The sequence below is a fragment of the Halomonas kalidii genome (assembly GCF_030010475.1).
In the GTDB taxonomy this organism is placed as follows: Bacteria; Pseudomonadota; Gammaproteobacteria; order Pseudomonadales; family Halomonadaceae; genus Halomonas; species Halomonas heilongjiangensis.
Window position 1 is genome coordinate 54102 of record NZ_JASCQN010000025.1, and the last position, 113919, is coordinate 168020.

A 113919-nucleotide genomic window follows, 5' to 3' on the forward strand; every position below is an offset into this window, starting at 1 on the left:
CAGGGGGAGACCATCAAGGTCGGCATGTCCGGCGGTTACTTCCCCTTCACCTTCGTCGAGCAGGATACCCTCAAGGGTTTCGAGGTCGACGTCATGGAGGCAGTGGCCGAGGAGATGGGCAGCGAGGTGGAGTTCGTGACCGCCAACTTCTCCGGTCTGTTCGGCATGCTCGAGTCCGGGCGTATCGACACCATTGCCAATCAGATCACCATCACCGAGGAGCGGCAGACCAAGTACACCTTTACCGAGCCATACGTCTATGACGGTGCCCAGGTAGTGGTGAGGACCGGCAACGAGTCCATCGGTGGTGTCGAGGACCTGCGCGGCAGAACCGTGGCGGTGAACCTGGGCTCCAACTACGAGCAGCTGCTTCGCGAGTTGCCCTATGCCGACGAGATCGATATCCGCACCTACGACAGCAACATCGAGCAGGACACGGCGCTTGGGCGCGTCGACGCCTTCGTCATGGACCGGGTCAGCGCCAGCCAGGTGATCAAGGAGAAACCGCTGCCCCTGCAGCTGGCCGGCGAGCCCTTCTCGCAGATCCGCAACGCCCTGCCGTTCCGCGATACCGAGGCGGATCGCGCCCTGCGCGACCGGGTCGACACCGCCCTCGCCACACTGCGCGAGGATGGCACCCTGGCCGAGATATCCGAGCGCTGGTTCGGTACCGATATCACTCGCCCCTGATCGGCTCACACACCGATATGCGCGTTCTCGATTTCGACTACATGCTGGGGCTATTGCCGGTCCTGCTGCGCTATCTGCCGCTGACGCTGCAGATGGCGGCCGCGGGCATGGCGCTGGCCCTGGTGCTGGCCTGCGGCCTGGCGGTGATCCGGGTGCTGCGGATTCCGGGGTTAAACGCGGCGACGCTGCTGTTCATCTCCTTCTTCCGTGGCACCCCCCTGCTGGTCCAGCTGTTCCTGTTTTACTACGGGCTACCGCAACTGCTGGCCTTCCTGACCCAGATCAACGGCATCACCGCCACCATCATGGGGTTGACGCTGCACTTCTCCGCCTACATGGCGGAGTCGATTCGCGCCGCCATCGTCGGCGTGGATCGCAGCCAGACCGAAGCGGCGCTGTCGATCGGCATGACCAATGGCCAACTGATGCGACGCATCGTGTTGCCCCAGGCGACCCGGGTCGCGGTGCCCACGCTGATGAACTACTTCATCGACATGATCAAGGCCACCTCCCTGGCCTTCACCCTGGGAGTCACCGAGCTGATGGGGGCGACCCAGAAGGAGGCGGCCGGCAGCTTCCTCTACTTCGAGGCCTTCATCACGGTGGCGGTGATGTACTGGGTCATCGTCGAGCTGCTGGCATGGCTGCAACGCCGGCTGGAGGTACGGCTCAACAGGGCGTATCGCAGATGATCAAGGTAACCCATCTCGTCAAGCGCTTCGGCGACAGCACCGTGCTCGATGGCATCGACCTGGAGATCGACCGGGGGGAGATCATCGTGGTGATCGGCCCCTCGGGTACCGGCAAGTCGACCCTGCTGCGCTGCCTGAACTTCCTCGAGCGACCGGACGCCGGGCGGTTGGTCATCGGCGATCTCGACGTCGACGTCACCCGTGCGACCCGTGCCGACATCCTGGCGGCGCGACGGCGCACGGCCTTCGTGTTCCAGAACTATGCGCTGTTCGCCAACAAGACGGCGCTGGAGAACATCGCCGAAGGGCTGATCGTGGTCAACCGCTGGCCGAGGGCCAAGGCGCATGCCCGGGCCCGGGAGATCCTGGCGCGCATCGGCCTGGCCGACAAGGCCGATGCCTACCCGGCCTCCCTCTCCGGGGGGCAGCAGCAGCGTGTCGGCATCGGCCGTGCCATGGCGGCCCAGGCCGAGGTGATCCTGTTCGACGAGCCGACTTCCTCGCTGGACCCCGAATGGGTCGAGGAGGTGCTGGCACTGATGAAGCAGCTGGCCAAGGAGCGACAGACCATGCTGGTGGTGACCCATGAGATGGGCTTCGCCCGGGACGTGGCCGATCGGGTGATCTTCATGGAAGGGGGGCGCATCGTCGAGCAGGGGCCGCCTTCCCGCCTGTTCAACGCCCCCGAGGACCCTCGCACCCGCGACTTCCTGCGCAAGGTCCTGGCCGGCCAGCCAGCCTCCGGAACGTTCTGATCCCGGTTGGCCCTCACCGGGCGGGCGCGGGATAATGGTGGGACAGACATACTGGAGGGACACCCCATGACCGTTCACGAGGAGCTCGAGCAGGCGCTGCGCGAACTCGAGGCCACCATGAGGGCCACCGACCTGTGGAGCATGGAGCGCCCCGATCCGGAGGCCTTCGAGAGCGTGCAGCCCTTCTGCATCGACACCATGGCGCTGCCCCAGTGGTTGCGCTTCGTGTTCATCGTGCGCCTGAACGCCCTGGTCGAGGAGGCGGCGCCGCTGCCGGCGAAGTGCGAGGTGGCGCCGGCGGTGGACACCTACCTGGCCCAGCAGGGGGCGCGTACCAGCGAGCGCCTGCTGATGCGCAAGGTGGTCGAGGAGATCGACCGCCTCGTCACCGAGAACTAGCGACGCGAACCGAGCCTGACATGCCCTACTACTTCGCCTATGGCAGCAACATGAACCCGGCCCGGGTCGCGGCGCGCATCGGCGCGACCCGACGGGTGCTCGCCGGGATCCTGCACGATCACGCCCTGCGTTTCGACAAGGCCTCGCGGATCGCCGGCATCGCCCATGCCAACGTGGTGCCGGTGCCGGGCGAGCGGGTCGAGGGGGCGCTGTTCGAACTCGAGCACCCGGAACAGATCCGGCTGATGGACCCCTTCGAGGGCTTTCCCCGCGAGTACGATCGTCACCGCCTGCCGGTGGTCACCCGCGAGGGAGCCATCGAGGCCTGGGTCTATATCGCCGCGAAGGGCACCACCGCCGAGGCGCTGCAGCCAGCCCGGGAGTATCTCGAGCACCTGCTGGCGGGCGAGCCCTTCCTCAGTCCCGACTACCATCGACGCCTGGCGGCGGTGGAGGCCGTGGCCGACCTCGACGACCACGCCCTGGGGCAGTTGGGGCTGTCGCGCCATACGCCCCGCTGAGGTCGCTCCGCCACTCGGAAGTGCGACGTTCCTGGCGAGCAGTGGAAATGTCGCCGGCATATGCAACGACGCCGGGCACTGGGCCCGGCGTCGAGGTTCGCGGTGGCGCTGCTGTGACGCTTAGAAGCGGAAGGTCACGCCGCCGCCGATGGTCATCGGGTCCACCTTGGCGGTGCCGATGCGCTCGCCGTCCGCCGACAGGCGGGAGTCGACATCGGCGTAGTTGGCGAAGCCGTTGAGCATGAAGTTTTCGGTCACGGCGAGGTCGATACCCACCTGGCCCACGGCGCCATAGCTGCGACGGGCGTCGACGCCTTCCGGCTCGCCGGAGAAGCGGGTGTAGTTGAGACCGGCGCCGACATAGGGCTGTACGCGGGAGTCGAGGCCGCCCAGCGGATAGTAGTTGACCAGCAGGTTGACCGGCATGCGGTCGATGGAGCCGGCATCGGCACCGCCAGCGCTCAGCTCGTGTTCCACCTCCTCGGAGCCGTTGAGCTCGACGCCGATCTTGTCGTGGAACAGGTAGCCGGCACCATAGGTGAAGCCGCGCTCGCCGCTGCTGATGTCGAGTTCGGCAGGGCCGACATTGCCGTTGTCGGAGCGGGTGTCGGTCTTGCCGATCCCGCCACGGACGAAGATGTCACCGGCGCTGTAGGCCATGGCGGCCTGGCTGGCGAAGGCGCAGCCGGCGGCGATGGCGACGGCAGAGATCAATTTGGTCTTGCTCATGAGGGGATTCCTCCATTTTCTCGAGCCAGAAACATCTCACCGGTCAGTCCGGCGGGCATTGGACGCTCCCATTATAAGAAACAGTGTTTCTAAAAGTCTTGTAAAAAATTGTTATGGCCGTGGTGCTCCCGATATAGCGGGTGTATCGCCGATGTCCTCGCTCAGGGCGGCGGCGACAGGATAACGGGGTGTTGCAAAGCTTGTACAAATATTATCGCACTGCAGCAGGTGCGACTCGCCAGTTCGGCCGGAATCGTCTTGACTAGGAGGGGAGGGCTTGGCGAGCCGGGAGGGGCGAGCATGCGCGTCGCGATATCACCGCAAGGGAACGGCTGGACCCTGGGGGCGCTACTGCTGGCGGCGGCGCTGGCCGTCTGGCTGCTGCTGCAGCCGTCGTTGATCCAGGGGCTGGCGTGGCCGCTGCGACTGCCGGCGGTCCTGCTGGGGGCCTGGGCGCTGGGGGCGGGGTTCATCGGGCCGCTGGAACCGCCGTCGCGCCGGCGCTGGCTGCGGCGCGCCGTCTCGCCGCCCTGGAACCTGGCGGCGCTGGGGAGCTTCGCCCTGCTGCTGGCGGTGCGATCCCTGACCGCCTGAGGGGCCCGATAACGCATGAGGCCGCCCGGTGGGCGGCCTCGTTCTAACCGGTTTGTGCGCTCATTTAGCGATGGATTTGCTGATATTCACCGGCATCTTCGGTAACACTGCTCACCACCAGGATGGCAATGAAGGAAGCGATGAAGCCAGGAATGATCTCGTACACACCGGGACCCCCCATGAACTCTCCGTTCCAGCCCAGTGAAATCCAGATCATCACGGTGACGGCACCCACAACCATGCCCGCGATTGCGCCAGCACCGTTCGTGCGCGACCACATCAGCGACAGGATGATTAGCGGGCCGAATGCCGCACCAAAGCCTGCCCAGGCGTTACTGACCAGCCCCAGGACCTGAGAGTCCGGATCAGACGCGATGACGGCTGCAACCAAACCCACCAGGACGACACTGATCCGGCCTACGCCGACGGTCTCCTTCTCCGTAGCCTCTTTACGCAGGAACAGGCGATAGAAGTCCTCGGTCAGTGATGAAGATGACACCAGAAGCTGGCTGGAAATGGTGCTCATGATCGCAGCAAGCAGGGCAGCATAGAGGAAGCCGGTGATCAGCGGATGGAACAGCAGATCCGCCAGGATGATAAAGATCGTTTCCGGATCCTGGACATCCATACCATTGCGGATCGCATAGGCCCGGCCGAACACACCCAGAGAGATCGCACCGATCAGGGAGATGAGCATCCAGCTCATACCGATGTTACGGGCCACAGGGACATCCTTCAGCGTCCGGATGGCCATGAAGCGCACGATGATGTGCGGCTGCCCGAAATAACCCAGCCCCCAGGTCACCGCAGACAGCCAGCCGATAAAGGTCAGTCCCTCCGTCCACGATAGTAGCGTGGGATCGACGTCATTCAGGGTCTGTGATGCCTGGGCGAAACCGCCACCACCTTCGCCAAAGAGCACAACCGCCGGCATGATCACCAGGGCCAGCATCATGATGCAGCCTTGCACGAAGTCCGTCATGCTCACGGCCAGGAAGCCGCCGACAACCGTATAGGCAAGTACCACGCCGAGTGTGATGATGATGCCCGCAGCGTAGTCGCTCAGGCCACCAATGTTGATAACTCCGGAAAACGCGCTTTCGAACAACTTGCCGCCTGCCACCAAGCCTGACGCCGTGTAAACCGCGAAAAAGACGACTATGACGATAGCGGATACCGTTCTCAGTGACATGGCCCGAGTCGGGAACCGGTTTGCCAGGAATTCTGGAATGGTTATCGCATTACCATAGTGTACCGTCTGTTCGCGAAGGCGTGGTGCGACCAGAGTCCAGTTGAAGAACGCACCCACGAGCAGACCGATACCGATCCAGGCCTGACCCAAGCCAGATACAAACAGTGCCCCGGGCAAACCCAGCAGCAACCAGCCGCTCATGTCCGAAGCACCGGCCGACAGGGCCGCCACTTGCGGGCTGAGGGCTCGGCCACCCAGCATGTAATCTTCAGACGTAGACGTAGATTTGCGCATGGCATAAAAGCCGATGGCGATCATGAGCGCAAAGTAAGCAAAAAGACTGATCCAAACACCAGTAGCCATAAAAACTTCTCCAGATTATTAGGCCGGACGTAGCTCCGACAGGTTGTTGGCACGCATGGAGTCCAGAACGCCGATGGCGAGCATCACGATCAGGTAGAGCGCGAACGTGAAGCCGATGGTGGCGTTGTTATCAACCATGGGGGAGGTTCCTTCAGCCTTGTTGTCGTTGATGACGAGTGGGGGTCACTCGTCTCCCAGCGCGAGCAGTGAGGCGTTGCCGCCCAGCGCGGCGGTGTTGACGGTCACCGTCTTCTCCGTGGCGAAGCGCTGCAGGTAGTGTGGACCGCCCGCCTTGGGGCCGGTACCGGAGAGGCCCTGACCACCGAAGGGCTGGACCCCGACGACGGCGCCAATGATATTGCGGTTGACGTAGACATTGCCAACCCGAATCTTCTGCGTGATCAGTTCGGCAAAGGATTCATTGCGGCTGTGGACGCCAAAGGTCAGTCCGTAGCCCCTGGCGTTGATCGATGCGACCACCGCGTCGATCTCGCTGGCCTTGTAGCGCACGATGTGCAGCACGGGGCCGAACTGTTCCCGTTCCAGGGCGTCGATGCCGTCGATGCGGAAGGCCGTGGGCGCGACAAAGGTGCCATGGGCGGTGTGGGCCGGGTCGAGGCGGGTCTCGGCCAGCAGGCGGCCCTCGCCCTTGAGCTTCTCGATATGCGCCATGAGGCCCCGGCGTGCGTCCTCGTCGATCACCGGGCCGACGTCGGTGCCCAGGTCGCGGGGGTCGCCGACGTGCAGCTCGGCCATGGCGCCGTCGAGGATCTCGATCACGCGGTCGGCCACGTCCTCCTGGAGGTAGAGCACCCGCAGCGCCGAGCAGCGCTGGCCGGCGCTCTGGAAGGCCGACTGGATCACGTCCGCCACCACCTGCTCCGGCAGTGCGGTGGAGTCGACGATCATGGCGTTCATGCCGCCGGTCTCGGCGATCAGGGTCGGCAGCGGGGCGTTCTCCCGCGCCGCCAGCGCCCGGTTGATGATCTGGGCGGTGTCGGTGCCGCCGGTGAACACCACGCCGGTAATGCGCGGATCACTGGTCAGCACGCTGCCCACGGTGGGGCCGTCGCCGGGCAGCAACTGGACCACGTCACGGGGCATGCCGGCCTCGTGGAGCAGTTCGATCACGCGGTGGGCGACGATGGAGGTCTGCTCGGCGGGCTTGGCCAGCACGGTGTTGCCGGCCACCGCGGCGGCCACCACCTGGCCGCAGAAGATCGCCACCGGGAAATTCCAGGGGCTGATGGCGGCGAACACCCCCTTGCCCGAGAGCATCAGCTCGTTGGATTCGCCGGTGGGGCCGGGCAGCACGGTCGGTTCGGCGAATTGTTGCTCGGCGCGCATGGCGTAGTAGTGACAGAAGTCTACGGCCTCGCGGATCTCGTCGACGCCATCGGTCAGCAACTTGCCGCCTTCGCGAGAGCAGAGCGTCATCAGCTCGGCGAGATGCTCTTCCATCAGGTCGGCGAAGCGGCGAATGACGGCGGCACGCTCGGCGACCGGCGTGTCGTTCCAGCGCGGGAAGGCGGCCCAGGCGGCCTCCAGGGCCTGAGCGGCCTGGGCGGCGCTGGTCCACTGCACGCTGCCGACGCGCTGGTTGCGATCATAGGGGCTGGTGACCTCATGGGTGCCGGATGCATCGTCGGCCACCTCGAAGGCCAGCAGCGGTCTGGCCCGGTAGGTCTTGTCCATGAAGCGCGACATGGCATCCATCAGCGGCTGGTACTGGTTGCGGATATTCAGGTTGACTCCCCGTGAATTCTTGCGTTGCGGTCCATAGATATCCCGCGGCAGCGGGATGCGAGGGTTGGCCAGGCGCGAGTACTGCTTCAGGGTTTCCACCGGGTGCTCGCACAGCGACTCGACCGGCACCTTGGGGTCCACCAGTTGGTGCACGAACGACGAGTTGGCGCCGTTCTCGAGCAGGCGACGCACCAGGTAGGGCAGCAGGTCCTTGTGGGCGCCGACCGGCGCGTAGATGCGGCAGTAGGTGCCCCGGGGAGCGCGCTTCAGGGCGGCGTCGTAGAGCGCCTCCCCCATGCCGTGCAGGCGCTGGAACTCGAAGGCGCGCGAGGCCTCGTTGGCCTGTTCGAGGATGGCGCTGATGGTGTGGGCGTTGTGGGTGGCGAACTGCGGGAAGATCCGACCCCGCGTCGCGTCGGAGAGCAGGAAGCGTGCGCAGACCAGGTAGGCCACGTCGGTACTCGCCTTGCGGGTGAAGACGGGGTAGCCCTCCACGCCGAGCTGCTGCGACTCCTTGATCTCGCTGTCCCAGTAGGCACCCTTGACCAGCCGCAGGGGAATCTCGTCGCCCTGGCGGTCGGCCAGGCGGTTGAGGTAGTGCAGCACCGGCAGGGCGCGCTTGGAATAGGCCTGCACCACCAGGCCGAAGTGGCCCCAGCCGCGGCAGGTGTCGCTCTCGTAGATGGCGCGGAACACCTCCAGCGACAGCTCGAGGCGGTCGACCTCCTCGGCATCGATGGTCACTGCGACATCACGCTCGCGGGCCAGTGCCGCCAGCTCGCGTACGCGGCCGACCAGTTCGCGCAGGATCTGGTCGCGTCGGCCGAACTCGTAGCGTGGATGCAGCGCCGAGAGCTTGATCGAGATCGACGGGGAGGGCGTACTGTCGGAGAGCGACTTGCTGGTCTTGCCGACTTGCTCGATGGCGCGAGCATAGTCGTCGAAGTAGCGCTTGGCGTCGGCCCGGGTGCGAGCGGCCTCGCCGAGCATGTCGTAGGAGTAGGTGTAGCCCTTGTCGAACAGCGGCTTGGAGCGCTTGAGGGCCTCGTCGATGTCGCGACCCAACACGAACTGCTTGCCCATCACCTTCATGGCCTCGAGCATGGCACGGCGGATCACCGGTTCGCCCATGCGGTTGACCAGCCTGTTGATGAAACTGCTGGGCTTGCCATCGCGGGGCTTGTCCAGGGTCACCACGCGGCCGGTCATCAGCAGGCCCCAGGTGGAGGCGTTGACCAGCCAGGACTCGCTCTGGCCGAGGTGGGCCTTCCAGTCGGCAGGGCCCAGCTTGTCCTCGATCAGGGCATCGGCGGTGGCCTTGTCGGGGATGCGCAGCATCGCCTCGGCGAGGCACATCAGCATCAGCCCTTCGTGGGTGTCGAGGCTGTACTGCTGCAGCAGTTCGTCGATGGTGTCGACGGCGGTATCCATCTCGCGGACCGCGCGCACCAGCTCGGCGGTCTTGCCGGCGATGCGGCGGAAGTCCTCGGGGTTGGCGCTGAGGGTGTCGATCAGCTCTCCGACGAAGGCGTCCTCGTCGACCACGTAGTGGTCGCTGATGTGGGCGAAGAGGGTGTCGAGATCCTGCTGCCAGGTGGCGGTATCCAGCATGTTGTTGGAGTTGAGCATGAAAGTCCCCTGATGGAGTCGTCAGACGCGGGTGGGCCGGATTCGTGGCAGGCGTGATGCGCCAGGTGGAAACGGCTTTACCTTGACTTTAGGAGGCGAGGGACACGGCCGCTTGTCGATTCCGCGGAGATTCTTGTCGATTCTGCGGGGATCGGTGTGCGCGCGGCGGGAGATGCGACCTTGGTCTAATGCCCGCTGAGCGCCGTGGCACGCGACGACTCGAGATGGCCGAAGCGTCGCAACTTGCTGGGTGACTGGCCAAAGGCTTCGCGACAGGCGTGGGAGAGTGCGCTCTGAGTGGCGAAACCGGTCAGGGCGGCGACCTCCGAGAGCGGCAGCCGACTCTCGGCAAGCAGCCGCCGTGCCGACTCGAGGCGCTTGCGGCGCACGTACTGCCAGGGGCTGAGCCCGGTCTGCCGTCGGAAGCAGTGGCGGAAGTGGGCCTCGCTCAGACAGGCTTCGCGGGCCAGATCGCCCACGCTCAGGCGGCTCGAGAGATGGCGCTCGATGAAGCGGTCGAGTCGTCTCAGGTCCAGCCGGTGGCGGTCGGGTTCGTCACCGCCGGCCAGGCGGGCGTGCAGGCAGCCCAGCAGGGTGGCGGCCAGGCGGTCGCCCTGGGTGGCGGTCGCCGAGGCCGGGGAGGCGGCCAGTTCGTGGAGCAGAAAGTCGAGATAGCGCCTCAGCGGGTCATCGAGGGTGAAGAAGCGCGGGGCATCGAAGAGTCGTGCCAGCTCGTGGTGGAAGCCAGTCAACGAGGGCGCCTGGGCGGGCAGGTCGAGGATCAGTTGATGGTTGTCGCCGGTGCCGGCGTAGTAGTGCACGTGGTTGGCTGGCACGATGCAGCCCGACAGCGCCGTGATCGAGCCGCCCAGCCCTTCGATCTCGAATTCCGCCTGGCCACGCAGCCCGATCACGATCTGGTGGAAGTCGTGATCGTGATGCTGCGTGGCGGTGTCGAGGGGAAGCTGGCGGATGATGCTGGGCATGGCGGTCCCCGTCCCGGACGGTGTCGGCATGAGCCTGTATTCTAGCCGAAGCGGTGCCCGAACTCATGTCTCGTTGCGCCGGCGCTCCTGCAGGTCGGCATGGGCGGCGAGGTGCTTGCGCAGCGCGGCGAGCTCCTCGCGTCCGGTGCTGTCGAGCAGCGGGCCGCCCTGTGCCCTGCGCCAGTGACGGCCGTGCTCCTCCATCAATCGGTGGGCCCGTCTGCGCACGCCGTCAAGATAGTCGTCATGGCGAATCGGGTAGTCGATGATGGCGTTCCATTCGCCTTCGTCGACACGGTCCTCCAGTGCCTTGTCGAACAGCTCGAGCAGCTGGCGGGGTTCGGTGCGGTAGCGGGGCGTGCGGGAGAACAGCAGGATGACGACCATGCCGCCGAAGATCAGCAGGCAGACGGCGAAGACGAGCAGAAACAGTGCCATGGAAGACCCCTTGCCTGACGGCCCGGGGACGTCCGGGCCGTGGCCGGGCATTGTAGCCGATGGCCCTCAGGGCATGTCGAGCTGGAGGATCTCGCGGGCCTGACGCCAGGTCGCCACGGGGCGCTCGTAGTGCTCGCAGATCTCGGCCACGCGCTTGACCAGGGCCGCATTGGAGAAGACAGGGTCTACAAGACGGTGTCGACGAGAGGGCGACGCGTGATCGCGGAACGCTTCATTTCGGCGGCTCGTGTATGGCCGGGAGAGCCACCATACACCAGACCATGCAGGGTGAGAAACGCTATGCCTGGATGTCTCTGGATATGTCTGGATGGGTAAAGCGAGGAATTACAGGAGGTTGCGAGCGCTGGGCGGTATGTCTGGAGGAGTCTGGATGTGCTCTTGGAGCGGGTGAAGGGAATCGAACCCTCGTCTTAAGCTTGGGAAGCTTCTGCTCTACCATTGAGCTACACCCGCGGGGCGGTTTCGATAGTAAATCCAATGACTTGCCCTTTGCAAGCCGTCTCGCGCCTTTCGTGGCACGCTAACGCTAAGTGATTGTTTTACTTGCACATCGGGTGGCCGGGGGGCGTAGGGAAAGAAAAATTTGTCTCGCTGGAGAACTTTTCGCTTCGCTGCTGTCTGAATGGACACAGGCAACAGAGGCGATAGCAGTCGCTAACACTGTTGTTCTGGCTCGCAGTTTCGATCGATTCTTGCCGCCTCGGAAACGGGGCGGCTTTTTCTTGTGCGCGCCCGAGGCGGCAACGCCGACACGACGACGCCACCCGGCGGGCGACCGGGTGGCGTCGGAGGGGTGGCTCAGCTGTAGCGCATGCGCAGGACGGCGCTGAGCACGTCGCGACGGGTGACGATGCCGACCAGGCGACCCTGTTCGACCACCGGGTAGACCTTGGGCTTGGCCCCGAGCATCTCCTGCGCCAGGTCGGTGATGCTCTTGTTGGGTGGCACGGAGAGTACCTCGTTGCGCATCAGCTCACTGACCAGCGGCGGCTCGTCGTTGAGATAGGAGCTCTCCAGCACCTTCCCCATCACGTCCTGCTCCGAGATGAAGCCGATCAGGTGGTCGCGCTCATCGACGACGGGGACCCCGGGCAGGCGATGCAGTGCCAGGCCTTTGGCCAGAGTGGCCACCGAGGTCTTGCCGGTGACCCGGTAGCAGTCACGGGACATGATCTCGCGAACGGTGGTAGGGGCCTTGTTGGGCATGGCATTTCTCCTTGTGCCGGCGATGATTGCCTTGTTGCTACGGGGCCGTGACGGTGCCCGGGTCTTTCCCTCCCGGCGAGCCTGGTGGCAGGGCGGTACCGGGCCCGTAGCCGGGTCTCGAGTTCAGCATAGCCGACTCGCCGGGGTGCCAAGGGCGATCGGCCAGCGCTTCAGCCAACGCTTCATGGTCGCGTACCTGGGGCCCGGGCTGTGTGGGTTGCCGCCAGCCGGAACCCGAGAGGGAGCATCGGCTCCAAGTTGTTACCTATCCGGTCATGGTCGGCGTGCGCCCTTGGCCGGAATCGAGCCCAACCGAGAGATGGAGGCGCATCATGGATGCCCGTGAATACCTGGCCAGGAAGGGGCTGAGCGGAGAGCGCGACGAGGAGCGGCCCAACACCCTGGAGGAGAAGGCCTGGTCGCGGGCCCGGGAAGCCGGCGATCACCGTCCCCGGGCCGGTACTCCCCACGACTGGGAGGATTGGGAGCGTTTCCATGACGAGCTGGCCGAAGGCGCCACGGAAATCGAGCAGAAGATCGATCATGACGCCCATCACAAGGCGCTCGAGCACGACTCGAACCAGGGCGTGCAGCATTTTGCCCCGGCCGCCGGTGCCGGCGTGCGGGTCGATCGAGCGGCAGACAGCCCAGGCCATGGCGATACGCCGGTGTCCCCCGAACCCCGTGCGGCACTGGTGGCACTGGCGCTGCTGATGCCGCCCCTCGCCGTGGCGCTGTCCCGGGGCGGCGGAAGACGGGTGTCGCTGAACCTGCTGCTCACCCTGCTTGGCTGGGTGCCGGGTGTCGGACATGCCCTCTGGTGGCTGAGGCGGCGAGGTCGTCTGTGATCCACCCCTGTCGTGGGCGTTTTTCTCCTGATTGATCGAAAGTGAAACTCTGCCGGCGGTGCCTGGCGGAGGGCCTTCGTGGCGGGCCATCAACTCCGGTATTTCTTGTTTCTAGTTGATATTCCATGAAAAGTTCGTTAATCCCCGGCGCTTTTTAGACCAAGGTCTAGGGCCTGATGGGAGGTCTCGCCATTGCCGTGAGATAGCCGCTGGGCTAGTCTCGTTGTCGAAAACGAACATTGGTGCTCGAAAGTGTTGCAAATCGAACAGCGTGTTGGCCCTGTCCGCCCTGGCCATGGTTCGGCCGCTGTGCTTCACGTAGCAAGCGCGACAACAACGACAACGAGGGCAGCATGTCCCTGATCCTTGAAAACATCGATCATGTGGTCAATGGCGCCACGCACATCGAAGGCATCGACCTGGAGCTGGCACCGGGTTCCTTCAATGTCCTGCTGGGCCGGACCTTGGCCGGCAAGACCACGCTCATGCGGCTGATGGCGGGTCTCGAGCCGCCGACACGCGGACGGGTGCTGATGAACGGCGAGGACGTGACGGGGGTTTCCGTCCGCCGGCGCAATGTGTCCATGGTCTATCAGCAATTCATCAACTACCCCAGTCTCACCGTCTTCGACAACATCGCCTCGCCGCTGAAACTGGCGCGGGTGCCCAAGGCCGAGGTCAGCCGGCGGGTACGCGAGACCGCCGAGATGCTGCATATCGAGCATCTGCTGGAGCGCTTTCCGCAGGAACTCTCCGGTGGACAGCAGCAGCGCACCGCCATGGGGCGAGCCCTGGTCAAGGATGCCGACCTGATTCTGTTCGATGAGCCCCTGGTGAACCTCGATTACAAGCTGCGCGAGGAGTTTCGCCAGGAACTTCGCGAGCTGTTCAGGATGCGCAACTGTATCGCCGTCTATGCCACCACCGAGCCCAACGAGGCCCTGGCGCTGGGAGGACATACCGCGGTGCTGCACGAGGGGCGGTTGCTGCAGTACGGCCCGACCGAGGACGTCTATCATCGCCCGAAGGATATCCTGACCGCCGAGATGTTCTCCGAGCCACCGATCAACGTGGTACCGGCCATGGTGTCGGGCTCGGAAGTGACCTTCGACAAGAGTGTCCACTTCCGGCTCAACGAGGACCTGCGCTCCCTGCCGCCCGGCCAGTACAACTTCGGTGTACGTCCCTCGCACGTCGGTCTCGAGCCTCAGTCGGCCGATGATCTCGAGCTCCAGGTCCGCGTTGATCTGGCGGAGATCAGTGGCTCCGAAACCTTCCTGCATGTGAGCAACGAGCTGTTCCACCTGGTGTTGCATCTGCCCGGTGTTCATGAATTCGCCGTCGATGAACAGATCAAGGTCTATTTCCCGACCCACAAGCTCTATGCCTTCGACCACAACGGGGCGGTGGTGCATATTCCGCCGCGCCTGGGGAGTCTCTGAGATGGCCGAAATCATGCTCAAGGCACTGGCACACTCTTACGTGTCCAACCCGCAGTCACCGGCGGATTACGCCATACGGGAAATGACCCATGTCTGGCACCAGGGGGGCGCCTATGCCTTGCTGGGACCGTCCGGCTGCGGCAAGTCCACCCTGCTCAATATCATCTCCGGGCTGCTGCAACCATCCGACGGTGATGTCGTATTCGACTCCCGTATCGTCAACGAACTGCCTCCGGAAGAGCGTAACATTGCCCAGGTTTTCCAGTTCCCGGTGATCTACGACACCATGACGGTCTTCGACAACCTGGCCTTTCCGCTGCGTAACATCAAGACACCCGAGGCCAAGGTGCGCGAACGCGTAGCGGAAGTTGCCGATATCCTGGACCTGGCACCGCTCTTGAGGCGAAAGGCCAAGAACCTTACCGCCGACGAGAAACAGAAGGTCTCGATGGGACGGGGACTGGTGCGCGACGACGTCTCGGCCATCCTGTTCGATGAACCCCTGACCGTGATCGATCCTCAGCTCAAGTGGAAGCTCCGCCGCAAGCTCAAGGAGATCCACGAGAAGTTCAACATCACCATGATCTATGTGACCCACGATCAGCTGGAAGCCTCCACCTTCGCCGACAAGATCGCCGTGATGTACGAGGGGCAGGTGGTGCAGTTCGGGACTCCTCGCGAACTGTTCGAGAAACCCAATCACACCTTCGTTGGCTATTTCATCGGCAGCCCCGGCATGAATTTCCTCGAGATCACGATCGAGGGAGGGCGGGTGATGTCCGGGAGGACGCCCCTCAGCATCGGTCCAGACGTCCACCGGGCCGTGAGCGGCGTCCGATCGAGGAACATCAAGTTGGGGATTCGGCCCGAGTTCATCGAGGTACATGACACGCCAGTCGAGGGTGGCATGGAGGCCAGGGTCGAGTACGCCCAGGACCTGGGTACCTATTCGATTCTCCACCTTGTGCTGGGCGAGCTGTCGCTGAAGGCCCGTATCGAGGAGGATCAGCCCGCACCCAAAGTCAAGGCCTACCTGCGTTTTCCCGAGCAATACCTTGGCCTGTATGTCGACGAGTTTCGTGTGGAGATCGACCATGAATAAAGTCAATAACAACCAGGCATGGTGGCTGATACTGCCCATGCTCCTGCTGGTGGCCTTCTCGGCCATCATTCCCCTGATGACGGTGGTCAACTACTCCGTACAGGACGTGTTCGACGCCCACACGCGCTTCTTCACGGGCACCGAGTGGTTCAGGGAGATGCTCAACGACCCGACCCTGCATGCGGCGCTGCTGCGCCAGTTCGCCTTCTCCCTGACGGTGCTGGCCATCGAGGTGCCGCTGGGTATCGGCATCGCGTTGATCATGCCCAGGGGCGGCTGGCAGGCCTCCGCCGTACTGATCCTGGTGACCATGCCGCTACTGATTCCCTGGAACGTGGTGGGCAGCATCTGGCAGATCTTCACCCGCGGGGATATCGGGCTGATGGGCTGGAGCATCCGCGAACTGGGCTATGGCTACAACATCACGGCAAGTCCGGTGGATGCCTGGGCCACCATCATCCTGATGGATGTCTGGCACTGGACGCCGCTGATCGCGCTGCTTTGCTACAGCGGCCTGCGCTCGATCCCTGATGCCTACTATCAGGCAGCCCGTATCGACCGTGCTTCCCGGTGGGCGGTGTTTCGCTACATCCAATTGCCCAAGCTGACGAATGTGCTGGTGATCGGTGTACTGCTGCGTTTCATGCACTCCTTCATGATCTATGCCGAGCCCTTCGTGCTTACCGGCGGGGGGCCGGGTAGCTCGACGACCTTCCTCAGCCAGTCGCTGGTGACCAAGGCCGTCGGCCAGCAGGATCTCGGGCCCTCGGCGGCATTCTCGCTGATCTATTTCCTGATCATCCTGCTGGTCTGCTGGGTCTTCTATACCGCGATCATGAACATGCAGAAAGATAGCAACAAAGGGGAGGCCTGAGATGAGTGATTCGCTACCGACCACTCCCGAAGACGTGCGTCAGCAGGCTGCCATGGCGAACAACAGGCGTCGCAGCAAGGCGCGTCCGGCCTCTCGACAGTGGCGTCGCCGGGGCTTGATGGGCGCCTATATCGTCTTCGTGCTGCTGCCGATCTACTGGCTGTTGAACATGTCCTTCCAGTCCAATACCGAGATCCTGGGTGGACTGACCCTGTGGCCCGAGAACTTCACAGTCGAGCACTATGCGAAGATATTCACCGATTCCAGCTGGTACATGGGCTATGTGAACTCCATTACCTATGTGCTGATGAACATGCTGATCAGCATCGCTGTGGCGCTGCCGGCCGCCTATGCCTTCAGCCGCTACAAGTTCATCGGTGACAAGCATCTATTCTTCTGGTTGCTGACCAACATGATGGCGCCACCCGCGGTGTTCCTGCTGCCTTACTTCCAGCTCTACTACACCGTCGGGCTGTTCGACACCCATGTGGCCGTGGCGTTGGCTCATTGCCTGTTCAACATCCCGCTGGCGGTATGGATTCTCGAGGGCTTCATGAGTGGCGTGCCCAAGGAGATCGACGAGACGGCGTTCATCGACGGCTACAGTTTTCCGAAGTTCTTCGTGAAGATCTTCATTCCCATGATCAGCTCGGGTATCGGCGTGACGCTGTTCTTCCTGTTCATGTTCTCCTGGGTCGAGCTGCTGCTGGCCAGCACCCTGACCTCCACCGGGGCCCAGCCCATCGGTTCGGTGATGACCCAGACCAAGGGGGCATCGGGCATCGACTGGGGAACCCTGGCCGCGGCGGGTACCTTGACCATCCTGCCGGGGATCCTGGTGGTCTACTTCGTTCGCAACCACATCGCCAAGGGCTTTGCCCTGGGCCGGACCTGAAGAGGAGGGCTGGGCAATGGATTGGATGGTCTGGACACTACCGACAGCCGTCTTCTTCTCGGTGATTGCCGCGATTCTGGTCAGCATGACCGCCTGGGAACTGGCTTCACCCAGCGTGGAGAGAAGGGGCTTCCTGCCGATTGCCACCACGCGGGGTGACCGACTCTTCATCGGTCTTCTCTCCGCGGCATATATCCATCTGGCGGTGGTCGGCTTCACGGATATCACTATCTGGTTTGCTCTGGCGGCTTCCATTCTCTGGTTGCTGGTGCTGATGCGTTGGGGCTGACCCAAGGCGACAGGGATGAACTTCCTTCAGGGAAGACAACAACAGGAAACAAGAGGTCAAGATGAAAAACAACACAATGAGGACGACGCTGCTGGCCGGCAGCCTGATGCTGGCTTCCGGTGCGCTGTACGCTGATGCTCATGATGCACGGGCCATTGCCGAGCGCCTGGTCGATGAGCACTTCCAGAACTCCACGCTGAGCCGTGAGGAGCAGATCGAGGAGCTCCTGTGGTTCGCCAAGGCCGCCGAGCCCTTCCGTGGCATGGAAATCAAGACCGTGGCCGAGGGGCTGACCACCCATATCTACGAACGGGATGTGCTGGCCGAGGCCTTCGGAGAACTGACGGGGATCGAGGTCACCCACAACATCATCGGCGAGGGTGACGTGGTCAACAACATGCAGACCCAGATGCAGTCGGGGCGCAACATCTACGATGGCTATGTCAACGACTCCGATGCCATCGGCACGCATATTCGCTATGGCAGCACCATCAATATCTCCGAGGCGATGGAGAACGAGTGGTCCGACTTCACCCTGCCCACGCTGGATCTCGATGATTTCATCGGCATCCAGTACACCACCGGCCCCGATGGCAGCATCTACCAGTTGCCCACCCAGCAGTTCGCCAACCTCTACTGGTTCCGACACGACTGGTTCGAGCGCGAGGATCTCCAGGAGCAGTTCCGCGAGATCTACGGCTACGACCTGGGCGTGCCGACCAACTGGACCGCCTATGAGGATATCGCCGAGTTCTTCACCAAGCATGTCGGCGAGATCGACGGTACCAAGGTCTACGGCCACATGGATTATGGGCGTCGTGACCCGTCGCTTGGCTGGCGTTTCCATGACTCCTGGCTCTCCATGGCCGGCATGGGCAGCGCCGGGGTGCCGTTCGGCAACCCGGTGGATGATTGGGGGATCCGGGTCGACGAGGAGAGCCGGCCGGTGGGGGCCAGCGTCAGCCGTGGCGGTGCCACCAACTCCCCGGCTGCGGTGTTCGCCGTGACCAAGATGGTCGACTGGCTGGAGAAGTACGCGCCCTCAGAGGCCAGCGGCATGACCTTCGGCGAAGCGGGCCCGGTGCCGGCCCAGGGCAACATCGCCCAGCAGATCTTCTGGTACACCGCCTTCACCGCCGACATGACCGATCCCGGCCTACCCGTCACCGAGGAGGACGGCACGCCCAAGTGGCGCATGGCGCCGTCGCCCGTCGGCCCGTACTGGGAGGAGGGCATGAAGGTCGGCTACCAGGATGTGGGGTCCTGGACCTTCTTCGACTCCACTCCCGAGGACCGCCGCACCGCGGCCTGGCTGTTCGCCCAGTTCACCACCGCCAAGACGGTGTCGCTGGAGAAGCTGATGGCCGGGCTCACGCCGATCCGCGAATCCGACATCTTCTCCGAGCAGATGACCGAGATGGCGCCGAAGCTGGGTGGCCTGGTCGAGTTCTATCGCAGTCCCAACGAGTCCAACTGGACCCCGTCGAGCACCAACGTGCCGGACTACCCGCGCATGGCGCCGCTGTGGTGGCAGAACCTGGCGCCCGCGGTCAACGGCGAGATCTCGCCCCAGGAGGCACTCGACAACCTGGCCGGGGATCTCGACAACATCATGGCGCGACTGGCGCGTGCCAGGGTCTTCGAGAACTACTCGCCCAACCTGAACGGTGAACAGGACCCCGAGGAGTGGCTCTCACGATCCGGCTCACCCAGGGCCAAGCTGGACGACGAGATGCCCCAGGGCACCACCGTTCCCTACGACGAGATGATGGAGGCGTGGATGGCCGCCGGTACGCGTTGAAGAGGCCATCAGGCCTGCCCCGGTGGCCGCACCGTGCCCGGCCCGCCCTCGGCATGAGGCGTGTCGGGTACGCTGCCCACCCTGGGTGGTGTCCGGCAGTCCGTCCGGGCCAGTCCGGTGCCCCCTCCTTCTGCAGAAAGGTCCGCACATGCAACTGCGCAGCAGCAACATCGACAAGCTGGACGACGAGGTCTTCGATGTCCTGGTCATCGGCGGTGGCGTCAACGGCGCCGTGGCGGCAGCCGCCCTGGCGGGAACGGGCGTCAGGGTCGCGCTGGTCGAACGTGGTGACTTCGCGGGCAGCACCAGCATGCACTCCTCCAACCTGGTGTGGGGCGGCATCAAGTACATGGAGAGCCGCGATTTCGCGTTGGTCCGCAAGCTGTGCAAGAGCCGCAATCACCTGATCAAGAGCTACCCGTCCACGGTGCAGGAGATCCGCTTCCTGACCACCATCTCCCGGGGCTTCCGCTACCATCCCCGCTATCTCTGGGCCGGCAGCTGGCTCTACTGGCTGATCGGCAATGGCTTCACCCGCACGCCGCGCTTCCTGTCGCCGGCCTCGATCAAGCAGAGCGAAGCCATCATCGATGTCGGCGATGCCGTGGGCGGCTTCGAGTACTCCGACGCCTACCTGCACGACAACGATGCCCGCTTCGTCTTCAACTTCGTGCGTGGCGCACTCAACTACGGCGCCGTGGCGGTGAACTACGTCGAGTCGCTGGGGGCCCGGCGCGAGAACGGCCAGTGGGTCTCCCGGGTACGCGACGTCATCGACGGTCGCGAACTGGAGGTGCGCGCGCGGGTGCTGATCAATGCCGCCGGCCCCTGGGTCGACACGCACAACGCGCTGACGGGGCAGCAGACCGATCATCGCCATGTCTACTCCAAGGGCGTGCACCTGATCGTTCCCCGCTTGACCGACAGTCGACGAGTGCTGGCCTTCTTCGCCGATGACGGCCGACTGTTCTTCGTCATCCCCATGGGCCAGAGGACCTGCATCGGCACCACCGATACCCGCGTGGAGAACCCCGAGGTCGGCGTCACCCGGGACGACGTCCGCTTCGTGCTCGACAACATCAACAAGCGCCTGAAGCTGGACAAGCCGCTCGACAGTGCGGACATCATCGCCACCCGTTGCGGTGTCCGCCCCCTGGCCGTGCGCGCCAGCGGGGGAGGGGATCGCGACTTTCTCCAGCTGTCGCGCAAGCATGCCATCGACGTCAACGCGGGCGATGCGCACCTCAGCATCTTCGGCGGCAAGCTGACCGACTGCCTCAACGTCGGCGAGGAGGTCGTCGATCTCGTTCGGCGCCTGGGGATCGCGGTACCCCATCCACGGCATCGCTGGTACGGCGAGGCACCCGACGAGGTGCGTCGGGAGTTCCTGCATCAGGCTGGCCTGATGCAGCTGGACGCCATGATCTCGCCCCAGGCTTCGGAGCTGCTGTCGACCCGGCTATGGCGGCGCTATGGCACCCATGCCCTGGATATGCTCGAGGAGATCCGCGAGGACCCGCGGCAGGCCGAGGTGCTGATCGAGGGCACCGAGTACCTGCGCTGCGAGCTGCGCCAGGCGCAGCGCCGCGAGATGGTCACCCGGCTCGAGGATTTCCTGAGGCGGCGCTCCAAGATCGCCCTGGTCGTGCCCGAGGAGGCGATGCGCCGTTCCCCGGGGTTGAAGGAGGCCTGCGGGATCCTGTTCGGCGACCGTGCCGAGGAACGCTTCGCGGAGTACTTCCGCGACTCCCGAGCCGAGCAGTACGCGACCACGCAGGACCGGGGGGCCGATACCCCGGTACATTCCGAGTCGCTCAAGTGGTGAATACCCGTGGCGGCGCGATTGAGGCCGTCACATTGATGCCCCGGAGGATGCGGGTATAATCCCGTCAACCTTTTTCATGTCTGGAGTTGACCGTGGGCTATCTCGTCGGCGTCACCGTGCTGTGGGCCTTCTCGTTCTCGCTGATCGGCGTCTACCTCGCCGGCCAGGTCGACAGTTACTTCGCGGTCCTCACCCGTATCGCCCTGGCGGCGCTGGTGTTCCTGCCCTTCCTGCGCCCCTCGCTGCTGCGCGGCCGCCAGCGCCTGGCGCTGATGGGGCTGGGAGCCGTGCAGCTCGGCGTGATGTACATCTTCTTCTACCAGTCCTTCCTGCTGCTCTCGGTGCCCGAGGTGCTGCTGTTCACCATCTTCACCCCGCTCTACGTCACCCTGCTCGACGACGCCCTGTTCGGCCGTTTCACCCCCTTCCACCTCGTCACCGCGGGCCTGGCGGTGGCCGGGGCGGCGGTGATCCGCTACCAGGGCATCGACAGCGGCTTCTGGCAGGGCTTTCTCGTCGTGCAGGGGGCCAATCTCTGCTTCGCCCTGGGCCAGGTGGGATACCGCCGACTCTCTGCGGGGTTACCCGCGGCGCTGCCTCGCCACAGCATCTTCGCCTGGTTCTACCTGGGGGCTCTGGTGGTGGCCGTGCCGGCCTTCGCCCTGCTCGGCGATGCGTCCGCGCTTCCCTCCACCGGCGTGCACTGGGGCGTGCTCGCCTGGCTGGGGCTGGTGGCCTCGGGGGTGGGCTACTTCCTGTGGAATCTCGGTGCCACCCGGGTGGATGCCGGGGCGTTGGCGATCATGAACAACGCCCTGGTCCCCGCCGGGTTGCTGGTCAACCTGATGATCTGGAATCGCGATGCCGACCTGCCGCGGCTGGCACTGGGCGGAGCGATCATCGTCGGCTCGCTCGCGCTCAACGAGTGGTGGCTGCGCCGACGCTCGCCTGCCACGGCCTGAGGCCGTTTGCCCGCCTTGCGGCCAGCCCCCATAATGAGCGGCCGCGAAGCGAGAGGCGTGTGCATGCAATCCTTCAAGAGTGATGGTTTCAGGAACATCGGCCTGATCGGTCGTCTGGGCAGCGCCAGGGTGGTCGACACCCTCAAGCGGCTGATCCGCTTCCTCGACGAGGGCGGCTATCACGTCATCATCGAGGATCGCACCGCCACGGTACTGCTCGACCACGGCCATCCCGAGGCCAGCCGGCGCATGCTCGGCGAACTCTGCGACCTGGTGATCGTGGTCGGCGGCGACGGCAGCCTGCTGGGCGCCGCACGCACGCTCTGTCATAGCGGTACCCTGGTGCTGGGCGTCAATCGCGGGCGCCTGGGCTTTCTCACCGATATCTCGCCCGATGAGCTCGAGGCGCGGGTCGGCGAGGTGCTCGAGGGCCGTTACGAGGTGGAGGAACGCTTCCTGCTGGATGCCGAGTTGCATCGCGACGGTGTGCTGTCGGGCAGCGGCGATGCGCTCAACGAAGTGGTGATCCACCCCGGCAAGGCCGTGCGGATGATCGAGTTCGAGCTGTTCATCGACGGGCAGTTCGTCTACAGCCAGCGCAGCGATGGCCTGATCGTGGCCACCCCTACCGGTTCCACCGCCTACTCGCTCTCCGGTGGCGGCCCCATCATGCACCCCAAGCTCGATGTGGTGACCCTGGTGCCGATGTTTCCCCACACCCTGTCGAGCCGTCCCATCGTCATCGATGCCGCCAGCGAGATCCGTGTGCACATCGGCGAGACCAACCAGACCTATCCCCACATCAGTTGCGATGGCCAGACCCGCGCGGTGGCCAAGCCCGACGATGTGCTGGTGATCCGCCGCAAGCCGCAGCGGGTGCAACTGGTACATCCCCTGGGTCACAATTTCTACGAGGTCCTGCGCAGCAAGCTGGGCTGGAGCAACCGCCTGGGGGACTGACGTGAAGACACAGGCCAGGATCGAAGGCTACGACCTGATCGGCGATGTACACGGCTGCGGCGCCACGCTCGCGGCCCTGCTCGAGAAGCTCGGCTACCATCAGCGCGGCGGGGTCTATCGTCATCCACGTCGCCGGGTGATCTTCCTCGGTGACCTGATCGATCGCGGGCCGCGGATCCGCCTGGCGGTGACCATTGCCCGGCGCATGGTGGAGGAGGGCGAAGCCTTCATCGTCATGGGCAACCACGAATACAATGCCCTGGCCTACTGCCACCGGGCACCGGCCGGCCAGGGGCACGAGTTCCTGCGCAGGCACACGCCGCGCCACAACCGCATCATCAAGGAGACCCTGGAGCAGTTCCGCGATCACCCCCAGGAGTGGGAAGAGGTGCTGGCCTGGTTCCTGGAGATCCCGCTCTGCCTCGAGCGCGATGGCCTGCGGGTGGTTCACGCCTGCTGGGATCCGCTGCTGATCGATGCCCTGCGGCGCGATTTCCCCGATGGGCGCATCGACGAGGACTTCCTGGCGGAATCGGTGACGCCCGGTACCCGGGCCTTCCGTATCCTCGACCGGCTCACCCGCGGTATTCATATCCCGCTGCCCGAGGGGGTGGAGATCCAGTCCGGCGACGGCTTCACCCGGCGCAGCTTCCGCGCCCACTTCTGGGCCCGCGAGCCACAGACCTGGGGTGACGTGGTGTTCCAGCCGGACAACCTGCCGGGCGATCTGGAACTGCGGCCACTCTCCGCCGAGGAGCGCGCGCGCCTCAGCTACTATGGCCCCGAGGAGCCGCCACTGTTCATTGGCCACTACTGGTGCGAGGGGATTCCGGCGCTGCCGGCCGCCAATGTCGCCTGCCTGGACTACAGTGCGGTCAAGTTCGGCCGACTGGTCGCCTATCGCTGGAGCGGCGAGCGTCGGCTGGATGCCAACCACTTCGTTTGGATCCGCGTGCCGCGTGAGGAGCAGGCTCGCCCGCAGCCCTGGGAGATCGATTTCGATTGATACAATTTTTTACTCAAAAAAGCCGGCGACGGACTGAACTCGCGGACGTGAAGCCCATCAGAGTAGGTGTTCCCTTGAATGATCCCTTGCTCTTGTCCGGCGGCCCCCTCCGCCGGATTTTTTCTGTGTGCGCCCCCGGCGTGCCGCGACCCCCGCATCGACAACCACCGGAGCCGCCATGTACCGGGTAATCCAGCTGCCCCTTGATGCCGATACCCGTGAACTGCGCCGCGCGCTGTGGGCCCACCGCATCGGTCATCGCATCACCGAGGAGGCCGACGGCCAGGTGCTGTGGCTGATCGATCCGGCCCAGCAGGAGACGATGCTGCGCCTGCTCGAGCGCTGGCAGCGCGGCGAGTCGCTGATGCCCGAGCGGCGCCGCGCCGCGCCGTCCGGCGGCAAGAGCCTGATGGTCCCCTTCAGGCAGGCGCCCGTTGCCGCGACCACCCTCGCGCTCTGTCTACTGGTGTTCGCCACGATGGGGGTACTCGGCGACCGTGTCATCGCGGCGCTGGCCATCGTGCCGCTCGGCGTGATCAACGGTAGCCTGGCCATCGGCAGCCTGACCGACGCGCTCGCCTCGGGCCAGGTGTGGCGACTACTGTCGCCGGCCTTCCTGCACTTCGGCTGGATGCACCTGATCTTCAACATGCTGTGGCTGTGGTACTTCGGCCGTCAGGTGGAAGTGCTGCAGGGCAGCGGGCGCATGCTGACGATCCTGCTCACCGCGGGCATCGGTGCGAATCTGGCCCAGTACGCCACCGGCACGGTGCTGTTCGGTGGCATGTCCGGGGTCGATTTCGCGCTGCTCGGCTATGTGTGGTTGATGTCGCGCCGGGCGCCGCGCAGTGGCTTCTTCGTGCCGCAGATGCTGGTGGTCTTCATGCTCGGCTGGATGCTCTTCACCATGACCGACATGGCGGGTGCGGTGGGCTTCGGCAACGTCGCCAACGAGGCCCACCTGGGCGGGCTGGTCGTGGGCCTGGCGCTGGGCTGGTATCATTCCGGGCGTGCCCGCCGCCCCCGTTGAGAGAACCTTCCGATGAACGATATGACCTTCGAGCGCATGATCCAGCAGATGACCCCGGCCATCTACGACCGCCTCAAGCAGGCCGTGGCCCTGCGCAAGTGGCCGGACGGTCGCCGGCTGACCGACGAGCAGACCGAACTCTGCCTCGAGGCGGTGATCCGCTACGAAGCGGAGAACCGGGTGCCCGAGGAGCAGCGGGTCGGCTATCTCCAGCAGCGTACCTGTGGCGGGGCCAGCAGCGGGGCCGGCGTGTCGGCGGAACTGGCGGGGCTGGCCCGGGATGTCGGCAGTGACTGAGACGATCCGGATCGATGCCGCCACGTCCGTGCAGGGGTGCCTGACCAAGATGGCCATCGCCCCCGGTGCCATGGGGGAGGCGGTACGTTATACCCTGCGGGTCGGCGAGCAGCGTCTCGACCTTAACACGCGGCTCGGCCGGCCGCTCGCCCTCGAGTGGACCGGCGCCATCGCCTGCACCCACTGCGGCCGGGCGACGAAGAAGAGCTTCGCCCAGGGCTACTGCTACCCCTGCTTCAGGAAGCTCGCCCAGTGCGACACCTGCATCATGAAGCCCGAGCTCTGCCACTACTTCGAGGGCACCTGTCGCGAGCCGGAGTGGGGCGAGCGCCACTGCTTCCAGCCCCATGTGGTCTACCTGGCCAATGCCTCGGGGCTCAAGGTGGGCATCACCCGTCGCACCCAGGTACCGACCCGCTGGCTCGACCAGGGGGCGGTGCAGGCGTTGCCGATCGTCGAGGTCGACACTCGCCAGCAATCGGGGTTCGTCGAGGTGCTGTTCAAGGAGGAGGTCTCGGATCGCACCAACTGGCGCGCCATGCTCAAGGGGGAGACCGAGCCCATGGACCTGGTCGTCGAGCGCGACCGCCTGCTGACGCGCCTGGAGGGCGGTCTCGCCAACCTGCGCGAGCGCTTCGGCACCGAGGCCATCCGCACCCTCGACGAGGCGCCGGTCGCCTTCGACTATCCGGTGCTGGAGTTTCCCACCAAGGTGGTCTCCCACAATCTCGACAAGCACCCCGTGGTCGCCGGCACCCTGCTCGGTCTCAAGGGCCAGTACCTGATCCTCGACAGCGGGGTGATCAACCTGCGCAAGTTTACCGGCTACGAGGTCAAGGTCGCCGCGTGATCGCTCGGCTATCCTGACGGCAATGCGTTTCCCGGCAGCCGACAGGAGAGCCCTCATGACCGATACCATGCGCGCCATGCGCCTGCACGCCCCGGGCCAGTCCCTGGTGCCGGAGGAGATTCCCCGACCTGCGCCCGGTCGCGGCGAGGTGCAGCTGCGTGTGCTGGCCTGCGGGGTGTGTCGCACCGACCTGCATGTGGTGGACGGTGAGCTGCCCGCCCCGCGCCTGCCGCTGGTGCCCGGCCACGAGATCGTCGGCGAGGTCACGGAACTGGGCGAGGGCGTCACGGGGGTGGCGGTCGGCGAGCGGGTCGGCGTGCCCTGGCTGGGCTGGACCTGCGGAGAGTGCGAATCCTGCCGCCGGGGCGAGGAGAACCTCTGCGAACGTGCCGAGTTCACCGGCTACACTCGTGACGGTGGCTATGCGGAGTACGCCATGGCCGACGCCCGCTACTGCTTTCCCGTGCATGACGAGGATGCCCAGGCGGCCGCACCGCTGCTCTGCGCCGGGCTGATCGGCTACCGCACCTGGCGGCTGGCCGGCGGCGAGGCGAACCGGCGGCTCGGCATCTACGGCTTCGGGGCCGCCGCCCATATCCTCGCCCAGCTGGCGCTGGCTCGTGGCCAGCGGGTCTTCGCCTTCACCCGCCCCGGCGACGACGAGGCCCAGGCCTTCGCCCGTCGTCTCGGTGCCGAGTGGGCCGGCGGCAGCGACGAGGCCCCGCCCGAGCCGCTGGATGCCGCCCTGCTGTTCGCCCCGGTGGGCGATCTCGTTCCCGCCGCGCTCTCCCACGTGCGCCCGGGCGGCAGGGTGGTCTCGGGGGGCATCCACATGTCCGATATCCCGTCCTTTCCCTACCGCCTGCTGTGGGAGGAGCGCTCGGTGAAGTCGGTGGCCAACCTCACTCGCCGCGACGGCGAGGAGTTCCTGGCGCTCGCCCCCGAGGTACCGATCCGCACCGAGACCCGCGCCTATCCGCTGGGGGAGGCCAACCGGGCGCTCGCCGACCTGCGCGAGGGGAGGTTCTCCGGCGCCGCGGTGCTGATTCCTTGACTAGTCGAAGAGATCGCCCTGGGCCCGGGGCGGCCGGAATGCCGTGGTATCCAGCCGCATGGCCTCGCTGGTGGCGGGCGCGTTGAGGCCGAGGCGTCGACAGACCGTACGGAAGCGCTGCTCGAGCAGGTCGGCGAAGACACCCTGACCACGCATGCGGTGACCGAAACGCGGGTCGTAGTCCAGCCCGCCGCGACACTGGCGAATCAGGCTCATCACCTTGGCGGCCCTCTCCGGGTAGTGGGCCTCGAGCCATGCCGCGAACAGCGGCGCCACCTCCCGGGGCAGGCGCAGCAGCGTCCAGCCGGCCCAGTCGGCGCCGGCCTCTCGTGCGGCGCCGAGCAGCCGCTCCATCTCGTGATCCGTCAGGCCGGGAATCACCGGCGCCACCAGGGTGCCCACCGGCACGCCGGCTTCGGCCAGGGTGCCGATCACCCGCAGCCGCGCGCCGGGCGAGGCGGCACGGGGCTCCAGGGTGCGCTTGAGATCGCTGTCGAGGCTGGTCAGGCTGACCATCACCCGCACCAGGCGGTGCCCGGCGAGGTCGCGCAGCAGGTCGAGGTCGCGCAGCACCAGCGCGCTCTTGGTCACGATCGAGACCGGATGGCGACACGCGAGCAACAGTTCCAGGATGGCGCGGGTGGTGCGCCGTTCGGCCTCCAGCGGCTGATAGCAGTCGGTGTTGCCGGAGAGGGCGATCGGCCGGCAGACGTAGCCGGGCTTGCCCAGCTCTTCCTCCAGCCGCTCGACCAGGCCGTTACGGGTGATCAGCCTGGTCTCGAAGTCCAGTCCCGGCGAGAGGTCCCAGTAGGCATGGCTGGGGCGGGCATAGCAGTAGATGCAGCCGTGCTCGCAGCCGCGGTAGGGGTTGAGCGAGCGATCGAAGGGCAGGTCGGGCGAGGTGTTCCACGACAGGGCGCTGCGGGTGCGCTCGTCGCGGACCTCGGTGGCCAGCCGCTCGGGGACCGCCTCCTGCCACCAGCCGTCGTCGACGGCCTCGCTGACGGTGGGGGCGAAGCGGTTGCGCGGGTCGAAGGTGGCGCCACGCCCCTTGCGGACCATGGCGTCGCGATGGCGGTTCGTGCTCATGGCGATCCTCCGGAAACTGTATATATAAACAGTATAGAGGGGTACCGGCAGGATGTCAGCCGTCCTGCGGAGGACGGCCATGACTCTGGTAACATGAGCGGCCCGACATGGACGACTTGCCTGGAGCGGCCCCGTGACCGATACCCCCCTGCCCATTGCCGCACCCGACCGGCGCCTCGGCGAGCGCGTCGGTGCCTACCTCGATACCCTGACCAAGCCGCCGGGAAGCCTGGGCCGCCTGGAGCGGCTCGCGGTGGACCTGGCCGCGATGACCGGTGAGCCCTTTCCCCGGGTCACGCCGCCCGGTGTGCTGGTCTTCGCCGCCGATCATGGCATCGCCGACGAGGGGGTCTCCGCCTTTCCCCGCGAGGTGACGGCCCAGATGGTGACCAATTTCGTCGCCGGCGGCGCGGCGATCAACGTCTTCGCCCGCCGGATCGGCGCGCGGCTCGAGGTGATCGACGTCGGCGTGGCCAGCGAGGTTGCCGGCCAGGACGTCGTCGACGAGAAGGTACGGCCCGGCACGGCCAACTTCGCCCGCCGGGACGCCATGAGCCGGGCTGAGGCCGAGGCGGCCATCGAGGCGGGCCGGCGTGCCGCCGGGCGCGCCGCCGCGGCCGGCTGTCGCTGCCTGATCATCGGCGAGATGGGCATCGCCAACACCACCGCCAGCAGCGCCGTGCTGGCGGTGCTGACCGGCGAGCCGGTGGCGCGGCTGGTGGGGCGCGGCACCGGCATCGACGATGCCCGCCTGGCCCACAAGCGGGAGGTGATCGAGCGCGCGATCGCTGCTCGGGGCGCCGATCCCGGGGATCCGCTGGGCGTACTGGCGGCCTTGGGCGGGCTGGAGATCGCCGCCATGACCGGCGCCTGCCTGGAGGCGGCGGTGCGCCGGGTGCCGCTGCTGGTCGACGGCTTCATCGCCACGCTGGCGGCCCTGGTGGCCTGCCGGCTCGCACCGGGGGCGCGTGACTACCTGATCTTCGGCCATCGCTCCCGGGAGCCGGGACATGACGTGGTCCTGGCGGCACTCGACGCCCAGCCGCTGCTCGACCTCGACCTGCGGCTGGGCGAGGGCACCGGAGCGGCGCTGGCCTTTCCGCTGCTGGACGCCGCCTGCCGCATGCTGGCGGAGATGGCGTCCTTCACCACTGCCGGGGTAGCCGGCGGCGACCAGACATGAGCCAGGCGCCTTTGAGCCTGTCACTGCTGGCCCTGGTGCTGGCGGCCATCGCCGTCGACCTGCTGGTCGGTGACCCGAGCCGGCTGCCCCATCCGGTGGTGGTCATGGGGCGAGTGATCGCCCGGCTCGAGCGGGCCTGGAACCACGGCTCGGCGGCGGCTCGCCGGGCCAGGGGTGTCCTGCTGACGGCGATGGTGGTGCTCGGCGTCTACGCACTCGCCTGGGGGCTGCTCGCGCTGCTCGGCCGGCTCGACCCCTGGCTGGCCATGGCGGCGGAGCTCTGGTTGCTGGCCACGACCCTGGCGATCAAGGGGCTGCGCGATGCCGCCCGGGCGGTGGCCTCGCCCCTGGGCCGGGGCGACCTGCCGGGGGCGCGACGGGCACTGGCGATGATCGTCGGTCGCGATACCGCGGCGCTGGACGAGGGCGAGATCAGCCGGGGCGCGGTGGAGACCGTGGCCGAGAACACGGTGGACGGCATCACCGCGCCGCTGTTCTGGGCGCTGCTCGGCGGGGCGCCGCTGGCGCTGGCCTACAAGGCGGTGAATACCCTGGATTCGATGGTCGGCTACCGCAACGCTCGCCATGCCGACTTCGGCTGGGCCTCGGCCCGGCTCGACGACCTGGCCAACTGGCTGCCGGCGCGCCTGACCGCCCTGGCCCTGTGGCTCGGTGCCCGGGGACTGCCCGGGCACTGGCGGCATCGCGGCGCCCTGGCGGCGACTCGGCGGGAGGCCCCGCGCCACCCCAGCCCCAATGCCGGCTGGCCCGAGGCGATGGTGGCCCGGCTGCTCGGCGTGCAACTGGGCGGCGTCAACCACTACGGCGGCGAGCCTTCCCGCCGCGCCCTCCTTGGCGAGCCCCTCAAAGCGCTCGGGGCGGCGCATATCGGCCGCGCGGTTCGCCTGATGCACGGGGGCTGGTCGGCCTTCCTGCTGCTGATGCTGCCGGCGGTGTTGGTGCGGGAGTGGCTGGCATGAGGCGATCCGACGAGGCCTGGCCGAGCCATGGCGGCCAGGCGGCGACGCTGCTGGCGCGTTTCGGCCTGCCCGCCGACCATGAGCTGCTCGACTTCAGCGCCAATATCAATCCGCTGGGGCCGCCGGCCTGGCTGGCCGAGCGGTTGCTGGCAGCGCTCGACGGGCTGGCCCGCTACCCCGACCCGGACTACCGCGAGGCGCGTGAGGCCATCGCGGCCGCCGAGGGCGTGACACCGGCGCAGGTGCTGCCGACCAACGGCGGGGCCGAGGCGATCTTCCTGGTCGCGGCGGCTCACGCCGGCGGCCGGGCGGCGATCGTCGAGCCGACCTTCTCCGAGTATGCCCGCGCCTGTCGTCAGCACGGCCTGACGGTCGACGCGCGCTTCCTCGAGTCGCAGCGCTTCGCTCTGGACGAGGCGGCGGCCCTGGAGGCCGTGGCGCGCAACGACGTGCTGTTCCTGTGCCGGCCCAACAACCCCACCGGCACCCTGGTCGAGCGCCGGGGCATCGAGCGGCTGCTGGCGGCTGGCCTCGAGCGCGGCGGCACCCTGGTGGTCGACGAGGCCTTCGTCGACTTCGTGACGCCAGACGAGCGCCTGACCCCGCTGCTGGCGAGCTGGCCGAACCTGATCCTGCTGCGTTCCCTGACCAAGCTCTACGCCATTCCCGGCCTGCGCCTCGGCTACCTGCTCGGCGGCGCCGAGGCGGTGGCGCGCCTCCGCGCGCGGCAGATGCCGTGGAGCGTGAACCACCTCGCCGCCAGCCTGGTGGCCCCGCTGCTGGCCGATCACGACTTCCTCGCTCGCACCCGGCAATGGCTGGCCGACGAGCAACCGCGGCTGCAGGCCGGGCTCGCTGCCGCGGGCCTCGAGGTGGTCCCGAGCCGGGCCAACTTCTTCCTGGTGCGGCCGGCGTCGGAGCCCGAAGCGACGGCAGGGCAATCGCCGATACACATAACGCAAGAGCCGGGGATAGGTCGAAGAGGAGGTCATTTGCCATGGATGGCAAATGTAGCGCCCAGGGAGGGGTTCATAGCGCCTCCTCGAAGACCTATTGACGGCTCAATTCAGGCGATAAAGCCAACGGCAATAGCTCTGGCGACAACGGAGGCCCTCTTCGAGCACCTGCTGCGCTCGGGCATCCTGGCCCGGCACACCCACAATTTCCCCGGCCTCGACGGCGGCTGGCTGCGCCTGGCGCTGCGCGATCGCGCCGACAACGAGCGGCTGCTGGCGACCCTGGCCGAATGGAGGCCGGCATGATCGCCTTCGTCAGCGGCGGGGCGCGTTCCGGCAAGAGCGACTTCGCCGAGCGGCTGGTCCGGGAGTGGCACCGGGCGCGCGGCGGGCGGCGCTACTACCTGGCCACCGCCCGGGCCTCGGACACCGAGATGACGGCGCGCATCGCCCGTCATCGCCGCGAACGCGGCGACGGCTGGTTCACCCTGGAGGCGCCGCTGGCGCTCGACACGGGCCTGGCCCGGGTCGAGGACGGCGGCACCGTGCTGCTCGACTGCCTGACCCTGTGGGCCAGCCAGTGGCTCTACGGCGGTGGAGGCGCGGCGGCGCAGGGCGAACGCCTGCTGGGCGAACTGCTGACCCGTGCCCGGGGGCGGTCGATCGCCCTGGTGGTGGTCTCCAATGACATCAACGAAGCCCTGCCGCCGCGGGATCCCGAGGTGTGGCGCTATCTCGCCTTCCTGCAGCGGCTGCACCGGCAACTGGCCCGGGAGGCCGACCGGGTGGTCGAGGTGGTCGCCGGCCTGCCCATCGACTGGAAGGAGGCGAGATGAGGGAAGCGGGCTACGGGCTGCTGCTGGCGGTCCAGTTCCTGAGCCGGCTGCCGGTGCCGGTCGAGTGCCCCTGGACGGCCGCGACCAGCCGCTGGGCACTGCGCTGCTATCCGCTGGTGGGGCTGCTGCTGGGTGCCATCCTGGCTGGCGTGAGCCTGGTGCTGCACGACCGGGTTCCCACGCCGCTGCTGGCGCTGGTGCTGCTCAGCCTGTGGGTGGCGCTCTCCGGCGGCCTGCACCTGGACGGCCTGATGGACGTGGCCGATGCGCTGGGCAGCAATGCGCCCCTGGCGCGACGCTGGGAGATCATGAAGGATCCCCAGGTGGGCAGCTTCGCCATCCTGGCGCTGCTCTTCCTGCTCGCCTGGAAGGCCATGCTGTTGTGGGCGCTGCTGGAGGCCGGCACGCATCCGGCGGTGTTGCTGGCGGTGCCAGCCCTGGGGCGCTTCGGGGCGGTGCTGCTGCTCGGGCTCGCCCCCTGTGCCCGCCGGGAAGGGCTGGCCTGGGCCTGGCGGCAGCACCTGGGCCATCGCGATCTGCTGTTCTCGCTGGTGCCGCTGCTGCTGCTCTTCCACTGGTTGCCGGGCTGGCCGGGGCTGCTGGCCGCGTTGCTGGGCTTTCTGCTGCTGTACGGCCTGGCCATGACCCGGGCCTTCAAGGGCATCAACGGCGATATCGTCGGTGCCGCCATCGAGGGAGGAGAACTATGGCTGCTGCTGATCGCCTGGAGCTGGTGGTCGTTCGCCATGGGCTGACCGCCTGGAATCGAGAGCGTCGCTACCAGGGCCAGCGCGACATTCCGCTGCTGCTGCCCGAGGCGCGCCCGGGCCTGGATCTGCTGCGCGACCATCTGGCCGCGGAACGTTTCGATGCCATCCACTGCAGCGACCTGACCCGCTGTCGTCAGACCCTGGCCCATGTGCTCGCGGGGCGGGGGGGCGAGATCGAGACGCGGTTCGATGCGCGGCTGCGCGAGCTCGACTTCGGTGACTACGAGGGCAAGTGCTACGCTGAGCTCAAGGAACTGGCGACATACCGCGAGTGGATCGATAGCCGCGGCGAACAGGCGCCGCCGAACGGCGAGTCGGCGGCCGCCCTGCGCGAGCGCCTGGCGGCGTGGCTGGGCGAGCTGCTCGTGGCCGCCGAGGCCGGGGGTCACCGTCGTGTGCTGACGCTGACCCACGGCGGGGTCATCCGCGAGCTGCGCCGGCGTTTCGAGGCGATCGACTTCTGGGAGGGCAGCGTGGGGCAGGCCCAGGGCCGGCGCTTCGTGTTCGTTCACCAGGAAGGAGGCTGGCGATGCAGCTCTTCATCGGCGGTGCCTGCGCCGGCAAGCGCGACGCGGTAAGCGAGCGCTTCCCCGCGGCGAAGTGGCACCATCTCGCCCCCGGCGTTCCCCTGGGGGCCTGGCGCGAGACGGTGGTGGCCGGCCATCCGCTGGTGCTGACCGGCTGGACGGCCTGGCTCGAGGCGGCGCTGGCCGCGGTGCCCGACGACGACCGGCTGCGCCGCGAGTGGGGCGGGGGGCTTGCCGCGCTCGCCGATGCCGAGCGCGAGATGGCTCTCGAGGTGGTGCTGATCCTGCCGGAGATGGGGCGCGGCATCGTGCCCATGGCCGCCGAGGCTCGCCGGCTGCGCGACCTGGCCGGCTGGCTGGCACAGGACGCCGCCAGGCGCAGCGACGCGGTGTGGTACGTACGCCATGGCCTGGTGCGGCGGCTGGGCTGAGCCAGGTCAAGACCGGGGCAGATGCGCGTTGACGCTCTCCGGTGGGGTTGCTAGCTTACCTCCTCTCTCAGGTACCGGCGGCACCATCCGCCGGTGAAACGGGAAGTCGGTGCGCGCTCCCATGCCGCCATTCCGACGCTGCCCCCGCAACGGTGATCGAGACAAGAACGGCCTTCATGCCACTGTGCCCAGGCACGGGAAGGCGGTCGTTCGGGAAGCCGGGTGTTCCAGACACCGCGTCCGCTCGTCAGCCCGGAGACCGGCCCGAGAGAACAGGAAGCGCTGAACAAATTGACGAGCGGAATGAAGCGCAAGGCGCACGCAGCGCAAAAACCGGAGCCTATGCGGTATAGGTGAGGATTTTGAGCAGCGCGCAACGCAGCGATTCGTCCGCGCAGGCATTTGTTCGGTGCTTACCTCATGCCGGGTTGCGGTGGGCGACTACGAGGCAGGGCAGGCGCCGTCGTTTTCCCTCTTCCTCGCTCCCCTTGCCCCGGCGATAAAAAACGCCATTCGACCGTGCGGGTAGGCACGGCGAGCAAGGGAAGCCCATGAACACCAGAATCCATGCCGTCCATGGCCTGGCCGCCTTCGGTCTCGCCGCGTTGCCGTTGACCGTGAATGCCCAGACCGCCCAAGCCGAGATGGACGAGTCGCTGAGCCTCAATCCGCTGGTGGTTACCGCCACCCTGGCCCCCCGCACCGCCGACCAGAGTCTCGCCTCGGTCACCGTACTCGACGAGGCGACCCTGCGTCGTCAGGATCCGACCAGTCTCACCGACCTCTTCCGTGGCCAGCCTGGCGTGGATGTTTCAACGAACGGTTCCTTCGGCAAGCACAGCAGCGTCTTTATTCGCGGCACCAACAGCGACCAGAACGTGCTGCTGATCGACGGTATCCGCCTGCGTTCCGCAACCACGGGTGGTGCCGCCTGGCAGTTCCTCGACCCGCGCCTGTTCCAGCGCGCCGAGATCGTGCGGGGACCGCGCGGCAGCCTCTACGGGGCCGATGCCGTGGGAGGCGTGGTGCAGCTGTTCACCCCCGAGGGCGAGGAGGGGGGGCCGCATCCGCGGATTTCCGCCGGCGGCGGCTCCTTCGGTTCCCAGCGCTACAGCGCCGGGCTCTCCGGCAGCAGTGGGGGCACCCGCTACAGCTTCGCCGGCAGCCACTTCAGCACCGACGGCGCCCCGGTGGTGCGTGACGGTGACGACAAGGGCTACGACAACACCACCGGCCTGGCGCGGCTGTCGCATACCTTCGACGGCGGTGCCGAGCTAGGCGTATTGGCGTTGCGGGCGCGGGGCAACACCGAGTTCGTCGGGGGCAACACCGACTACGTGCAGCAGGTGGCCGGCATCTACGGGGAAGTGCCGGTGACCGAGACCTGGCGTAGCCGCCTGACCCTGAGTGAATCGCGAGACGAGAGTGACAACTTTCAGGATTTCGGAACTACCGTCTTTGACACCCGATCAAAGACGGCCCGCTGGGAAAACACCCTTGGCCTGGGCCCCCATGAAGTGATCGCCGGTGCAGAATATGGTGAAGACAGGGTCAGCGGCACCACCGCCTACGATGAAGACAGCCGAGACAATGCTGCGCTCTTTGCCCAAGGCCTGCTGGACTTCACCCCGGTGACAGCGCAGGCCAGCATGCGCTACGACGATAACGAAGCCTTCGGTGAGGAGATCACCGGCAGTCTGGCGCTGGGCTACGAGCTGGACGCCCATCATACCCTGAGGGCCAGTTACGGTACTGCCTTCAAGGCACCTTCCTTCAATGACCTGTATTTCCCCGGTTTCGGTAATCCCGACCTCGAGGCCGAGACCTCCGAGACCTTCGAGGTCGGGGTGCGTGGTCAGTACCGTCCCCTCTTCTGGGATCTGGCCGCCTACCAGACCGACGTCGACGATCTGATCGCCTTTACCGAGCAAGGGGGGCTCCTGGCACCCTTCAATGTCGCCGAGGCCCGCATTCGCGGTGTGGAGCTCTCCGCGGGTGCCGAACTCGATGACTGGACCCTGCAGGCGGCGCTCACCTATACCGACCCGGAGGATCGCGAGACGGGTAACCGCCTGGTGCGGCGTGCCGGCCAGAGCCTGCGTCTGGACGTCGACCGCAAACTCGGCGACTGGTCGCTGGGCGGCTCCTGGGTCGTGCAGAACCATCGCTACAACGATGCCGACAACGAGCAACGCCTGCCGGGCTTCGGGCTAGTCAACCTGCGGGCCGGCTGGGCCTTCGCGCCGCTGTGGTCGGCTCGGCTCACGGTGGAGAACGCCCTCGACAGGGAGGTCGTCACGGCCCGGGACTTCGGCGGCCGCGATTTCCTCGATGCCGGTCGTGCCGCCTTCGTCAGCGTGCATTTCGGTCAGTGAGGCCCGAGTCGATGCGACGAGTCGGCAGGATGGCATGGCTGGTCGTCGGACTGCTGAGCGCAGGGCAGGTGGGGGCGGCGGATACCGGTCCCTGTGTCACCGACGACCGCAACCGTGAGGTGTGCCTCGAGCGACCGGCCGAACGCATCGCCGTGCTCTCGCCCGGAGCGACGGAGTTGACCTATGCCGCGGGGGCGGGCGACAAGGTGGTAGCGGTGGTCGCCCATAGCGACTATCCGCCGGAAGCCAGGGAGGTGACCTCGGTGGGCAGCCATACCCGAGTCGATCTCGAGGCCCTGGTGGCGTTGCAACCGGACCTGGTGATCGGCTGGGTGACCGGCAATCCTGCCGAACAGCTCGAGACCCTCGAGGCGCTGGGTATGGCGGTGTTCTATATCGAGCCGCGGGATGTCGAGGGTGTCTCGCGTGCCATCGAGCGCCTGGCGTTGCTGGCCGACACCCGGGAGGAGGGCGACAGGGTGGCGCAGGACTTCCGTGACGGCATGGCCGAGCTGGCGGCGCGCCATGCCGACAGCGCGCCGGTGGCGACCTTCTATCAGGTCTGGGACGAGCCGCTGATGACCGTCAATGACGAGCACCTGATCGGCAAGGTAGTGGCGATGTGCGGGGGCATCAACGTGTTCGGCGATCGGTCCCGGTTGGTGCCGCGCATCGACGATGAGTCGGTGCTGGCCGCCGATCCCGAAGCGATCGTTGCCGGTGGCATGGGCGAGGAGAGCCGCGACTGGCTGACCCATTGGGAGCAGTATCAGACCCTCCAGGCGGTGGCCCGCGACAATCTGTTCTTCGTGCCGCCATCCTTGATCCAGCGACCCACGCCGCGGCTGCTCGAGGGCAGCCGGATCCTCTGCGAGAAGCTGGAGGTGGCCCGTGGCAGGCGCTGAGCGAGGCGCGCGATGCGCCAGTTGAGCCTGCCCCTCGGCGTGCTGCTGGTGGCAGCGCTGGCCGCCCTGGTGCTGTCGGTCGGCGTCGGCAGCGCCAGCGTGGCGCCGGCGGAGCTGTGGGCGGTACTGCGCGGCCAGGGCGAGGCCCTGCCGCGCACCCTGGTGCTCGACCTGCGAGTGCCGCGCTCCCTTTCGGCCTTCGCCACCGGCGGCCTGCTGGCGGTGGCCGGTGCGCTGATGCAGGTGTTGCTGCGCAACCCGCTGGCCGACCCCTATGTGCTGGGGCTCTCCGGCGGTGCCGCCGTGGGGGCGCTGGCGGCGATGCTGGCGGGGCTCGGCGGCATGGTGATTTCCGGCTCGGCGTTCGCCGGCGCCCTGCTCTCCACCCTGCTGGTCTTCGGTCTGGCCCATGGCACCGGCAGCTGGACGCCGTCGCGGCTGCTGCTCACCGGGGTGGTGGTGGCCGCCGGCTGGGGCGCGGTGATCACCCTGATGCTGGCGGTCAGCCCCGCCGACCGGCTGCCGGGGATGCTCTACTGGCTGATGGGTGATCTCTCCTATGCGCGCACCCCCTTGCCGCCGCTGACCCTGCTGCTGGCGGTCTGCCTGCTGGTGATTCCACTGGGGCGCAGCCTCAACGTGCTGGCGCGAGGGCCGCTGCAGGCCGCCGCGCTGGGCGTGGCGGTACGGCCGCTGGAGTGGACGATCTATATCGCCGCCAGCCTGCTCACCGCCATGGCGGTGACCACCGCCGGCAGCATCGGCTTCGTCGGCCTGGTGGTGCCGCACATGCTGCGCCTGGTGCTGGGCAACGACCAGCGGCTGATCCTGCCGGCCTGTGCCCTGGCCGGTGGGACCCTGCTGGTGCTGGCGGATACCCTGGCGCGCACCATGATCGCCCCGGAGCAGCTGCCGGTGGGGGTGATCACCGCGCTGCTTGGCGTTCCCACCTTCCTCTATCTGCTCTATCGGAGCCGCTGATGAGCCGTCTCGAGATCCGCGACCTGATCATCGACGTGCCTGGCCGCGGCGACGGCCGGTCGCTCGGCCTGATCCTGGAGCCGGGGCAGGTATGGGGCGTGCTCGGCCCCAACGGGGCCGGCAAGACCACCCTGCTGCATACCCTGGCCGGCCTGCGCCCGCCCCGGACCGGCAGCGTGCTGCTGGATGGCCGGCCGCTGGATGCGCTGGGGCGCCGCGAGATCGCCCGTGCCCTGGGGCTGGTGTTCCAGGATCGCCAGGACGGCTTTCCCGCCACGGTGCGCGAGACGGCACTGATCGGCCGCCATCCCTGGCTGTCGCCGTGGCAGATGGAGGGCGGCGAGGACCTGCGCCTGGCCGAGGTGGCGCTGCAGCGCCTCGATGTCGCCCACCTGGCCGAGCGCCTGGTGAGCACGCTCTCCGGCGGCGAGCGTCAGCGGTTGGCCATCGCCACGGTGCTGACCCAGGCGCCGCGCATCTGGCTCGCCGACGAACCGACCAACCATCTCGACCTGCATCATCAGACCGCGGTCATGGCACTGCTCGCCGAGCAGGCCGGGGCAGGTAATGCGGTGATGATGTGCCTGCACGATCTCAACCTGGCGGCGCGCTGGTGCGACCAGCTGCTGCTCCTCTACCCCGATGGCGAGGCGTGTTGGGGCCCCCGCGACGCCATGCTGGAGCCTGCCGCGCTCGAGGCGTTGTACGGCCAGCGCCTGGCCACCGCGGAGGTGGAGGGCGCCCCCGTTTTCGTACCCGTGAGATAGCGCCAAGTGGGCCTGTCGGCGCTATCAATGGTTGGCGCGGGCGGGTCTGTGCTGGCAGATCTTGCGTGGGAGCTTTACAGAGCGTTGCGAAAGCGCATGATGCGGCGCTGGTCGACGGGATCATCGAGAAAATCGACATGCACGCCGAAGGTATGGCGCAGCCTTGCGGCCGTCAGTACCTGGCTGGGTGGGCCGACATCGACCAGACGCCCGCCATCCATCACGCCGATGCGGTCACACTCCATGGCCTGATTGAGGTCATGCAGGGCGATGACCACCGTGACAGACAGCCGCCGTACCAATTTCAGGATCGACAGTTGGTGACGAATGTCGAGGTGGTTGGTGGGCTCGTCGAGCAGCAGGATTCTCGGCTGCTGAGCCAGGGCGCGCGCGATGTGGACACGCTGGCGTTCGCCGCCGGACAGCGTATGCCAGAGTCGATCCGCCAGATGTGTCATGCCGACGTTGGCGAGTGCCTGGGAGACGACGGCATCATCCTGCTCCGACCACGCCTGTAGCGCCGAGAGGAAGGGCGTCCGGCCCAGGGCCACCGCCTCGCGTACCACGATGCGGTCGAGGGTCTCGGCCTGCTGCTCGACGAAGGCGATGATTCGGGCGATGTCGCGCTGGCGCATCGCGTACATCGATGCCTCGTTCACCAATACGCGACCGCTCCTGGGCTTGCGCAGACCGGCGAGCACTCGCAGCAGGGTGGTCTTGCCCGAGCCGTTCGGGCCGATCAGGCCGAAGGTCTCACCGGGCGCCACCGTGAGGCTGACGTCGTCCAGCAGCTTGTGGCCGTGGACCGACCAGTCGATGCGTTCGGCAGCTAGCCTCATTTCGTCCTCGTTCCACGCACCAGGATCAGGGCAAAAGCCGGAGCGCCGACCAGCGCCGTGACGACTCCGATCGGCAGCACCTGCCCCGGTACCAGGATGCGCGAGAGAATATCCGCCCCGATCAGGAACACCGCGCCGGCCAACGCCGAGGCGGGCACCAGCCGGGTGTGGCGGCTGCCGACCAGAAAGCGCATGGCGTGAGGAATCACCAGCCCCACGAAGCCGATGGCGCCGACCATGGAGACCATCACCGCGGTGACCAGGGCCATGCTGGCAATCAGGATGCCGCGCACGCGGCGCACGGGGATGCCCAGCGAGGCGGCGCTGTCGGCACCGAAGGTGAAGGCATCCAGTGCCCGCCGATACCATAGGCAGACCAGCAGGCCGGCCACGGCGGCGGGCAGTCCCAGGGCGACATCCTCCCAGCGCACACCGGAGAGGTTGCCCATCAGCCAGAACATGATGCCCCGCGCCTGCTCGGCGCTTGCCGACCTGGCGATGATAAAGGCGGTGAGGGCATTGAACAGCTGCGACCCGGCGATGCCGGCCAGGATGATGGCCCCCGCGGCCTGGGTACTGCGTCCGCCTCCGGTGCCACTGCTGGCGGCATGGGCGAGCATTACCACCAGGCCAAACGCCAGCCCCGCCCCGGCGAAGGCGCCGAGAGAGAGCGTGACGACGCCGGCGCCGAGCCCGGCGATGGTCACCGCCACGGCACCGGTGGAGGCGCCGGCGGATATTCCCATCAGGAAGGGGTCGGCCAGGGGGTTGCGCAGCAGTGCCTGCAGGACCACGCCGGCAAGCGCCAGTCCGGCCCCGCAACAGGCGGCAAGAATGGCGCGACTGAGGCGGTAGTTCCAGACGATACCGGCGTCGATCCGGTCCACCGCATGCTCCGCTCCCCACAGCCTGTTGGCCAATACCTTGAGGATCGTGTCCAGCGAAATCGGCGTCTCGCCGATGGCGGTACCGGTCATTATCGCCATGAACAGGATCAATGGTGTCAGCCAGGCCCAATGCCAGCGAAAATGTATCGCTGGGCGCAATGCCAGGGTCGAAATCATTGGTCGAAGGGCATCATCGACAGGGCCTCGACCAGCGTTTCGAGACCGAAGATCGTGCGCATGGTGGCGCTCATCGCGTGGGCATCCATTTCGATGATGCGTCCGTTCCTCACTGCCGACATTTCGCGGGCCACGGGGTCGCTATGTAGAAATTCGAGTTTATTGGCGATATCGTCAGCCGGGAAGCGGCGGCGGTCCATGCTGGCGACCACGATGATATCCGGGTCGGCCCGGGCGATGGTTTCCCAGCCGACCACTGGCCACTCTTCATCGGACTTCACCACGTTGTGGATGCCCAAGGCGTCCATCATATAGCCCGGTGCGCCGAGCCGGCCGGCGGCGAAGGGATCCGCCGATTCGTCGGGAGAGGAGAACCAGAACAGCGCTGACAGGTCTTCCGGCAGCTCCAGCCGCCTGGCACTCTCGATGGCGCTGGCCTCGCGCGCCTGGAGGTCGGCGACCAGGGCGTCCCCGGCCTCGCGTACATCGAAGATACTGGCCAGCTCGAGAATGCCCTTGTAGACGGACTCAGGGGAGAAGGCGGCGATGCGAGTGCCGTCGCCACCGGTGCTGTTGTCCTTGGTGTCGCAGTCGGCCGGCATGATGTAAGTGGTGATGCCGAGCTCATGGAACTGCTCTCGGCTCGCCACGCTTCCGGTGGGGCCGACATGCCACTCATATTGGGCGGCGACAAGATCGGGCCTGCGGCTTATGACGGACTCGAAACTCGGATCGTTGTCGGCGAGACGCTCGATATCGGCATTGACTTCCTGAAATTCTGGAAGCACGGGATTGAACCACACTGAGGTTCCGGATACCCGCTCGGAAAGTCCCAGTGCATAGAGGATTTCCGTAGCCGATTGTCCGACGGTAACCATGCTTTCCGGTGCGGATGGGAAACTGATTTCCATGCCGCAATTCGTCAATGTCAGTGGATAATCGGTGGTATCCGCCATGACAAATGGCGCGGGAAAAAGAGCGAGAGTTGCCAGTAATCGTCGAGCGTAATTCATCACGTCAAATCCGGGTGGCGGAAGGGTGTTGGCCAATCTGACCCTGGTGGGCGGCGATCATAGCACTGCATTTTGCATGTCGGCGCCGCGATTGCCAGCTACCAGGACGAGAAAGACTTTGATATGTTATATTATAACAATTTTGAAGAGAACCTCGAGTCTCACGCTGTCGGGACAGCCCGCAGGGTGGGGTGCCTGCGAGCCACGGCGTGCCATCCGGTGGTCAAATTGCGCCTGTTGCGACAATTGCTTTAGGATGGGCCTACTCGAGACGGGTGCCCCTGCCTGTAGGGGATAATCGGGAAGTATGGTGAGGCTGTACGGCCAATTCCATCGCTGCCCCCGCAACGGTAACGAGAGAGTAGCCTGCGAAGACCACTGGCATATGCCGGGAAGGTGCAGGCGATGGCGTGCTTCTTCTGAATGCGCCCTCCTTGAGCCCGGAGACCGGCCCGTCATGTCGTTTCATCCAGTGACGGTGCGGTGGGCATCGGGGATAGCGTGTCTCAGTGATTCCTTTTTCCTCCTTCCCGGGAGCTTTCCGTTCCTGCCGGCTGTCGGCGGGGCGCTCGTGTGCCATCGTCCCGACGTCGTTTGTCGGTACGCCAGGTGGCCATGATGTCCCGGATTGAGTTCCCCTTTGCCGCCGTGGTCGGCCAGCAGGCCCTCAAGACCGCGTTGCTGCTCAACGCCATCGATCCCCGGGTGGGGGGCGTGCTGATCAGCGGCCCACGCGGTAGCGCGAAATCCACCCTGGCGCGGGCGCTGGCGGCGCTCCTTCCCGATGAGGCCGAGGGGCGTCGGCCGCCGTTCGTCACTCTGCCGCTGGGTGCCAGCGAGGACCGCTTGACCGGCAGCCTGGACCTTCAGCGGGTGCTCTCCGAACGCGAAACGACCTTCCACCCGGGCTTGCTGGCCAAGGCGGATGGCGGCGTATTGTACGTCGACGAGGTCAACCTGCTGCCGGACACCCTGGTGGACCTGCTGCTCGATGTGGCGGCGAGCGGCATCAATATCGTCGAGCGCGACGGCATCAGTCATACGCATTCTGCGCGCTTCAGCCTGATCGGCACCATGAATCCGGATGAGGGGGAACTGCGCCCCCAGTTGCTCGACCGCTTCGGCCTCTGTCTCGAGCAGGACGCGTCGGTGAGCGTCCGGGAGCGGATTGCCATCGTGCAGCAGCGAGAGGCCTTCGACCGCGATCCAGAGGCCTATGTCGCGCACCATGCGGATGCCCAGGCGTCGCTGACCCAGCGTATCCGGCGAGCGCAGCGGGTACTGGCCGAGATCACCACCGAGCCCTGGGTCTACGAGCATATCGCGGTACGCTGCGAGGCCGCCGGTGTCGAAGGCCTGCGGGCGGATGTGACCTGGCATCGTGCCGCCCAGGCGCATGCCGCCTGGCGAGGCGCCAACACGGTGGGCCAGGAGGACCTGGATACCGTCGAGCCATGGGTCCTGGCCCATCGCCGTACGACGAATCAGCCCCCGCATCACACGCCGCCGTCCCCGCCGTCCGGCACACCGCCGCCTCCCTCTGGTGAGGGTAAGGGTAACGCCGTTGGTCAGGTGCCGGGCGCTAGCGGCGATGGCGCTGCGTCCCCGGCGGGGCAGTGGGGCGCCATGCCGCCGGTGACACAGAACAGCGTGAGTGTGCCGATGGCGGATTTGCCGGAGTTTTCCGCTGGCACACGAGCGAAAGCCCCGGCCTCGGCGCCAGCCTCGCGGCTGTCCTCCACGCGCCCGGGCAGGGGCCACCAGCCGGGCCGGCGCCGGGCGCATGCCGAGGAGGAGCGACCGGACTGGTTCGCCACCCTGATCGCCAACCGGGGGCGCTGGCCCTGGCGACACCTGCGTTATCGCCAGGCCCGCACCGGGCAGCCGGTGTTGCATGTCATCCTGCTGGATACCTCCGCCTCCACCTTGGGCCAGCGCATGTTGGGACGCGCCAAGGGCCTGGTCGACCGGCTGGCGCGCCAGGCCTATGCCGCCCGGGAGCAGATCGTGGTGCTGGGTTTTGGCAATGATGGCGTCACGTCGATCCTGCCACGGCGACGCGCGCCCAAGGACATGCTCCGTCGGCTCGATGCCGCGAGCGGTGGCGGTGGAACGCCGATCCGCGACGCCATCCTGCGGGCGGCGCGCCTGATTCGCCAATGGCAGCGACAGGACGCCGGCCTGCATGTGCGGACCTACCTCATCACCGACGGTCGTACCCGGCAATCCCTGGCCGGCCTGCCGTCACTCGGTGACTGTGTCGTCGTGGATACCGAACAGTCGGCCGTCAAGCGGGGGCGGGGACCCCTCATCGCCCGGCAACTGGGCGCGCTGTACCGGCCCCTGCCCAGTCTAGAGTCCAGCCTGGAGGCCACATGACCGCGCATGACTCGAGCCGAGCCAGGGGCCGCTCCGATAGGGATGCCGGCCAGGGGCCGACGAGGGCGGCCTGTCCCGCGGTCTTCATCGCTGCGCCGGCATCGGGGCAGGGCAAGACCACGGTGACCGCGGCGCTGGCCCGGATGCTGCGCAACCAGGGCAAGGTGGTACGGGTCTTCAAGACCGGTCCGGATTACCTGGACCCCCTGGTGCTGGCCCAGGCCTCGGGCCGGCCGGTCGATCAGCTCGATCTGTGGATGGCCGGTGAGGCCTATTGCCGCCAGCGCCTGTTTGATGCCGCGCTCGAGGCGAACCTCATCCTGGTGGAAGGCGCCATGGGCCTGTTCGATGGCGAACCGTCCAGCGCCGATCTCGCGGCCCTGTTCGACCTGCCGCTGGTCATCGTCATGGACGTGAAAGGGATGGCCCAGACCGCAGCGGCGCTGGTGGCCGGCCTGGCGAGCTTCCGTGACGATATCCGCATCGCCGGGCTGATCGCTAACGCCTGCGGGTCTCAGCGCCACCGGGAACTGATCGACGCGGCGCTGCCGTCCGCCATTCCCTTGCTGGCGGCGGTGGCGCGGGATGCGGACCTGGCCCTGCCGGAACGGCACCTGGGGCTGGTGCAGGCCGAGGAGATCCGCGAGGACCTGGAAACCCGCTTCGAGGCCGGTGCCAGGGTACTCGAGGCCGAGGGGCTGGCGGAGGCCCTGTTGCAACTGCCGCCGGTGACCTTCTCGGCCCCACAAATGGAAGCAACGGAGGCCTTGTCTTCACTCCAGCCTTCCCTTGCTGGCCAGACCATCGCCGTGGCCCGGGATGCGGCGTTCAGCTTCATCTACCAGGCCAACCTGGACCTGCTGGAGCGGATGGGGGCGACCCTGCGTTTCTTCTCGCCGCTGAGCGATAAAGGCCTGCCGCCCTGCGATGCCCTCTGGCTCCCGGGCGGCTACCCCGAGCTCCATGCCGCGCCGTTGGCGGCGAATACCTCCATGCAGGACGACATCCGCCGCTTCTATGCCGCGGACAAGCCCATCCTCGCCGAATGCGGCGGCATGCTCTATTGCCTGGAGACCCTGACGGACGTCGACGACCGTACCCACGCCATGCTGGGCCTGCTGTCCGGGCATGGCGCCATGCGCGGGCGGCGAGGCTGTCAGGGGATGCAGACCGCCGAGCTGCCGGAGGGGCCGGTTCGAGGCCATGCCCATCACCGCTCGGTGGCGGAGGGTACACCCGCGCCGATCGCCCACGGGCGGCGCCAGCGCCATCCCGCGCCGGGGGAGGCCATTTACCGCCAGCGACGGCTGACGGCGTCCTACCTGCACCTGTTCTTCCCCGACAATCCCGCCGCCGTGGCCTGCCTCTTTGGGCAGGGCCCGGTGCCGGCATGTCCGACCATCGACACTGAGGAATCCAACGGATGCGACTGAACAAGATCCCCGCCACTGTGGTGACCGGCTTCCTGGGCAGCGGCAAGACCACGCTGCTGGCCGGCATTCTGCGCCAGGTCACCGGCAAGCGCATCGCCGTCATCGTCAACGAATTCGGCGAGCAGGATATCGATTCCAGCCTGCTGCGCGGCTGCGCCCTGGGTTGTGAAGACGACTCCGCCGTGGAAGCCGAGGACGGTGGCATCTACGAGCTGGCAAATGGCTGCATCTGCTGCACGGTGGAAGAGGAATTTCTGCCGGTGATGAAGAAGCTGGTGGCCCGCCGCGACGATATCGATCACATCCTGATCGAAACCAGCGGCCTGGCCCTGCCCAAGCCGCTGGTCCAGGCGTTCAACTGGCCGGAGGTGCGCCAGCACTGCACCGTCGATGCCATCATCACCGTGGTCGACGGGCCGGCGCTCGCCGCCGGCCGTTACGCCAGCGACGTCGACAAGGTGGAGGCCCAGCGTCGGGCCGACGAAAGCCTGGACCATGATCCCAGCCTGCGTGAATTGCTGGACGACCAGTTGAGCGCGGCCGACCTGGTGCTGGTCAGCAAGACCGACCTGCTCGAGCCCGCCGACCGGAACCGGGTGGAAGCGCTGGTGGCCCAGCGAGTGCCGGAATCCGTGAAGACCCTGTTCATCAACCAGACCCTGGCCACGGACAGGGCCCAACTGGAAGCCCTGATGGGCATCGGCGCGGCGAGCGAGGAAAGCATCGACCGCATCGACAACCACCATGATCGCCATCATGCCGAGGGGGCGCATCACGACCATGCGCACGATCATTTCGATTCCTGCGTGATCCGGCTGGGGGAAGTCGATGGCGACGCCCTGGCGGACAGGCTCCAGCACCTGCTGAAAACCTACGAGATCTATCGGGCCAAGGGCTTCGCGGCCGTTCCTGGCAAGCCCATGCGTCGTGTGATCCAGGCCGTGGGGGAGCGCCTGGACGGCTATTTCGACCGGCTATGGGGGCAGGACGAGCCGCGCCGCACCCAGCTTGTCATCATCGGCAAGGCGCTGGATAGCGAGGCCCTGCACGCGGCCCTGGCGAGCGCCGAGATTGCGACGACCCCCTGATGCACCTTTTCGCCGCCAAGCCCGGGGGCTTCGTCGATGATGAGGGCATCGTCGACCTGCAGCAGAGCCCTGGCGAGATCGTCATCCTGTCAGCCGCCGACAGCTGCCTGTCGGCCCTGGCGCAGGCGGTCGATCGGCTGGTCTCGACGGTCGGGGACGATTACCCGACGGTACGGCTCGCGAACTGGATGAACCTGGTCAAGCCCGCCGCCTACGACCTCTACGAGGATCGGGTGCTGGAAGAGGCGCGTCTGGTGATCGTCTCGCTGATGGGAGGCAGCGCCTACTGGCGCTACGGGCACGAGCGTCTGCTGGCCTGGGCCGCCGCCTGCCAGGGGCGTCAGCTGATCCTGGTGCCGGGTTGCGATGCACCGGACGACGCCCTGCTGGGCGAGTCCAGCGTGCCTTTCGAGTCGGCCCACCGAGTGTGGCGCTACCTGAGAGAGGGCGGGGTGGACAATGCCGAGCAGTTACTGCGTTTTGTCGGTACCGAGTGTCTGGGGCATGCGTTGGACTGGCAGGAACCCAAGGCGATTCCCGCGGCGCTGCTCTATGCACCGCATGCCGCGAGCCAAGGGGAAGCGACGCTGAGAGAATGGCGGGCGCACGAGGTCCCCGGGCGACCGGTGTGTCTGCTGTTGTTCTACCGCAGTCACCTGCAGGGGGCCAATACCGCTGTGCTGGACGGCCTGATCGAGGCGCTGCGGGCCCAGGGGCTCGAGCCGCTGGCGGTGGCCGTGGCGTCGCTGAAGGAGGAATCCTGCGTCGCCTTCGTCAATCACCTGATCGAGCAGACGGGCGCCATGCTGGTGGTCAACACCACCGGTTTCTCCGTCAACCGCAACCCGGACGACATGGACACCCAGGGCGGTGAGGTATCCGACAGCCTCTTCGTCGGCCGGCCGGTGGTGCTTCAAGCAATCCTGGCGAGCAGCACCGAGGAAGACTGGAGCGCCAAGGCGGCCGGCCTGCATAGCCGCGACGTGGCCATGCAGGTGGTGTTGCCGGAGATGGATGGCCGCATCATCACGCGGGCGGTGGGCTTCAAGACGGAAGCGCACTACAGCGAGCGCTGCCAGCTAGCGGTGACCCGCCACGCCCTGCATCCCGAGCGCGCGGCCTTCGTCGCCAGGCTGGCACGGCGGTTCTGTCGTTTGCGTCAGGCGCCCAATGCCGCCAAGCGCCTGGCACTGGTGCTGGCCAATTATCCCAATCGCGATGGGCGCATCGGCAACGGTGTCGGCCTGGATACGCCGGCCTCGACGATACGGATCCTGCGGGCACTGGCCGCGGCGGGCTATCCGGTGAGCGACGTGCCGGACGACGGGGACGCCCTGATCCGGCTGTTGCAGGGCACCGTCACCAATGATCACCGTGTCCTGGACCAACGCGGCTGCTGGCAGAGCATCGGGCTCGACGACTACCTGGCGTGGTTCCAGAGCCTGCCGGAAGCACTTCAAGAAGCGGTATGCAGGCGCTGGGGCGCGCCATCGGACGACCCCAAGTGCCGCCAGGGCCGGCTGATGATCGCCGGGGTGCGCCTGGGGGAGACCTTCGTCGGGATCCAGCCGGAACGCGACTTTATCGACGACCCGACGCAGAGTTACCACGATACCGAACTGGTGCCGCCCCACAGCTACCTGGCGTTCTATCTCTGGCTGCGCGAGCACTACCGGGTGGAGGCGGTGGTCCACGTCGGCAAGCACGGCAATCTGGAATGGCTGCCGGGCAAGAGTACGGCACTGAGCGCCGATTGCTGGCCGGATATTGCCCTGGGGCCGGTGCCGCATTTCTATCCGTTCATCGTCAACGACCCGGGCGAAGGCGCCCAGGCCAAGCGCCGCAGCCAGGCCGTGATCATCGATCACCTGATGCCACCGCTGGCGCGTGCCGAGCTCTACGGTGCCATGGCGGAACTGGAAGCCCTGACCGACGAGTACTACCAGGCCCTGGGCATGGACCCGCGGCGTGAGGCGTTGTTGCGCGAGCGGATCCTGGAGCATCTGCGCCGCACCGGTATCGACCAGGAGCTGGCGCAGACGGTAGAGGACACGGATGACGAGCGCCTGCTCAACGAGCTGGACACCTATCTATGCGATATCAAGGAAGCCCAGATCCGCCATGGCTTGCACGTGCTGGGTACCTTGCCGCCGCCGGACAAACTGGCGGGGACCCTGGTCGCCATCCTCAGGCTGCCACGCGGAGAGGCGCCGGCCCAGCGCGGCCTGTTGCACAACCTGGCGGACGACCTGGGCCTGCGGGAAGAGGTCGGGCAGTTCGATCCCCTGACGGCCGGGGCCGAACCCTGGACCGGCCCGAGGCCGCCGGCCCTGACCGAGCTGGACGCGTCCGCCTGGCGCACCGGCGCCGATACCCGTGAGCGTCTGGAACGGCTCGCCCAGCGGCTGGTGGCCGACTACGTCCTGGCGCCGGGCTGCCTGGCTACCTTGGCCCGTGACTATCCGGCCACCGCGGAGCAGTGTCGCTATGCCCGCGAACGGCTCTGGGTCGCCATGCAGCGGGGTGCCGAGATGGAGATCCAGTCGTTGCTGGACGGACTTAACGGCGTCTTCGTGCCACCCGGGCCGAGCGGCGCCCCCAGCCGCGGGCGGCTGGACACCCTGCCCACCGGGCGCAACTTCTTCAGCGTCGACAATCGCTCGATTCCGTCGCCCGCCGCCTGGTCCCTGGGCGAGAAATCGGCGCAGGCGTTCGTGGAGCGTTACCTGCAGGATAACGGTGACTACCCGCGCCGGCTGGGGCTATCGATCTGGGGTACCGCGACCATGCGTACCGGCGGCGATGACATCGCCCAGGCCTTCGCGCTGATGGGGGTGCGGCCGGTCTGGTCGCTCGGCTCGCAGCGGGTGATCGATGTCGAGGTGATTCCCGCCATGCTGCTGCAACGGCCGCGGGTGGACGTCACCCTGCGGGTGTCCGGCTTCTTCCGCGATGCGTTTCCCAATGTCATCCGCCTGTTCGATGCCGCGGTGCAGGCGGTCGCCGAATACGAGGAGCCAGGCAACGGCAACACCATCCGCGCGGCGGTGCTGGAGCGCCGGCAGGAACTCGAACGCCAAGGGCTATCGCCCGACGCTGCCGCCCGGGAGGCCGGCTACCGGGTCTTCGGCAGCAAGCCCGGCGAGTACGGCACCGGCCTGAACCGGCTCATCGACAACCGCGCCTGGGGCACCGCGGACGACCTGGCGGAGGCCTACCTCGGTGCCGGGGCCTACGCCTACGGCCAATTCCCGGAATCCGGGATCGCCGCGCGGGGGGCCTTCGAACGACAGCTCGAGGGTCTGGATGCGGTGATGCAGAACCAGGACAACCGCGAGCACGATATCCTCGATTCGAACAGTTACTACGAGTTCCAGGGTGGCATGGCCAACGCCAGCCGTTCCCTCGCTGGGCAAGCGCCGATCATCTACCACGCCGATCACGCCAACCCGGCGCATCCGCGGATTCGACCCCTCAAGGAGGAACTATCCCGCGTGATCCGTTCCCGGGTGCTCAATCCCAAGTGGATCAACGCCATGCGGGAACACGGCTACAAGGGCGCCTTCGAGATGGCCGCCACGGTGGACTACCTGTTTGCCTATGACGCCACCACCGATCTGGTGGCCGACTATCAGTACGCCCAAGTCACCGACGCGCTGGTACTGGATCGCCGCAACCAGCAGTTCCTGCGCGAGCATAACCCGGCGGCGCTGGAGGAGATGGCCGAGCGGTTACTGGAAGCCGTCCAGCGGGGGATGTGGCAGGAACCCGGCGAGCAGGGCCCGGCCCTGCAGGATCTGCTGCTCGAGATCGACGAGACCCGGGAGCTCGCGCCCCATGATGAATAGGATGGGTAAGCCGGCAAAGCCGACCGAGCCGCGCATCAAGGGCTGGTGCCCCGGGGCCTGGCGGCCCATGCCCACCGGCGATGGCCTGCTGGTGCGCGTGCGCCCCCGCCTGGGGCGACTCACGCGGGGCCAGATGCTATCGCTGTGCGAGGCGGCCGAGACCTTCGGTAGCGGGCTGATCGAACTCACCAGCCGCGCCAACCTGCAGCTGCGCGGCGTGTCCGAGGCCACTTGGCCGGGGCTGATGGACGTCCTCGTCGAGCATGGGCTGGCTGACGCGGACCCCCACGCCGAGCGCCGGCCCCAACTGCTGCTGGCACCGGACTGGCAAGCGGGCGACGCCACGCATGAGGCGGCCCGCTTGCTGCAGGCCCGCCTTGGTGAGATGCCGGAATTGCCGGACAAGATGGGCATCGCCATCGATGCCGGTGATGCGCCGGTGCTGGGCGAGGTATCCGCGGACTTCCGCATCGAGCGCGCGGCATCGGGCACCTTGCAGCCGCGGGCTTCGGGCGGCCTATTAGTTCGGGCCGATGGACGAGCGTTGGGCACCCCCGTGGACTCGGTGGCTGCCGCCGTCGAGCACCTGGTGCGGCTGACGCACTGGTTCGTCGACAGCGGTGGACGAGAATCCGGGCGGATGCGCCGGCATCAGGCGCCGTTGCCGGCCTGGGCGCCGGCATCGATACCGCCTGCCGAGGCTGGCGCCAGGCTGGCACTGGGGAAACACCCGAAGGGAGCAGTATTCGGCCTCCCATTCGGACGGGCACCGGCGTCAGTGTTACGTGCCGCGGTCGACTCCGCTTCGCTTGCCCCTGAAGCGAGTGGCGCCGTGCGGGTAACGCCATGGCGGCGCCTGCTGGTGGAAGGGCCTGGAAAAGGCGCCGAAGCGGCATCGGTCGCCGGCCTGCTGGACGACAACCGGGATCCGCGTTTGTCCATGGATGTGTGTCCGGGCGCCCCTCATTGCGAGCAGGCGAGTGTGGAGACGCTGGGCTTGGCCCTGGAGTTGGCCGAACGCCTGAGTGGCCTGATTGAGGGCCCGGTGCATGTGTCCGGCTGTGCCAAGGGCTGCGCCCGCCGGCAGCCGGCCGAGGTATGCCTGACCGGGCGGGCCGGGCGCTTCGACCTGATCGTCGGCGGACGTGCCGATGGGACGCCGGTCGCGACCGGCCTCACCGAATCCGATGTTATCGAACACCTGGAGAAGAATCGTGATGCCTCACGTCTATGAAACGGACGGACCGGCCATCTACCGGGAGTCCTTTTCCATCATCCGGCGCGAGGCGTCGCTTTCGCGCTTCTCGGCGGAGGAAGAGCCGGTGGCGGTGCGCATGATCCATGCCGCCGGATTGGTGGAGCTTGCCTCGCACATTCACTTCCGCGGCGACGCGGTGAACCGGGCTCGGCAGGCGCTGGAGCAGGGCGCGCCGATCCTGTGTGACGCGCGCATGGTTTCCGAGGGCATTACCCGCCAGCGCCTGCCGGCGGACAACGCCATCCTCTGCACCCTGCACGATGAGCGGGTTCCCGGCCTGGCCCGAGACATGGCCACCACTCGCTCGGCGGCGGCCGTGGAGCTCTGGCGGCCTCACCTGGAGGGGGCGGTGGTGGCGATCGGCAATGCGCCGACCGCCCTGTTCCACCTGTTGAACATGCTGGAAGCGCCGGATTGCCCGCGCCCGGCGGCCATCATCGGCTGCCCGGTGGGGTTCGTGGGCGCGGCCGAATCCAAGGAAGCCCTGTGGGCGAGCGCGTCGGTACCCTGCTGCATCGTGCGCGGGCGACTCGGCGGCAGTGCGGTGACGGTGGCCGCCCTCAATGCCATGGCGGATCGCAGCGAATGAAGCTCTGGACCATAAAACCAGGAACCATTCACGGGGTCGGCCTTGGGCCCGGCAGCCAGGATCTGATGAGCGTGCGCGCGGATCGGCTGATCCGCGGGGCGTCGCATGTCGCCTATTTCCGCAAGAAGGGCCGCACCGGCCACGCCCGCAGCATCGTCGAAGGCCTGGTGGCGTGCGATGCCATCGAGCTGCCGATGGAATACCCGGTCACCACCGAGATCCCCTTCGACGACCCCCGCTACAACGAGCTGCTGGCGGCCTTCTATGAGAGAAACGTCGCCCGACTGACCGAGATTGCCGACGCCGGCCGCGATGTGGTGGTGCTGTGCGAAGGCGATCCGTTCTTCTACGGCTCCTTCATGCACCTGTATACGCGCCTGCAGGGGCGGGTGCCGGTAGCGGTGGTGCCCGGCATCACCGGCATGTCCGCCGCCTGGACCGCCACCGGGCGGCCGGTGACCTGGGGCGACGACATCATGACCGTGCTGATGGGCACCCTGCCGGAGGCGACGCTGGTGGAGCGCATCGCGCAGACCGACGCCCTGGTGGTGATGAAGATCGGGCGCAACCTGGACAAGCTCAGGCGGGCGCTGGCCCGGGCCGGCCGGGAGGAGGAGGCCTGGCTGATCGAATACGCCACCATGCCCCAGGAGCGGATACTGCCGTTCAACGAAGCCGGCGATAGCGTCCCGTACTTTTCCATCCTGGTGATCCACGGCCACGGGAGGCGGCCATGAGAGATCCCAGGGGTGGGAAGGATAGCTGGGACAAGGATGGCTTGGGGATGGGCGGCTGGCTGAAGATCGCCGGCCTGGGCCCGGGTGCGGAGGCGCTGGTCACCCCGGAAGTCTCTGCTGCGCTGGCCGAGGCCACCGATGTGGTGGGCTATGTGCCCTATGTCGAGCGGGTGCCACCGCGGCCGGGACTGACGCGTCACGGCTCGGACAACCGCGAGGAAATCAGGCGCGCGGAGCAGGCGCTGCAGATGGCCGCCAACGGCCGTCGGGTGGTGGTCGTGTCGTCGGGTGATCCCGGCGTGTTCGCCATGGCCGCGGCCGTCTTCGAGGCGCTGGAGGCGGGAGAGCCGGCGTGGCGCTCCCTGGATATCCAGGTATTGCCGGGCATCTCCGCCATGCTGGCCGCCAGTGCGCGCCTGGGGGCGCCGCTGGGGCATGATTTCTGCTGTATCAACCTGTCCGACAACCTCAAGCCCTGGGCCCTGATCGAGAAGCGCCTGCGGCTGGCTGCGGAGGCCGACTTTGCCATGGCGTTCTACAACCCCCGCTCCCGGGCGCGACCGGAAGGGTTCGCACGCGCCTTGCAGGTGCTACGGGAGGTCTGCGGGCCGCAGCGCCTGATCATGTTCGCGCGGGCCGTCTCCACGCCGGAGGAAGCCGTCCGGGTCACGACCCTCGGCGAAGCGGACGCGGAGATGGCCGACATGCGCACCCTGGTGATGGTGGGCTCCAGCCAGACGCGGTGCATCGAGCGCGATGGGCAGCCGTGGGTTTATACGCCGAGGTCGGTGTCAGGGGCGGACTCATGACCGAGCCAGGCCAGAACATCTTCAACGACGTGGACTTCCTGGCGCGGCGGGAGAGCCGGCCGCTCGATCATCACCACCGGCAGGCCCAGCTGGCGGGCGGCGGTGAGTTTGGACACCGCGCCGTCACCGCCGGAATTCTTGCACACCAGGCGCTCGACGCCATGTTCCCGGAGCAGGGCCAGGTCGCCGTCCATCGTAAAGGGACCACGGTCGATGGTCACTCGGTGATGAGGCAGGGGCGGCGGGGCCTCGGGCCGGTCGACCAACCTCAGCAGGTAGTGGTGCTGGGGCTGTGCCGCGAAGGCGGCGAGGTGCAGGCGCCCGATCGCCAGCAGCACCCGCTGCGGCGGACTGGCCAGGGCGCTCACCGCCGCGTTGATACCGGCGACCCGTTGCCAGCGATCGCCGGACGTCGGTTCCCAGGGTGGCCGGGTGAGGGCGATGACGCGGATGCCGCTTTGCCGGGCAGCAGTGATTGCGTTGCGGCTCATCTGTTCGGCAAAGGGGTGGGTGGCGTCGACCAGGTGGGTGATGCGCTTGTCCGTCAGGAAGGCGGCCAGGCCTACTACCCCGCCGAAGCCGCCGACGCGGGTGGGCAACGGCTGCGGTCTGGGCGCGGCCACCCGACCGGCATAGCTGAACAGGGCGGGGATCGACCGTTCGGCCAGGGCGCGGGCCAGGGCACTGGCCTCAGAGGTACCCCCCAGGATCAGGACGTTCATTGGGGCTTCTTGAGCTCCTTTCCCATTCAAGCAGTTGGCAAGATGAGCGCCGGGGACAAGGCGCAGCGAGGGTCTTTTGCCATGGATGGCAAAAGTAGCGCCCATGGAGGGGTTTACAGCGCCCTCGCGGAGGCTTGTCGCCGGAACAGCTCATCTCCTTTCGTGGGGCTCAGATGACGACTGACGCTGACGACGCTCCCTGGCTGACGCTGCTCGGTTGGGGCGAGGGTGGCACAGCGGGGCTGACGCCGGCAAGCCGCGACGCGCTGGAAGGCGCCGAGGTGGTGTTCGGCGCGCGGCGCCATCTGCGCCTGCTGCCGCCACTGGCTGCCGAGGTGCGGGAATGGCCGGTGCCCTTCGCGGACGGCATCCCTCGACTGCTGGCCGAACGCGGGCGCCGGGTCGTGATGCTGGTCTCCGGCGACCCCTTCTGGTTCGGGGCGGGGGCCAGCCTGGCGCGTCACCTGCCCACCGACGAGTGGCGGGTCCTGCCGTCGCCCTCCACCTTCAGCCTGGCGGCATCGCGGCTGGGCTGGGCGCTGGAGGGCTGCCCGTGCCTGGGCCTGCATGCCAAGCCCCTGACGCGCATCCGGCCATACCTGCATCATGGCAGGCGCTTGCTGGTGCTGGTGAGGGACGGCGACGCGGTGGCCGAACTGGCGGGATGGCTGGTGCGCTTCGGCTTCGATGCCTCCCGGTTGCATGTGCTGGAAGCGCTGGGCGGTGACGGCGAGCGCATCCGCAGCGTGCGGGCAGACGCCACCCTGCCTGGCGATATCCGCCACCCGGTCGCGGTGGGCCTGGAGGTGGCCGGTGATGGGCCGGCGTTGTCGCTGACACCCGGCCTGCCGGACGAGCTGTTCGAACACGATGGCCAGATCACCAAGCAGACCGTCCGCGCCCTGACCCTGGCGGCGTTGGCCCCGGCACCGGGGGAGCGGTTGTGGGATATAGGCACGGGATCGGGCTCGATCGCCATCGAGTGGCTGCTGGCGCACCCGGACAACCGGGCCGTGGCCTTCGAGCGTGACGGTGGGCGTGCGGCGCGGGCGCGTCGCAATGCGCGAATGCTGGGCGTCGACTGGCTCGAGGTGGTGGAGGGCAGCGCCCCCAAAGTTCTGGATGAACAGGTGCTGGGCGATCAGACGCCGCCCGATGCGGTCTTTGTCGGCGGCGGGCTATCGGAAACCTTGCTGGAAGTGCTGTGGCGGCGTCTGCCGGCTGGCGTTCGCCTCGTGGCCAATGCCGTGACCCTGGAGTCCGAGGCCCTGCTGGCCCACTGGCAGCAAATGGCCGGCGGTGAGCTGCTGCGTCTCGAGCTGGCGGCCGCCGCGCCCATCGGCACGCGGCGGGGCTGGAAGGCCGGTTACCCCATCGTGCAATGGCGGGTGACCCGGTGATCGTAGTGGCTGATTCGATAACGGTGGCGGGTTTCGGCTTTCGTCGCGAGGCGCGGCTGGCGTCGCTGATCGATGCGCTGGAGCGGCTCCACGCACACCATGGTGCCGTCGACCGGCTGGCCGCGACCCGGACGATGTGGCCGCTGGTGCAGGAATTGGGGCTCACGCGGGGTATTGCGGTGATCCCCGTGGCCGACGCCGCCCTGCCAACGGCCACCACCCTCACCCGCTCCAGGCACAGTTTGCGGGCCCGGGGAACGGGTAGCGTCGCCGAGGCCGTCGCCCTGTTGGCGGCAGGTCCCGGTGCGCAATTGCTCGGGCCCCGGTTGATTTCGGCGGATCGGTTGGCCACCGCGGCGGTTGCGAGAGGAGCTCTGAGAGGAGAGAGCGCATGACGATACACTTTATCGGCGCCGGCCCCGGCGCGCCTGACCTGCTGACATTGCGAGGCCGCGATCTCATCGCCTCCTGTCCCGTGTGCCTCTACGCGGGTTCGCTGGTGCCCGAACAGATACTCGAGCACTGCCCGGAAGGTGCCCGGATCATCAACACCGCGCCCCTGTCCCTGGATGAGATCATCGACGAGATGCGCAGCGCCCATGCCGCAGGCCTGGACGTGGCCCGACTGCATTCCGGGGACCTGTCGGTGTGGTCCGCCATGGGCGAACAGTTGCGCCGACTGCGCGAGCTGGACATTCCCTATGCCATTACCCCGGGCGTGCCGTCCTTCGCCGCGGCGGCCGCCACCCTAGGACAGGAGCTGACCCTGCCGGGGGTAGCGCAATCCGTGGTGCTGACACGGACACCGGGGCGTGCCAGCGCCATGCCGGGCGGCGAGACCCTGGCCAACTTCGCCAAGACCGGCGCCACCCTGGCGATTCACCTTTCCATCCATCACCTGGCCCGGGTGGTGGAAGAGCTGCTGCCGTGCTACGGCGCCGATTGCCCGGTCGCCATCGTCTGGCGGGCCAGCTGGCCCGATGAACGGGTGGTCAGGGGGCGCTTGTCGACGGTGGCCTCCCTGGTCGACGACACCCTGCAGCGAACGGCGCTGATCCTGGTGGGGCCGGTTCTGGGCAGCGAGGATTTCCAGGAAAGCTGCCTGTATTCGGTCGGCTATGATCGTCGCTTTCGGCCCCAGTCGGCGGACTCGCCCTTTGCCGGCACCGCACCCAGCGCCTTTCCTGAAGACATGGGAGGCGAGACATGATCCGGCTGTCGCTGATCGGTATCGGTACGGGCAACCCCGAGCATGTCACCCTGGCGGCCGTGCGGGCGCTCAATGAGGCGGACCTCATCCTGTTGCCACGCAAGGGGGAAGCCAAGTCGGACCTGGTCGACCTGCGCCGGCTGCTGTGCCGGAACCTCCTGAACGATTCGTCACGCACCCGGGTCGTGGAGTTCGATCTGCCCCAACGCGATGCCCGCGCCGATTACCTGGGCGCGGTGGACGACTGGCACGGGGCGATCGCACGTGTCTGGGCCGGGCTAATGGAGTCCCATCTGCCGGAGGGCGGACGGGTCGGCATGCTGATCTGGGGTGACCCGTCGCTATACGACAGCAGCCTGCGCATCGCCGAGCGGGTGGCCGAGGTGGAGCTGCAGGTGGAAATAGTACCGGGAATCACCAGCCTGCAGGTCCTGACCGCCGAGCATCGCATCCCCCTCAATGCCCTCGCCGAACCGGTCCAGATCACCACGGGCCGGCGTTTGCGTGAGCGCGGCTGGCCCGACGATGTCGCCAGCGTCGCGGTCATGCTCGACAGCGGCGGCGCCTTCGAGGCGCTGCCGCCCGAAGGCCTCTACATCTGGTGGGGCGCCTACCTGGGCATGGACAAGCAGAGCCTGCTCGACGGCTGGTTGGCGGACATGGCCGCGTCGATCCTCGCCCGCCGTGCCGCCCTGCGCGAGCAGCATGGCTGGATCATGGACGTCTACTTGCTGGCCCGGCGGGACGCCGGGCCTGATGGAAATCATATCGATAACGCGGGAGAGTGAAATGAAGCACGTCGATCCCCAGCGCCATGCCGCGCGCATGGCCCACAAGCAGAAGATCATGACCGAGCGCATCGCCGCCGCCGACAAGGAGCAGGGCGTGCTGCTGGTGCTCACCGGTCCCGGCAAGGGCAAGAGCAGCTCCGGCTTCGGCATGCTGGCCCGGGCCCTGGGCCATGGCATGAAGGTGGGCGTGGTGCAGTTCATCAAGGGCAAGTTCCAGACCGGCGAGGAAGCCTTCTTCCGCCAGCAGCCGAACGTGGACTATCACGTGATGGGCGAGGGCTACACCTGGGACACCCAGGACCGCGAGCGCGACATCAATGCCGCCGAGGCCGCCTGGGCCGAGGCCAGCCGGATGCTGGCCGACGACAGCTACGCGCTGGTACTGCTCGACGAACTCAATATCGCCCTGCGCCACGAGTACCTGAACCTCGACCGGGTACTCGACGACCTCCAGGGGCGCCCCGCGATGCAGCACGTGATCGTCACCGGCCGCCACGCCCCGGAGGCGCTGATCGAGCTGGCCGATACCGTCACCGAGATGAAGGTGGTCAAGCACGCCTTCAAGGAGCAGGGCATCAAGGCGCAGAAAGGCGTGGAGCTCTAGGCGATGTCCGCACTGATGATTCAGGGGACCACCTCGGATGCCGGCAAGAGCACGGTGGTGGCGGGGCTGTGCCGGATGCTGGCACGGCGCGGGGTGTCGGTGGCGCCGTTCAAGCCGCAGAACATGGCACTGAACAGTGCGGTGACCGAGGATGGCGGCGAGATCGGCCGCTCCACGGCCCTGCAGGCGCTGGCCGCCGGTGTCGCGCCCCACAGCGACATGAACCCGGTACTGCTCAAGCCGGAGAGCGACCGCGGCGCCCAGGTGATCCTGCGCGGGCGGGTGCATGGCCATATGGATGCGCTGGACTATCATGCCTACAAGCGCGAGGCGATGGCCTCGGTGCTGGCCGCCTGGGAAGCGCTGTCGAGCCGTTACGATGTGATCATCGCCGAGGGGGCGGGCAGCCCGGCGGAGATCAACCTGCGGACCAACGATATCGCCAACATGGGGTTCGCCGAGGCCGTCGACTGCCCGGTGCTGCTGGTCGGCGACATCGACCGCGGCGGGGTCTTCGCCCAGCTGGTGGGCACCCTGGAACTGCTCTCCGCGTCCGAACGGGCCCGCACCCGGGGCTTTATCATCAACCGCTTCCGCGGCGATATCGGCCTGCTCGAACCGGGCCTGGAGTGGCTCGCCGAGCGTACCGGCAAGCCGGTGCTGGGCACCCTGCCGTATCTCCAGGGCCTGCTGCTCGACGCCGAGGACAGCATCGGGCTGGAAGGACGGGGGGAGGGCGAGCCGGCGTTGCGCGTGGTGGTACCGGCGCTGCCGCGCATCAGCAACCACAACGACTTCGACCCGCTGCGCTTGCATCCCGAGGTCGAGCTCACCTTCGTGGGGCCGAACCAGGCGCCTCCCCGCGCCGACCTGATCATCCTGCCGGGCAGCAAGAGTACCCGGGCAGATCTCGACTGGCTCCGTGCCCAGGGCTGGGAAACGGCCATTCGGCAGCATCTGCGCTATGGCGGCCGGCTGCTCGGCATCTGTGGAGGCTTCCAGATGCTGGGCCAGGCCATCCACGATCCCGCGGGGCTCGACGGTCGACCCGGGACCACGTCGGGGCTGGGGCTGCTGGAGTTCGAGACGCGCATGGTGGCGGGCAAGCAGCTGCGCAACGTGACGGGGCGGTTGCGGCCGGAAGACGTGACGATCACCGGCTACGAGATCCACCATGGGGTGAGCGAGGGCCCGGCCCTGGCGCATCCCCTCTGCGAGCTGGATGGTCGCCCGGACGGGGCGGTGAGCGCCGATGGCCAGGTGATGGGCACCTACCTGCATGGCCTCTTCGATGGTGCCGAGGCCTGCGCGGCACTGCTGGGACGCTGCGGGCTGGCCGGCGTGGCGGCGGCTGTGGACTACACCGCCCATCGCCAGGACGAGCTCGACCGCCTCGCCGATACCCTCGAGGCCCATCTGGACACCGACCGGCTGTGGCAGCTGATCGGCTGATGCACCCACCCTGGAACGACGAGGCCCGACCATGAGTGACACTACCCCGCCGGGAATGCAGCCCAACCCCGGGTTCAGCGAGGAAGAGCGTGACGCCGTCTATCGGGCGATCTTCACCCGTCGCGACGTGCGCAGCGAGTTCCTCCCCGACCCGGTGCCCGATGAGGTCCTGGCCCGAGTGCTGACGGCGGCCCATCACGCCCCCTCGGTGGGCTTCATGCAGCCCTGGGACTTCCTGGTGATCCGCTCGCCGGCGATCAAGGCCCGGGTGCAGGCGCTCTATCACCAGGCCAACGAGGAGGCGGCTCAGATGTTCGAGGGCGAGAAGCAGGCGACCTACCGCCGCCTCAAGCTGGAGGGCATCGTCGAGGCGCCGGTCAACCTGTGCATCACCTGCGATCGCCGGCGCCACGGCCCGGTGGTGGTGGGGCGAACCCATATCGAGACGATGGATATCTTCAGTTCCGTGTGCGCCGTGCAGAACCTGTGGCTGGCGGCCCGCGCCGAAGGGCTCGGCGTCGGCTGGGTCAGCATCTTCCATCAGGATGCCCTGCGCGACACCCTGGGGATTCCTCGCGACATCCTGCCGATCGCCTACTTGTGCATGGGCTATGTGAGCCAGTTCCATGCTCGCCCCGAACTGGAGAAAGCGGGGTGGTTGTCCAGGCTGTCCCTGGAGGAGCTGCTGCACTTCGACAGTTGGGGAGGCGCCGCGGGCGAGGCCGACGGCGCCCTGCTGGGGGCGCTCGGGAAGGTAGGCGTCACTCCGGCAGATGATCGACGAAGCACGCCGGGTCGTCGCTGATCACGCTCTCCACGCCCCAGGCCCATTGATGGGCGAAGGCGGTGGGGTCGTTGGCGGTATAGCAGAGCAGGTGGTAGCCGGCCTCGCGCACGGCGTGCGCGCCGCGCTGGCTGAGGCGCTTCCAGTTGGCATGGACGCTGTAGGCGTCCACCGCCGCGCAGCGCGACTGCCACTCGCGGCCGATGCCCTCGAACAGCACCCCGAGGGCCAGGCGCGATGAGTCGGCCAGCTCCCGGGCGCGGGCCAGGGCACCATCGTGGAACGAGGAGAGTATCAGCCGCTCCGGGGGCAGGGCGTCGAGCAGGGTCGGCAGCACGCTGTCGACCAGTGCCGCCGGGTTGCGCCCGCGGGTGACCTTGAGCTCCAGATTGAGGCCCATGCCGAGTTCCTCGATCAGCGCGAGCATCTCGCGCAGCGTCGCCATGCGCTCGCCGCGGAAGCGATCGCAGAACCAGGCGCCCGTGTCCAGCCGGCGGGCCCGGGGCAGGTCCAGGTCCACCAGGCGCGCCCGCCCGTCGGAGCAGCGCCGCACGGTGGCGTCGTGCCAGATCACCGGGGTGGCGTCGCCGAGCAGCTGCACGTCGAGTTCCACCCAGGGGAAGCCGGCCTCGCAGGCGGCCCGTACGGCGGTCAGGGTATTCTCCGGGGCATGGGCCGAGAGGCCGCGATGCGCCATCAGGCGGGGCAGGGCAATGGCGGGGTGGGGCATAGGGACGTCGCATCCTTGAACGGTCGCACTGTGATCATCCTACACGGGTGTGACGACGGAGTGTCAGCGCACGATGTGCCGGGCCGCTGCCGCCGGGACTATGCTAGGCTTCGCGCGACGGTATGACACAAGCGAGAGGATGGCGATGAAGGTGGTGAGTCTCGAACCGGGCGGCTGGCGCGATGCCTGCCTGGCCCGCCTGTGCGCGGCGGTGCACGGCACGACGGCGGGGCTGACGCCGCTGGTGGCGTTCAGCGGTACGCGCCACCTGCTGTTTGCCAACGAGGCGGCCCGGCTGTGGGCCCTGGTCGACGACAACGAGGCGCCGCTGGCGCTGGCCCTGCTGGTGCTCGACGAGGCCGGCGACGGCATGACGCTGGCGCTGAGCGCCTCGCTCGGCGAGAGCCGCGAGCCCCGGCGGCGGCTGATTCGCGAACTGGCGCTGAATGCGCCACTGCGGGTCGAACCGGCGGATGACCTCGACGAGGCGTTCCTGCGTGGCTGCGGCATCTCGCGCTGGATCGAGGACGCTCGCGGCGCACGCGTCGGCCTGTCCCGCCGCCATCCGGTGCATGCCTCCGGCGAGCTGGCTGCGACACTCGCCTTCGACGATCAGGAGGTGCTGCGTCGCTTCAAGCACGACGCACGCTTCTTCGAGGCGGAAAAGCGTGCTTTCGTGGAGGGGCTGGCGGCTGGCACCGCGCGACGGCAACCGTAACGCCTGACATATCGCTGCCAGGGCGGCCCAGGGCGGAGCGAGTGCCCACTCACCCGCGTCGGCTCACAGGGCAGCGCTTCCTCGCCGGCTACGCCGACGATGAGGCGCAGTACGCCGCGTTGATGAATAACGCGGCGACCTTCGCCCAGGAGCACGGGCTGCGCCCCGGCGTGGCCCTTACCGCCGAGCAGATGGCCCAACTGACCAGCGATATCGTATGGCTGGTCGAGCAGACGGTGGCGCTCGAGGACGGCAGTACGGCCAAGGTGCTGGTGCCCCAGGTCTATACCCGTCTGCGCGAGGGTGACCTGAAAGGAGATGGCACCCTGATCGCTGGCGATTCGCTGCAGTTGGACGTCGCCGGGGATCTGTTCAATTCGGGCACCCTGGCCGGGCGCGAACTGGTGGACATGACGGCCGGCAACCTCACCAACCTGGAGGGCCGGATCCGCGGCAACCGGGTCGACCTCAAGACCCGGCGCGATCTCACCAACCTCGGCGGCGACATCACCGCGAACGAATCGCTGAGCCTGCAGGCGGGGCGCGACCTGAACCTTGCCAGCACCTCGGAGCGACTGGCGGGGCTCTACGTGACCGACCCTGATGGCCAACTGCTGGCCGGCGCCGGGCGCGACCTGACGATTAGGGGAGCGGGAGTCGACTCGGGCGGCAGCCTGAGCCTGAGCGCCGGGCGGGATCTGGACATCGCCAGTACCCTCGATGCCCAGTCCACCCGCTATGGCAGAGCGACTCTCAGTCATGCCGACATCGACCATCAGGCCACGCTCACCGCAGGGCAAGACCTGACCCTCAATGCGGGGCGCGACCTCGGCCTCGCCGCGGTCGATGTCACCGCCGGAGGCAACGGCTTGATCGCGACCGGTCGCGACCTGGCCCTGGAAACCCTGACCACGGGCAACGCCCTAAGCGGAAACAGAAGCCTCCAGCGCCGCCGCCAGCAGGAGGTCGGTACCAACCTCGTATTCGGCGACGACCTGACCCTGCTGGCGGGCCAGGACCTCTACGCCCGCGCCGCCAACGTCAGTGCCGAAGGCGATCTGGGCGTTGTCGCCGGGCGCGATATCGAGATCGAAGCGGGACAGTCCAGCCGTTATGAAGAGCGGCGAAGGGGAGGAAAGCATACCATCGATAGCCAGAGCCGCGTGCAGGGCAGCGAGTTCAGCGCGGGCGACGACCTGACCCTGAATGCCGGCGACGACCTGCGCCTGACCGCGAGCCGCATACAAGCGGGGCAAGAAGCCGCCCTGCTGGCCGGCGGTGACGTCGAGTTCCTCACCGCCCAGGAGCATGATTACTCGCTTTACGAGAAGAAAAGCAGCGGCGGCCTGTTCGGCGGCAGCCGCACCCAGCGCGACGAAGTCAGCAAGACCCGCGCGATCGGCAGCGAAGTGACCAGCGGCGGCGACCTGCTCGTCGCCAGCAGGCAAGACCAGACCTACCGGGCGGCGCGCCACCCAGGCGACGATCGACGCCGGCGTGCGCAGCGCCATCGACGACGGCAGCTTCCGGGACCACCTCGGCGACAGCCTCGAGAACGCCGTGACCCATGTCGTCAGCGGCGTGCTGTTCAACGCCGTGGGCGACCTCGCCTTCGACAACCGCTGGGACGATGGCAGCCCGCAAAAGATCGCCCTGCATGCGCTGGTCGGGGGCAGTGTCGCCGAAGCCATGGGCGGCGACTTCCGTACCGGCGCGCTGACGGCGGGAGCGAACGAGGCGCTGGTGGACCACCTGGCTGAGCTGGTCGACGACAATCCTGGTCTGCTGGTGGCAACATCACAGGTCGTCGGCATCGTCGCTGCTGAGCTGACGGATGGCGATGTGAACGACTGCGCTTTCATCGCTGGGCAATCGACGCGGTACAACTACCTGACGCATCAGCAGGTGGATGCCTATGCCGAAGAAGCACGGGGCTGCGAGCAACGCGGCGATTGTGCTGAGGTACAGGAAAAATATCGGGCGCTGAGCCTCGCCCAGCAGGACGAACTGATCGCGCTGTGTGCCACGGATGCAGCAGCTTGCGCCAGCAACTATCGAGACCTGGTCGAGGATGCGGAACTGTTCCGTGATGCCCTGGATGGTCTGGGCGGACGCGATATTCCCTGGCAGATAGGGTTGGATGCGGGACCGCTCTTCAGCCAGTATATGGAAGCGGAGTCCGTCGTCTCGCAGGAGGGCTTTGCTCAGTTCCTTCAGGAGCGGCATGGCGTAAGTCGTGATCAAGCAGCTGCGTTAGCAGCTATAGCTGCATCGGCCGTATTGCCAGCAGGAAGCAGACATTATCAGATGAATCAGCCTGAAAATCCCTCTTACCAACCTAGAAGAAATGATGCTGCAGCTATAGGTGGGAGGACGTACAGTGGGCATGCTCTAGATCGAATGCAGGATCGTGGGATCACTCCTTCTGTAGTGGAGGATGCGATTCGAAATGGACACTCCAACCCCAGCAGAGGTGGGACAACCGTATATCATAGTCCTGTCAATAATGTAAGTGTTGTTGTTAATGCTCAGGGTGATGTTGTAACAACTAGGTATGGTAGGTGAAATGAGTAGAGAGTATATTGAAAAAAAGTCTGAAACTGCTCTGGAGAGCATGTTTAGATTTGCTAAATTTGTCGCAGAAACAGAATTTCTTGCCAGTGCGATGTGTGTGGAATTTCAAGAAAAATATGGCCGAGCTTGGTTTGATATGGAGTTGGTGAATGCATTGGCTTTGGCGGAATGGGAGCAAGATGGTAGTCCGGAAGAGTGGAATAAGGTCTGGGTTGAAAGATATAAAAATGAAGCTGAAGAAACTCTTTCCGAATTTTTAGAAGTGGTTAAAGAATGGCCTGATTCGTAGGCTACATTGAAATTTTTGTACAGCATCGGTATTCGCCTGACACGTGCCCCACGGGCAGTGAACTGCGCCAAGACCGCGATCCCCTGCGCCTGACCGCCAGCCGCCTCCAGGCGGGCGAGGGCGCCGCCCTGCTGGCCGGCGGCGACATTGAATTCCTCACCGCCCAGGAGCATGACTACTCGCTTTACGAGAAGAAAAGCAGTGGTGGGCTGCTCGGCGGCAGCCGCACCCAGCGCGACGAAGTCAGCAAGACCCGCGCGATCGGCAGCGAAGTGACCAGCGGCGGCGACCTGCTCGTCGCCAGCAGGCAAGACCAGACCTACCGGGCGGCGCGCCTGGATTCCGGCGGCGATATCGAACTGCGCAGCGGTGGCGCCATCCGCTTCGAAACCGCCAGCGACGTGCACACCGAATCCCACGAGCGCAGCAAGAGCAGCTTCGCCTGGCAATCCGCCTCCGGCGAAGGCTTCACCCGCGAGACGCTGCGCCAGAGCGAACTGGTGGCCCAGGGCGAGCTCATCATCCAGGCCGCCGAAGGCATTGCCATCGACGTGGAGGAGATCGACCACCGCAGCGTCACCCGCACCATCGACGCCATGGTCGCCGCCAACCCCGACCTCGCCTGGCTGCAGGAGATGGAGGAGCGTGGCGACATCGACTGGCGACGCGTCAAGGCCATCCACGACAGCTGGGACTACGAGCAATCCGGACTGGGTGGCGGCGTGGCGCTGGTGGTTGCCGTCGTTGCCGCCGCCACCGGCCAGTACTACGCCTTGGCAGCGCTGGAGGGGGCTACCGCCGCTGCGGCGGTTGTCGCGGCCGCTGGTGCCACCGCCGGCTCGCTGGCCGGCACCGCTGCGGTCAGCCTGATCAACAATCGTGGCGACCTGGGCGACACCTTCGACGACACCTTTTCTAGCGATAGCCTGCGCAGCGCGGCCATCGCCGCGCTGAGCGCCGGGGCGACCCAGGGCATCACCGACCGTGCCTGGGGCACCACGACCAACACCACCACCGGAGCCACCCGCAACCTTAACCTCAGCTTCGGCAATGGGAGCGACATCGCCCGCTTTGCCGGGCAGCGCGCCACCCAGGCGACGATCGACGCCGGCGTGCGCAGCGCCATCGACGGCGGCAGCTTCCGGGACCACCTCGGCGACGGTCTCGAGGATGCCCTGGCGCACGTGGTCTCCGGCGTGCTGTTCAACGCCGTGGGCGATCATGCCAAGCCCGGCAGTGCCGAGAAAGTCGCGCTGCATGCGCTGGTCGGCGGCACCGTTTCCGAGGCGATGGGCGGTGACTTCCGCAGTGGGGCGTTGGCGGCGGGGGCCAGCGAGGCCTTGGTGGATCAGTTGGTCGAAAACGCCCATGCGACCCCGGTATTGAGCAACACCGTGGCGCAGCTGGTGGGCATCGTGGCGGCGGAGCTGGCCGGCGGCGACGTCAATGACGGCGCCTGGATCGCCGGACAGGTGGAGTCCTACAACCGCCAGCTGCACTCCGAGGAGCGCATGCTGGCCAGGGATCTGGCCGAGCGGGGCGACGGGTACACGGCGGAAGAGATCGAGCAGGCGCTGCGCGGGATGTACCACGATGGGCTGGGACAGTCGCCGGGTGATAATGTCGTCGTCGACCTGCAGGATCTCGATACCGTCGATGGGGCTTACTTCGACTATGATGGCGACTGGCTCGCCACCCCCGGGGCCGACGGCACGACCCGCTATCTGGTGCAACTGGTGCCGACGGACACCCCGCCGGAGCTGATCGCCTATATCATCGAGCAGACGGGTGGGGAGGACTCGCCGTATCGCGCGCCCGTCTACCAGTTGCCGGCGGAAGAGACCGCACCGGGCCAGCCGCGTGATCGCTTGACGGGGCGACCGCTTGACGAAGAGGGCCGCTACACGGTCAGCTATGTCGTGGATGGGAAGATCTATCACGTCCCGCATTTCTCATGTGGAACTGCGGAGTGTAATGCTCAGGGTGCCAACGTCGATTACAGCGATTCGGGAGCACAGGCATGGACGAGGGCGCTGGATGCCAGAGCAGTAAGTGACGCCGGCCGATTGGCAACAGCAGGTGTTGTAGTAGCTTCAGCGCCAGTTGGCTTGCCTTTATCGATGGGCTCTACTGCGCTTAGCTTATATGAAGGTTATTTAAGTGAAAATACTGCTCATTCGGCATCTAAAGCGGCGTTGATTGCTGGAGTTGAGAAATATGCTCAAGCAAGAGGGTTGCCTGCTCCTGCGGCCAGGAGGTTGGCTGCAGCAATCGATCTAACCGGAAGGTGGGATGCTATATTGAATAAGGGTGAGAGCTTTGTGAGGGGAAGTGGTGAGTAATAGTAGCTCTACTTGGTTGAGGGTTAGAAACCGATATCGTATTTATGCGGTTTTGGTATTGGCGGTAGTGCCTATGGCTTATTCATTTTGGAATTACTGGGGAGTGTGGACGACCTTTTTTGGGGCTCTGGCAGGTCATTGGTTATTTTGGCAAGCTATCGTTGCATATTTATATGACAAGACGATCTGGCCCGGAGGAGCTACGCCAGAAGCTGGAAATGTAGTTCGAGGAGGCGTGGTGGCATTTGCTGTGACAGGATATGTCGTAATGTTTTTTTATTTTTTTGAATTTAATCCAGGACATTGAGACCGCCGTATTCGCCTGACATATGCTCCTAGGTTTCTGCACGCTTCACGTTGCTAATGCTGGGAGCATGAGCCGTGGGGGCTTGGAGGAGCGGGACAGTGGCGGGCTGGGATACTGGCGTTGAAGTCGGTGTGGGCCATCAGCAGTGTGCTTGCTCACCGAGGCATGCAGGCAGCCCGTCACCCTGCCGGCGACGACGACGCGGCGGGCGTCGATGGCATCGGTCACGGTGCCGGAGGCCGCCACCATGACGCCATGCTGCCGGGCGGTGACGCTGCCGTTGATGGTGCCATGGATGTCCAGCGGCTCCTGCGAGACCAGGTCGCCGCTGATGCGCAGCGAGGCGCCCACGAGGCTCCCCGGCGCGATCGGCGAGGGTGGCGAAGTGGGCTCTTGGGATGCGCTCGATGCCCGGTGTGCGGAGGCGAGTGCGGTGGTCGCGGAAGGTGCGCTGGAGGCCGGCGATGCCTAGCCGCAAGGGTCTCTCGTCGGGGCCACGGTGAGCGACGCCCAGCTCCATGGGGAGGCCGAGACAGACGCTCACGCCGATCACGAGGTCTGTCCTGCCGGCATCTCCCCCTAACGGGCCAGCCAGCCGCCGTCCACCGCCAGGGCATGCCCGTGTACGTAGTTCGCCGCGTCCGAGCAGAGGAAGACCACGGCGCCGGCCAGGTCGTCGGGATCGCCCCAGCGGCCGGCGGGAATACGCCCCAGGATGTCGGCGCTGCGCTGCGGGTCGTCGCGCAGCGCCTGGGTGTTGTCGGTGGCCATGTAGCCGGGGGCGATGGCGTTGACGTTGATGCCGTGCCCGGCCCATTCGTTGGCCAGTAGCCGGGTCAGGCCGAGGATGCCGCTCTTGCTGGCGGTGTAGGAGGGCACTCGGATGCCGCCCTGGAACGAGAGCACCGAGGCGATGTTGACGATCTTGCCCCGCGAGCCGCGCTCGACCAGGTGACGCGCGACCCGCTGCGCCAGGAAGAACGCCGCCTTGAGGTTGACGTCGACCACCGCATCCCAGTCCTCTTCGGTGAATTCCAGCGCCGGCGCGCGGCGGATGGTGCCGGCGTTGTTGACCAGGATATCCAGCTTGCCGGCCTGGGTCAGGGCGCGGGCGACGATGTCGCCTGCCTTGTCGCGCCCCAATTCGGCCTCGACGCCATGGAAGCGCCGGCCGAGCGCTTCGACACGGCCGCGTGTCGTGTCGGCGGCGCTGCGGCTGACGCCGACGATATCGGCACCGGCCCGCGCCAGCGCCACGGCCAGGGCCTGGCCGAGTCCCTTGTTGCACCCGGTGACCATGGCGACTCGGCCTTCGAGTGAAAACAGCTGCATGAGGCTCCTCCTGCGCTTTGTCTGAAAACTGCCGACCGGCATCCGTCAGGCATAGGCTTCCGGCGATTCGATATCGAGCCGGGGCAGGATGGCATCGAGTTCGAACCTGGACCTGGGCGTCAGGGAACCGCTGCGTGATTCCCCCAGGGAAGGCGAGGCCAGCTCGAAGCCGTCGGCATGTTCGTCGAACTGCGTGACGTCGCCGTCGAACTCGTCGAGCGTATTGTGCAGGTTGTCGCGAAGCGCGGCGAGCATCACCGTGCCGTTCTCGCCCTCCGGAATCGAATTGACCCACGCCACGGTCTGCTCGGGCGTGAGCCCGTGCAGTTCACCGTAGCTCATCAGCAGCGGCACCACGCTGTGGCCCTCGCCACTCTGGTCGATCAACACCTCGGCGGCCTCCTCGCTGAAACCGGCGTGGGCCAGGAAATCGGCCGTGGTCTGGGTCTCGAAGCGGCTGTTGTGCTGTGCGGTCTGGTAGGCGTCCCGGCCGAACTGGATCAGGGTGGCCACCGTGGCGATGCCGAAGCCGATCGGCCCGGCCAGGGACGAGGTGCCGAACACCGCATAGCCGACGCCGCCCGCCACGGCCGCGTTGAGGCCCGCCCCGACGACATCGCCCTGGTTCAGGCGTACCAGCGCATCGGCGCCGGCGAGTCCGGCCCCCAGCACGTGCACGAACTTGCCGCCCAGCTTGAGGCCGTGGGTGGCCCGGGAGCCCTCGGCGGGACTGAGCAGGGCGTCGACCAGCTGGGCGCCGTCGACCCCCACCCGGGCCGTCTCGATCGATACCTGCAGGGCGTTGCGCAACGAGGGGTCTTCGCCGTAGGCCTCCATGGCGTTGGCCAGGCCGGAACCGACGATGGCCAGGGCGGAGGTTCGAAAGCCCCGGTTGTATGGCGTGTCACGGAAGGTGCCGTCGATCTTGTCCAGGGTATTGTTGAGGTTGCGGGCCACATCGATTTCGTAGCGTTGCGGATCGAAATCGTCGGTGAAGTCCGGCACCAGATCGTCGAAGGCTTCGGCGATCCCGTTGAGTTCGCTCGTCGTGATGCCCAGCATGTCGGCGAGCCCGGGATTGTCACGCAGGGCATCGTCGAGTTGCGCCCGTGCGTCCTCCAGTGACTGGGGATCGCTGGGATCGATGCCGGCCGCCGGCGTGATCACGTTCTCGCGCAGGTAGGCGCCGGCCAGGTTCACTGCCAGGGGGGCGTCTTCGGTGATGCCCAACTCGGCGAAGGTCTCGACCAGGGCTTCGCCGGCCTCCCCGGTGACCAGGTCGGGCCGTTGCTGGAAGGCGGTCGAGATCGCCAGCTGCGAGTTCGGGTCGTCGAGCAGCGCCTCGATGCGTGGCTGATGATCCGCCCGGATATCATCGGGCAACCCCTGCAGTTGCCGGATCTGTTCCAGCAGCCCGGCACCGCTGTCGGCCAGCTGTTCCTGCAGCGCCCCGAACTCCTCCTGCCAGTCGGGGTTGGAGTCGATATAGTCGTCGATGGCCGCTTCGAGCTGCGCTTCGGTCATCGCGGCGCCGCCATTGAGGATCAGGAAGCTCAGCTCGTCGAGGTGCTCATGGTAGTCTTCGGCCTGGTCGGCGATGGAGTGGTCGCGGAACTGTTCGACGGCCGCGAAGACCTCCTCGCGGAAGCCGTCCACGCCCTCCAGCGAGGCGATCGCCAGGGCCAGGGCGGGAATCCTGCCCCCCGCGGAGACCGCGTCGTTCATCGCGTTGCGGACCGTGTTCATGTCGACGGGCAGCAGTGCGGCGAGCGAGGCCGCGGCCCCGTCGCCCGCTTCGGTTCCGGCAATGCGGTCGAGGATCGGCATCAATAGCGTCGTGCCGTTGGGGCCGGCCATGGCACCGCCGACGTCCTGCAGGTCGCCCTGGTTGGCCGCCTCGATCCTGGGGATCAGGGCGTCGACCACCTCGGCGGCGAGCTCGGGATCCAGCCCTTCGGTCAGGTTGTCGAGGCGCTCGATCATCTCGAGGGTGCGCCGCTGGGGCGTGTCCGTCCCGTCCAGCTCGCCATCGAGGGGCTCGGCGGCCCACTCGGCGGCGTCATTGATGATCGCCCGGGCATCGCTGGAGCGATCCAGGGCGCGTTGCACTCGCTCGGAGGCGCTGGTGTAGCCCTGCTCCAGGACTCCCAGGGCGGCAGCCGGGTCGCTTTCCGCCCCGGCCTCGGCGATGATCTCGCGCGCCTTGGACTCGACCTCGGGTCCGGCGTGGCTGGTCGCCTCGAGGGCGATGCCGGTGGCCTCCGCCGCCTGTTCGATGGCCATCTGCGCGGGGCCGGCATCGACCCAGTCGTGGTCATGGAAGCGTTGCAGCGCGGCTAGCCGGTCACTTTCCGGTAGTGCCTCCAGATAGGCCTCGATATCGGCGGCGAGCTCGCCGACTTCGGCGTCGTAGTCGATCGAGGCGGGATCGTCGGCGTACTCGAGAGCGTTGCCACGCTCGCGCAGGCCCTGAATGAAATCCGCCTCGCCCTCCGGCACGCCCTGCGCATCGCGCGGCGAAGTCGCGGCCTCCTCGGGCGAGGCCTGGGGCACGAAGACCACGTCTCCCGCATCGATCTCGTCTGGATCCGGGATGTCGTCGCGCGCGTTGAGGGCGAGGAGCTCGTCGACGTCGACGCTGAGCTCGTCGGCGATCTGCCACAGGCTGTCGCCGTCCTCGACGATGAACACACGCTCGTCACTGGTGTCCAGCTCACCCGCGCCGCCGGCGCCGGAGCGGGCGTCGAGGGCATCCTCCACGGCTTGTTCGAAACGCTGACGCTCCGCCTCGCTCAAGGCCTTCGATGTCACGCCGTCGGCGTTGTAACGGCGTAGTGCTTCGATATCGATCCGGTACGACATGCTCCCGTCCCTCCATCCATGAAGCCCACAAGATAGAGGCTGGAAGGGGCGGGCTTTCTGAAGATTCATTGAATCTTTTGTTGCATGCGTCCCTCCGGGGGCGCCGGGGCCAGGGTAAGGGCGACTTGACCTGCTCGGCCGGCAGCGCTTCCATGGTGAGTCGATCCCGTCAGCCGAATAAAGGAATTCATCCCATGGCCAAGCGCATCCAGTTTGCCCGCACCGGCGGATCCGAGGTCCTCGAACTCGTCGATGTCACTCCCGCCGAGCCGGGGCCGGGCGAGGTCCGGGTCGCGAATCGGTCCGTCGGCCTCAACTTCATCGACATCTACTTCCGCACCGGCCTCTATCCGGCGCCGTCGCTGCCCTCCGGGCTCGGTACCGAGGGGGCCGGCGTGGTCGAGGCGGTGGGCGAGGGCGTCAGCCACCTCCAGGTCGGTGACCGCGTCGCCTACGCTCAGGGCCCGCTGGGGGCCTACGCCGACTGCCATGTGCTGCCCGCCGACAAGGCGGTGGTGCTGCCCGAGGCCGTCGACTTCGAGACCGCGGCGGGGTGCATGCTCAAGGGGCTGACCGTGCAGTACCTGCTGCGCCAGACCTGCCCGCTCAAGGGGGGCGAGACGATCCTCTTCCACGCCGCCGCCGGTGGCGTCGGCTCGATCGCCTGCCAGTGGGCACGGGCGCTGGGCGTCAAGCTGATCGGCACCGTGAGTTCTCCCGAGAAGGCGGCGCTCGCCGAGAAGAACGGCGCCTGGGCGACCATCGACTACACGAAGGAGAGCGTGGTTGAGCGGGTCCGCGAGCTGACCGGTGGCGAGATGTGCGACGTGGTCTACGACTCGGTGGGCAAGGACACCTGGGAGACGTCGCTGGACTGCCTGAAGCCGCGTGCGCTGATGGTCAGCTTCGGCAACGCCTCGGGCCCGGTGGACGGGGTGAACATCGGCATCCTCAACCAGAAGGGCTCGCTGTTCGTCACCCGGCCGAGCCTGAACGGCTACGCCGATACCCGCGAGCGGCTGAAGACGATGGCCGACGAGCTCTTCGCCATGCTCGAGAGCGGCAAGGTCAGGATCGATATCGCCCAGCGCTATCCGCTGGCCGAGGCGGGCGAGGCCCAGGATGCCCTGCAGGGGCGCCGGACCACCGGCTCCACCATCCTGATACCCTGACCCGGGCTTCGCCTGGAGTTGTAAGCCTTGAGCTTGAAGCTGGAAGAAAACCTTTGCCCCAGACTTTGGAGGCAACATGCTGCCTTCCAGCTTCCAGCTTCCAGCTTCCAGCTTCCAGCTTCCAGCTTCCAGCTTCCAGCTTCCAGCTTCCAGCTACTCGATATCGACATAGGCGCCCATCTTGCGCATCCGCGACTCGAAGCGTGCCACGTTGTCGACCAGGTCGTCGGGGCCGAAGGCCACGCATTCGGCCAGCAGCACCTCGATCAGGGTGATCGCCGAGAGGATCGAGGGGAAGAAGTGGGGCGTGGCATTGGCCAGGTTGAAGGTGATGCTCGCCCCGGGCACCAGCGGCGAACGCATGGTATCGGTGACCACGATGGCGCTGACGCCCGCCCCCCGGGTGATCTCCAGTGCGCGGATGGTCTCGGCACAGTAGGGCTCGAAGCCGAAGGCGACCACCACGTCGCCTTCGCCGAAGTGCGCGAGTTCGGTGAGCAGCCCCCCCTCCAGGCCGCGCACCAGGTGGATGTTGGGCATGGCGATGCGCCCCACATAGGCGAAGTGGTAGGCACAGGCGAAGGTGTCGCGAAAGCCCACCACCGCGACCTTGCCGGCCCCCAGCAGCAGCCGGGCGGCCTCGCGTACCCGGGACTGGTGGTCGGCGGTGAACAGCCGGCCGATGTTGTCGAAGGCCGCATCGCCCACGTCGAGGAACACCTGGTCGTCGGTCTGGCTGGCCAGGCTGCGCAGCTGGCTGGCCCGCCCCGAGAGCTCCACCGGACCCGCTTGCACCGCCGACTGGAAGACCTCGCGGAACTGCTCGTAGCTCTCGAAACCCAGTCGCTTGGCCAGGCGCATCAGGGTCGAGGCGGTCACCTCGGCGGCGGCGGCCGACTTGCGGATCGACTGGAAGGCGATCTCGACCGGATGCTCCAGCACATAGCCGGCGGCCAGCTTGAGCTGGGGGCTGAGCTCCGGGTAGGCCTCGGCGAGTTGCTGATTGACGGCATCCAGCCGGGCGGCGCCGTCCAGAGGGGCCTCGGGACTCGGGGTCTCCTGTTCCAGCACACTGTTCTCCTCAACTGATCCTGTCATCGCCCCGCGAGCGCGGAGGCGTAGTGTAACCCATGGGGTCGAAGGATGGATGAAACAAATGTATCCCATTATGGTGAGTAGTGGTACGGATGTGTTGACCTGGCGTATGACCTTCGTCTAGCATTCGCCACAACAGACGTGCCTTCACCGATACACAAACGACACGTTTGTTCCGCCTGCCGTTCATCTGTCCGTTACCGCCGAGACCCGTATGCCCCACGCCACCCCCAAGCCCGATTACAAGACCCTGATCACCTGCCGCCACGACCAGGTGCTGGAGATCCGCTTCAACCGCCCGCACCGCCTCAATGCGGTGGTCGAGACGCTCTACACCGAGCTGCTCGATGCCCTGGCCGTCGCCTCCGCCGACGTCGACGTGCGTGCCGTGATCCTCACCGGCGAGGGCCGGGCCTTCTGCGTCGGCGCCGACATGAAGGAGCACGGTAGCGCCAAGCGCTCGCTGTTCCAGCGTCGCCAGTACCTGCAGCTCGGCAACGATGTCTGCGAGGCGATCTTCCGGCTTCGCAAGCCGGTGATCGCCGCGGTCAACGGCTATGCCCTGGGCGCCGGGGCCGAGATGGCGGTCTCCTGCGACTTCATCCTGATGGCCCAGGACGCTCAGATCGGCTTCCCCGAGACCAGCATCGGCACCTGCGTGGGGGGCGGCGTCTCCAAGATCCTGCCCCAGCTGGTCGGTCTCAACATGGCACGCCAGCTGCTGTTCACCGGCCGGCGCATCGACGGCGAGGAGGCCACCCGCATCGGCCTGGCGACCTCCCACTGGACCGACGACGCCCTGCTCGGCGAGGCGCATCGCCTGGCCGGCCAGCTGGCCAAGCAGGCGCCGGTGTCGATCGCCATGCTCAAGCGGCTGGTCAACCAGGGCAGCGATACCGGCCTGGAGAGCCAGCTGCAGCAGGAGCTGGATGCCGTCTTCACCTGCTCCACCACCGAGGACTGGCAGGAGGGCGTCGACGCCTTCGCCGAGAAGCGCTCACCGCGGTTCCAGGGCAAGTAAGCCAGGTTCCCCCGTCGATCACCGTTCAAGGGCCCCCCGGGCCAAGGTCAGCACTACATGAATCCCATCGAAGGACATCTCGACAGCCGCAGTCCCCTGCACGACATCCTGGCCCCCACCGGCATCGCCGTGGTCGGGGCCTCGGCAGACCCCACCAAGCGCGGCTACAAGGCCATGGTCGGCCTGATCAAGGATGGCTATCGCGGCAGCATCTATCCGGTCAACCCCAGGGCCGACATGATCCTCGGCGTCAAGGCCTGGCCCTCGGTCACGGCGATCCCCGGCAACCCGGAGCTGGCGCTGATCTGCACCCCGGCCGCCACGGTGCCCGGGCTGATCGCCGAGTGCGGCCGGCGCGGCATCAAGGGGGCGGTGATACTCGCCAGCGGCTTCGCCGAGGTCGGCGGGGCGGGGGCCGCGCTCGAGCGCGAGATGATGGCCAAGGCCGAGGCGCACGGGGTGCGCATCATCGGCCCCAATACCTCGGGCATCTTCAACCTGCACCACAAGATCAACCTGCTGGCGCTGGACAACGTCAGGCCCGGCGACGTCGGCATCATCTCCCAGTCGGGCAACATGCTGCTGTCGCTGGCGCTGGAGGCCCAGCACAACGGCCACGTGGGCTTTTCCACCTACGTCGGGCCGGGCAACCAGAGCGATATCGGCTTCAACGACTACCTGCGCTACCTGGGCGAGGACGTGCATACGCGCGTCGCTACCCTCTACGTCGAGGGCTTCCGCGACGGCCGCAAGTTCCTCGACGTGGCCCGTGAGGTCACCGCCATGAAACCGGTGGTGGTCTACAAGTCCGGTTCCACCGAGGCCGGCCAGAAGGCGGCGAGTTCCCACACCGGGGCGCTGGCCGGCAGCTACGCCATGACCGTGGACCTGCTCAGGCAGGCCGGGGTCAGCGTGGTGCAGTACTCCGACGAGATCCTGCCGGTGGCCGAGGGCCTGGGGCTGCTGCAGAAGGCCCGTGGCAAGCGCGTGGCGGTGATCTCCGACGGCGGCGGCCAGGCGACCATCGCCTCCGACCGGCTGGCCGAGGCGGGCCTCGAGCTGGCCGAGCTCAGCGACACCACGCGTGAGCAGTTGCGTGAGGTGCTCCTTCCCCAGGCCTCCACCGTCAACCCGGTCGACGTGGCCGGCTCCACCGATGCCGAGCCGTCTCTGCTGGCCACCTGCATGGAGATCGTCGCCGCCGACGACAACGTCGACAGCGTCTTCCTGGTGGGCATGTTCGGCGGCTACAGCATCCGCTTCGCCGAGTCGCTGCTGGGCGACGAGATGCGCGGCGCCGAGGCGATGGTCGACCTGTCCAGGGCCACCACCAAGCCGCTGGTGATCTACAGCCTCTACACGCCGATCAAGCCGCCGGCGCTGCGTCGCCTGCACGAGGCGGGCCTGCCGGTCTACGCCTCCATCGAGCAGTCGGTGCGGGTGCTCGCCGCGCTGGGCGAGCGGGGCCAGTACCTGGCCCAGTTGCCCCGCCAGAGTCGCGAGGCGGCCGTGACACCCAGGCCGGAACTGGCGGCGGTGTTCGAGCGGGCCCGCGGCGAGGAGCGGGACCTCTTCGAATACGAGGCCAAGCAGCTGCTGCGTGACCATGGTGTCGAGGTGCCGGCCGAGCGCATCGCCAGAAGCGAGGAAGAGCTGGTGGCCATCGCGGCCCGGTTCCGCGAGGAGGTCGGCGATGCCCCGCTGGTGATGAAGGTGGTGTCGAAGGATATCCTGCACAAGTCCGATGCCGGCGGCGTCAAGCTCAACCTCACGGGCGAGACGGCCCTGCGCCAGGCCCGCGCGGAGATCCTCGCATCCTGCCGTGCCCATGCCCCGGCCGCCGAGATCGAGGGCGTGCTGATCACCCCGATGGCGAGCAAGGGGGTCGAGGTGATCGTCGGGGTGATCCGCGATCCGATCTTCGGGCCGGTGCTGATGTTCGGCCTGGGGGGGATCTTCGTCGAGATCCTCGAGGACGTGGCCTTCCGCTCGATTCCACTGTCGCGCCATGACGCCGAATCCATGGTCGAGCAGATCAAGGCGAAGAAGGTGCTCGAGGGCGCTCGCGGCGAGCCAGCGGTGGACAAGGAGTCGCTGGTCGACCTGCTGCTCAAGGTGTCGAGCATCGTCGACGCCTACCCGGCGCTCTCCGAGCTCGACCTCAACCCGGTCATCGCCTACGCGGACGGCTATGCGGTGGTGGATGCCCGTGTCATCGTCACCCGTCAAGCCAGCGACGAGGAATCCCGCCCATGAGCCCGACCCTGCCGCAACTCACCGACGCCCGCCTGACCCAGGAGGGGGGCGTCGCGACCCTGACCCTGGACCGCCACGACGTGCGCAACGCCCTGACCGGCAGCGCCCTGGCCGACGACATCGTCGCCACCGCGCAGTGGGTGAATCGCTGTGCCGGGGTCTCGGTGCTGGTGATCACCGGGGCCGGCAGCGCCTTCTCCGCCGGCGGCAACGTCAAGGACATGGCCAACCGCGGCGGCGACTTCGCCGGTGACGTGGCCGAGGTGGCCGCCCGCTACCGCCGCGGCATCCAGCGCATCCCGCTGGCCCTGCAGGACGTGGAGGTGCCGATCATCGCCGCGGTCAATGGCCCGGCCATCGGCGCCGGCTTCGACCTGGCCAACATGGCCGATATCCGCATCGCCTCGAGCACGGCCAAGTTCGGCGAGACCTTCCTCAACCTGGGCATCATCCCCGGCGACGGCGGCGCCTGGTTCATGCAGCGCCTGATCGGCTACCAGCGCGCCTTCGAGCTGACCCTGACCGGCCGAGTGATCGACGCCGAGGAGGCCAGGGAGCTCGGCATCGTGCTCGAGGTGGTGGAGCCCGAGGCGCTGGCGGCACGCGTGGGCGAACTGGCGTCGCGCATCGCCGCCCAGCCGCCGAAGGCCACCCGCCTGACCAAGCGACTGATGAAGATGGCGCAGCGCACCGAGCTCAAGGACTTCCTCGATCTCTGCGCGGTCTTCCAGGGCATGTGCCATAACGAGCCGGAGCATCTCGAGGCCGTCAACGCCATGCTGGAGGCGATGGCAAAGAAGTGAATCGCCCTCGCTGCTGCACCGCAAGACCCGGCGCTCGCCGGGTCTTGCGCGTCAGGGCAACGCCATCGCCTCGAAAAAGGCTGGATTTTCCGCCGTGCTGCTGTTGTGCTTGACACACCACGAAGGCACACGGAGGTGAGCGAGTATGGCCGACAGCACCCTGGTCTTCATCGTGCTCGGGTTGACGCTGGCGGCCTTCGTCTGGGGACGGTTCCGCTACGACCTGGTGGCGCTCGCGGCCCTGCTGGGCTCGGTGCTGCTGGGGCTGGTGCCGGGCGGTGAGGCGTTCCTGGGGTTCGGCCACCCGGCGGTGATCACCGTCGCCGCGGTACTGGTGATCAGCCGCGGCTTCGAGCGCTCCGGGGTAGTGGACGTGATCGCCGAGCAGGTGCTCAAGGTGGGCGAGCGGCTCTTCCTGCAGCTCGCCGCCCTGACCGGTACCGTGGTGGTGCTCTCCGGTTTCATGAACAATGTCGGCGCCCTGGCGCTGCTGCTGCCGGTGGCCATGCGCCTGGCCCGCGAGCACGACACCTCGCCGTCGCTGCTGTTGATGCCGCTGGCCTTCGGCTCGCTGCTCGGCGGTCTGACCACCCTGATCGGCACCCCGCCCAACATCATCATCGCCAGCTACCGGGGCTCGGTCACCGGCGACGCCTTCGGCATGTTCTCCTTCTCTCCCGTCGGGGTATCGGTCGCCCTGGCCGGCCTGGTCTTCATTCTGCTGCTGGGGTGGCGGCTGGTGCCGCAGCGGGCCGGCAAGGCCTCCACCGAGGAGATGTTCGATACCGCCAACTACCTGGTCGAACTCAAGGTCGGCGAGGAGGCGAAGGCCATCGGCTGGACGCTGCGTGACCTGCATGCTGCCCTGGAGGAGACCATCCCGGTGCTGGCCGTGGTACGCGACGAGAAGCGTCGGGCCGGCCATGCCTTCCACGGCAGCCTGCGGGAGGGTGACATCCTGCTGGTGGAGGCGGGCCCCGAGGAGATGAAGTTGCTCGAGGACAAGGCCGGGCTGTCGCTCGGCGCCGAGGCCGAAGAGGATGAGGTGTCGGCCGACGAGGCGGCCTCTCGGGAGAGCGATGAGGAGCCTGTGCAAGAGAATCCGGAGAGGCAGAACCGCAAGGAGAGCAAAGAGAAGAAGGAAAAGAAGAAGGAAAAGAAGAAGGGGGTCGATACCGAGGGGCTCGAACTGGTCGAGGTGGTGGTACGAACCGACTCCATGATGGTCAACCGCACCGTCACCCAGTTGCGCCTGCACAACCAGTTCGGCCTGCACCTGGTGGCGGTGGCCCGGGACGGTGGGCGTCTCAAGCAGCGGCTGCGGGAGATCCGCTTTCGTCCCGGCGACGTGCTGCTGTTGCAGGGCGGCGAGAGCGAGCTCTCCGAGAGCCTGGCGACGCTGGGCTGCCTGCCGCTGGCCAGCCGCGACCTGACGCTCGGGCAGCCGCGCATGCTGCTGGTCTCCCTGGCCATCTTCGCCGCGGCGATCCTGGCCATTCTGTTCGACCTGTTGCCGGCCGCGGTGGCGCTTTCCACCGCGGCGCTGCTCTCGCTGCTGGTGGGCGTGCTGCCGCTGCGCGACGGGTATCAGGCCATCGACGGGCCGGTGATCGTGCTGCTCGGTGCCATGATCCCGGTGGGCCAGGCGCTGGAGACCAGTGGCGGGGCGGAACTGATCGCCGAGAGCCTGCTGCACATGGGCCGCGACTGGCCGGTGGTGGCCACCCTGGTGGGGCTGTTCGTGATCACCATGATGCTCTCGGATGTGATCAACAACGCCGCGGCGGCGGTGCTGATGGCACCCATCGCGGCGAGCCTGGCGAGCGGCTTCGAGGTCTCGATCGACCCCTTCCTGATGACGGTGGCGGTGAGCGCCTCCTGCGCCTTCCTGACCCCCATCGGCCACCAGTCCAATACCCTGGTGATGGGGCCCGGCGGCTACCGCTTCGGCGATTACTGGCGGATGGGGCTGCCGCTGGAGTTGGTGGTGATGGCGGTGGCGGTGCCGATGATCCTGTTGGTCTGGCCGCTGTAGGAAAGCGTGATTCGCTACTGCACTCGGGCGCTTGATGAAATTACGGCCATCAAAACGCCCCGGCATGCCGGGGCGTCGTCGTTCAGGGGGCGGGGGCCGCCGCTCGGGCGGCGTGAGTCAGGCCGCGTTGTGGCGCAGGATGTTGGCCTTGTCGCTGGCGAAGGCGTCGTAGTCGAAGTCGTCGACGCTGAGCAGCTCCAGCACCTCGGCCTCGTAGCGCCGCATGAAGTCGGCATCGTCCGCGCCGATGATGCCGGCCTCCAGGGCCGCCTCGACGCGCTGCTCGGGGTGCAGGGCCTGCATCGGCAGTTCTCCCTTGGCGTAGGCCTTGTTGACCGTGCGGTAGAGCACCTCGGCACGGTCGTAGTCGACGAGCAGGGCGTTGTAGTGGGCCAGGGGGTTGTCGCGGGCGCCATCGCTGCCCTGCCAGGTGGCCTCCAGCAGGGTGCGGCGAAGTGCGGTATCCCGCGAGACGGCCTGGGCGATCTCGCGGGCCAGGTCGTCGTGGGGACGCTTCCAGCGGCGCCCGGTGGGCATCACGATCACCCGCAGCAACCGGCCCAGTGCCTGGTTCGGCAGGTTGTCGAACAGCTCGTCCAGGGCCTGCTCGGCGCGGTGGAGCAGGAAGCGGCAGCTGTAGTGGAGCAGCGTCGCTTCGCCCTCGACCTTGGCGCCGTCGTGCCACTGCTTGAGCACCATGGAGGCGAGGTAGAGGTTGGAGAGCACGTCGCCGAGGCGCGCCGAGAGCATCTCGCGCTGTTTCATGCTGGCGCCGAGGCTGGCCATGGCGGCATCGGCACACAGGCCGAAGCCGGCGGAGAGCCGTGCGGCGTCCTGGGCGTAGGGGGCGGCAACGGTGTCGAAGGGCACCGCCGGCTTGCCCAGCCCCAGGCCTTGGGTGAGGGCGCGAGCGGCGTTGCCGAGGATCAGGCCGGTGTGGCCGAAGACGGCGCGGTCGAAGGCCGGGAGGTCATCGGCGTCCTTGGCGGCCAGCTCCTCGAGCACATAGGGATGGCAGCGGATGGCGCCCTGACCGAAGATCATCAGGTTGCGGGTCATGATGTTGGCGCCCTCCACGGTGATCGCCACCGGGTTGGCGCTGTAGCCGATGCCGAGGTAGTTGCGCGGCCCCAGGGTCACCGCCTTGCCGCCGTGGATATCCATGGCGTCGCCCAGGGCCTGGCGCTGGAACTCGGTGAGCTGGCTCTTGAGGATCGCCGAGGGCACCGCCGGCTTGACCCCGTGATCGATGGTGTTGGCGGTCTGGTACACCGCCGCCCGCGCGATGTAGCAGAGCGCGGCCATGCGCGCCAGGGGTTCCTGGACGCCCTCCATCTCGGCCACCGGTACGTTGAACTGGCGGCGAATGCGGGCGAAGCCGCCGCTCCAGCCCAGGCCATAGCGGGCGGTGCCGGCGGCGCCGGAGGGCAGGGTGATGCAGCGGCCCACCGAGAGGCACTCGACCAGCATGCGCCAGCCCTGGCCGGCCATCTCGGGGCCGCCGATGATGGTGTCCAGCGCCACGAAGACGTCGCGGCCCTTGATCGGGCCGTTCATGAAGGGGCTGCCGATAGGGTGGTGGCGGCGGCCGATCTCCATGCCAGCGGTATCGCGGGGAATCAGCGCGCAGGTGATGCCCAGGTCCTCTTCGTCGCCGAGCAGGTGGTCCGGGTCGAACATGCGGAAGGCCAGCCCCACCACGGTGGCGATGGGGGCCAGGGTAATCCAGCGCTTCTCGAAGTTCAGCCGCAGGCCCAGCACCTCCTTGCCGTCGACCACCTGCCGGCATACCACGCCGGTGTCGGGGATGGCGGTGGCATCACTGCCGGCCCGCGGGCCGGTGAGCCCGAAGCAGGGGATCTCGCGGCCATCGGCCAGCCGTGGCAGGTAGTGATCCTTCTGCGCCTGGGTGCCGTACTTGAGCAGCAACTCGCCCGGGCCCAGCGAATTGGGCACCCCCACGGTGACCATCAGCGTCTCGCTGATCGACAGCTTCTGCAGCACCAGCGACTGGGCCTTGGCCGAGAACTCCAGGCCGCCATACGCCTTCGGGATGATCATGCCGAAGAAGCCCTCCCACTTGAGGTAGTCCCACAGCTCCTGGGGCAGGTCGGCGCGCTCCCGGGCGATCTCCCAGGCGTTGCACATGCCGGCCGCGACGCTGCACTGGTGCTCGAGGAAGGCGCGTTCCTCGTCGGAGAGCCCCTCGTCGCGATAGTCGAGCAGGCGCTGCCAGTCCGGCCGGCCGGAGAACAGCTCGCCGTCCCAGGCCACGGTACCGGCCTCCAGGGCGGTGCGCTCGGTGTCCGAGACCCTCGGCGCGACCTCCTTGAAGGTGGCGAAGAGCCGGGGGCTGAGCCAGCGGATGCGCAGGGCCGGCAGGCCGGCCACGGCCACGCCGCCGGCGCCGATCAGCAGCAGCACGCCGAGCACCGGCGCGCCGAGCAGCAAGCCGGCCAGGCCGAGCACGGCGAGTACGCCGAGGGCGGGCAGGGCGCCGGCCTCGCGGCGCATGACCACCAGCAGGCCGGTCACGGCGAGGACGAGAAGAATCAGGGTGAGCATGGGGCGTCTCCGTGTCGTCGGTTAACACGTCTTTCGAACGGTTGTTTGAATTCTTGCAGACTAGCCCATGGTGTGGCAACTGGCGACCCTTGTCGACCCTCGTGGAAGGAAGACGCCCCGCGCTGTCGTCGACAGGGCGGGGCGTCATGGGTGGCCGGCCGAGCCGGGGTCAGGCGAGACGCCGACGAGGCTCGACCCTGGCCGGCGCGCCGTTCGCCACGTAGTAGGGGGCATCGCTGCGCGGCAGCGGCTCCCGGCCGCGGATCCGGTCGGCGATCTTCTCCGCCAGCATGATGGTCGGGGCGTTGAGGTTGCCGGTGGGGATCAGCGGGAACAGCGAGGCGTCCACGACCCTCAGCCCCTCGAGGCCATGCACCCGCCCCTGGCCGTCCACCACGGCGTCGTCGCCCTCGCCCATGCGGCAGCTGCCGCAGGGATGGTAGGCGGTCTCGGCGTGCTCGCGCACGAAGGCGTCGAGCTCGGCGTCGGTGGCCACGTCCGGCCCCGGCGAGATCTCCCGGCCGCGATAGGCGTCGAAGGCGGGCTGGGCGATGATCTCGCGGGTCAGGCGAATGGCGTCGCGGAACTCCTGCCAGTCCTTGTCGGTGGACATGTAGTTGAACAGGATGCTGGGCGCCGCTCCGGGATCGCGGGAGGTCAGGCGAATCCGTCCGCGGCTCTCCGAACGCATCGAGCCCACATGGGCCTGGAAGCCGTGGGCCTGCACCGCGCTCTTGCCGTTGTAGCTGATGGCGATGGGCAGGAAGTGGTACTGCAGGTTGGGCCACTTCTCGCGGTCATTGCTGCGGATGAAGCCACAGGACTCGAACTGGTTGCTGGCGCCGACGCCGCGGCCGAGGAACAGCCACTCGGCACCGATCTTCGGCTGGTTGACCCACTTCAGTGCCGGATAGAGCGAGATCGGCTGCTTGCACTCGTACTGGATGTACATCTCCAGATGGTCCTGGAGGTGGGCGCCGACGTTGTCGTTGACCTGTACCGGCGCGATGCCGAACTCGTCGAGCACCGCCTTCGGACCGACCCCGGAGCGCTGCAGGATCTGCGGCGAGGCGATGGCACCGGCACACAGCAGCACCTCGCGACGGGCGCTGACCCGCCAGACCTGGCCCTTGCGCGCGTAGCGCACGCCCACCGCGCGCTTGCCCTCGAACTCGATGACGTCGGTGGTGGCGTGGGTCTCGATGGTGAGATTCTCGCGCCCCTTGGCCTGGTCGAGATAACCCCGGGCGGTGGAGGCGCGACGCCCCTGGGGGGTGACGAAGCGATCCATGGGGCCGAAGCCCTCCTGACGATAGCCGTTGACGTCCTCGGTCTCGGCGTAGCCGGCCTGCTTGCCGGCCTCGATGAAGACGCGATACAGGGGATTGTTCCCGGGCTTCGGGGTCGTCACGCTCACCGGGCCGTCACCGCCATGGTAGGCGTCGGGGCCGATGTCGCGGCTTTCGGCCTTGCGGAAGTAGGGCAGGCAGTCGGCGTAGGTCCAGTCCGCAAGGCCGGGCGCCTTGGCCCAGTGATCGTAGTCCAGGGCGTTGCCGCGGATGTAGCACATGCCGTTGATCAGCGAGGAGCCACCGAGGCCCTTGCCGCGGCCACACTCCATGCGCCGTCCGTCCATGTGGGGCTCCGGGTCGGTCTCGAAGGCCCAGTTGTAGCGCTGGCCCTGCAGTGGGTAGGCGAGCGCCGCCGGCATCTGGGTGCGGAAGTCGAGGCGGTAGTCGGGTCCGCCGGCCTCGAGCAGTAGCACGCTCACTTCCGGGTCTTCGGTCAGGCGGGTGGCGAGCACATTGCCGGCCGAACCGGCGCCGATGATGACATAGTCGAATTCACGGATCTGGGACATGGGGTCTCCTTAAAACACCGATTCGAAGGGTCCCATCTCCACCTGGACCGACTTGGTCTGGGTGTAGTGGGCGAGGGTCTCGATGCCGTTCTCGCGGCCCACGCCGGACTGCTTGTAACCGCCCACCGGCATCTCGGCGGGGGACTCGCCCCAGGTGTTGATCCAGCAGATGCCGGCCTCCAGGCGGTGGATGGTGCGATGGGCGCGGTTCAGGCTCTCGGTGAAGACCCCGGCGGCCAGGCCGTAGTGGGTGTCGTTGGCGCGGCGGATCACCTCATCCTCGTCGTCGAAGGCGAGAATCGCCATCACCGGGCCGAAGATCTCCTCGCGCACGATGCGCATCGCATCCGTGCAGTCGGTGAACACCGTGGGGGCGGCCCAGGCGCCGCGGGCCCAGTCGCCGCTGTCCCAGGCGTCGCCGCCGGCCAGCACGATGGCGCCGTCCTGCTTGCCCAGGGCGATGTAGCCGAGCACCTTCTGCTGGTGCTCGAAGCTCACCAGGGGGCCGAAGTTGACGGCCGGGTCGAGCGGGTCACCGGCGCGGATGCGCGCCACGCGCTCGGCGACCTTCGCCTCGAAGGCCGCCTTGACGGTGCGCTCGACGAACACCCGGGTGCCGTTGGTGCAGATCTGCCCGCTGGAGTAGAAGTTGGCCATCATGGCGGCGTCAGCGGCGCGGTCGAGGTCGGCATCGGCGTAGACGATCAGCGGCGACTTGCCGCCGAGCTCCATGGTCACGTCCTTGAGCGTCGAGCCGCCGGCGGCGGCCATCACCTTCCTGCCGGTGCCCACCTCGCCGGTGAAGGAGATCTTGTCGATGCCCGGGTGTTCGGTGAGCAGGGCGCCGATCCGGCCGTCGCCATGGATGACGTTGAAGACGCCGTCGGGCAGGCCCGCCTCTGTGAGGATCTCGGCCAGCGCCATGGCGGTCAGCGGGGTGACCTCGCTGGGCTTGAAGACCACGGCGTTGCCGGCGGCCAGCGCCGGGGCGGCCTTCCAGCAGGCGATCTGGATCGGGTAGTTCCAGGCGCCGATGGCGCCGATCACTCCCAGCGGTTCGCGACGGGTATAGACGAACGACCCCTCGCGCAGCGGAATCTGGCTGCCCTCGATGGCCGGAGCCAGGCCGGCATAGTATTCGAGCACGTCGGCGCCGGTGACGATGTCCACCGCCGCGGTCTCGCTGATCGGCTTGCCGGTGTTGCGGGTCTCGAGCTCGGCGAGCTCATCATTGCGCTCTCTCAAGAGCGCCACGGCGCGGTTCAGGACGCGGCCGCGCTGCATGCCGGTCATGGCGGCCCAGGCCCGCTGGCCACGGCGCGCCGCGGCGACGGCGGCATCCAGGTCGGCAGGGGAGGCCTGCTGTACATTGGCGAGCAGGCTGCCGTCGAAGGGGTTCACGACCGGGAAGGTCTCGCCGGAGGTGGCGTCCACCCGGCGGCCGTCGATGTAGAGTGTCTGGGTGTCGAGACTTGCCATGGGGACTCCTCTCAGGAAACGGGTGACGAAGGATGGGTGGCCAGCAGTTGATCCAGGTAGTCATGGGCCAGCCGGCGCGCGCGGTCGGCGTCGAGCCCTTCCGGTGTCAGGGCGCCACGCAGCCACAGGCCGTCGATCATCGCCGCCAGGCCGCGGGCGGCGCGTCGCGCCTCCTCCCGGGGCATCAGGCGGCGGAACTGGCTGCACAGGTTCGAATAGAGGCGATGGTCGTTGACACTCTGCAGGCGCTGCAGCGTCGGCTTGTGCATGCTGCTGGCCCAGAAGGCCAGCCAGGTCTTGGCTACCGGCCCGGTCACCTGGCTGCGGTCGAAGTTGCCGTCGATGATGGCGCCGAGGTGAGCTCGGGGGCTGTTGTCGGCGAGTGCCCGGCGCCGTGCCGCCACCGCGGTCCCGAGATCGCTGAGGATCTGGCGCATGGTGGCCTCGAGCAGGCCGTCCTTGCCGCCGAAGTAGTGGCTGATGATGCCGGCGGAGACGCTGGCGTGACGGGCGATGCGCATCACGGTGGCGTCGGCCAGGCCGACCTCGTCGATGGCCGCCATGGTGGCCTTGATCAGCTGCTGGCGGCGGATGGGTTCCATTCCGACCTTGGGCACCTTGCTGACTCCTCTCCGGTGGGTGTTCATCCTGCCGCTCGAGGGAGGCAGGAGGGCCAACGGTTTCAGCATGGCATTTTTTTATTGAACGTTCAATCAATAAAAGAAATTGACGAGACGCCAAGGCGGGCCCGGGGCTTGCCAAGCCGACGGGCCACGTGCATAATCCACCCCCGTTGTTCGGCGTATCCTTGGCCGTCAGCTGAAAAATGGCTACGTAGCTCAGCTGGTTAGAGCACATCACTCATAATGATGGGGTCCCCTGTTCAAATCAGGGCGTAGCCACCAGAACACCTCGAGAACGCCCGCCCGGTCACCGACCGGGCGGGCGTTTTTCGCTGCTTCCCGGCCGGCTCCCACGGCAACTCCCCCTTGACCTGGCACGTCCGATCCGTATACTACGCCCCGTGCTCGAGGCCGTTCCCCGATAGCTCAGTTGGTAGAGCAAATGACTGTTAATCATTGGGTCGCAGGTTCGAGTCCTGCTCGGGGAGCCAGTTTCGCCTCCACGGCAGCGAGCACAGCGCGGTAATCGGTCATTCCTCGATAGCTCAGTTGGTAGAGCAAGTGACTGTTAATCACTGGGTCGCAGGTTCGAGTCCTGCTCGAGGAGCCAACCGCCGCATCCCTTCCGCCGTATCCCGGCCATTCCCCGATAGCTCAGTTGGTAGAGCAAATGACTGTTAATCATTGGGTCGCAGGTTCGAGTCCTGCTCGGGGAGCCAAACCTTCTCTTCTTCAGTAGCTTCAACAGCTGCTTGGCGATGCCGCCTGTAAGCAATCCTTCGGTGGTTATCCACACGGATCCGTGTGGATTCGTTGCATTATTTCTGCCCCGGCTGGTGTCGGCAAGGCCTGCGTCGCCGCTGAACCGGACGGCTCCTCTCTCCCTTCGCTGATCACGCCTGCATCCTGATAGCTCCCCTGGAGCTCGCTCTATCACGCTCGAGATGGCCGCTCTGGCCAGCCGGAGACTACCGGTGATCTGCGCTTCACATTAGCGCTTCTTCCTGTCGTGCTCCCACGTCCTGGAGGGCTGACCAAGGCTTGGGATGGTGCAGCGGGCGGGAAGCGGTCACGTCAGCGTCGCGGTGCCCAACACACGGGGATGCGACTTTGGTCTGTTTGACATGGCCGCTCGAGGCGCTATGGTTAGGCATGTAAGTTAGATATCTAAGTATATCGACGAGGCCTCCTCGAAACGCTCACTATCCCTTGAAACGGAGACCGTGCCTTATGCTGACACAAGAAGAGAACGATCTGCTGTGCCGTGTCGAAGGTCATGCCCCCATGGGGCAGATCATGCGTCGCCACTGGCTGCCGGCTTGCCTATCCGAGGAAATCCAGGAGCCGGACGGTGATCCGGTGCGGGTACGGCTGCTCGGTGAGGATCTGGTGGCCTTCCGCGATACCGAAGGGCGCGTGGGAGTGCTGGACGAGATGTGCCCGCATCGGCGCGCTTCACTGGTGCTGGGCCGTAACGAGGAGTGTGGGCTGCGCTGCCTGTACCATGGCTGGAAGATGGACGTCGAGGGCAATGTCCTGGAGATGGCCTCCGAGCCGCCGGAATCGAAGATGACCGAGAAGGTCAAGCACAAGGCGTATCCCACCCATGAGGCGGCAGGCTTCGTTTGGGTCTACATGGGGCCGGCCGAGGAGCAGCCGGAATTCATGTCGCCGGTATTCCAGCCGACGCCGGAAACCAAGGTGTCCATCTCCAAGGTGATCGTCGATTGCAACTGGGCCCAGATCCTCGAGGGGGCCATCGACTCGGCGCACTCCTCGAGCCTGCACTCCACCGACATGGTGCCGGCCCGCACGGGAGGGGCCGAAGCCACCGAAAAGCTCTGGCTGCGCCCTTCGACGGACAAGGCGCCGCGTCTGCAGGTGCAGCAGACCCCCTTCGGTTTCCGCTATGCCGCGATCCGTCGGCCGATCAAGGATGCCCGGACGCATGACTATGTGCGTACCACGCTGTTCATCGCGCCCTACACCGTGCAGATCCCTCCGAACAACCTCTACGACATCGCGATCCTGCATGTGCCGATCGATGACACCCATACGGCATTCCACTTCATCGCCTGGGGCGACGTGAGCACCACGCCGGATACCGAATCCTGGCGCAAGTTCCTCGGCACGCAGATCGGGATCGATGTGGACAAGCACTTCCGAAAGTTCCGCACCCGCGAGAACAACTACTGGCAGGACCGCCGCATCATGCAACTCGGTACCAGCTTTACCGGGATCAAGGGCATTCCCAATCAGGACATCGCGATGTGGGAAACCATGGGCCCGATCGCCGATCGTAGCCATGATCGTCTCGGTGCGAGCGACCTGGCAATCGTCGAGTTCCGTCGCCAGATGGTCCAGGCCGCCAAGACCATGCAACAAGGGGGGGCGGCCATCGGCACCGAGGAGCCGCGAATACCGCATTACAAACTCAAGTCCTTTCAGGGCATCGTCACCAAGGAAACCGATTGGCGTCAATTGGGTACCGCCCCCGAAGAAGCGGAGCCGAGTGCCGGCGAACAGCATCACGCCACCAGTTAAGACGCCATAACACTGTGTCTCACTGATAACAAAGCAGGAACCCTGATGAACAAGCTGGAACTTTCGGTTGCCGTCGGCAATTACGACCGCGTAAGGCCATTGATCGATGGAGAAGTGCAGATCGATGGCGTGGATCCGGTATTCATGCTGCATGACCCGGAGGAGATCTTTTTTCGTGCCTTCCGTCATGCCGACTTCGATATCACCGAGCTCTCGCTGAGCAGCTACACCGTGAAGACAGCGGCGGGTAATTGTCCCTATATCGGGGTGCCCGTCTTTCCCTCGCGCGCCTTTCGGCATACCTCCATCTACATTCGGACCGATCGAGGTATCGAATCGCCGGCCGATCTGCGGGGCAAGCGCATCGGTGTTCCCGAATATCAGTTGACCGCCAATGTCTGGGCCCGCTTGTTCCTCGAGGAGGATCATGGCCTCCAGCCCCGTGATGTGACCTGGATGCGTGGTGGTTACGAGGAGCCGGGCCGGGTCGAGAAGATCAACCTCGATCTTCCCGAGGGAGTCGGTGTGGAGAATATTCCCGTGGGAGAAACACTCTCCGGCATGCTGGCTTCCGGTGAGCTGGATGCGGTAATGGGGCCGCGAGCTCCATCCTGTTTCATGCAGGGGCATCCCCATGTGGGTTATCTCTACCGTGATCCTCAACAGGCAGCCTCGGACTGGTACCGCCGAACCGGTATTTTCCCCATCATGCATCTGCTGGGTATTCGCAAGACACTGGTAGAGCGCCATCCCTGGCTGCCCTTCTCCGTCTACAAGGCTTTCGAGCAGTCCAAAGCCAAGGCGCTGGCGAAACTCAGTGACACCTCGGCAACCAAGGTGACACTTCCGTTCGTCGAGGACCAGCTTCAGGCTGCCCGACGCCTGATGGGTGAGGATTTCTGGTCCTACGGCTTTTCTCCCAACCGGGACACGCTGGAGCGGTTTCTCGTGCAACACCATGCGGAGGGGTTGTCCCAGCGACTCCTGAAGCCGGAGGATCTGTTCCATCCCGCCACGCTGGAAAGCTTCAAGATCTGACTGTCCTTGGGATGGACGGTTGTATCCGTCGCACAGCGACACCTTTACAACAACAAACCCCCCGTAGAACCAATGACGACGCCAGTACAAAAGGTGAACAAATGAAAATCTCAATCAAGAAATCCGTGATGGCCATGGCCCTTGTCGTTCCTGGGATGATGATGAATGTCGCGTCGGCCCAGGAATACAATCTCACCGTTGCCGGTGCCTCGCCAGGAGGGCTGTGGTCACTGCTGGGTGCCGGTCTGGACAGTGCCTTGAAAGCGGAATATCCCGGCTCGACTGTGACCTATCAAACCTCGGGTGGCGGTATCGCCAATGTGGCAGTCCTGCAGCGCGGTGACGCCAGCCTGGGTATCATCGAGGATGCCGTCCTGCAGTTGGCGCGTGATGGCGAGGCCCCTTTTCGCGAGCCTGTCAACGACGATATCAGGGTGCTCTCTTACCTCTACACCTGGGCGCCCATGCAGGCCGTTATCCGGAAGGAGTTTGCGGAGAAGCATGGCATCTCGAGCTTTGCGGATATCGCCGAGATCAAGCCACCGATCACCATCGCCATCAACAAGCGGGGGAATATCGCCTCAGGTGTGGCGGAAGCCATGCTGGAGGCCATCGGGGCAGGTCCGGATGAGGTCAAGAGCTGGGGAGGCGACATCATCTATGCCGCTTCCAGTGAGCAGTCAGGCCTGATTCAGGATCGGCGTATCGACATGTTCCTGAACAGCCTGTTCGTGGGACAAAGCTCGATCATGCAGGCGGCTTCCAGTGTCGATATGAACCTGTTGCCGCTTTCCGAGGAAACCATTCTGGAAGTCTCGGAAAAAACGGGTACCAACTCCTTCACGATTCCCGCGGGCGCCTACGACTGGGCACTTGAGGAAACACCCACCGTATCGATCAGCGCTACCCTGGCCGTGCGCAGCGACATGGACGAAGACATGGCCTATAATCTGACCAAGGCCTTCTACGAAAACTACGAAAAGATTGCCGGTGTTCACCCTGCCATGGAAAGCCTGACGCCGGAAATCATGGCGGATGTCGAAGTGGTTCCCTACCATGATGGTGCCGAACGTTACCTCAAGGAAGTTGGCCTTCGCTAAGCGGGAAAGATGGTATCACTGCTGAGAGGTTTCTCGATGAATCACTTCTTCTCGATTGTAACGGGAACCGGCGCCAAGCGAACCTTGACGGGCAAGCTGGGGATGGCAGTGCATGGATGCGCTGCCCTCGTGGCACTGGCGGTCATTTACACGACGACGATCGTATATGTCGATCTTTATGCCATGATGGTCGTGTTTCTCTCCGCCATGCTGGCCTTGCTGTTCCTCAATGTGAGTGCAGGGCCCAAGGGGCGACAGGATCGTCCCAGCGTGTTCGACTGGTGTCTTGTCGTGGCGAGTCTCGTCGTTGGTCTCTATTTTCTTGTGGAAAGCCAGCGGATCGTCGAGCGCATCACCTTGCTGTTTCCACTGGAACTTCCTGATTTGCTGGCGGCCAGCGTACTGCTGGTGCTGACGATCGAGGCCACGCGTCGCACGGTCGGCTTTGGCCTGACCAGCGTCGTTCTGGTCTTTGTCATCTACAACCTGTGGGGACACGGCTTGCCGGGAGCGTTCGGCTTCAGGGAAGTCAGCTACAACCACTTCCTCGATATCATGATGTTCACCTCGGATGGCTTGTTCGGCGTGCCGCTTCGCGTCGCGGCGACCTACGCCTTCCTGTTTGTGATGTTTGGTACCTTCCTGTCCAAGGCAGGCGGCGCCGAGTTCTTCTATAACCTGGCGTCCGCGGTTGCCGGTCGTAGAACAGGCGGACCGGCCAAGATTGCCGTTATTTCCTCGGCGCTCTACGGTACCATGTCGGGTAGCCCGACTTCCGATGTGGTGACGACGGGTTCCGTCACCATCCCGATCATGCAGCGTCTCGGGTATAGCAAATCACTTTCGGGCAGCGTCGAGGTGGCCGCCTCGACGGGGGGGAGCTTGTTGCCTCCTGTCATGGGCTCGGCGGCCTTCATCATGGCGGAATATACGGGAATCGAATACCGTGATATCGCCATTGCCGGTATTATTCCTGCTCTGCTCTATTTCCTGTGCGTTTACGCGCAGGTGCACTTGCGTTCCCAGAAGCTGGGCCTGAGAGGATTGTCGAAGGAAGAGACCCCGCCGTTGCAAGGCACCCTCAAGAACGGTGGCCTGTTCATCCTACCGTTGATTGCCTTGTCGGCGGCTTTGCTGATGGGCTATTCGCCCACCTTCGTTGCGGCGGTGTCCACGGTCGTGGTGTTGATGGTGTCAATGGTGCGCCGTTCGACCCGGATGGGGCCCAAGGCGATCTGGGATGCCCTGGCCGTCACTACGCTACGGATGGTCTCCGTCGTGGCCGCCTGTGCGGCGGCCGGTCTGGTGATCGGGGGGATCTCCATGACGGGCCTGGGCGGAAAGTTCGCCGATCTCGTCTACTTGTTGGCCGGCGATACGGCCTTCCTGGCCCTGGTCATCTCCGCTGTGTTAGCCATCATCCTGGGCATGGGCATGCCGACCCCCTCGGCCTTCATCCTGGCCGCCGTGTTGGTTGGACCCACCTTGCTGGGCCTGGACTTCAGTGTCCTCCAGACCAACATGTTCATCCTCTACTTCGCCGTGCTCTCCGCCATGACACCACCGGTCGCAGTGGCCGCCTTCGCCGCTTCGGCCATCGCGGATGCCAAGCCCCTGGAGATTGCCACCGGGGCCGTAAGATTGGCCATCACGGCTTTCATCGTGCCGTTTGCCTTCGTGTATGGCGAGGGATTGCTGATGGTCGGCGACTGGATGGAGATCGCGGTTACCAGTACCACCGCAGTGGTCGGTGTCCTGCTGCTGAGTATCGCCGTGGAAGGGTATTGGCGCGGACGAGTCGCCATGCTTCCGAGGCTTGGCTTTGGCTTGGCGGGACTGCTCTTCATCACCCCGAGCGGGTGGGCGGTTGCCCTGGCGATGATCGTGGTCGCCATGGCGATTATCGGGACACCTCATCTGCGGCTTCATAGGCAGAAGTTGACGGTAGGATGATGTGTGGATAGCGCACAGCGTCGCTCGTTAGTTGCAAACAATGGTAGATGATGGATAGGAGAGGCAACACTGGTGCCGTAAATACCATGGCATCAGTGTTGCCTCTTGTTCGTCCAGCATTGACGGCCACACAAGCCGAATGTTCCATCAGCGTTGATGGGTCAGGGAGTTCGTATGGCCGCCATTTCGGCACTGGTCAAGAATGCTAAGGGGGCAAGATGTATCGGATCGATGACCAGCTACTCGAGAAGGCCGTGACAGAAAATGTCGAATCGGCATTGGCAGAAGATATTGGCGCGGGCGATGTAACGGCACTGTTGATCAGCGAAGCGTGCGCGGCGATGGCGCGTATCATAGTGAGAGAAAATGCCATCGTCTGCGGTATCGCCTGGGTTGACAAAGTATTCAGACAGATCGACCCTCGAGTCGAGGTCAAGTGGAGTGTGGCCGATGGTGACCGGGTCGAGCCAGGGCAGTCGCTCTGTGAGCTGTCGGGAGATGCCCGATCGCTGCTCAGTGGTGAGCGCAGCGCACTCAATTTCCTTCAGGTACTGTCAGGCACCGCGACTCGGAGTCACTACTATGCGAGCCTGGTGAAAGAGACGCCGGTGAAATTACTGGATACTCGCAAGACCCTACCCGGCCTGCGTCTTGCGCAGAAGTATGCGGTGACCTGCGGCGGGTGTCTCAGTCACCGCATGGGCCTGTACGATGGCTACCTCATCAAGGAGAATCATATTACGGCTTGTGGGGGTATTGCCATGGCGATAGCCGAAGCAAGGCGTCTGGCACCCGAGAAGCCGATCGAAGTGGAGGTCGAAGACCTTAAGGAATTCGAACAAGCACTCCTGGCGAGGCCCGACATGATCATGCTGGATAACTTCGGTGTCGAGGACATGCGCACGGCCGTCCGTGTGGCGGCGGGACGCGTGATGCTCGAAGCCTCGGGAGGCGTCACGGAGGCAACCCTGGTAGATATTGCCAGGACGGGGGTCGATTACATCTCCCTTGGCACCCTGACCAAGGACCTCAAGGCGATCGATCTGTCGATGCGTCTATCGATGTGAAAGGGTAAGAGGCCAATGGAAACTGCCGACTTCACTCGGTTATCAAGCGTGGAATCGGCAGCTGGGAGACGCCGATGTGCCAAGGCCTCAAGCGCCGAGATGGGCTCGCGCATGACGTGCCCGCATTTTCCATAGCTGCCAAGGCCTTTCCACTTGTCCCTCGGTCGTGTCCCTGGCCGTGCTGGCCTCCTCGGGGGTCAGGTATTCGACGGGTCCTAGTCGCAGCGCGTCAGCTTGAAGCCGTGCATTCACTTCGACATAGATGGCTCGGTAAACCGCTTGCTTCAAGGTGGGTCCGGTGACCGTCGCGCCATGCCCGCGCATCAGCACGACATTGCCGTTTCCCAGAGAGTCGGCAAGCGAAGCCCCCAGCGAACGGTCCCGGATCAACAGGTCCGTCGCCGTGCCCGCCGTATCCCGGATCTCGAAGACCGGCGCGCCTGCACCAAGGAAGCCGCTCATGTGGCACATCGGCCGCAAGGGAGTCGACTTGACGGCACTGAAGGGGACGACGGAAGGGGAGTGGCTATGCACGACCGCCATGACATCCGGTCGTGCACGGTAGATCTCGCCATGAATGAAGCGCTCGAGATAGACGGAGCGGCCATCGGCATCGATGGGGTTGCCATCGAGATCGAAGGTCAGGATATCGTCCAAAGTGACGAGCCCGGGTGCCATGTTGCGCGCCAGCAGAAACCGTTCGCTATTTTCTGGGTGCCGGATGCTGACATGTCCGAAGGCATCGAGTACCCCTTCATTGAAAAGGATATGGTTGGCATCTACCAGGTCCTCCAATAGTTCTTCTTTACTTTGGGGGGACATAACCGAGGTCGAATTATTGGTATGCATCGCTATTCCATCGGATGGTGAGTATGAAGGTGATGGTCAGGAGTTATTCGTTGGCCGAAGCCAGGTTACTGATGATCTTGAGCAAGGTGCGTCGTGTCACTCGGAGGTCTGCACACTCGACACCTTGCACAGCAATCTCGTTGACATCCTCAGCAAGAGGGATCAGGGTTTCCTTGAGGTCGCGGCCCTTCTGTGTCAGGTAGATGTGGATGTTCTTGCGATTACCATTCAGTTGCCGGCGTTCGATCAGGCCGTTGGCCTCCATCGCTTTCAGGGCGGTAAAGGTCGTGGGTTCCATCAGTCCAGCCTGCTCGCTGAGCTCACGTTGGGTCAATCCTTCCGTCACCCAGAGGATACGCAGGAACGACCAGTGACCGAAGCTGACCGAGTGCTCCGCCAAGCGTGTCTGTAGACTTTTTGTTAGAACTCGGCCGGCATCACGTATCAAGTGAGCCAGGCGATCGTCCGGCACATCCTCTTGCCAATGACGAAGAACCGTGCGGGTTTCCTGGTTGGTAGTACGAGGCATCGTGGTGTCCTCCAAGGAATCGATATTGCCCTAACCCAATATTAAACTATAACACGTTGGATTTCGGCACACTTGCCTGATGGGATAGCATGACTTCATGGCCATGCCGAGCGGATTCCAGTATCGCCAGGCAGACTTCCATCGTTGCCATGCCCCATTCGCCGGTGTGAATGGGGCGACGGTCATGGCGTATGGCTCCTATCAGTTCATCCAGGACTTCACGCCTCGGGATCTCCGGTGGCGACAAGGGTTCCAGATGGCGTCGAGTATGGGCATAGACCTGCACCCCGTGCGGCATGGGACGAAGGTCGGCGCCATCGCAGGAAACGAGGACGAAGCCGAAATGATTGTGAGCGATGTCCTGTGGCTGGCTATTAACCAGGGACAGGCCGGCGCCATAGGTGCGGGCATTCTTGAGGGCGGCTTCCTCTTCGGGGCCCTGCATCTCCGCCAGTCTCGCCCTGGCACTGCCGTACTGGTCGGGATCTCGTGGTTGTCCCAGTTCGCCTGACCACCCGCAGAATTCGTCGCTGTCGAAATGCGCGAAGCCGCTGTATGTCATGTTGGCAAAGACGCCATTGTCAAAGGTGAGCAGCGCACTGTAGGCACCTTCCGTGGGGCGTGCAGAATCCCAGCTTCCCGTGGCGGCACGCACGCTCTTGACGTGCCCACCGCCGAGCAGGCGCACGATATCGACCTGATGAGCGGCCTGGCTGAACACCACACCGCCGCCCTGCGACGTATCCAACTCTTCCGGACGCCGGGGACGGTAGAGAAAGTCTGTGTAGTTCAGGGCGCTGATCATACGCACCTCCCCGAAGTCCTGGCTGTCGATCATCTCACGAGTCCGCAGATAGGGCGCATCGAAGCTATGACTGTGTCCGACGACCAGCCAGCGCCCGGCGCGGTGCATGGCATCGATCATGGCCTGGCAATCCTCTAGGGAGAGTGCCATCGGCTTCTCGACCAGGACATGCTTGCCGTGTGCCGCCGCCAGTTCGACATGCTCGCGATGAAACTGGTGGGGAGTGGCGACATATACCGCTTCCACGTCGGGATCGGCGCACAGGTCGGCGACCTCAGCGTAGGTGGTGGCGGCGAAATCGGCACGGAACTGCCGGCGGGCCTCTGAGCGTGGATCGGCCGCCGCCGCCAGGTGGATACCGGGGTGGGTCGCGAGGGTGGGCAACAGCAGCATGAAGCCGCGACCTAACCCCGCGATGCCGAGTTTCAAGCGTGGCACTGTCATGGTGCGGACTCCGTGGTGAAGCAATGGATCATTCGGGCAGATCGATCACCAGTTCCTTCGAGAACGCGCGCGAGACGCAGACCATGATGTGGTCCTGTCGTTCGGCCTCCGACAGTACCAGGTCACGGTGCTCGGCCTTTCCCTCCAGTAGCCGTGTCCGACAGGAGCCACAGGTGCCGCTTTCGCAGGAGTAGGGCACATGGTGACCGTTCACTCGCAAGGCCTCGAGGATCGAGACGCCTGCCGGTACCGGAATCGCCTCGCCGGTCGTGTGGAGGCGTACGGTGAAGGGCGTGTCCTCTGCCGCGCTGGCGGACTGTCCCGAGCCGAAGTCCTCGAAATGCACGCTGGAGGGTGTCCAATGACCGGTCATGTCGCGAACCGCTTCCATCAGCCCCCGGGGACCGCAGCAGTAGATATGGGCCCCCTTGGGCTGCTCGAGGACCGGCCACAGATCATAGGAGTTGTCGGGGTCGCCATGGTCGTGATGGATCACCACCTTGCCTCGGTACTCGGGAGCGCTGAGTTCCTCGAGAAAGGCGGTTTGCGACGGTTCGCGCGTCAGGTAATAGAGCTTGAAGGGTTTGCCCCCCGTAGCCCGCAGGTGATGAATCATCGAGAGAATCGGGGTGATGCCGATGCCGCCGGCGATGAAGATGTAGCGAGCGGGGTTGCCTGTCAACTCGAAGTCGTTGTGCGGTGCCGATACCTTGAGGCGATCGCCCACTCGGGTTTCGTCGACCAGGCTCCTCGATCCGCCGGTGCCTTCCTCCTCGCGCTTGACCGCGATGACGTACCGATCCTGCTCGTCGGGATCATTGCACAGCGAGTAGTGTCGCACCTGGCCGTTGGGAGCCTCGAGGCGCACATGAGCGCCGGGTGTGAACTCGGGAAGGTCGTCGCCATCGGGATGGGCGAGCTCCAAGCGGTAGATGCCATCGGCGATCGCGCCCAGGGCGGTGACGATCAGTTCGTTCATGGGGAGTTCGTCGGAGGGGCTAGCCATAGGATACCCACCTTTCTTGTCGTGTGGCTGAAAATACTTCTATATCTAAGTATTTTTTCGGCGACAATGCAAGGCATGGAGTTACGACTTTGGTCGCATGGTATGGGTGTTGCCTACTGTGGTGCGACCCGCTGCTGCCCTGGCGGTGGAAAGTGACCCCTCCGGTCCGGCATGGCCCTGGAAAGAGGGGGGCGTGGATCGCTCAGGTTTGGTAGGCCATGTGCCATCGGACCAGTATGGTCAACAATGTACTTCAAGGGAGCGAAGCCCAGAATGAGCGTGGGCTCCATGCAGGGAAAGGCCACGGTGGTTGAAATCGCCGGGTTTTCCTTGTGAGGAAATGACCTGTGTCAAAGAAAATATCACCAGTCGCCCTATGATTATTAGATATAGAAGTATTTTTTCTGCGCGTGATCTTGGTGTTGTTTTACTTTCTTGAAGGATGAGGAACCATGAATATTCGTATTGATTGTTTGGTGACTGGCATGCACAGGATTTCGGATTTTTTCTATAAGATTTCTCTCCCGAAATTGGTTTTTGATGTGCAGGATGGATCGCCCGAAACCTATAGGAAGATGATTCAGGATGCTGATTTCAAGCTTGAAGCCGGTTTTGAGCGAGAAGTGGCGAGGCAGCTGAGTAATGGTGGCCTTTGGGGCCTGAGCCCTGGCGAAACGTTGATGCCAGTCATGATGAGCCGGTTTGGAGTGTCAAAGAGTGACTTTTCATCCACAGAGTCGTCGCAGCTTGAAGCCTTGGCGGAGGCTTGCAATAACTGCCCGGTAGTGGGTGTCTGCTGGAAGTCCGTGCGCTCGGGGGCCTCGGTCGAGGAATCCCGAGCTTTTTGTCCCAGTGCGGAAAAATTTGAAAGAAGATCATAGCCTGTGTGAGTCTCGGGCTTTCGTGTTGCCCCGAGTTGCACAGTAAAGCAAAGTGCTGGAGGAGGCACTTCAGGGAGAAGATCACCTCGAGTGCCCGCGCCACGAGTCCCTGGTTCGCGAGACTAAGGCCACTGGCGCCAGGGTGCGAATGGCGCCGGGTGGTGGGTTGCTTTCACCGATCATCCCGCCAATCGGATCAATCGCCATTGAGGGATCGGTCCAGCGCCAGCAGTGCAGCTTGCCAGGAAGCCGCATCGGCGGCGGCGTCATAACCCAGTGGCAGACCGTACTCTTCGGCTACCGCATCGGCATGTGGATTGGTAAAGCCGTGCAGTGCGTTGGGGTAATTCACCACCTCGACGCTGGCCCCCTGGGCTTCGAGGGCCGTCGCCATCGCATCCAGATCGGCGCTTTCGACCAAAGGGTCCTCTGCGCCATTGTGGATCTGCACCAGGCCAGCGAAGGCCTGCGGTGTGCTGACCATCGCGGATGGATCGCCATGGAAGCTGATCGCGGCCTCGATCGGCATGCCGGATAGCGCCATGTTCATGACCACGCTGCCACCGAGGCAATAACCGATCGCCGCCATGCCGGAGTCCGCCACCGCCGGGTGCTCGCGAAGCCGTGTCATTGCCGCTTCGAGCCTGGCGCGTGTGGCCGGCCAGTCCTGCATCACGTCCCCGGCTAAGGCGCCGGCCTGGTCGGGATGTGTCGTCGCCTGGCCGTCGCCGTACATGTCCACGGCCAGCGCCACGAAGCCGAGTGCCGCCAGCTGATCGGCACGTGCCCGGGCATAGTCGTTGAGTCCCCACCACTCGTGCACCACCAATACCGCGGGGCGTGCGGTGCCATCATTGACATTATGCGCCAGGTAGCCCTGGTAGGTTTTCCCACCGGTCGAATACTCGAAGAGCTCGCCTTCGACGCGTGGCCCCTGGGCGATATCGATCGGAGTTGCGGATTCGGCCTGTGATGGCTGCGTCTGCGCCAGGGCGGTTACCGAGCCAGCCATCAACCCCGGTACCAGCAACAGCAGCATGAGTCGAGTACGCATGTCGGGTTCTCCTTGTTGATTTTCCTTATCAGGCCCTAGGCCAAAACCGTTTTCGCTCGCCAGCCTTGCTCAGGGTAACTGCCGTCCCGGATGGAGGGAACCGTTCAGGGAGGAACAAGCCGGCCAGGGAGGGATGTGTGCCTCCATACTGCGGTCTGCTCATCCCAGCCGACCTCCGTCGAGTGGGGATTCAGAATAACTAAAAGTTAATGGATATAAGAAACATAATTTATTTTACGAAATGGACGATGTGCAACCACCCTTACCCAACGTGCAATCAGTGGGGGAGTGGTGACATGCCATTGGCCAAGAAGAGTATTGCCCCGACGTCGAGCGGGAGTTCACTGGCCCGGCTGAGCCAGGGGTTCGCCGAGGTCACCGAGGCGGCGGCCGTGGCGGCCTACGCATGGATCGGCCGGGGGGAGAAGGAGCGGGGCGACGGTGCCGCCGTCGCGGCCATGCGCCACGCCTTCGCCTCCCTGCCGTGCAGCGCCACGGTGGTGATCGGCGAGGGGGAGAAGGACGACGCCCCCATGCTCTACAACGGCGAGGCGTTGGGCCGGGGCGGGGTGGCGGTGGATATCGCCGTCGATCCCGTGGACGGCACCAACTACCTGGCCAAGGGCATGGCGGGGGCCGTGGCCGTGCTGGCGGCAGCGCCCGCCGGGACCCTGTTCTGCCCGGGCCCGGCCTTCTACATGGACAAGTTCATCGTCCCTTCCGCGGCCCGCGATGCGGTGGACCCGAGCGCGCCCGTCGCCGTGCGACTCCGGGAGCTGGCCCGTGCCCTGGACAAACCCATCGCCGAGCTACGCATCTTCGTCCTCGAGCGCCCGCGTCACGAGCAACTGGTGCACGAGATCAAGGCCACCGGCGCCAGCGTGCGCATGGCACGGGACGGTGACGTGCTCGGGGGGCTGAGGGCGATGATCGGTGAAGGGGTCGACGCCCTGATGGGGGTCGGCGGCACGCCGGAAGGGGTGATCGCCGCCTGCGCCGCGCGCGCCCTCGGCGCCGGCATGTGGGGGGCGCTCGCCCCCCAGAGCGAGACGGAAGCCGCCCGGCTCAGGGATGACGGGATGCTGGCGGGGCAGATCCTGAGCGTCAACGACCTGGTGGCGAGCGATGACCTGGTCTTCGCCTGTACCGGCATCACCGGCGACGAGATGCTGGCCGGTGTGCGGTGCCTGGATGGACGGGCCTGGACCGAGACCCTGGTCATCCAGGGCCGAGGCCGGCTCAGCAGGATCCAGCATCAACGGCTCATGGGGGAGGGCACATGAACGAGATGCTCCAGGACCGACAGCCCGGCCGTCTCGTGGAGCGGGACGGCGAATTGCGCCGGCAGCGGGCCAATGCGCTGCGTTTCCTGGCCATCGATGCCGTGGAGGCGGCAAATTCCGGCCATCCCGGGATGCCCATGGGCATGGCCGATATCGCCGAGGTGTTGTGGACCGGATTTCTCAAGCACAACCCCGGCAACCCGCACTGGCCGGACCGGGATCGCTTCGTCGTCTCCAACGGTCACGGCTCCATGCTGCTCTATGGCCTGCTCCATCTGAGTGGCTACGACCTGCCCTTGGTGGATATCGAGCGCTTTCGGCAGCTCGGCTCGAAGACACCGGGGCACCCGGAGCACGGCCTCACGCCAGGGGTGGAGACCACCGCCGGCCCGCTCGGCCAGGGGCTGGCCAACGCCGTGGGCATGGCCCTGGCGGAGCGGGAGCTCGCCGCCGAGTTCAACCGGCCTGGCCACGCGGTCGTCGACCATCGCACCTACGTGTTCGCCGGTGATGGCTGCCTGATGGAGGGGATCTCCCATGAGGCCTGCTCGCTCGCCGGCGTGCTGGGGCTCGGCAAGTTGACCGTCCTCTACGACGACAACGGCATTTCCATCGACGGCGAGGTGTCCGGCTGGTTCCGCGATGACACGCCTGCGCGCTTCGCGGCCTACGGCTGGCACGTGGTGGCCGGCGTGGACGGCCACGACCCGGTCGCCATCGGCGGGGCCATTGACGAGGCCATCGCAGAAACCACGCGGCCATCGCTGATCTGTTGCCGGACCGTGATCGGCTACGGCTCGCCGGGCAAGGGAAATACCGCCGAGGCGCACGGCGCGCCGCTGGGCGAGGAGGACGCGGCCGCCACGCGCCGGGCGTTGGGCTGGCCGCATCCGCCCTTCGAGGTTCCCGAGGAAGTGCGTGCGGCCTGGGATGGCCGCCGCAAGGGCGAGCAGGCAGAGGGCGAATGGCAGCGGGGCATCGAGGCGTACCGGCGTGCCTTCCCCGAGGCTGCACGAGAGTTGCAGCGCCGTCTCGATGGGCACCTGCCCGAAGCCTTCAATGAGGGCATCCGGGCGCTGATCGAGGCGCTGGCCGAGGAGGCGAGGGCGGATGCCACCCGCAAGCATTCGGGCCGCATCCTGGCGGCGGTGTCCGCCTGGTTGCCGGAGCTCTTCGGCGGTTCCGCCGACCTCACCGGCTCGAACAATACCGACTGGCCGGGCATGTGCGTCCTCGGGGCCGAGCCGATGCGCGGCGGCGGGCGAGGCCGCTACCTGCACTATGGGGTGCGCGAATTCGGCATGGCCGGCGTGATGAACGGGCTGAGCCTGCATGGCGGCTATCGCCCGTTCGGCGGCACCTTCCTGATCTTCTCGGACTACATGCGCAACGGCATGCGCATGTCCGCCTTGATGGGCCGTCCGGTCACCTATGTGCTCAGCCATGACAGCATCGCCCTGGGCGAGGACGGCCCCACCCACCAGCCCATCGAGCAGCTGGCGAGCCTGCGCGCGATCCCCAATTTCACCGTCTACCGGCCGGCGGATGCCGTGGAGACGGCGGTGGGCTGGCGGCTGGCCCTGGAGAGCCGCGCCGGTCCCGTGGCGCTGGTGCTGACCCGCCAGAAAACCGCCGCGCTGACGCACTCCCGCGAGACCATCGACGGTGCCGCCCGGGGCGGCTATGTGCTCGCCGAGGCCGGGGAGGGCGAACCGGGTGGGGCGCCCGACGGCATCCTGATCGCGAGCGGGTCCGAGGTGGGGCTCTGCCTGGAGGCCCGGGCGCGCCTGGCGGCGGCTGGGCATCGGGTGCGGGTCGTCTCGATGCCCTCGTGGGAGCTCTTCGACGCCCAGGCGCCCGACTACCGCGACGCGGTGCTGCCGGCGGCGGTGACGCACCGTCTGGTGGTCGAGGCCGCCGCGCCCCTGGGCTGGGAGCGCTACCTCGGGGCGGCAGGGCGCGCCATCGGCATAGGCGAGTTCGGGGCCTCCGCCCCGGGCGCGGCGCTACTGCACGATCACGGCTTTACCGTCGATCACGTCGTCGACGTCTACGAAAGCCTGGCCTGAACCGGAGCGATCCGTGGCGACTCCGCGGGTCGTTCCGGCAACGGATCTCTGAGCGACAGCCGAGGAGGAAGACGGCCATGACACACCAGCACGCCAAGGCACTCACGGAAACGGTCCAGGCCCTGATGGCGCCCGGGAAAGGCATACTGGCACTGGACGAGAGCAATGCGACCTGTACCGCCCGCTTCGAGGCGGTGGGGGTGCCATCCACCCCGGAGACGCGGCGGCAGTATCGGGAACTGCTGATGACGGCGCCGGGCGCCGAGCACCATATCAGCGGCGCCATCCTCTATGACGAGACGCTACGCCAGGCCACCGCTGACAGGGTTCCCTTCCCGACCCTGCTGCAGGCCCGTGGCCAGGTGCCCGGCATCAAGGTCGATACCGGCGCCAAGGAGCTCGCCAATGCGCCCGGCGAGAAGGTCACCGAAGGGCTCGACGGCCTGCGCGAACGGCTCGCCGAGTACCACGCCCTGGGCGCCCGTTTCGCCAAGTGGCGGGCGGTGATCCGTATCGGCGCCGGCCTGCCGAGCCAGCTCTGCTGTGAAGCGAACGCCCATGCCGTGGCGCGTTACGCGGCGCTCTGCCAGGAAGCCGGCATCGTGCCGATCATCGAGCCGGAGGTGCTGATCGATGGGGATCACGACATCGACCGCTGCGAGACGGTGACCGAGCACAACCTGCGCATCGTGTTCCGGGAGTTGCAGGTCCATCGGGTGTTGCCGGAGGGCGCGATCCTCAAGACCTCCATGGTCATCTCCGGGTTGCGGGCGACGCGGCGAGCCGGCGTGCAGGAGGTCGCCGAACGCACCGTGGCGACCCTGCTGCGCTGCGTGCCTGGCGACCTGGGGGGCGTGGTGTTCCTTTCCGGCGGCCAGGGGAGTGTGGAATCCACGCGGCACCTCGATGCGATGCAGCGACTGGCCGTCGGCCGCGTCCCCTGGCCGATGACCTTCTCCTATGCGCGCGCCCTGCAGCAGCCGGCGCTGGCGATCTGGGGCGCCGACCGGCGGTGCGTCGCCGAGGCGCAGCAGGCGTTCGCGTTTCGGGCACGCATGAATGCCCTGGCCGCCCGCGGCGAGTACCGCGAAGCCCTGGAAACCGAGGCGGCATAACGCGGCCATTTGACACCAGCTCGCTTGGCCATGCGTGTTGGCAGGCCAAGCTTTGGAAGGGAGGTCGGACCATGTCTGCCATGTATCCCATCGTGGCCGTCACCGGGTCGTCCGGGGCGGGTACGACGACGGTGAAGTCGATACTCCAGCGTATCCTGCGGCGCGACCAGTTCAGGGCGGCGTTCGTCGAGGGCGACAGCTTTCATCGCTACAACCGTGCCGAGATGAAGCAACTGGTGGCCGAGAGTCAGGCGCAGGGCAGGAACCTGAGCCACTTCGGTACCGAGGCCAATCTCTTCGAGGAGCTGGAGCACCTGTTTCGCGAATATGGCGAGCGGGGCACCGGGCGCTACCGCCATTACATCCATAACCAGGAAGAGTCGCTGCTCTATGGCAGCCCGCCGGGCACCTTCACGGAGTGGGAGGCCTTCGAGCCGGGCACGGACCTGCTCTTCTACGAGGGACTGCACGGTGCCGTGAAGACCGATACCGTGAACGTGGGCCAGCACGTGGACCTGCTGGTGGGGGTGACACCGATCATCAACCTCGAGTGGATCCAGAAGATCCACCGCGATACCTCGGAGCGGGGCCAGGAGCGGGAGAACGTGACGGAAACGATCCTGCGTCGCCTGCCGGACTACATCAATTACATCGCCCCTCAATTCACCTACACGGATATCAACTTCCAGCGGGTGCCGACCGTGGACACGTCCAATCCGTTCATCGCCCGGGAGATTCCGACCCTGGACGAGAGTCTCGTGGTCGTGCGCTTCCGCAACCCGAAGAAGTTCCATGTGGATTTCCCGTACCTGCTGGCGATGATTCCCGGCTCCTTCATGTCGCGCCGCAACAGCATCGTGATACCCGGCAGCAAGATGGGGCTGGCCCTGGAGATCATCCTGCAGCCGCTGATCGAGAGGCTGGTACTGCGGGCGCGGGAATTCCGTCGCGTCGAGCTGCAGGAGGAGGTGTTGAGCGATTGATGCCCCTGCCGTGATCTCCCGTCCAGTGTTGCGGTCTTGCCCGCCGCTGGGTGGGATGCCTGCCCGCCACGGCGCCCGGTGGCGTTCGCTCGTCCGGTCAGGGTGACAGGGCCTCGGCCATCTTCGGGGCCTGCTCGAACACCAGCGCCTTGAATGCCAGGGCGATGGGGGAGAGTCGCTTGCCGCGCCGGTAGGCCAGGTACCAGTGCCGCGCGATGGGGAAATGCTCCACGTCCAGGATCACCAGGCGCCCGGCCTGCAGGTCCAGCTCCAGCGTATGGCGAGAGACCACGCTCAGGCCGAGTCCGGCCGCCACGGCTTCCTTGATCGCCTCGTTGTCGGCGATCTCCACCTGGATGGCCGGCGAGATCTGACACCGCGAGAACAGCTTTTCCAGGGCGGCCCGGGTGCCGGACGCCGGTTCCCTGACCACGAAGGGCTCGCGCTGCAGGGTCTGGATGCCGATGTCCGCCTGTCCGGCCAGGGGATGGTCAGGTGGGGCGATGACCACCAGCGGGTTGTCCATGAATGCCTCCCCGACCAGGTCCATGGCTTCGGGGGGCTTGCCCATGATGACGATATCCTTCTCGTTGTTTTCCAGCTGCCGGATCAGCGTGCCGCGGTTGGTGACGTCCAGCCTGACGGTGGCCGCCGGGTACTGCTTCAGGAACGCCGAGATCATGCGGGTGGCGAAGCTGCTGGCGGTGGTGGCCACCGACACATTGAGGGTCCCCCGGGAGATATCCTGCATCTGGGCGAACATCTCCCCGGCCTCGTCCAGCTCGTGGAAGATATTGCGGCTGTAGTGCAGCAGTTCCTCGCCGGCACCGGTGAGAAAGATTTTCTTGCCCAGTTGCTCGAACAGCGGCAGGCCCACCGAATCCTCCAGGCGCTTGATCTGCACCGAGACGGCCGGCTGGGTCAGGTGCAGGGCATTGGCGGCCTCGGTGAAGCTGAGCTTTTCCGCCACGGCATTGAAGATGGCGAGTTGTCGGAACGTGACGTGCATGATGCGGCTCCGTGGTGGCCCAGGGACGTCATCGTGGCGGGTGGTCGGCACGATGCTGAAAGTATAAGCATAAATATATGGACATTATAAATATCATTTAATTTTCATTATTCATGACCCTTCTTACACTGATCTGCAGGGGGCCGATAGCGGCCTTGCACGGCGCCGACAGGCGCGACGGAGATGAGGGGGAAAGCACATGGCACGGCAACTGAACCCGAAAGCGAGATATACGCCCGGCGTCATTCCCTACAAGCAGATGGGGTACTGGGAGCCCGACTACGACGTCAAGGACACGGATGTGGTGGCCGTCTTCCGGATCACGCCCCAGGCGGGAGTCGACCCGGAGGAGGCCGCCGCCGCCGTGGCCGGCGAATCGTCCACCGCCACCTGGACGGTGGTGTGGACGGACCGCCTGACCAACTGCGAGCTCTATCGCGCCAAGGCCTTCCAGGTCGATCCGGTGCCCGGCAACCCGGAGCAGTTCTTCGCCTTCATCGCCTATGATCTGGAGCTGTTCGAGCCGGGTTCCATCGCCAATCTCACGGCCTCGATCATCGGCAATGTCTTCGGCTTCAAGGCGGTCAAGGCGCTGCGTCTCGAGGACATGCGCTTTCCCGTCGCCTATCTGAAGACCTTCTCCGGCCCGCCCACCGGCATCGTGGTGGAGCGGGAGCGGCTGGACAAGTTCGGCCGCCCGCTGCTCGGCGCCACCACCAAGCCCAAGCTCGGCCTGTCCGGCCGCAACTACGGCCGCGTGGTCTACGAGGCGCTGCGCGGCGGCCTGGACTTCGTCAAGGACGACGAGAACATCAACTCCCAGAGCTTCATGCACTGGCGCGATCGCTTCCTCTACTGCATGGAGGCGGTGAATCGCGCCTCGGCGGCCACCGGCGAGGTGAAGGGGCATTACCTGAACGTCACCGCCGGTACCATGGAGCAGATGTACGAGCGCGCCGACTTCGCCAAGGAACTGGGGTCGGTGATCGTCATGATCGACCTGGTCGTCGGCTACACGGCCATCCAGTCCATGGCCAACTGGTGCCGCCGCAACGACATGATCCTGCACCTGCACCGGGCGGGCCACGGCACCTATACCCGGCAGAAGAGCCATGGCGTGGCCTTCCGCGTGATCGCCAAGTGGATGCGCATGGCGGGGGTCGACCATATCCACGCCGGCACCGTGGTGGGCAAGCTGGAAGGCGACCCCCACATGATCAAGGGCATCTACGACACCTGCCGGGAGACCCGGACGCCGAGGAACCTGGAGACCGGCCTGTTCTTCGATCAGGACTGGGCCTCCCTGAACAAGGTCATGCCGGTGGCCTCCGGCGGCATTCACGCCGGCCAGATGCACCAGCTGCTGACCTATCTGGGCGACGACACCGTGCTGCAGTTCGGCGGCGGCACCATCGGCCATCCCCGGGGCATCGCCGCCGGCGCCCAGGCCAACCGCGTCGCCCTGGAAGCCATGGTGCTGGCACGCAACGAGGGACGCGACATCTGGCACGAAGGCCCGGCGATCCTCGACCAGGCAGCCCGGTGGTGCACGCCGTTGCGCCAGGCCCTGGAGGTCTGGAAGGACATCACCTTCGACTACGCGTCAACGGACACCCCGGACTTCGTCGTGCAGGAGACGGTCTCGGCTTGAGGAAAGGCTACGGCCCGGGCGCGGTGTCCCGTTACTGAAATCGGTGGAGGATCGATCATGCACATTACCCAAGGCCAGTTTTCCTTCCTGCCCGCCTTGACCGACGAGCAGATCAAGCGCCAGGTCAAGTGGGCCCTGGACCACGAGTGGGCGGTCAGCGTGGAGTACACGGACGACCCCCATCCCCGCAACACCTACTGGGAGATGCATGGGCATCCGATGTTCGACCTGCGCGACCCGGCCGGCGTGATGGAGGAGATCACGGCGTGTCGCCTGGCCTTTCCCAACCACTACATCCGGGTGATGGCGTTCGATTCCAGCGAGGGCTGGGAGACGCCGCGGATGTCCTTCATCGTCAATCGGCCCGACCACGAGCCGGGCTTCCGGGTCGAGCGCCAGGAGGGGCCGGGCCGGTCGCTGCGCTACACCGTCAGGTCCTACGCCGTCGAGCGGCCCGAGGGCCAGCGCTATTGATCGAACAGGGCCCCGGGGACGACGCCTGCCCGGGGCCGCCGAACGCCGGGGGGAAGCCCATGAACACGGCACAGTCCCATGTCGAACGTCGCATCACGCTCGAGGGCGAGGGTGTGCAGCGGGTCCTGGAGCGGGTGAAGCGGGACCTGGTCGGGCTCGCCCCGGTCAAGGCCCGGATCGGCCAGATCGCCGCCCTGCTGATGGTGGATCGGGCCCGTCGCGAGCTCGGCCTGACCACCGAGCCGCCGACCCTTCACATGTCCTTCACCGGCAATCCGGGCACGGGCAAGACCACCATGGCGCTGCGCATGGCGGAGATCCTGCACGAACTGGGTTACGTGCGCTCGAGCCATGTGATCGCGGTGACCCGCGACGACCTGGTCGGCCAGTACATCGGCCATACCGCGCCCAAGACCAAGGAGGTGATCAAGCGCGCCATGGGCGGCGTGCTGTTCATCGACGAGGCCTATTACCTGTATCGCCCGGAGAACGAGCGCGACTATGGCCAGGAGTCCATCGAGATCCTGCTCCAGGCGATGGAGAACGATCGCGACGACCTGGTGGTCATCGTCGCCGGCTACCAGGACCGCATGGACCGCTTCTTCCAGTCCAACCCCGGGCTGCATTCCCGCATCGCCCATCACATCGAGTTTCCGGACTACAGCGCGGAGGAACTGTTGACGGTCGGCGACCTGCTGCTGGAGGAGCAGGGCTACCACTTTACCGAGGCCGGCCGGCAGGCGTTCGCGGACTATCTCGAGCGGCGGATGCAGCAGCCGCACTTCTCCAACGCCCGCTCGGTGCGCAACGCCCTGGATCGCTTCCGGCTGCGCCAGGCGATGCGACTGGTGGAGCAGGGCGGGTCACTGGGTGCCGAGGAGCTGGCCGCCATCGATGCCCGGGAGGTACTGGCGAGCAGCGTCTTCGGCAAGGCATCCGGTGCGGACGCCAAACCCGCCGGCCAGGACGGATCCTGAACCGTCCCGGCCTCGTCGAGATCCCCCATGCACAGACTACCCGACGCCGGTCACCTCATCGCTCCCTCCATTTTCGTCGGGCGGCATCGCCATTATCAAAGACCGACGAGTGCCGGCAGCTCGCGAACGTCGCGAATCTCGGTGGCGCCGTAGCCCTGGCAGTAAGGCTCATGATTGCGGTTGACGAACGCCTTGTTCTTGATACCCATCAGCTGCGCAGGGATCAGGTCGTAGCGGAAGCTGGAGGAGACGTGAAGCAGCTCTTCCGGCGCGCAGCCGAGCGTGTCGATCATCGCCTCGAAGGCGGCGAAGCGCGGCTTGTAGACCTTGAAGGTGTCGGCGGTGAAGACCTCGTGGAACGGCACCTCGAGCTTGGCGACGTTGGAGTCGATCTGGTCGTTGCTGGCATTGGAGTAGATGACCAGCGGGATCTTGCCGGCGATCTTCGACAGACCTTCGATCACGTCCGGGTGTGGCCCCCAGCTCGGTACGGCATCGTAGTACTTCTGCCCAACGGCATCGTCGTACTTGATGCCCCAGCGTGCGCAGGTGCGCTCGAGAGCGGACTTGAGGACCTCGACATAGGGCCTCCATTCACCCAGCACCGCGTCATAACGATAGGCGCTGAAATCGTCGACGAAACGATCCATGCGTTCGGGCTCGGGAATCTGGTCCGCAAAGAACTCACGCGTCAACTTGCCCATCTGGAAGTTGGTCAGGGTGCCGTAGCAGTCGAAGGTGATGAATTTGGGGCGGAATATGCTCATGTCGTTATCCTTGTGCAGGGTGGTTTAACAGCGGGGTGGCCTTTGCACCTCGCATGAATCGATTAGACCATCCAGGGGGTGGCAGATGATGTCTAATCGGTGGTCGGTGAAGCACAAAACGCCGTTTTTATGGGCCTCGCTGGCACAATTCATGGCACGCTGTGATAGCCGGAAAATTCCGCCATCGAGGCCATTCCTTGACACCCCCCCGACTGGGGAGGCGCCTCTCATTCAGCGAATACCGCCGACGCACAGGTACTTGATCTCGATGTAGTCGTCGATGCCGTACTTCGACCCCTCGCGGCCTATGCCCGACTCCTTGACCCCGCCGAAGGGCGCCACCTCACTGGAGATGATGCCTTCGTTCAAGCCGACGATGCCGAATTCCAGGGCCTCCGCCACACGCCAGGAGCGGGCGAGATCACGGGTGTAGAAGTAGCTGGCCAGGCCGAAGGGGGTGTCGTTGGCCAGCGCTATCGCGTCTTCCTCGCTATCGAAGCGGATCAGGGGCGCCACCGGGCCGAAGGTCTCCTCGCGCATCAGCAGCGCGTCGCGGGAGACATCGGTGAGGATCGCCGGTTGCAGGAAGTTGCCGCCGCGGGCATGGGACACGCCGCCCGTCAGCAGGTGGGCACCACCCGTCACGGCATCCTCGATATGCTCCTGCACCTTGGCCACGGCGCGTTCGTCGATCAGCGGCCCCAGCGTCACCCCTTCCTCGAAACCATCGCCCACCGACAGCGCCTCGACGGCGGCCTTGAGCTTGTCGGCAAAGGCATCGTAGACACCGTTCTGTACCAATACCCGGTTGGCGCACACGCAGGTCTGGCCGGTATTGCGGAACTTGGAGGCCATCACCCCGGCCACCGCCGCGTCCAGGTCGGCGTCGTCGAAGATGATGAAGGGCGCATTGCCGCCCAGCTCCATGGACACCTTCTTCACGGTATCGGCGCAGCGCTGCATCAACTGCTTGCCGACCTCGGTGGAGCCGGTGAAGGTGAGCTTGCGTACCGCGGGGTTGTCGGTCAGCTCGTTGCCGACCACCGAGGCCTTGCCGGTGACGATGTTGAGCACGCCCTTGGGCACGCCGGCCTGCTCGGCCAGTTCGGCCAGCGCCAGGGCCGAGAACGGCGTGGCGCTGGCCGGCTTGATCACGATGCTGCAGCCCGCTGCCAGGGCGGCGGCGGCCTTGCGGGTGATCATGGCGTTGGGGAAGTTCCACGGCGTGATCGCCGCCACGACGCCGATCGGCTGCTTGAGCACCAGGGTGCGCCGGCCGTCGCTCGTGCTGGGGATGATGTCGCCGTAGACCCGCTTGGCCTCCTCGGCGAACCACTCGATGAAGGCGGAACCGTAGGCGATCTCGCCGCGTGCCTCGGCCAGGGGCTTGCCCTGCTCCAGGGTCAGCAGTTGCGCCAGTGCCTCCTGCTGCTCCATGCACAGCTCGAACCAGCGCCGCAGGATGACGGCGCGCGCCTTGGCGGTCATGGCGGCCCAGCCGGCGCCGGCCGCTTCGGCGGCGCGGATGGCGCCGCGGACTTCCTCGGCGGAGAGACTGGGCACGCTGCCGATCGCCTCACCGGACGACGGGTTATGGACCGTCAGGGTCCGGCCATCGGCGGCCGATACCCAGGCACCATCGATATAGCACTGCTCACGCAGCAGGGTTGTCGCTTGTTTCATGTCGATTCCTGTTTTTCTCGTTGGTGAGTCGTGGGGGCTCAATAGCCACGCTGACGGTCGACGACCCCGACCATCTCGCGGCCCTCACCATGGCGGGCGATATTGTCCAGTACCGTTTCGACGGCACCTGCCGGCTGGGTCATGCTGGCCACATGAGGCGTCATCAGGACCCGCGGGTGATGCCAGAGTGGGTGGTCGGCGGGCGGCGGCTCGGGATCGAACACGTCCAGCACCGCCGCCGACAACTGCCCACTGTCCAGCGCCGCCAGCAGATCCGCGGCGACCAGATGCGGGCCACGGCCGACATTGACCAGCGAGGCGCCACGCGGCAGGCGCGCGAACAGCTCGGCATCGAGGATGCCGCGGGTGCGATCGGTCAGCGGCAGCAGGCAGATCAGGATCTCGCTACCGGCGAGGAACTCCGACAATTCGTCGTTACCGGCGAAACACGCCACGCCCTCCAAATGGCGGCGGGTGCGGCTCCAGCCGCGGCAGGCAAAGCCCAAGGTGGTCAAGCGCTGCGCCACGGCGGTGCCCAACTGGCCCAGGCCGAGGATGCCCACCCGGCACTGCGAGGCGGGACGCACCCGCAAGGCCTGCCAGGCCGCCTCACGCTGCTGGCCGATGTAATCGATCAGGTTGCGGTGCAGGGCCAATACCGCCATGGCGACATACTCCTGCATCGTGGCGGCGATGCCCGGCTCCTGCATGCGCAGCAGCGGCACGTGATCGGGAATGGCGTTCAGATCGAACTGATCGACGCCGGCGCCGATGGAGAATGCCAGCTCGAGATTGGGGAAGCGTTCGGCGAGATTGTCGGGCGGCTCCCACATGGCGAGATAGCGTACCGCCCCGGGATCGCCGACATCGGGCCAGAGGCGAAAATCCAGATGAGGGGCCTTCTCGGCGAACAGCCTTTGCCACTCACGGCCGCGCTCCGGGTCTGCCTTGTAGACGAAACTCGTCGTCATACCTTTTCTACTCCTTGTGCTCCTGCCGCTTCGCACGGCGCTTACTCATGGAGGCAGGGGTTACCCACGTTGTCTGACGCTACGGGGGCAGGCCATGGGGCAACGCCCCATGGCTTACCCGGTGCTGATGCTGTGTCGGTGGTATTACGAGGACGCCGTATGGCAGCACGAGCAGGCTTTCTCGGTGTCACCCTGGGGGGCCTGCTCTTCCGGGGCCGACGCTGCGGGCTCGCGGTCGGCCGAGGTGTAGAAAGCGTCGGCGTGGATGTTGTCCGCCGGCACGCCGCGGGCCAGCAGCAACTCGGTGGCCGCTTCCACCATGGGCGGCGGGCCGGCCAGGTAGGCCCGGCAGCCGGTCACCCTCTCCCAGCGCATCGCCAGCACCTCGGTCACCAGGCCGGTGCTGCGCCCGGTGGCGCCGCTGGGCGCCGAGAGCACGATGTCGGTCCGCAGGTTGCCGTGGCGTCTGGCCAGTTCCTCGAAGTGGGGTTCCAGGTAGACGTCGCGCTCATCCCGGGCCCCGAAGTAGAAGTGAATCGGCTGACGCATGCCGGCGGCCAGTGCCGTCTCGAGAATCGACTTCACCG

General features: G+C 66.2%; 102 protein-coding genes, 5 tRNA genes, 2 pseudogenes and 2 riboswitches (2 of these 111 running past the window's edge). Of the genes and pseudogenes, 77 read left to right on the forward strand and 32 right to left on the reverse strand.

Features of this window, described 5'->3' with window-relative positions; genetic code table 11:
• The 5 genes from QLQ85_RS04920 to QLQ85_RS04940 all read left to right on the forward strand — a co-directional run.
• Window positions 1–690 carry the 3' portion of an amino acid ABC transporter substrate-binding protein gene (locus QLQ85_RS04920; protein ID WP_282723428.1) on the forward strand. 69 nt of this gene lie to the left of the window's left edge, so only the last 690 of its 759 coding nucleotides appear in the window; its start codon lies beyond the left edge, outside the window; the stop codon is at window positions 688–690.
• A gap of 17 nt (window positions 691–707) precedes the next feature.
• Window positions 708–1382 carry an amino acid ABC transporter permease gene (locus tag QLQ85_RS04925; protein WP_282737973.1) on the forward strand — a complete coding sequence of 225 codons (675 nt, stop codon included), beginning with the start codon at window positions 708–710 and terminating at the stop codon, window positions 1380–1382.
• Window positions 1379–2137: an amino acid ABC transporter ATP-binding protein gene (locus tag QLQ85_RS04930; RefSeq protein ID WP_282737974.1), complete on the forward strand. Its 759-nt coding sequence runs from the start codon at window positions 1379–1381 to the stop codon at window positions 2135–2137. Before QLQ85_RS04925 ends, QLQ85_RS04930 begins: the two co-directional genes overlap by 4 nt.
• A gap of 66 nt (window positions 2138–2203) precedes the next feature.
• Window positions 2204–2536: a YqcC family protein gene (locus QLQ85_RS04935; RefSeq protein ID WP_282723431.1), complete on the forward strand. Its 333-nt coding sequence runs from the start codon at window positions 2204–2206 to the stop codon at window positions 2534–2536.
• Between the two features lie 20 nt (window positions 2537–2556).
• Window positions 2557–3057 carry a gamma-glutamylcyclotransferase family protein gene (locus tag QLQ85_RS04940; protein ID WP_282737975.1) on the forward strand — a complete coding sequence of 167 codons (501 nt, stop codon included), beginning with the start codon at window positions 2557–2559 and terminating at the stop codon, window positions 3055–3057.
• A 120-nt stretch (window positions 3058–3177) separates the two neighbouring features.
• Here QLQ85_RS04940 and QLQ85_RS04945 read toward each other — a convergent pair whose 3' ends face one another.
• Entirely contained in the window at window positions 3178–3786 is a 609-nt protein-coding gene (locus QLQ85_RS04945) for an OmpW/AlkL family protein (protein ID WP_282737976.1), read from the reverse strand.
• A gap of 300 nt (window positions 3787–4086) precedes the next feature.
• Between QLQ85_RS04945 and QLQ85_RS04950 the strand changes: the two genes are divergently transcribed.
• A complete protein-coding gene (locus QLQ85_RS04950; RefSeq protein WP_240569452.1) occupies window positions 4087–4380 on the forward strand; it encodes a hypothetical protein in 294 nt (97 codons plus the stop codon).
• A gap of 64 nt (window positions 4381–4444) precedes the next feature.
• On the opposite strand, the gene putP is transcribed toward QLQ85_RS04950, so the two are convergent.
• From putP to QLQ85_RS04985, 7 genes are all read right to left on the reverse strand, one after another.
• On the reverse strand, window positions 4445–5935 hold the full coding sequence (putP, locus tag QLQ85_RS04955; protein ID WP_282737977.1) for a sodium/proline symporter PutP: 1491 nt from the start codon (window positions 5933–5935) through the stop codon (window positions 4445–4447).
• Window positions 5936–6118: 183 nt separating this feature from the next.
• Window positions 6119–9310, reverse strand: coding sequence for a bifunctional proline dehydrogenase/L-glutamate gamma-semialdehyde dehydrogenase PutA (gene putA, locus QLQ85_RS04960; RefSeq protein WP_282737978.1), 3192 nt, complete (start codon window positions 9308–9310; stop codon window positions 6119–6121).
• A 185-nt stretch (window positions 9311–9495) separates the two neighbouring features.
• Window positions 9496–10296, reverse strand: coding sequence for an AraC family transcriptional regulator (locus QLQ85_RS04965; RefSeq protein WP_282737979.1), 801 nt, complete (start codon window positions 10294–10296; stop codon window positions 9496–9498).
• Between the two features lie 63 nt (window positions 10297–10359).
• Window positions 10360–10734 (reverse strand): hypothetical protein, encoded by a 375-nt coding sequence (locus tag QLQ85_RS04970; RefSeq protein ID WP_282723439.1) that lies wholly within the window; start codon window positions 10732–10734, stop codon window positions 10360–10362.
• 66 nt (window positions 10735–10800) lie between these two features.
• The gene (locus QLQ85_RS22810; protein ID WP_326521369.1) at window positions 10801–11064 is read right to left on the reverse strand and encodes a 3-keto-5-aminohexanoate cleavage protein; all 264 of its coding nucleotides are present in this window, start codon (window positions 11062–11064) and stop codon (window positions 10801–10803) included.
• A 70-nt stretch (window positions 11065–11134) separates the two neighbouring features.
• Window positions 11135–11208: transfer RNA gene (locus tag QLQ85_RS04980), tRNA-Gly, on the reverse strand.
• A 345-nt stretch (window positions 11209–11553) separates the two neighbouring features.
• The gene (locus tag QLQ85_RS04985) at window positions 11554–11961 is read right to left on the reverse strand and encodes a CBS domain-containing protein (RefSeq protein WP_282723440.1); all 408 of its coding nucleotides are present in this window, start codon (window positions 11959–11961) and stop codon (window positions 11554–11556) included.
• A gap of 332 nt (window positions 11962–12293) precedes the next feature.
• On the opposite strand from QLQ85_RS04985, the gene QLQ85_RS04990 reads away from it, so the two are divergent.
• The 15 genes from QLQ85_RS04990 (at window position 12294) to QLQ85_RS05060 (ending at window position 27196) form a co-directional block, all read left to right on the forward strand.
• Window positions 12294–12809, forward strand: a complete 516-nt coding sequence (locus QLQ85_RS04990) for a YqaE/Pmp3 family membrane protein (protein ID WP_282737980.1) — start codon at window positions 12294–12296, stop codon at window positions 12807–12809.
• 353 nt (window positions 12810–13162) lie between these two features.
• Window positions 13163–14251, forward strand: a complete 1089-nt coding sequence (locus QLQ85_RS04995) for an ABC transporter ATP-binding protein (protein WP_282737981.1) — start codon at window positions 13163–13165, stop codon at window positions 14249–14251.
• A gap of 1 nt (window position 14252) precedes the next feature.
• Window positions 14253–15353: an ABC transporter ATP-binding protein gene (locus QLQ85_RS05000; protein ID WP_282738179.1), complete on the forward strand. Its 1101-nt coding sequence runs from the start codon at window positions 14253–14255 to the stop codon at window positions 15351–15353.
• Window positions 15346–16227, forward strand: coding sequence for a carbohydrate ABC transporter permease (locus tag QLQ85_RS05005; RefSeq protein WP_282723444.1), 882 nt, complete (start codon window positions 15346–15348; stop codon window positions 16225–16227). The genes QLQ85_RS05000 and QLQ85_RS05005 overlap by 8 nt, the downstream gene beginning before the upstream one ends.
• A gap of 52 nt (window positions 16228–16279) precedes the next feature.
• The gene (locus tag QLQ85_RS05010; RefSeq protein WP_282738180.1) at window positions 16280–17122 is read left to right on the forward strand and encodes a carbohydrate ABC transporter permease; all 843 of its coding nucleotides are present in this window, start codon (window positions 16280–16282) and stop codon (window positions 17120–17122) included.
• Window positions 17123–17138: 16 nt separating this feature from the next.
• Window positions 17139–17411: a DUF2160 domain-containing protein gene (locus QLQ85_RS05015; RefSeq protein WP_282723445.1), complete on the forward strand. Its 273-nt coding sequence runs from the start codon at window positions 17139–17141 to the stop codon at window positions 17409–17411.
• A gap of 61 nt (window positions 17412–17472) precedes the next feature.
• The gene (locus QLQ85_RS05020; RefSeq protein WP_282737982.1) at window positions 17473–19212 is read left to right on the forward strand and encodes an ABC transporter substrate-binding protein; all 1740 of its coding nucleotides are present in this window, start codon (window positions 17473–17475) and stop codon (window positions 19210–19212) included.
• Between the two features lie 148 nt (window positions 19213–19360).
• Window positions 19361–21037, forward strand: coding sequence for a glycerol-3-phosphate dehydrogenase/oxidase (locus tag QLQ85_RS05025; RefSeq protein WP_282737983.1), 1677 nt, complete (start codon window positions 19361–19363; stop codon window positions 21035–21037).
• Window positions 21038–21129: 92 nt separating this feature from the next.
• Complete coding sequence (locus tag QLQ85_RS05030; RefSeq protein ID WP_282737984.1) at window positions 21130–21999, forward strand: carboxylate/amino acid/amine transporter; 870 nt, start codon at window positions 21130–21132, stop codon at window positions 21997–21999.
• A 63-nt stretch (window positions 22000–22062) separates the two neighbouring features.
• A complete protein-coding gene (locus QLQ85_RS05035) occupies window positions 22063–22959 on the forward strand; it encodes an NAD(+) kinase (RefSeq protein WP_282723449.1) in 897 nt (298 codons plus the stop codon).
• A 19-nt stretch (window positions 22960–22978) separates the two neighbouring features.
• Entirely contained in the window at window positions 22979–23965 is a 987-nt protein-coding gene (locus tag QLQ85_RS05040; protein ID WP_282738181.1) for a metallophosphoesterase, read from the forward strand.
• A gap of 178 nt (window positions 23966–24143) precedes the next feature.
• Window positions 24144–24995 carry a rhomboid family intramembrane serine protease gene (locus QLQ85_RS05045; RefSeq protein ID WP_282737985.1) on the forward strand — a complete coding sequence of 284 codons (852 nt, stop codon included), beginning with the start codon at window positions 24144–24146 and terminating at the stop codon, window positions 24993–24995.
• A 12-nt stretch (window positions 24996–25007) separates the two neighbouring features.
• Complete coding sequence (locus QLQ85_RS05050) at window positions 25008–25292, forward strand: YeaC family protein (RefSeq protein ID WP_282737986.1); 285 nt, start codon at window positions 25008–25010, stop codon at window positions 25290–25292.
• Window positions 25276–26142: a DUF2797 domain-containing protein gene (locus QLQ85_RS05055; RefSeq protein ID WP_282737987.1), complete on the forward strand. Its 867-nt coding sequence runs from the start codon at window positions 25276–25278 to the stop codon at window positions 26140–26142. The genes QLQ85_RS05050 and QLQ85_RS05055 overlap by 17 nt, the downstream gene beginning before the upstream one ends.
• 55 nt (window positions 26143–26197) lie before the next feature.
• A complete protein-coding gene (locus tag QLQ85_RS05060; RefSeq protein ID WP_282737988.1) occupies window positions 26198–27196 on the forward strand; it encodes a zinc-dependent alcohol dehydrogenase family protein in 999 nt (332 codons plus the stop codon).
• On the opposite strand, the gene QLQ85_RS05065 is transcribed toward QLQ85_RS05060, so the two are convergent.
• Complete coding sequence (locus QLQ85_RS05065) at window positions 27197–28285, reverse strand: PA0069 family radical SAM protein (protein WP_282737989.1); 1089 nt, start codon at window positions 28283–28285, stop codon at window positions 27197–27199. It lies immediately after the preceding gene.
• 133 nt (window positions 28286–28418) lie between these two features.
• Between QLQ85_RS05065 and cobT the strand changes: the two genes are divergently transcribed.
• From cobT to QLQ85_RS05120, 11 genes are all read left to right on the forward strand, one after another.
• Window positions 28419–29468, forward strand: coding sequence for a nicotinate-nucleotide--dimethylbenzimidazole phosphoribosyltransferase (gene cobT / locus QLQ85_RS05070; RefSeq protein WP_407650342.1), 1050 nt, complete (start codon window positions 28419–28421; stop codon window positions 29466–29468).
• A complete protein-coding gene (gene cbiB / locus QLQ85_RS05075; RefSeq protein ID WP_282737990.1) occupies window positions 29465–30448 on the forward strand; it encodes an adenosylcobinamide-phosphate synthase CbiB in 984 nt (327 codons plus the stop codon). The genes cobT and cbiB overlap by 4 nt, the downstream gene beginning before the upstream one ends.
• Window positions 30445–31710, forward strand: a complete 1266-nt coding sequence (locus tag QLQ85_RS05080; protein ID WP_282737991.1) for an aminotransferase class I/II-fold pyridoxal phosphate-dependent enzyme — start codon at window positions 30445–30447, stop codon at window positions 31708–31710. Before cbiB ends, QLQ85_RS05080 begins: the two co-directional genes overlap by 4 nt.
• On the forward strand, window positions 31707–32240 hold the full coding sequence (locus QLQ85_RS05085; RefSeq protein ID WP_282737992.1) for a bifunctional adenosylcobinamide kinase/adenosylcobinamide-phosphate guanylyltransferase: 534 nt from the start codon (window positions 31707–31709) through the stop codon (window positions 32238–32240). Before QLQ85_RS05080 ends, QLQ85_RS05085 begins: the two co-directional genes overlap by 4 nt.
• Entirely contained in the window at window positions 32237–32995 is a 759-nt protein-coding gene (gene cobS / locus QLQ85_RS05090) for an adenosylcobinamide-GDP ribazoletransferase (RefSeq protein ID WP_282737993.1), read from the forward strand. The genes QLQ85_RS05085 and cobS overlap by 4 nt, the downstream gene beginning before the upstream one ends.
• A complete protein-coding gene (locus QLQ85_RS05095; RefSeq protein ID WP_282737994.1) occupies window positions 32947–33588 on the forward strand; it encodes a histidine phosphatase family protein in 642 nt (213 codons plus the stop codon). Before cobS ends, QLQ85_RS05095 begins: the two co-directional genes overlap by 49 nt.
• Complete coding sequence (locus QLQ85_RS05100; RefSeq protein ID WP_282737995.1) at window positions 33540–33968, forward strand: bifunctional adenosylcobinamide kinase/adenosylcobinamide-phosphate guanylyltransferase; 429 nt, start codon at window positions 33540–33542, stop codon at window positions 33966–33968. The genes QLQ85_RS05095 and QLQ85_RS05100 overlap by 49 nt, the downstream gene beginning before the upstream one ends.
• 52 nt (window positions 33969–34020) lie before the next feature.
• A riboswitch (cobalamin riboswitch) is annotated at window positions 34021–34250 on the forward strand.
• 269 nt (window positions 34251–34519) lie between these two features.
• Complete coding sequence (locus tag QLQ85_RS05105) at window positions 34520–36343, forward strand: TonB-dependent receptor domain-containing protein (RefSeq protein ID WP_282737996.1); 1824 nt, start codon at window positions 34520–34522, stop codon at window positions 36341–36343.
• Window positions 36344–36372: 29 nt separating this feature from the next.
• Window positions 36373–37248: a cobalamin-binding protein gene (locus QLQ85_RS05110; protein WP_282737997.1), complete on the forward strand. Its 876-nt coding sequence runs from the start codon at window positions 36373–36375 to the stop codon at window positions 37246–37248.
• Window positions 37249–37260: 12 nt separating this feature from the next.
• Window positions 37261–38229, forward strand: a complete 969-nt coding sequence (locus QLQ85_RS05115) for a FecCD family ABC transporter permease (protein WP_282737998.1) — start codon at window positions 37261–37263, stop codon at window positions 38227–38229.
• Entirely contained in the window at window positions 38229–38996 is a 768-nt protein-coding gene (locus QLQ85_RS05120) for an ABC transporter ATP-binding protein (protein WP_282737999.1), read from the forward strand. Before QLQ85_RS05115 ends, QLQ85_RS05120 begins: the two co-directional genes overlap by 1 nt.
• 74 nt (window positions 38997–39070) lie before the next feature.
• On the opposite strand, the gene QLQ85_RS05125 is transcribed toward QLQ85_RS05120, so the two are convergent.
• From QLQ85_RS05125 to QLQ85_RS05135, 3 genes are read right to left on the reverse strand one after another with little or no spacing between them, the layout of a single operon-like run.
• Window positions 39071–39835 (reverse strand): ABC transporter ATP-binding protein, encoded by a 765-nt coding sequence (locus QLQ85_RS05125; protein WP_282738000.1) that lies wholly within the window; start codon window positions 39833–39835, stop codon window positions 39071–39073.
• Window positions 39832–40899 (reverse strand): FecCD family ABC transporter permease, encoded by a 1068-nt coding sequence (locus QLQ85_RS05130; RefSeq protein WP_282738001.1) that lies wholly within the window; start codon window positions 40897–40899, stop codon window positions 39832–39834. The genes QLQ85_RS05125 and QLQ85_RS05130 overlap by 4 nt, the downstream gene beginning before the upstream one ends.
• Entirely contained in the window at window positions 40896–41912 is a 1017-nt protein-coding gene (locus QLQ85_RS05135) for an ABC transporter substrate-binding protein (RefSeq protein WP_456070176.1), read from the reverse strand. Before QLQ85_RS05135 ends, QLQ85_RS05130 begins: the two co-directional genes overlap by 4 nt.
• Window positions 41913–42168: 256 nt before the next feature.
• Window positions 42169–42382, forward strand: a riboswitch (cobalamin riboswitch).
• 145 nt (window positions 42383–42527) lie between these two features.
• On the opposite strand from QLQ85_RS05135, the gene QLQ85_RS05140 reads away from it, so the two are divergent.
• The 8 genes from QLQ85_RS05140 to cobJ are packed head-to-tail and all read left to right on the forward strand — an operon-like array spanning window position 42528 to window position 54053.
• The gene (locus QLQ85_RS05140) at window positions 42528–44291 is read left to right on the forward strand and encodes an AAA family ATPase (protein ID WP_282738002.1); all 1764 of its coding nucleotides are present in this window, start codon (window positions 42528–42530) and stop codon (window positions 44289–44291) included.
• Window positions 44288–45724: a cobyrinate a,c-diamide synthase gene (locus QLQ85_RS05145; protein ID WP_282738003.1), complete on the forward strand. Its 1437-nt coding sequence runs from the start codon at window positions 44288–44290 to the stop codon at window positions 45722–45724. Before QLQ85_RS05140 ends, QLQ85_RS05145 begins: the two co-directional genes overlap by 4 nt.
• On the forward strand, window positions 45715–46812 hold the full coding sequence (gene cobW, locus QLQ85_RS05150; protein ID WP_282738004.1) for a cobalamin biosynthesis protein CobW: 1098 nt from the start codon (window positions 45715–45717) through the stop codon (window positions 46810–46812). The genes QLQ85_RS05145 and cobW overlap by 10 nt, the downstream gene beginning before the upstream one ends.
• Window positions 46812–50660 carry a cobaltochelatase subunit CobN gene (gene cobN, locus QLQ85_RS05155; RefSeq protein ID WP_282738005.1) on the forward strand — a complete coding sequence of 1283 codons (3849 nt, stop codon included), beginning with the start codon at window positions 46812–46814 and terminating at the stop codon, window positions 50658–50660. The genes cobW and cobN overlap by 1 nt, the downstream gene beginning before the upstream one ends.
• Window positions 50650–51894, forward strand: a complete 1245-nt coding sequence (locus tag QLQ85_RS05160) for a cobalamin biosynthesis protein CobG (protein ID WP_282738006.1) — start codon at window positions 50650–50652, stop codon at window positions 51892–51894. The genes cobN and QLQ85_RS05160 overlap by 11 nt, the downstream gene beginning before the upstream one ends.
• A complete protein-coding gene (locus QLQ85_RS05165) occupies window positions 51878–52507 on the forward strand; it encodes a precorrin-8X methylmutase (RefSeq protein ID WP_282738007.1) in 630 nt (209 codons plus the stop codon). Before QLQ85_RS05160 ends, QLQ85_RS05165 begins: the two co-directional genes overlap by 17 nt.
• Window positions 52504–53244 carry a precorrin-2 C(20)-methyltransferase gene (cobI, locus tag QLQ85_RS05170; protein ID WP_282738008.1) on the forward strand — a complete coding sequence of 247 codons (741 nt, stop codon included), beginning with the start codon at window positions 52504–52506 and terminating at the stop codon, window positions 53242–53244. The genes QLQ85_RS05165 and cobI overlap by 4 nt, the downstream gene beginning before the upstream one ends.
• A gap of 47 nt (window positions 53245–53291) precedes the next feature.
• Entirely contained in the window at window positions 53292–54053 is a 762-nt protein-coding gene (gene cobJ, locus QLQ85_RS05175; protein ID WP_282738184.1) for a precorrin-3B C(17)-methyltransferase, read from the forward strand.
• On the opposite strand, the gene QLQ85_RS05180 is transcribed toward cobJ, so the two are convergent.
• A complete protein-coding gene (locus tag QLQ85_RS05180; protein WP_282738009.1) occupies window positions 54017–54775 on the reverse strand; it encodes a cobalt-precorrin-6A reductase in 759 nt (252 codons plus the stop codon). The two genes, cobJ and QLQ85_RS05180, sit on opposite strands and share 37 nt — an antisense overlap.
• 173 nt (window positions 54776–54948) lie before the next feature.
• Between QLQ85_RS05180 and cbiE the strand changes: the two genes are divergently transcribed.
• From cbiE to bluB, 7 genes are read left to right on the forward strand one after another with little or no spacing between them, the layout of a single operon-like run.
• Window positions 54949–56175, forward strand: a complete 1227-nt coding sequence (gene cbiE, locus QLQ85_RS05185; RefSeq protein ID WP_282738010.1) for a precorrin-6y C5,15-methyltransferase (decarboxylating) subunit CbiE — start codon at window positions 54949–54951, stop codon at window positions 56173–56175.
• 17 nt (window positions 56176–56192) lie between these two features.
• Window positions 56193–56570 carry a cobalamin biosynthesis protein gene (locus QLQ85_RS05190; RefSeq protein ID WP_282738185.1) on the forward strand — a complete coding sequence of 126 codons (378 nt, stop codon included), beginning with the start codon at window positions 56193–56195 and terminating at the stop codon, window positions 56568–56570.
• Complete coding sequence (cobM, locus tag QLQ85_RS05195; RefSeq protein WP_282738011.1) at window positions 56567–57385, forward strand: precorrin-4 C(11)-methyltransferase; 819 nt, start codon at window positions 56567–56569, stop codon at window positions 57383–57385. The genes QLQ85_RS05190 and cobM overlap by 4 nt, the downstream gene beginning before the upstream one ends.
• Complete coding sequence (gene cobF, locus QLQ85_RS05200) at window positions 57382–58173, forward strand: precorrin-6A synthase (deacetylating) (RefSeq protein ID WP_282738012.1); 792 nt, start codon at window positions 57382–57384, stop codon at window positions 58171–58173. The genes cobM and cobF overlap by 4 nt, the downstream gene beginning before the upstream one ends.
• Before the next feature lies 1 nt (window position 58174).
• Entirely contained in the window at window positions 58175–58780 is a 606-nt protein-coding gene (cobO, locus tag QLQ85_RS05205) for a cob(I)yrinic acid a,c-diamide adenosyltransferase (protein ID WP_282738013.1), read from the forward strand.
• 3 nt (window positions 58781–58783) lie between these two features.
• On the forward strand, window positions 58784–60232 hold the full coding sequence (locus QLQ85_RS05210; RefSeq protein ID WP_282738014.1) for a cobyric acid synthase: 1449 nt from the start codon (window positions 58784–58786) through the stop codon (window positions 60230–60232).
• Window positions 60233–60263: 31 nt separating this feature from the next.
• Entirely contained in the window at window positions 60264–61037 is a 774-nt protein-coding gene (gene bluB / locus QLQ85_RS05215) for a 5,6-dimethylbenzimidazole synthase (RefSeq protein WP_282738015.1), read from the forward strand.
• Here bluB and QLQ85_RS05220 read toward each other — a convergent pair.
• Window positions 60994–61746 (reverse strand): glycerophosphodiester phosphodiesterase family protein, encoded by a 753-nt coding sequence (locus tag QLQ85_RS05220; protein ID WP_282738016.1) that lies wholly within the window; start codon window positions 61744–61746, stop codon window positions 60994–60996. The two genes, bluB and QLQ85_RS05220, sit on opposite strands and share 44 nt — an antisense overlap.
• Before the next feature lie 145 nt (window positions 61747–61891).
• On the opposite strand from QLQ85_RS05220, the gene QLQ85_RS05225 reads away from it, so the two are divergent.
• The 7 genes and pseudogenes from QLQ85_RS05225 (at window position 61892) to QLQ85_RS05250 (ending at window position 67976) form a co-directional block, all read left to right on the forward strand.
• The gene (locus tag QLQ85_RS05225; RefSeq protein ID WP_282738017.1) at window positions 61892–62464 is read left to right on the forward strand and encodes a hypothetical protein; all 573 of its coding nucleotides are present in this window, start codon (window positions 61892–61894) and stop codon (window positions 62462–62464) included.
• A gap of 410 nt (window positions 62465–62874) precedes the next feature.
• A pseudogene (locus QLQ85_RS22850) lies at window positions 62875–63810 on the forward strand (hemagglutinin repeat-containing protein); the annotation flags it as partial.
• Window positions 63811–63961: 151 nt separating this feature from the next.
• Window positions 63962–64129: pseudogene (locus tag QLQ85_RS22855) on the forward strand (hypothetical protein); the annotation flags it as partial.
• 78 nt (window positions 64130–64207) lie between these two features.
• Window positions 64208–65029 carry a DUF4258 domain-containing protein gene (locus tag QLQ85_RS05235; protein ID WP_282738019.1) on the forward strand — a complete coding sequence of 274 codons (822 nt, stop codon included), beginning with the start codon at window positions 64208–64210 and terminating at the stop codon, window positions 65027–65029.
• A 1-nt stretch (window position 65030) separates the two neighbouring features.
• The gene (locus QLQ85_RS05240; RefSeq protein ID WP_282738020.1) at window positions 65031–65327 is read left to right on the forward strand and encodes a hypothetical protein; all 297 of its coding nucleotides are present in this window, start codon (window positions 65031–65033) and stop codon (window positions 65325–65327) included.
• A 209-nt stretch (window positions 65328–65536) separates the two neighbouring features.
• A complete protein-coding gene (locus QLQ85_RS05245; RefSeq protein ID WP_282738186.1) occupies window positions 65537–67669 on the forward strand; it encodes a DUF637 domain-containing protein in 2133 nt (710 codons plus the stop codon).
• Entirely contained in the window at window positions 67662–67976 is a 315-nt protein-coding gene (locus tag QLQ85_RS05250) for a hypothetical protein (protein WP_282738021.1), read from the forward strand. Before QLQ85_RS05245 ends, QLQ85_RS05250 begins: the two co-directional genes overlap by 8 nt.
• Before the next feature lie 45 nt (window positions 67977–68021).
• Here the strand turns inward: QLQ85_RS05250 and QLQ85_RS22860 are convergent, their stop codons facing one another.
• Entirely contained in the window at window positions 68022–68309 is a 288-nt protein-coding gene (locus tag QLQ85_RS22860) for a bactofilin family protein (RefSeq protein ID WP_407650348.1), read from the reverse strand.
• Here QLQ85_RS22860 and QLQ85_RS05255 point away from each other — a divergent pair.
• Complete coding sequence (locus QLQ85_RS05255; RefSeq protein ID WP_282738022.1) at window positions 68191–68448, forward strand: hypothetical protein; 258 nt, start codon at window positions 68191–68193, stop codon at window positions 68446–68448. The genes QLQ85_RS22860 and QLQ85_RS05255 overlap by 119 nt on opposite strands.
• A 107-nt stretch (window positions 68449–68555) precedes the next feature.
• Here QLQ85_RS05255 and kduD read toward each other — a convergent pair whose 3' ends face one another.
• Both kduD and QLQ85_RS05265 read right to left on the reverse strand, forming a co-directional pair.
• Window positions 68556–69308 carry a 2-dehydro-3-deoxy-D-gluconate 5-dehydrogenase KduD gene (gene kduD, locus QLQ85_RS05260; RefSeq protein ID WP_282738023.1) on the reverse strand — a complete coding sequence of 251 codons (753 nt, stop codon included), beginning with the start codon at window positions 69306–69308 and terminating at the stop codon, window positions 68556–68558.
• A 45-nt stretch (window positions 69309–69353) separates the two neighbouring features.
• On the reverse strand, window positions 69354–72170 hold the full coding sequence (locus tag QLQ85_RS05265) for a LysM peptidoglycan-binding domain-containing protein (protein ID WP_282738024.1): 2817 nt from the start codon (window positions 72168–72170) through the stop codon (window positions 69354–69356).
• 194 nt (window positions 72171–72364) lie between these two features.
• On the opposite strand from QLQ85_RS05265, the gene QLQ85_RS05270 reads away from it, so the two are divergent.
• On the forward strand, window positions 72365–73342 hold the full coding sequence (locus QLQ85_RS05270; RefSeq protein WP_282738025.1) for an NADPH:quinone reductase: 978 nt from the start codon (window positions 72365–72367) through the stop codon (window positions 73340–73342).
• 153 nt (window positions 73343–73495) lie between these two features.
• Here QLQ85_RS05270 and QLQ85_RS05275 read toward each other — a convergent pair whose 3' ends face one another.
• Window positions 73496–74413, reverse strand: a complete 918-nt coding sequence (locus tag QLQ85_RS05275; RefSeq protein ID WP_282738026.1) for a MurR/RpiR family transcriptional regulator — start codon at window positions 74411–74413, stop codon at window positions 73496–73498.
• Window positions 74414–74651: 238 nt separating this feature from the next.
• Here QLQ85_RS05275 and QLQ85_RS05280 point away from each other — a divergent pair, with 238 nt between their 5' ends.
• From QLQ85_RS05280 to QLQ85_RS05295, 4 genes are all read left to right on the forward strand, one after another.
• Window positions 74652–75458, forward strand: a complete 807-nt coding sequence (locus QLQ85_RS05280) for an enoyl-CoA hydratase/isomerase family protein (protein WP_282738027.1) — start codon at window positions 74652–74654, stop codon at window positions 75456–75458.
• A 57-nt stretch (window positions 75459–75515) separates the two neighbouring features.
• Window positions 75516–77714 carry an acetate--CoA ligase family protein gene (locus QLQ85_RS05285; protein ID WP_282738028.1) on the forward strand — a complete coding sequence of 733 codons (2199 nt, stop codon included), beginning with the start codon at window positions 75516–75518 and terminating at the stop codon, window positions 77712–77714.
• Window positions 77711–78517, forward strand: a complete 807-nt coding sequence (locus QLQ85_RS05290; RefSeq protein WP_282738029.1) for an enoyl-CoA hydratase-related protein — start codon at window positions 77711–77713, stop codon at window positions 78515–78517. Before QLQ85_RS05285 ends, QLQ85_RS05290 begins: the two co-directional genes overlap by 4 nt.
• Before the next feature lie 145 nt (window positions 78518–78662).
• Window positions 78663–80552 (forward strand): SLC13 family permease, encoded by a 1890-nt coding sequence (locus tag QLQ85_RS05295; RefSeq protein ID WP_282738030.1) that lies wholly within the window; start codon window positions 78663–78665, stop codon window positions 80550–80552.
• A 117-nt stretch (window positions 80553–80669) separates the two neighbouring features.
• On the opposite strand, the gene QLQ85_RS05300 is transcribed toward QLQ85_RS05295, so the two are convergent.
• The 4 genes from QLQ85_RS05300 to betI all read right to left on the reverse strand — a co-directional run bounded on the left by QLQ85_RS05300 (window position 80670) and on the right by betI (window position 87074).
• Window positions 80670–83117: an acyl-CoA dehydrogenase gene (locus QLQ85_RS05300; protein WP_282738031.1), complete on the reverse strand. Its 2448-nt coding sequence runs from the start codon at window positions 83115–83117 to the stop codon at window positions 80670–80672.
• Window positions 83118–83286: 169 nt separating this feature from the next.
• Window positions 83287–84978: a choline dehydrogenase gene (betA, locus tag QLQ85_RS05305; protein WP_282738032.1), complete on the reverse strand. Its 1692-nt coding sequence runs from the start codon at window positions 84976–84978 to the stop codon at window positions 83287–83289.
• A 9-nt stretch (window positions 84979–84987) separates the two neighbouring features.
• On the reverse strand, window positions 84988–86457 hold the full coding sequence (gene betB, locus QLQ85_RS05310; protein ID WP_282738033.1) for a betaine-aldehyde dehydrogenase: 1470 nt from the start codon (window positions 86455–86457) through the stop codon (window positions 84988–84990).
• 11 nt (window positions 86458–86468) lie between these two features.
• A complete protein-coding gene (betI, locus tag QLQ85_RS05315; protein ID WP_282738034.1) occupies window positions 86469–87074 on the reverse strand; it encodes a transcriptional regulator BetI in 606 nt (201 codons plus the stop codon).
• Window positions 87075–87285: 211 nt separating this feature from the next.
• Between betI and QLQ85_RS05320 the strand changes: the two genes are divergently transcribed.
• The 9 genes from QLQ85_RS05320 to nadC all read left to right on the forward strand — a co-directional run bounded on the left by QLQ85_RS05320 (window position 87286) and on the right by nadC (window position 94782).
• Window positions 87286–87362: transfer RNA gene (locus QLQ85_RS05320), tRNA-Met, on the forward strand.
• A gap of 133 nt (window positions 87363–87495) precedes the next feature.
• Window positions 87496–87571 (forward strand) — tRNA-Asn (locus QLQ85_RS05325).
• Between the two features lie 43 nt (window positions 87572–87614).
• Window positions 87615–87690 (forward strand) — tRNA-Asn (locus QLQ85_RS05330).
• Window positions 87691–87723: 33 nt separating this feature from the next.
• A tRNA-Asn gene (locus tag QLQ85_RS05335) sits at window positions 87724–87799 on the forward strand.
• A gap of 511 nt (window positions 87800–88310) precedes the next feature.
• Window positions 88311–89624, forward strand: coding sequence for a Rieske 2Fe-2S domain-containing protein (locus QLQ85_RS05340; protein WP_282738035.1), 1314 nt, complete (start codon window positions 88311–88313; stop codon window positions 89622–89624).
• Between the two features lie 45 nt (window positions 89625–89669).
• The gene (locus tag QLQ85_RS05345; protein WP_282738036.1) at window positions 89670–90662 is read left to right on the forward strand and encodes an ABC transporter substrate-binding protein; all 993 of its coding nucleotides are present in this window, start codon (window positions 89670–89672) and stop codon (window positions 90660–90662) included.
• A gap of 101 nt (window positions 90663–90763) precedes the next feature.
• Window positions 90764–91762 (forward strand): TAXI family TRAP transporter solute-binding subunit, encoded by a 999-nt coding sequence (locus QLQ85_RS05350; RefSeq protein WP_282738037.1) that lies wholly within the window; start codon window positions 90764–90766, stop codon window positions 91760–91762.
• Between the two features lie 36 nt (window positions 91763–91798).
• Window positions 91799–93715 (forward strand): TRAP transporter permease, encoded by a 1917-nt coding sequence (locus QLQ85_RS05355; RefSeq protein WP_282738038.1) that lies wholly within the window; start codon window positions 91799–91801, stop codon window positions 93713–93715.
• 218 nt (window positions 93716–93933) lie between these two features.
• Window positions 93934–94782, forward strand: coding sequence for a carboxylating nicotinate-nucleotide diphosphorylase (nadC, locus tag QLQ85_RS05360; RefSeq protein WP_282738039.1), 849 nt, complete (start codon window positions 93934–93936; stop codon window positions 94780–94782).
• A gap of 87 nt (window positions 94783–94869) precedes the next feature.
• On the opposite strand, the gene QLQ85_RS05365 is transcribed toward nadC, so the two are convergent.
• From QLQ85_RS05365 to QLQ85_RS05380, 4 genes are read right to left on the reverse strand one after another with little or no spacing between them, the layout of a single operon-like run.
• Window positions 94870–95631, reverse strand: coding sequence for a class II aldolase/adducin family protein (locus QLQ85_RS05365; RefSeq protein WP_282738040.1), 762 nt, complete (start codon window positions 95629–95631; stop codon window positions 94870–94872).
• A 43-nt stretch (window positions 95632–95674) separates the two neighbouring features.
• The gene (locus QLQ85_RS05370) at window positions 95675–96160 is read right to left on the reverse strand and encodes a MarR family winged helix-turn-helix transcriptional regulator (protein WP_282738041.1); all 486 of its coding nucleotides are present in this window, start codon (window positions 96158–96160) and stop codon (window positions 95675–95677) included.
• A gap of 46 nt (window positions 96161–96206) precedes the next feature.
• Window positions 96207–97409: a Gfo/Idh/MocA family oxidoreductase gene (locus QLQ85_RS05375; protein WP_282738042.1), complete on the reverse strand. Its 1203-nt coding sequence runs from the start codon at window positions 97407–97409 to the stop codon at window positions 96207–96209.
• 28 nt (window positions 97410–97437) lie between these two features.
• Complete coding sequence (locus tag QLQ85_RS05380; RefSeq protein WP_282738043.1) at window positions 97438–98388, reverse strand: PDR/VanB family oxidoreductase; 951 nt, start codon at window positions 98386–98388, stop codon at window positions 97438–97440.
• Window positions 98389–98867: 479 nt separating this feature from the next.
• Between QLQ85_RS05380 and QLQ85_RS05385 the strand changes: the two genes are divergently transcribed.
• Window positions 98868–99296, forward strand: coding sequence for a hypothetical protein (locus QLQ85_RS05385; protein ID WP_282738044.1), 429 nt, complete (start codon window positions 98868–98870; stop codon window positions 99294–99296).
• A gap of 196 nt (window positions 99297–99492) precedes the next feature.
• Here the strand turns inward: QLQ85_RS05385 and QLQ85_RS05390 are convergent, their stop codons facing one another.
• Window positions 99493–100350 (reverse strand): dienelactone hydrolase family protein, encoded by an 858-nt coding sequence (locus QLQ85_RS05390; protein WP_282738045.1) that lies wholly within the window; start codon window positions 100348–100350, stop codon window positions 99493–99495.
• Between the two features lie 296 nt (window positions 100351–100646).
• Between QLQ85_RS05390 and glpX the strand changes: the two genes are divergently transcribed.
• From glpX to QLQ85_RS05410, 4 genes are all read left to right on the forward strand, one after another.
• Window positions 100647–101633 carry a class II fructose-bisphosphatase gene (gene glpX, locus QLQ85_RS05395; RefSeq protein ID WP_282738046.1) on the forward strand — a complete coding sequence of 329 codons (987 nt, stop codon included), beginning with the start codon at window positions 100647–100649 and terminating at the stop codon, window positions 101631–101633.
• Between the two features lie 5 nt (window positions 101634–101638).
• The gene (gene tkt / locus QLQ85_RS05400; protein ID WP_407650349.1) at window positions 101639–103702 is read left to right on the forward strand and encodes a transketolase; all 2064 of its coding nucleotides are present in this window, start codon (window positions 101639–101641) and stop codon (window positions 103700–103702) included.
• 77 nt (window positions 103703–103779) lie between these two features.
• A complete protein-coding gene (locus QLQ85_RS05405; RefSeq protein WP_282738048.1) occupies window positions 103780–104817 on the forward strand; it encodes a class I fructose-bisphosphate aldolase in 1038 nt (345 codons plus the stop codon).
• 71 nt (window positions 104818–104888) lie between these two features.
• Window positions 104889–105800, forward strand: a complete 912-nt coding sequence (locus tag QLQ85_RS05410) for a phosphoribulokinase (RefSeq protein WP_282738049.1) — start codon at window positions 104889–104891, stop codon at window positions 105798–105800.
• 97 nt (window positions 105801–105897) lie between these two features.
• On the opposite strand, the gene QLQ85_RS05415 is transcribed toward QLQ85_RS05410, so the two are convergent.
• The gene (locus QLQ85_RS05415; RefSeq protein WP_282738050.1) at window positions 105898–106809 is read right to left on the reverse strand and encodes a LysR family transcriptional regulator; all 912 of its coding nucleotides are present in this window, start codon (window positions 106807–106809) and stop codon (window positions 105898–105900) included.
• A gap of 199 nt (window positions 106810–107008) precedes the next feature.
• Between QLQ85_RS05415 and QLQ85_RS05420 the strand changes: the two genes are divergently transcribed.
• The 3 genes from QLQ85_RS05420 to cbbX are packed head-to-tail and all read left to right on the forward strand — an operon-like array spanning window position 107009 to window position 109911.
• Window positions 107009–108460 carry a form I ribulose bisphosphate carboxylase large subunit gene (locus QLQ85_RS05420; protein ID WP_282738051.1) on the forward strand — a complete coding sequence of 484 codons (1452 nt, stop codon included), beginning with the start codon at window positions 107009–107011 and terminating at the stop codon, window positions 108458–108460.
• Window positions 108461–108517: 57 nt separating this feature from the next.
• Window positions 108518–108934 (forward strand): ribulose bisphosphate carboxylase small subunit, encoded by a 417-nt coding sequence (locus QLQ85_RS05425; protein WP_282738052.1) that lies wholly within the window; start codon window positions 108518–108520, stop codon window positions 108932–108934.
• A gap of 59 nt (window positions 108935–108993) precedes the next feature.
• On the forward strand, window positions 108994–109911 hold the full coding sequence (gene cbbX, locus QLQ85_RS05430; protein WP_282738053.1) for a CbbX protein: 918 nt from the start codon (window positions 108994–108996) through the stop codon (window positions 109909–109911).
• A 95-nt stretch (window positions 109912–110006) separates the two neighbouring features.
• Here the strand turns inward: cbbX and QLQ85_RS05435 are convergent, their stop codons facing one another.
• The 4 genes from QLQ85_RS05435 to QLQ85_RS05450 all read right to left on the reverse strand — a co-directional run.
• On the reverse strand, window positions 110007–110678 hold the full coding sequence (locus tag QLQ85_RS05435; protein ID WP_282738054.1) for a haloacid dehalogenase type II: 672 nt from the start codon (window positions 110676–110678) through the stop codon (window positions 110007–110009).
• A 231-nt stretch (window positions 110679–110909) separates the two neighbouring features.
• The gene (locus QLQ85_RS05440; RefSeq protein WP_282738055.1) at window positions 110910–112361 is read right to left on the reverse strand and encodes an NAD-dependent succinate-semialdehyde dehydrogenase; all 1452 of its coding nucleotides are present in this window, start codon (window positions 112359–112361) and stop codon (window positions 110910–110912) included.
• 38 nt (window positions 112362–112399) lie between these two features.
• The gene (locus tag QLQ85_RS05445) at window positions 112400–113332 is read right to left on the reverse strand and encodes a 2-hydroxyacid dehydrogenase (RefSeq protein ID WP_282738056.1); all 933 of its coding nucleotides are present in this window, start codon (window positions 113330–113332) and stop codon (window positions 112400–112402) included.
• Between the two features lie 144 nt (window positions 113333–113476).
• Window positions 113477–113919, reverse strand: partial view of an NADH:ubiquinone reductase (Na(+)-transporting) subunit F gene (locus QLQ85_RS05450; RefSeq protein WP_282738057.1) — the final stretch only. Its footprint extends 652 nt past the window's final position; 443 of the gene's 1095 nt are visible here — the last part of the coding sequence; its start codon lies beyond the right edge, outside the window; the stop codon is at window positions 113477–113479.

Coding starts and splice junctions, on each gene's coding strand:
- QLQ85_RS05000 (WP_282738179.1), top strand. CDS start 14,253: ATGGCCGAAATCATGCTCAAGGCACTGGCACACTCTTACGTGTCCAAC.
- QLQ85_RS04985 (WP_282723440.1), bottom strand. CDS start 11,961: ATGCCCAACAAGGCCCCTACCACCGTTCGCGAGATCATGTCCCGTGAC.
- QLQ85_RS05295 (WP_282738030.1), top strand. CDS start 78,663: ATGGCCGACAGCACCCTGGTCTTCATCGTGCTCGGGTTGACGCTGGCG.
- QLQ85_RS05280 (WP_282738027.1), top strand. CDS start 74,652: ATGCCCCACGCCACCCCCAAGCCCGATTACAAGACCCTGATCACCTGC.
- cobJ (WP_282738184.1), top strand. CDS start 53,292: ATGGGCGGCTGGCTGAAGATCGCCGGCCTGGGCCCGGGTGCGGAGGCG.
- QLQ85_RS05345 (WP_282738036.1), top strand. CDS start 89,670: ATGAACAAGCTGGAACTTTCGGTTGCCGTCGGCAATTACGACCGCGTA.
- QLQ85_RS04950 (WP_240569452.1), top strand. CDS start 4,087: ATGCGCGTCGCGATATCACCGCAAGGGAACGGCTGGACCCTGGGGGCG.
- bluB (WP_282738015.1), top strand. CDS start 60,264: ATGAGTGACACTACCCCGCCGGGAATGCAGCCCAACCCCGGGTTCAGC.
- QLQ85_RS04925 (WP_282737973.1), top strand. CDS start 708: ATGCGCGTTCTCGATTTCGACTACATGCTGGGGCTATTGCCGGTCCTG.
- QLQ85_RS05065 (WP_282737989.1), bottom strand. CDS start 28,285: ATGAGCACGAACCGCCATCGCGACGCCATGGTCCGCAAGGGGCGTGGC.
- QLQ85_RS05045 (WP_282737985.1), top strand. CDS start 24,144: ATGTACCGGGTAATCCAGCTGCCCCTTGATGCCGATACCCGTGAACTG.
- putA (WP_282737978.1), bottom strand. CDS start 9,310: ATGCTCAACTCCAACAACATGCTGGATACCGCCACCTGGCAGCAGGAT.
- QLQ85_RS04940 (WP_282737975.1), top strand. CDS start 2,557: ATGCCCTACTACTTCGCCTATGGCAGCAACATGAACCCGGCCCGGGTC.
- nadC (WP_282738039.1), top strand. CDS start 93,934: ATGTATCGGATCGATGACCAGCTACTCGAGAAGGCCGTGACAGAAAAT.
- QLQ85_RS05120 (WP_282737999.1), top strand. CDS start 38,229: ATGAGCCGTCTCGAGATCCGCGACCTGATCATCGACGTGCCTGGCCGC.
- QLQ85_RS05025 (WP_282737983.1), top strand. CDS start 19,361: ATGCAACTGCGCAGCAGCAACATCGACAAGCTGGACGACGAGGTCTTC.
- cbiB (WP_282737990.1), top strand. CDS start 29,465: ATGAGCCAGGCGCCTTTGAGCCTGTCACTGCTGGCCCTGGTGCTGGCG.
- QLQ85_RS05440 (WP_282738055.1), bottom strand. CDS start 112,361: ATGAAACAAGCGACAACCCTGCTGCGTGAGCAGTGCTATATCGATGGT.
- QLQ85_RS05210 (WP_282738014.1), top strand. CDS start 58,784: ATGTCCGCACTGATGATTCAGGGGACCACCTCGGATGCCGGCAAGAGC.
- QLQ85_RS05160 (WP_282738006.1), top strand. CDS start 50,650: ATGATGAATAGGATGGGTAAGCCGGCAAAGCCGACCGAGCCGCGCATC.
- QLQ85_RS05340 (WP_282738035.1), top strand. CDS start 88,311: ATGCTGACACAAGAAGAGAACGATCTGCTGTGCCGTGTCGAAGGTCAT.
- QLQ85_RS04965 (WP_282737979.1), bottom strand. CDS start 10,296: ATGCCCAGCATCATCCGCCAGCTTCCCCTCGACACCGCCACGCAGCAT.
- QLQ85_RS04935 (WP_282723431.1), top strand. CDS start 2,204: ATGACCGTTCACGAGGAGCTCGAGCAGGCGCTGCGCGAACTCGAGGCC.
- QLQ85_RS05370 (WP_282738041.1), bottom strand. CDS start 96,160: ATGCCTCGTACTACCAACCAGGAAACCCGCACGGTTCTTCGTCATTGG.
- QLQ85_RS05365 (WP_282738040.1), bottom strand. CDS start 95,631: ATGCATACCAATAATTCGACCTCGGTTATGTCCCCCCAAAGTAAAGAA.
- cobS (WP_282737993.1), top strand. CDS start 32,237: ATGAGGGAAGCGGGCTACGGGCTGCTGCTGGCGGTCCAGTTCCTGAGC.
- QLQ85_RS05050 (WP_282737986.1), top strand. CDS start 25,008: ATGAACGATATGACCTTCGAGCGCATGATCCAGCAGATGACCCCGGCC.
- QLQ85_RS05445 (WP_282738056.1), bottom strand. CDS start 113,332: ATGACGACGAGTTTCGTCTACAAGGCAGACCCGGAGCGCGGCCGTGAG.
- QLQ85_RS05265 (WP_282738024.1), bottom strand. CDS start 72,170: ATGTCGTACCGGATCGATATCGAAGCACTACGCCGTTACAACGCCGAC.
- QLQ85_RS05285 (WP_282738028.1), top strand. CDS start 75,516: ATGAATCCCATCGAAGGACATCTCGACAGCCGCAGTCCCCTGCACGAC.
- cobI (WP_282738008.1), top strand. CDS start 52,504: ATGAAGCTCTGGACCATAAAACCAGGAACCATTCACGGGGTCGGCCTT.
- QLQ85_RS05055 (WP_282737987.1), top strand. CDS start 25,276: ATGTCGGCAGTGACTGAGACGATCCGGATCGATGCCGCCACGTCCGTG.
- QLQ85_RS05380 (WP_282738043.1), bottom strand. CDS start 98,388: ATGAACGAACTGATCGTCACCGCCCTGGGCGCGATCGCCGATGGCATC.
- QLQ85_RS05270 (WP_282738025.1), top strand. CDS start 72,365: ATGGCCAAGCGCATCCAGTTTGCCCGCACCGGCGGATCCGAGGTCCTC.
- QLQ85_RS05220 (WP_282738016.1), bottom strand. CDS start 61,746: ATGCCCCACCCCGCCATTGCCCTGCCCCGCCTGATGGCGCATCGCGGC.
- QLQ85_RS05060 (WP_282737988.1), top strand. CDS start 26,198: ATGACCGATACCATGCGCGCCATGCGCCTGCACGCCCCGGGCCAGTCC.
- QLQ85_RS05390 (WP_282738045.1), bottom strand. CDS start 100,350: ATGCGTACTCGACTCATGCTGCTGTTGCTGGTACCGGGGTTGATGGCT.
- QLQ85_RS05135 (WP_456070176.1), bottom strand. CDS start 41,912: ATGAATTACGCTCGACGATTACTGGCAACTCTCGCTCTTTTTCCCGCG.
- QLQ85_RS05110 (WP_282737997.1), top strand. CDS start 36,373: ATGGCATGGCTGGTCGTCGGACTGCTGAGCGCAGGGCAGGTGGGGGCG.
- QLQ85_RS05375 (WP_282738042.1), bottom strand. CDS start 97,409: ATGACAGTGCCACGCTTGAAACTCGGCATCGCGGGGTTAGGTCGCGGC.
- QLQ85_RS05350 (WP_282738037.1), top strand. CDS start 90,764: ATGAAAATCTCAATCAAGAAATCCGTGATGGCCATGGCCCTTGTCGTT.
- QLQ85_RS05095 (WP_282737994.1), top strand. CDS start 32,947: ATGGCTGCTGCTGATCGCCTGGAGCTGGTGGTCGTTCGCCATGGGCTG.
- QLQ85_RS05140 (WP_282738002.1), top strand. CDS start 42,528: ATGATGTCCCGGATTGAGTTCCCCTTTGCCGCCGTGGTCGGCCAGCAG.
- QLQ85_RS05035 (WP_282723449.1), top strand. CDS start 22,063: ATGCAATCCTTCAAGAGTGATGGTTTCAGGAACATCGGCCTGATCGGT.
- cbiE (WP_282738010.1), top strand. CDS start 54,949: ATGACGACTGACGCTGACGACGCTCCCTGGCTGACGCTGCTCGGTTGG.
- QLQ85_RS05020 (WP_282737982.1), top strand. CDS start 17,473: ATGAAAAACAACACAATGAGGACGACGCTGCTGGCCGGCAGCCTGATG.
- cobO (WP_282738013.1), top strand. CDS start 58,175: ATGAAGCACGTCGATCCCCAGCGCCATGCCGCGCGCATGGCCCACAAG.
- glpX (WP_282738046.1), top strand. CDS start 100,647: ATGCCATTGGCCAAGAAGAGTATTGCCCCGACGTCGAGCGGGAGTTCA.
- QLQ85_RS05080 (WP_282737991.1), top strand. CDS start 30,445: ATGAGGCGATCCGACGAGGCCTGGCCGAGCCATGGCGGCCAGGCGGCG.
- QLQ85_RS05240 (WP_282738020.1), top strand. CDS start 65,031: ATGAGTAGAGAGTATATTGAAAAAAAGTCTGAAACTGCTCTGGAGAGC.
- QLQ85_RS05425 (WP_282738052.1), top strand. CDS start 108,518: ATGCACATTACCCAAGGCCAGTTTTCCTTCCTGCCCGCCTTGACCGAC.
- putP (WP_282737977.1), bottom strand. CDS start 5,935: ATGGCTACTGGTGTTTGGATCAGTCTTTTTGCTTACTTTGCGCTCATG.
- cobW (WP_282738004.1), top strand. CDS start 45,715: ATGCGACTGAACAAGATCCCCGCCACTGTGGTGACCGGCTTCCTGGGC.
- QLQ85_RS04990 (WP_282737980.1), top strand. CDS start 12,294: ATGGATGCCCGTGAATACCTGGCCAGGAAGGGGCTGAGCGGAGAGCGC.
- QLQ85_RS04945 (WP_282737976.1), bottom strand. CDS start 3,786: ATGAGCAAGACCAAATTGATCTCTGCCGTCGCCATCGCCGCCGGCTGC.
- QLQ85_RS05105 (WP_282737996.1), top strand. CDS start 34,520: ATGAACACCAGAATCCATGCCGTCCATGGCCTGGCCGCCTTCGGTCTC.
- betA (WP_282738032.1), bottom strand. CDS start 84,978: ATGTCCCAGATCCGTGAATTCGACTATGTCATCATCGGCGCCGGTTCG.
- cobM (WP_282738011.1), top strand. CDS start 56,567: ATGACGATACACTTTATCGGCGCCGGCCCCGGCGCGCCTGACCTGCTG.
- QLQ85_RS05420 (WP_282738051.1), top strand. CDS start 107,009: ATGGCACGGCAACTGAACCCGAAAGCGAGATATACGCCCGGCGTCATT.
- QLQ85_RS05355 (WP_282738038.1), top strand. CDS start 91,799: ATGAATCACTTCTTCTCGATTGTAACGGGAACCGGCGCCAAGCGAACC.
- QLQ85_RS05385 (WP_282738044.1), top strand. CDS start 98,868: ATGAATATTCGTATTGATTGTTTGGTGACTGGCATGCACAGGATTTCG.
- QLQ85_RS05010 (WP_282738180.1), top strand. CDS start 16,280: ATGGCGAACAACAGGCGTCGCAGCAAGGCGCGTCCGGCCTCTCGACAG.
- cobF (WP_282738012.1), top strand. CDS start 57,382: ATGATCCGGCTGTCGCTGATCGGTATCGGTACGGGCAACCCCGAGCAT.
- cobN (WP_282738005.1), top strand. CDS start 46,812: ATGCACCTTTTCGCCGCCAAGCCCGGGGGCTTCGTCGATGATGAGGGC.
- QLQ85_RS05100 (WP_282737995.1), top strand. CDS start 33,540: ATGCAGCTCTTCATCGGCGGTGCCTGCGCCGGCAAGCGCGACGCGGTA.
- QLQ85_RS05015 (WP_282723445.1), top strand. CDS start 17,139: ATGGATTGGATGGTCTGGACACTACCGACAGCCGTCTTCTTCTCGGTG.
- QLQ85_RS04930 (WP_282737974.1), top strand. CDS start 1,379: ATGATCAAGGTAACCCATCTCGTCAAGCGCTTCGGCGACAGCACCGTG.
- betB (WP_282738033.1), bottom strand. CDS start 86,457: ATGGCAAGTCTCGACACCCAGACACTCTACATCGACGGCCGCCGGGTG.
- QLQ85_RS05410 (WP_282738049.1), top strand. CDS start 104,889: ATGTCTGCCATGTATCCCATCGTGGCCGTCACCGGGTCGTCCGGGGCG.
- QLQ85_RS05225 (WP_282738017.1), top strand. CDS start 61,892: ATGAAGGTGGTGAGTCTCGAACCGGGCGGCTGGCGCGATGCCTGCCTG.
- QLQ85_RS05005 (WP_282723444.1), top strand. CDS start 15,346: ATGAATAAAGTCAATAACAACCAGGCATGGTGGCTGATACTGCCCATG.
- QLQ85_RS04995 (WP_282737981.1), top strand. CDS start 13,163: ATGTCCCTGATCCTTGAAAACATCGATCATGTGGTCAATGGCGCCACG.
- QLQ85_RS05165 (WP_282738007.1), top strand. CDS start 51,878: ATGCCTCACGTCTATGAAACGGACGGACCGGCCATCTACCGGGAGTCC.
- QLQ85_RS05145 (WP_282738003.1), top strand. CDS start 44,288: ATGACCGCGCATGACTCGAGCCGAGCCAGGGGCCGCTCCGATAGGGAT.
- tkt (WP_407650349.1), top strand. CDS start 101,639: ATGCTCCAGGACCGACAGCCCGGCCGTCTCGTGGAGCGGGACGGCGAA.
- QLQ85_RS05125 (WP_282738000.1), bottom strand. CDS start 39,835: ATGAGGCTAGCTGCCGAACGCATCGACTGGTCGGTCCACGGCCACAAG.
- QLQ85_RS05115 (WP_282737998.1), top strand. CDS start 37,261: ATGCGCCAGTTGAGCCTGCCCCTCGGCGTGCTGCTGGTGGCAGCGCTG.
- QLQ85_RS05255 (WP_282738022.1), top strand. CDS start 68,191: ATGGCATCGGTCACGGTGCCGGAGGCCGCCACCATGACGCCATGCTGC.
- QLQ85_RS05130 (WP_282738001.1), bottom strand. CDS start 40,899: ATGATTTCGACCCTGGCATTGCGCCCAGCGATACATTTTCGCTGGCAT.
- QLQ85_RS05435 (WP_282738054.1), bottom strand. CDS start 110,678: ATGAGCATATTCCGCCCCAAATTCATCACCTTCGACTGCTACGGCACC.
- kduD (WP_282738023.1), bottom strand. CDS start 69,308: ATGCAGCTGTTTTCACTCGAAGGCCGAGTCGCCATGGTCACCGGGTGC.
- QLQ85_RS05415 (WP_282738050.1), bottom strand. CDS start 106,809: ATGCACGTCACGTTCCGACAACTCGCCATCTTCAATGCCGTGGCGGAA.
- QLQ85_RS05180 (WP_282738009.1), bottom strand. CDS start 54,775: ATGAACGTCCTGATCCTGGGGGGTACCTCTGAGGCCAGTGCCCTGGCC.
- QLQ85_RS04970 (WP_282723439.1), bottom strand. CDS start 10,734: ATGGCACTGTTTCTGCTCGTCTTCGCCGTCTGCCTGCTGATCTTCGGC.
- QLQ85_RS05085 (WP_282737992.1), top strand. CDS start 31,707: ATGATCGCCTTCGTCAGCGGCGGGGCGCGTTCCGGCAAGAGCGACTTC.
- QLQ85_RS05300 (WP_282738031.1), bottom strand. CDS start 83,117: ATGCTCACCCTGATTCTTCTCGTCCTCGCCGTGACCGGCCTGCTGGTG.
- cbbX (WP_282738053.1), top strand. CDS start 108,994: ATGAACACGGCACAGTCCCATGTCGAACGTCGCATCACGCTCGAGGGC.
- QLQ85_RS05405 (WP_282738048.1), top strand. CDS start 103,780: ATGACACACCAGCACGCCAAGGCACTCACGGAAACGGTCCAGGCCCTG.
- QLQ85_RS05290 (WP_282738029.1), top strand. CDS start 77,711: ATGAGCCCGACCCTGCCGCAACTCACCGACGCCCGCCTGACCCAGGAG.